The sequence below is a fragment of the Corynebacterium sp. MSK019 genome (assembly GCF_030232425.1).
GTDB classification, from domain to species: domain Bacteria; phylum Actinomycetota; class Actinomycetes; order Mycobacteriales; family Mycobacteriaceae; genus Corynebacterium; species Corynebacterium jeikeium_D.
Genome location: NZ_JASPJT010000001.1, coordinates 115343 through 230685, shown reverse-complemented (window position 1 = coordinate 230685; position 115343 = coordinate 115343). Strand labels below are relative to the sequence as shown.

The 115343-nt window shown below is 58.8% G+C and carries 95 protein-coding genes and 1 tRNA gene (2 of these 96 running past the window's edge); 53 read left to right on the top strand and 43 right to left on the bottom strand.

Features of this window, described 5'->3' with window-relative positions; all coding sequences use genetic code 11:
- The 3 genes from QP982_RS00965 to QP982_RS00955 form a co-directional block, all read left to right on the top strand.
- On the top strand, window positions 1-101 hold the final stretch of the coding sequence (locus QP982_RS00965; protein WP_016421642.1) for a DUF732 domain-containing protein. 388 nt of this gene lie to the left of the window's left edge; 101 of the gene's 489 nt are visible here — the last part of the coding sequence; its start codon lies beyond the left edge, outside the window; the stop codon is at window positions 99-101.
- A 5-nt stretch (window positions 102-106) separates the two neighbouring features.
- Window positions 107-1030: a cutinase family protein gene (locus QP982_RS00960; RefSeq protein WP_070602327.1), complete on the top strand. Its 924-nt coding sequence runs from the start codon at window positions 107-109 to the stop codon at window positions 1028-1030.
- Window positions 1031-1244: 214 nt separating this feature from the next.
- On the top strand, window positions 1245-1802 hold the full coding sequence (locus QP982_RS00955; RefSeq protein ID WP_284870090.1) for a TM2 domain-containing protein: 558 nt from the start codon (window positions 1245-1247) through the stop codon (window positions 1800-1802).
- 18 nt (window positions 1803-1820) lie between these two features.
- On the opposite strand, the gene QP982_RS00950 is transcribed toward QP982_RS00955, so the two are convergent.
- The 7 genes from QP982_RS00950 to trmB form a co-directional block, all read right to left on the bottom strand.
- Window positions 1821-3185 (bottom strand): PFL family protein, encoded by a 1365-nt coding sequence (locus QP982_RS00950; protein WP_147766142.1) that lies wholly within the window; start codon window positions 3183-3185, stop codon window positions 1821-1823.
- Window positions 3186-3199: 14 nt separating this feature from the next.
- Window positions 3200-3469, bottom strand: coding sequence for an ACT domain-containing protein (locus tag QP982_RS00945; RefSeq protein WP_016421638.1), 270 nt, complete (start codon window positions 3467-3469; stop codon window positions 3200-3202).
- 236 nt (window positions 3470-3705) lie between these two features.
- On the bottom strand, window positions 3706-5232 hold the full coding sequence (locus tag QP982_RS00940) for a peptide MFS transporter (RefSeq protein WP_284870089.1): 1527 nt from the start codon (window positions 5230-5232) through the stop codon (window positions 3706-3708).
- Between the two features lie 87 nt (window positions 5233-5319).
- Window positions 5320-5691, bottom strand: a complete 372-nt coding sequence (locus tag QP982_RS00935) for a DUF3054 domain-containing protein (protein WP_049171813.1) — start codon at window positions 5689-5691, stop codon at window positions 5320-5322.
- Window positions 5692-5753: 62 nt separating this feature from the next.
- Window positions 5754-6797, bottom strand: a complete 1044-nt coding sequence (locus tag QP982_RS00930; RefSeq protein WP_049193158.1) for a lysylphosphatidylglycerol synthase transmembrane domain-containing protein — start codon at window positions 6795-6797, stop codon at window positions 5754-5756.
- A 59-nt stretch (window positions 6798-6856) separates the two neighbouring features.
- The gene (locus QP982_RS00925) at window positions 6857-7540 is read right to left on the bottom strand and encodes an NYN domain-containing protein (protein WP_005510460.1); all 684 of its coding nucleotides are present in this window, start codon (window positions 7538-7540) and stop codon (window positions 6857-6859) included.
- A 4-nt stretch (window positions 7541-7544) separates the two neighbouring features.
- Window positions 7545-8393 carry a tRNA (guanosine(46)-N7)-methyltransferase TrmB gene (gene trmB, locus QP982_RS00920; RefSeq protein ID WP_224784268.1) on the bottom strand — a complete coding sequence of 283 codons (849 nt, stop codon included), beginning with the start codon at window positions 8391-8393 and terminating at the stop codon, window positions 7545-7547.
- 325 nt (window positions 8394-8718) lie between these two features.
- Between trmB and QP982_RS00915 the strand changes: the two genes are divergently transcribed.
- The 6 genes from QP982_RS00915 (at window position 8719) to QP982_RS00890 (ending at window position 14836) form a co-directional block, all read left to right on the top strand.
- Entirely contained in the window at window positions 8719-9258 is a 540-nt protein-coding gene (locus QP982_RS00915; protein ID WP_070546516.1) for a hypothetical protein, read from the top strand.
- Window positions 9240-10268, top strand: coding sequence for a hypothetical protein (locus QP982_RS00910; protein ID WP_284870088.1), 1029 nt, complete (start codon window positions 9240-9242; stop codon window positions 10266-10268). The genes QP982_RS00915 and QP982_RS00910 overlap by 19 nt, the downstream gene beginning before the upstream one ends.
- Window positions 10269-10302: 34 nt before the next feature.
- Window positions 10303-10728, top strand: a complete 426-nt coding sequence (locus tag QP982_RS00905) for a DUF6802 family protein (protein ID WP_016421630.1) — start codon at window positions 10303-10305, stop codon at window positions 10726-10728.
- Window positions 10729-11026: 298 nt separating this feature from the next.
- Complete coding sequence (locus QP982_RS00900) at window positions 11027-12862, top strand: phosphoenolpyruvate carboxykinase (GTP) (protein WP_284870087.1); 1836 nt, start codon at window positions 11027-11029, stop codon at window positions 12860-12862.
- Between the two features lie 112 nt (window positions 12863-12974).
- Window positions 12975-13448 carry an RrF2 family transcriptional regulator gene (locus QP982_RS00895; RefSeq protein WP_284870085.1) on the top strand — a complete coding sequence of 158 codons (474 nt, stop codon included), beginning with the start codon at window positions 12975-12977 and terminating at the stop codon, window positions 13446-13448.
- A gap of 191 nt (window positions 13449-13639) precedes the next feature.
- Window positions 13640-14836: a globin domain-containing protein gene (locus tag QP982_RS00890; protein WP_284870083.1), complete on the top strand. Its 1197-nt coding sequence runs from the start codon at window positions 13640-13642 to the stop codon at window positions 14834-14836.
- Between the two features lie 115 nt (window positions 14837-14951).
- Here QP982_RS00890 and QP982_RS00885 read toward each other — a convergent pair whose 3' ends face one another.
- The gene (locus tag QP982_RS00885) at window positions 14952-16058 is read right to left on the bottom strand and encodes an NAD(P)H-dependent flavin oxidoreductase (RefSeq protein WP_284870082.1); all 1107 of its coding nucleotides are present in this window, start codon (window positions 16056-16058) and stop codon (window positions 14952-14954) included.
- Between the two features lie 109 nt (window positions 16059-16167).
- Complete coding sequence (gene betA, locus QP982_RS00880) at window positions 16168-17907, bottom strand: choline dehydrogenase (RefSeq protein ID WP_284870081.1); 1740 nt, start codon at window positions 17905-17907, stop codon at window positions 16168-16170.
- Between the two features lie 338 nt (window positions 17908-18245).
- Between betA and betT the strand changes: the two genes are divergently transcribed.
- The 3 genes from betT (at window position 18246) to QP982_RS00865 (ending at window position 22957) form a co-directional block, all read left to right on the top strand.
- Window positions 18246-20426, top strand: a complete 2181-nt coding sequence (gene betT / locus QP982_RS00875; protein ID WP_284870079.1) for a choline BCCT transporter BetT — start codon at window positions 18246-18248, stop codon at window positions 20424-20426.
- Window positions 20427-21995 carry an aldehyde dehydrogenase family protein gene (locus QP982_RS00870; RefSeq protein ID WP_284870078.1) on the top strand — a complete coding sequence of 523 codons (1569 nt, stop codon included), beginning with the start codon at window positions 20427-20429 and terminating at the stop codon, window positions 21993-21995.
- A 143-nt stretch (window positions 21996-22138) separates the two neighbouring features.
- Window positions 22139-22957, top strand: a complete 819-nt coding sequence (locus tag QP982_RS00865) for a CDP-alcohol phosphatidyltransferase family protein (RefSeq protein WP_080971496.1) — start codon at window positions 22139-22141, stop codon at window positions 22955-22957.
- Here the strand turns inward: QP982_RS00865 and QP982_RS00860 are convergent.
- A complete protein-coding gene (locus QP982_RS00860) occupies window positions 22954-23973 on the bottom strand; it encodes a hypothetical protein (protein ID WP_284870076.1) in 1020 nt (339 codons plus the stop codon). The genes QP982_RS00865 and QP982_RS00860 overlap by 4 nt on opposite strands.
- A gap of 204 nt (window positions 23974-24177) precedes the next feature.
- Between QP982_RS00860 and QP982_RS00855 the strand changes: the two genes are divergently transcribed.
- Together QP982_RS00855 and QP982_RS00850 are read left to right on the top strand one after the other, a co-directional pair.
- The gene (locus QP982_RS00855) at window positions 24178-25662 is read left to right on the top strand and encodes a YeeE/YedE thiosulfate transporter family protein (RefSeq protein ID WP_016421620.1); all 1485 of its coding nucleotides are present in this window, start codon (window positions 24178-24180) and stop codon (window positions 25660-25662) included.
- A gap of 76 nt (window positions 25663-25738) precedes the next feature.
- Window positions 25739-26410 carry a YdhK family protein gene (locus QP982_RS00850; RefSeq protein ID WP_088611769.1) on the top strand — a complete coding sequence of 224 codons (672 nt, stop codon included), beginning with the start codon at window positions 25739-25741 and terminating at the stop codon, window positions 26408-26410.
- 202 nt (window positions 26411-26612) lie between these two features.
- Here QP982_RS00850 and QP982_RS00845 read toward each other — a convergent pair whose 3' ends face one another.
- The 12 genes from QP982_RS00845 to QP982_RS00790 form a co-directional block, all read right to left on the bottom strand.
- On the bottom strand, window positions 26613-28295 hold the full coding sequence (locus tag QP982_RS00845; RefSeq protein ID WP_284870075.1) for a dipeptide ABC transporter ATP-binding protein: 1683 nt from the start codon (window positions 28293-28295) through the stop codon (window positions 26613-26615).
- Window positions 28292-29260 (bottom strand): ABC transporter permease, encoded by a 969-nt coding sequence (locus QP982_RS00840; RefSeq protein ID WP_147766155.1) that lies wholly within the window; start codon window positions 29258-29260, stop codon window positions 28292-28294. The genes QP982_RS00845 and QP982_RS00840 overlap by 4 nt, the downstream gene beginning before the upstream one ends.
- On the bottom strand, window positions 29253-30179 hold the full coding sequence (locus tag QP982_RS00835; protein ID WP_016421610.1) for an ABC transporter permease: 927 nt from the start codon (window positions 30177-30179) through the stop codon (window positions 29253-29255). Before QP982_RS00835 ends, QP982_RS00840 begins: the two co-directional genes overlap by 8 nt.
- A 4-nt stretch (window positions 30180-30183) precedes the next feature.
- Entirely contained in the window at window positions 30184-31929 is a 1746-nt protein-coding gene (locus QP982_RS00830) for a peptide ABC transporter substrate-binding protein (protein ID WP_284870074.1), read from the bottom strand.
- 528 nt (window positions 31930-32457) lie between these two features.
- Window positions 32458-34086, bottom strand: coding sequence for a protein adenylyltransferase SelO family protein (locus tag QP982_RS00825; RefSeq protein ID WP_284870073.1), 1629 nt, complete (start codon window positions 34084-34086; stop codon window positions 32458-32460).
- A 141-nt stretch (window positions 34087-34227) separates the two neighbouring features.
- A complete protein-coding gene (locus tag QP982_RS00820) occupies window positions 34228-36459 on the bottom strand; it encodes a 3-hydroxyacyl-CoA dehydrogenase NAD-binding domain-containing protein (RefSeq protein WP_284870072.1) in 2232 nt (743 codons plus the stop codon).
- A gap of 74 nt (window positions 36460-36533) precedes the next feature.
- Window positions 36534-37769, bottom strand: a complete 1236-nt coding sequence (locus QP982_RS00815; RefSeq protein ID WP_284870071.1) for an acetyl-CoA C-acetyltransferase — start codon at window positions 37767-37769, stop codon at window positions 36534-36536.
- Window positions 37770-38007: 238 nt separating this feature from the next.
- Window positions 38008-41217: a type I restriction endonuclease subunit R gene (locus tag QP982_RS00810; protein WP_284870070.1), complete on the bottom strand. Its 3210-nt coding sequence runs from the start codon at window positions 41215-41217 to the stop codon at window positions 38008-38010.
- The gene (locus tag QP982_RS00805; RefSeq protein WP_070767105.1) at window positions 41214-42401 is read right to left on the bottom strand and encodes a restriction endonuclease subunit S; all 1188 of its coding nucleotides are present in this window, start codon (window positions 42399-42401) and stop codon (window positions 41214-41216) included. Before QP982_RS00805 ends, QP982_RS00810 begins: the two co-directional genes overlap by 4 nt.
- Window positions 42398-43447, bottom strand: a complete 1050-nt coding sequence (locus QP982_RS00800) for a virulence RhuM family protein (RefSeq protein ID WP_284870069.1) — start codon at window positions 43445-43447, stop codon at window positions 42398-42400. Before QP982_RS00800 ends, QP982_RS00805 begins: the two co-directional genes overlap by 4 nt.
- The gene (locus QP982_RS00795) at window positions 43440-45017 is read right to left on the bottom strand and encodes a type I restriction-modification system subunit M (protein ID WP_049191026.1); all 1578 of its coding nucleotides are present in this window, start codon (window positions 45015-45017) and stop codon (window positions 43440-43442) included. The genes QP982_RS00800 and QP982_RS00795 overlap by 8 nt, the downstream gene beginning before the upstream one ends.
- 99 nt (window positions 45018-45116) lie before the next feature.
- Window positions 45117-45971: a class I SAM-dependent methyltransferase gene (locus QP982_RS00790; RefSeq protein WP_141758926.1), complete on the bottom strand. Its 855-nt coding sequence runs from the start codon at window positions 45969-45971 to the stop codon at window positions 45117-45119.
- Between the two features lie 93 nt (window positions 45972-46064).
- On the opposite strand from QP982_RS00790, the gene QP982_RS00785 reads away from it, so the two are divergent.
- Complete coding sequence (locus tag QP982_RS00785; RefSeq protein ID WP_049193185.1) at window positions 46065-47243, top strand: glycosyltransferase family 4 protein; 1179 nt, start codon at window positions 46065-46067, stop codon at window positions 47241-47243.
- Here QP982_RS00785 and QP982_RS00780 read toward each other — a convergent pair.
- Both QP982_RS00780 and pgfA read right to left on the bottom strand, forming a co-directional pair.
- On the bottom strand, window positions 47223-49055 hold the full coding sequence (locus tag QP982_RS00780; RefSeq protein ID WP_284870068.1) for an MmpA family trehalose lipid delivery protein: 1833 nt from the start codon (window positions 49053-49055) through the stop codon (window positions 47223-47225). The two genes, QP982_RS00785 and QP982_RS00780, sit on opposite strands and share 21 nt — an antisense overlap.
- A gap of 81 nt (window positions 49056-49136) precedes the next feature.
- Window positions 49137-50297: a cell envelope lipid trafficking protein PgfA gene (pgfA, locus tag QP982_RS00775; RefSeq protein WP_048734381.1), complete on the bottom strand. Its 1161-nt coding sequence runs from the start codon at window positions 50295-50297 to the stop codon at window positions 49137-49139.
- A gap of 196 nt (window positions 50298-50493) precedes the next feature.
- On the opposite strand from pgfA, the gene QP982_RS00770 reads away from it, so the two are divergent.
- Window positions 50494-51774, top strand: coding sequence for an acyltransferase family protein (locus QP982_RS00770; RefSeq protein ID WP_049171762.1), 1281 nt, complete (start codon window positions 50494-50496; stop codon window positions 51772-51774).
- A 6-nt stretch (window positions 51775-51780) separates the two neighbouring features.
- Here the strand turns inward: QP982_RS00770 and QP982_RS00765 are convergent, their stop codons facing one another.
- The 3 genes from QP982_RS00765 to QP982_RS00755 form a co-directional block, all read right to left on the bottom strand.
- A complete protein-coding gene (locus tag QP982_RS00765; protein ID WP_284870067.1) occupies window positions 51781-55371 on the bottom strand; it encodes an alpha-(1->3)-arabinofuranosyltransferase domain-containing protein in 3591 nt (1196 codons plus the stop codon).
- 29 nt (window positions 55372-55400) lie between these two features.
- The gene (locus tag QP982_RS00760) at window positions 55401-55595 is read right to left on the bottom strand and encodes a DUF2613 domain-containing protein (RefSeq protein WP_005510537.1); all 195 of its coding nucleotides are present in this window, start codon (window positions 55593-55595) and stop codon (window positions 55401-55403) included.
- A 196-nt stretch (window positions 55596-55791) separates the two neighbouring features.
- Window positions 55792-56271, bottom strand: a complete 480-nt coding sequence (locus tag QP982_RS00755; RefSeq protein ID WP_005510532.1) for a universal stress protein — start codon at window positions 56269-56271, stop codon at window positions 55792-55794.
- Between the two features lie 186 nt (window positions 56272-56457).
- Between QP982_RS00755 and QP982_RS00750 the strand changes: the two genes are divergently transcribed.
- From QP982_RS00750 to QP982_RS00705, 10 genes are all read left to right on the top strand, one after another.
- A complete protein-coding gene (locus QP982_RS00750; RefSeq protein ID WP_083280580.1) occupies window positions 56458-57789 on the top strand; it encodes an MFS transporter in 1332 nt (443 codons plus the stop codon).
- Window positions 57790-57845: 56 nt separating this feature from the next.
- On the top strand, window positions 57846-59015 hold the full coding sequence (locus tag QP982_RS00745) for a sensor histidine kinase (RefSeq protein ID WP_070652738.1): 1170 nt from the start codon (window positions 57846-57848) through the stop codon (window positions 59013-59015).
- A complete protein-coding gene (locus QP982_RS00740; protein ID WP_284870066.1) occupies window positions 59012-59689 on the top strand; it encodes a response regulator transcription factor in 678 nt (225 codons plus the stop codon). Before QP982_RS00745 ends, QP982_RS00740 begins: the two co-directional genes overlap by 4 nt.
- 91 nt (window positions 59690-59780) lie before the next feature.
- Window positions 59781-60170 (top strand): recombinase family protein, encoded by a 390-nt coding sequence (locus QP982_RS00735; RefSeq protein WP_070429408.1) that lies wholly within the window; start codon window positions 59781-59783, stop codon window positions 60168-60170.
- Between the two features lie 15 nt (window positions 60171-60185).
- A complete protein-coding gene (locus tag QP982_RS00730; RefSeq protein WP_224433374.1) occupies window positions 60186-60653 on the top strand; it encodes a recombinase zinc ribbon domain-containing protein in 468 nt (155 codons plus the stop codon).
- A gap of 121 nt (window positions 60654-60774) precedes the next feature.
- A complete protein-coding gene (locus QP982_RS00725) occupies window positions 60775-62562 on the top strand; it encodes an ABC transporter ATP-binding protein (RefSeq protein WP_070595712.1) in 1788 nt (595 codons plus the stop codon).
- Window positions 62559-64307, top strand: coding sequence for an ABC transporter ATP-binding protein (locus tag QP982_RS00720; RefSeq protein ID WP_070437222.1), 1749 nt, complete (start codon window positions 62559-62561; stop codon window positions 64305-64307). The genes QP982_RS00725 and QP982_RS00720 overlap by 4 nt, the downstream gene beginning before the upstream one ends.
- A gap of 34 nt (window positions 64308-64341) precedes the next feature.
- Complete coding sequence (locus QP982_RS00715; protein ID WP_070437219.1) at window positions 64342-64938, top strand: MptD family putative ECF transporter S component; 597 nt, start codon at window positions 64342-64344, stop codon at window positions 64936-64938.
- Window positions 64931-65617, top strand: a complete 687-nt coding sequence (locus QP982_RS00710) for an energy-coupling factor transporter transmembrane component T family protein (RefSeq protein WP_070437217.1) — start codon at window positions 64931-64933, stop codon at window positions 65615-65617. The genes QP982_RS00715 and QP982_RS00710 overlap by 8 nt, the downstream gene beginning before the upstream one ends.
- Entirely contained in the window at window positions 65614-67005 is a 1392-nt protein-coding gene (locus QP982_RS00705; RefSeq protein WP_070602388.1) for an ABC transporter ATP-binding protein, read from the top strand. Before QP982_RS00710 ends, QP982_RS00705 begins: the two co-directional genes overlap by 4 nt.
- Before the next feature lie 149 nt (window positions 67006-67154).
- Here QP982_RS00705 and QP982_RS00700 read toward each other — a convergent pair.
- Window positions 67155-67228 (bottom strand) — tRNA-Gly (locus tag QP982_RS00700).
- A 207-nt stretch (window positions 67229-67435) separates the two neighbouring features.
- Between QP982_RS00700 and dcd the strand changes: the two genes are divergently transcribed.
- Window positions 67436-68017 carry a dCTP deaminase gene (gene dcd / locus QP982_RS00695; protein ID WP_005511764.1) on the top strand — a complete coding sequence of 194 codons (582 nt, stop codon included), beginning with the start codon at window positions 67436-67438 and terminating at the stop codon, window positions 68015-68017.
- A 201-nt stretch (window positions 68018-68218) separates the two neighbouring features.
- Window positions 68219-69601, top strand: a complete 1383-nt coding sequence (locus QP982_RS00690; protein ID WP_284870065.1) for a UDP-glucose dehydrogenase family protein — start codon at window positions 68219-68221, stop codon at window positions 69599-69601.
- Here QP982_RS00690 and QP982_RS00685 read toward each other — a convergent pair.
- The 3 genes from QP982_RS00685 to QP982_RS00675 form a co-directional block, all read right to left on the bottom strand.
- Entirely contained in the window at window positions 69598-71028 is a 1431-nt protein-coding gene (locus tag QP982_RS00685; protein WP_284870064.1) for a YibE/F family protein, read from the bottom strand. The genes QP982_RS00690 and QP982_RS00685 overlap by 4 nt on opposite strands.
- A 544-nt stretch (window positions 71029-71572) precedes the next feature.
- Complete coding sequence (locus QP982_RS00680) at window positions 71573-72955, bottom strand: pyridoxal phosphate-dependent aminotransferase (protein ID WP_284870063.1); 1383 nt, start codon at window positions 72953-72955, stop codon at window positions 71573-71575.
- 137 nt (window positions 72956-73092) lie between these two features.
- The gene (locus QP982_RS00675) at window positions 73093-73629 is read right to left on the bottom strand and encodes a YceI family protein (RefSeq protein WP_016421578.1); all 537 of its coding nucleotides are present in this window, start codon (window positions 73627-73629) and stop codon (window positions 73093-73095) included.
- Between the two features lie 303 nt (window positions 73630-73932).
- Between QP982_RS00675 and QP982_RS00670 the strand changes: the two genes are divergently transcribed.
- Both QP982_RS00670 and QP982_RS00665 read left to right on the top strand, forming a co-directional pair.
- Window positions 73933-75054 carry a CE1758 family FMN-dependent luciferase-like monooxygenase gene (locus QP982_RS00670; RefSeq protein WP_284870062.1) on the top strand — a complete coding sequence of 374 codons (1122 nt, stop codon included), beginning with the start codon at window positions 73933-73935 and terminating at the stop codon, window positions 75052-75054.
- On the top strand, window positions 75054-75821 hold the full coding sequence (locus QP982_RS00665) for an FMN reductase (protein WP_284870060.1): 768 nt from the start codon (window positions 75054-75056) through the stop codon (window positions 75819-75821). The genes QP982_RS00670 and QP982_RS00665 overlap by 1 nt, the downstream gene beginning before the upstream one ends.
- Window positions 75822-75871: 50 nt before the next feature.
- Here QP982_RS00665 and QP982_RS00660 read toward each other — a convergent pair whose 3' ends face one another.
- The gene (locus QP982_RS00660) at window positions 75872-76063 is read right to left on the bottom strand and encodes a hypothetical protein (protein ID WP_049171743.1); all 192 of its coding nucleotides are present in this window, start codon (window positions 76061-76063) and stop codon (window positions 75872-75874) included.
- Between the two features lie 518 nt (window positions 76064-76581).
- Between QP982_RS00660 and QP982_RS00655 the strand changes: the two genes are divergently transcribed.
- Genes QP982_RS00655 through QP982_RS00645 form a run of 3 tightly spaced genes read left to right on the top strand, consistent with a single transcriptional unit; the run spans window position 76582 to window position 78503 of the window.
- Window positions 76582-77175 (top strand): hypothetical protein, encoded by a 594-nt coding sequence (locus QP982_RS00655; protein WP_016421574.1) that lies wholly within the window; start codon window positions 76582-76584, stop codon window positions 77173-77175.
- A gap of 45 nt (window positions 77176-77220) precedes the next feature.
- Window positions 77221-77895, top strand: coding sequence for a hypothetical protein (locus QP982_RS00650; RefSeq protein WP_016421573.1), 675 nt, complete (start codon window positions 77221-77223; stop codon window positions 77893-77895).
- A gap of 8 nt (window positions 77896-77903) precedes the next feature.
- Window positions 77904-78503: a hypothetical protein gene (locus QP982_RS00645; RefSeq protein WP_005511781.1), complete on the top strand. Its 600-nt coding sequence runs from the start codon at window positions 77904-77906 to the stop codon at window positions 78501-78503.
- Between the two features lie 140 nt (window positions 78504-78643).
- Here the strand turns inward: QP982_RS00645 and QP982_RS00640 are convergent, their stop codons facing one another.
- The 3 genes from QP982_RS00640 to QP982_RS00630 all read right to left on the bottom strand — a co-directional run bounded on the left by QP982_RS00640 (window position 78644) and on the right by QP982_RS00630 (window position 84169).
- Window positions 78644-79297: a response regulator transcription factor gene (locus tag QP982_RS00640; protein ID WP_016421571.1), complete on the bottom strand. Its 654-nt coding sequence runs from the start codon at window positions 79295-79297 to the stop codon at window positions 78644-78646.
- A 133-nt stretch (window positions 79298-79430) separates the two neighbouring features.
- Entirely contained in the window at window positions 79431-80537 is a 1107-nt protein-coding gene (locus QP982_RS00635; RefSeq protein ID WP_284870100.1) for a histidine kinase, read from the bottom strand.
- Window positions 80538-80800: 263 nt separating this feature from the next.
- Window positions 80801-84169 (bottom strand): (Fe-S)-binding protein, encoded by a 3369-nt coding sequence (locus QP982_RS00630; protein ID WP_284870058.1) that lies wholly within the window; start codon window positions 84167-84169, stop codon window positions 80801-80803.
- A gap of 788 nt (window positions 84170-84957) precedes the next feature.
- Here QP982_RS00630 and QP982_RS00625 point away from each other — a divergent pair.
- On the top strand, window positions 84958-85566 hold the full coding sequence (locus QP982_RS00625; RefSeq protein ID WP_049193757.1) for a YdcF family protein: 609 nt from the start codon (window positions 84958-84960) through the stop codon (window positions 85564-85566).
- Window positions 85567-85572: 6 nt separating this feature from the next.
- Here QP982_RS00625 and QP982_RS00620 read toward each other — a convergent pair whose 3' ends face one another.
- Window positions 85573-86349: an enoyl-CoA hydratase gene (locus QP982_RS00620; protein WP_070605318.1), complete on the bottom strand. Its 777-nt coding sequence runs from the start codon at window positions 86347-86349 to the stop codon at window positions 85573-85575.
- 246 nt (window positions 86350-86595) lie between these two features.
- On the opposite strand from QP982_RS00620, the gene QP982_RS00615 reads away from it, so the two are divergent.
- Entirely contained in the window at window positions 86596-87360 is a 765-nt protein-coding gene (locus tag QP982_RS00615) for a cyclase family protein (RefSeq protein WP_049171735.1), read from the top strand.
- 277 nt (window positions 87361-87637) lie between these two features.
- On the opposite strand, the gene QP982_RS00610 is transcribed toward QP982_RS00615, so the two are convergent.
- Window positions 87638-88369 carry a YcnI family protein gene (locus QP982_RS00610; RefSeq protein ID WP_049171733.1) on the bottom strand — a complete coding sequence of 244 codons (732 nt, stop codon included), beginning with the start codon at window positions 88367-88369 and terminating at the stop codon, window positions 87638-87640.
- Window positions 88370-88887: 518 nt separating this feature from the next.
- On the opposite strand from QP982_RS00610, the gene dnaK reads away from it, so the two are divergent.
- From dnaK to QP982_RS00590, 4 genes are read left to right on the top strand one after another with little or no spacing between them, the layout of a single operon-like run.
- Complete coding sequence (gene dnaK, locus QP982_RS00605) at window positions 88888-90729, top strand: molecular chaperone DnaK (RefSeq protein ID WP_048734453.1); 1842 nt, start codon at window positions 88888-88890, stop codon at window positions 90727-90729.
- Between the two features lie 2 nt (window positions 90730-90731).
- Complete coding sequence (gene grpE, locus QP982_RS00600) at window positions 90732-91319, top strand: nucleotide exchange factor GrpE (protein WP_016421563.1); 588 nt, start codon at window positions 90732-90734, stop codon at window positions 91317-91319.
- Window positions 91320-91379: 60 nt separating this feature from the next.
- Window positions 91380-92576 carry a molecular chaperone DnaJ gene (dnaJ, locus tag QP982_RS00595; protein ID WP_005511752.1) on the top strand — a complete coding sequence of 399 codons (1197 nt, stop codon included), beginning with the start codon at window positions 91380-91382 and terminating at the stop codon, window positions 92574-92576.
- A complete protein-coding gene (locus tag QP982_RS00590; protein WP_016421562.1) occupies window positions 92576-92986 on the top strand; it encodes a heat shock protein transcriptional repressor HspR in 411 nt (136 codons plus the stop codon). Before dnaJ ends, QP982_RS00590 begins: the two co-directional genes overlap by 1 nt.
- Before the next feature lie 108 nt (window positions 92987-93094).
- Here QP982_RS00590 and QP982_RS00585 read toward each other — a convergent pair whose 3' ends face one another.
- A complete protein-coding gene (locus QP982_RS00585; RefSeq protein WP_284870057.1) occupies window positions 93095-94657 on the bottom strand; it encodes an alpha/beta hydrolase in 1563 nt (520 codons plus the stop codon).
- On the bottom strand, window positions 94645-94962 hold the full coding sequence (locus tag QP982_RS00580) for a hypothetical protein (RefSeq protein WP_284870056.1): 318 nt from the start codon (window positions 94960-94962) through the stop codon (window positions 94645-94647). The genes QP982_RS00585 and QP982_RS00580 overlap by 13 nt, the downstream gene beginning before the upstream one ends.
- A gap of 147 nt (window positions 94963-95109) precedes the next feature.
- Here QP982_RS00580 and QP982_RS00575 point away from each other — a divergent pair, with 147 nt between their 5' ends.
- Window positions 95110-95958: a nitrilase-related carbon-nitrogen hydrolase gene (locus QP982_RS00575; protein WP_070607431.1), complete on the top strand. Its 849-nt coding sequence runs from the start codon at window positions 95110-95112 to the stop codon at window positions 95956-95958.
- Window positions 95959-96074: 116 nt separating this feature from the next.
- Entirely contained in the window at window positions 96075-96692 is a 618-nt protein-coding gene (locus tag QP982_RS00570; RefSeq protein WP_038626783.1) for a trimeric intracellular cation channel family protein, read from the top strand.
- 112 nt (window positions 96693-96804) lie between these two features.
- Here QP982_RS00570 and QP982_RS00565 read toward each other — a convergent pair whose 3' ends face one another.
- Window positions 96805-97692, bottom strand: a complete 888-nt coding sequence (locus QP982_RS00565; protein ID WP_224433385.1) for a fructose bisphosphate aldolase — start codon at window positions 97690-97692, stop codon at window positions 96805-96807.
- 360 nt (window positions 97693-98052) lie between these two features.
- On the opposite strand from QP982_RS00565, the gene clpB reads away from it, so the two are divergent.
- The 3 genes from clpB (at window position 98053) to QP982_RS00550 (ending at window position 103232) form a co-directional block, all read left to right on the top strand.
- Entirely contained in the window at window positions 98053-100632 is a 2580-nt protein-coding gene (gene clpB / locus QP982_RS00560) for an ATP-dependent chaperone ClpB (RefSeq protein ID WP_070546029.1), read from the top strand.
- 184 nt (window positions 100633-100816) lie between these two features.
- On the top strand, window positions 100817-101464 hold the full coding sequence (locus QP982_RS00555; RefSeq protein ID WP_150960671.1) for a GNAT family N-acetyltransferase: 648 nt from the start codon (window positions 100817-100819) through the stop codon (window positions 101462-101464).
- Window positions 101465-101693: 229 nt separating this feature from the next.
- Window positions 101694-103232, top strand: a complete 1539-nt coding sequence (locus tag QP982_RS00550; RefSeq protein WP_070856117.1) for an HNH endonuclease signature motif containing protein — start codon at window positions 101694-101696, stop codon at window positions 103230-103232.
- 24 nt (window positions 103233-103256) lie between these two features.
- On the opposite strand, the gene QP982_RS00545 is transcribed toward QP982_RS00550, so the two are convergent.
- Window positions 103257-103505, bottom strand: a complete 249-nt coding sequence (locus tag QP982_RS00545; protein WP_284870055.1) for an SDR family oxidoreductase — start codon at window positions 103503-103505, stop codon at window positions 103257-103259.
- Between the two features lie 176 nt (window positions 103506-103681).
- On the opposite strand from QP982_RS00545, the gene QP982_RS00540 reads away from it, so the two are divergent.
- The 8 genes from QP982_RS00540 (at window position 103682) to QP982_RS00505 (ending at window position 112293) form a co-directional block, all read left to right on the top strand.
- Complete coding sequence (locus QP982_RS00540; RefSeq protein WP_070628457.1) at window positions 103682-104512, top strand: sulfurtransferase; 831 nt, start codon at window positions 103682-103684, stop codon at window positions 104510-104512.
- A 205-nt stretch (window positions 104513-104717) separates the two neighbouring features.
- Window positions 104718-106748 carry a TtfA family protein gene (locus QP982_RS00535; RefSeq protein ID WP_284870054.1) on the top strand — a complete coding sequence of 677 codons (2031 nt, stop codon included), beginning with the start codon at window positions 104718-104720 and terminating at the stop codon, window positions 106746-106748.
- Window positions 106749-106799: 51 nt separating this feature from the next.
- Window positions 106800-107360, top strand: a complete 561-nt coding sequence (gene pyrE, locus QP982_RS00530; RefSeq protein WP_049169851.1) for an orotate phosphoribosyltransferase — start codon at window positions 106800-106802, stop codon at window positions 107358-107360.
- A gap of 98 nt (window positions 107361-107458) precedes the next feature.
- Window positions 107459-108304: a lysoplasmalogenase family protein gene (locus QP982_RS00525; protein ID WP_016421548.1), complete on the top strand. Its 846-nt coding sequence runs from the start codon at window positions 107459-107461 to the stop codon at window positions 108302-108304.
- Window positions 108291-108962 carry a TrmH family RNA methyltransferase gene (locus tag QP982_RS00520; protein ID WP_038626765.1) on the top strand — a complete coding sequence of 224 codons (672 nt, stop codon included), beginning with the start codon at window positions 108291-108293 and terminating at the stop codon, window positions 108960-108962. The genes QP982_RS00525 and QP982_RS00520 overlap by 14 nt, the downstream gene beginning before the upstream one ends.
- Window positions 108963-109031: 69 nt before the next feature.
- Window positions 109032-110249 (top strand): glycoside hydrolase family 76 protein, encoded by a 1218-nt coding sequence (locus QP982_RS00515; RefSeq protein ID WP_049169856.1) that lies wholly within the window; start codon window positions 109032-109034, stop codon window positions 110247-110249.
- A gap of 132 nt (window positions 110250-110381) precedes the next feature.
- The gene (locus tag QP982_RS00510) at window positions 110382-110792 is read left to right on the top strand and encodes a DUF3151 domain-containing protein (protein ID WP_016421545.1); all 411 of its coding nucleotides are present in this window, start codon (window positions 110382-110384) and stop codon (window positions 110790-110792) included.
- Between the two features lie 97 nt (window positions 110793-110889).
- Complete coding sequence (locus QP982_RS00505; RefSeq protein ID WP_005510217.1) at window positions 110890-112293, top strand: FUSC family protein; 1404 nt, start codon at window positions 110890-110892, stop codon at window positions 112291-112293.
- 101 nt (window positions 112294-112394) lie between these two features.
- Here QP982_RS00505 and QP982_RS00500 read toward each other — a convergent pair whose 3' ends face one another.
- Window positions 112395-113087 (bottom strand): DUF1707 SHOCT-like domain-containing protein, encoded by a 693-nt coding sequence (locus QP982_RS00500; protein ID WP_070601033.1) that lies wholly within the window; start codon window positions 113085-113087, stop codon window positions 112395-112397.
- 134 nt (window positions 113088-113221) lie between these two features.
- On the bottom strand, window positions 113222-114166 hold the full coding sequence (locus QP982_RS00495; protein ID WP_284870053.1) for a hypothetical protein: 945 nt from the start codon (window positions 114164-114166) through the stop codon (window positions 113222-113224).
- 51 nt (window positions 114167-114217) lie between these two features.
- Here QP982_RS00495 and QP982_RS00490 point away from each other — a divergent pair, with 51 nt between their 5' ends.
- Window positions 114218-115343 carry the 5' portion of an adenylosuccinate synthase gene (locus QP982_RS00490; protein WP_016421542.1) on the top strand. Its footprint extends 164 nt past the window's final position, so 1126 of the gene's 1290 nt are visible here — the first part of the coding sequence; it begins with the start codon at window positions 114218-114220; its stop codon lies off the right edge, out of view.

The following is a 115343-nucleotide window of genomic DNA, read 5'->3' as shown; positions in this document are numbered from 1 at the left end:
TGGCGATTGCCGGGCAGCTGGTCGCCCAGGGGCGCTCACAGGAAAGCGCCGAAGAAGTGGCGAAGACTATTGCAAGCTCCGCTAAAAAGGCGTATTGCTAGCACTCATGCGTAAAGTGCTGACAATTCTGGCGGTCATTGTGCTGGTGGCCGCTATTGGCTTCGGCGTAGTGCAATGGCTTAACGACGACCAAGGCGGTCAAACCCCACCGACCCCCGGTGACGATGGCGGGGTTCTGGCCGAACAACCCGAGTGGTGCCCGGCGGTAGAAGTTATCGCTGTGCCCGGAACTGCGGAATCGCGTGCTGACGATGATCCGATGGCCCCGACCGCGAACCCGCATTCGCTGCTGCTTGGTCTGACGAACTCGATTTCGGAGTCCTACTCGGAGGGTGATGTCAAGGTCTGGACTACGCCGTACCCGGCACAGATCAAGACGCATCAGCTGCCCGACCAACTCACTTACGATGATTCGCAGGCAGTCGGGCGCGATGTCACCGCTAAGGAAATGGCTGACTTGCACGGGCAGTGTCCACTGACGGACTTCGTCCTGATGGGCTTCTCCCAGGGTGCCGCTATTGCAGGTGATTTGGCCTCTGACATCGGCAATGGCCGCGGTGTCGTTCCGGCCGAGCGCATTGCGGGCGTGGCTCTGTTGGGCGACCCGCGGCGTGACCCCAATCAGGGCGTGAACCAGGGCGTTCCGCTGGCTGGTGTGGGCGTCGAGCTGTCATTGCAGCCGCTCGGCGGTATTGTGCAGGCTGTGGTTCCGGGCGCAACGATGCGCGGTCCACGAGACGGCTTTGGGCCTCTTAATGACAAGGTCCAGAATGTCTGCGTGCCATCGGACTCCTTCTGTGATGTGCCTCCGGGAGTGGCCGATGCGATTGCACGAGCGCAGGAGATGATTACCGGCGCGGGTGCGCACGCGACCTACGCCACGAATGATGCGGCAATTCCGGGGACGACTCCGCTGGCCTGGACTGAGGGTTGGGCTCGCGAACTGATTGAGCAATCGCTGGCGCGGTAGTCGAGGCAGCTCACAATGTGCGAGACGCCCCCGACGGGGACTTGCTGTTAGAATCTTGCTCAAGAACTGGTGTTTAATGTTCCAAAACAACAGTTTCGCTAAAATTTCGAAAGAAATTGACAAAGTTGCAGGAAGCAGTCTGACGGAACCGGTTATTATCGCCCAAGGAACTGCTGTTCATGACCGGATAATCTAGTCGAAAAGGTAGGGTGCAATGACGAATCCGATAAACCCATATGGAGATTTCGACGAAGACGGTATGCCGAGGTCCCGGGGAAAGTTCGCCGGCAGCTCGGGTGCTTACAGCTCCGGTATGCCGTACTCGGATCCATACCCACAGCAGCAGCCGAACATGGGGCAGGGCTATCCGGACCCGAGCCAGCACAATTTCCACAACGGGTACTCGAACCCGTATCAGAGTGGTTACCCAAACCAGCAGGCGCCGGCGTATTCCGCTGGCTTCGGTGGCCCGAACCCGCACCAGGGCTACGGGGGCGCAGGTGCTCCTGTCTCGGATAAGTCCAAGATTGCAGCGGCTCTGCTTGCCTTCTTCCTGGGTACCCTCGGTGTTCACAACTTCTACCTGGGGCACAACTCGCGTGGTGCTATTCAACTAGCACTGACGGTATTCGGCTGGATTACGGCTATCCTTCTGGTCGGATTCTTCCTAATCATCGGCGTCAGCATTTGGGCATTTATCGAGTTCATTTTGATTCTCGTCGGTAGTGGCTCCTACGCCTATGACGCTAATGGGCGCCGCCTGCAATCGTAGGAGCCTCGTCCGAAGCCGCTAGTTCCTGAACCCGTGCACCGGGGCGGGGATGTAGCCGCCACGGGCAATGAACTCGGCATTGCCCTTGGCATTGACATCAATGACCGGCGCATATCCGAGCAGACCACCGAAGTTCACCTCATCGCCCGGCTTGGTACCCGGCACCGGAATGAGGCGGGCGGCGGTGGTTTTGTGGTTCATCACACCGATGGCGGCCTCGTCGGCAATCATGCCGGAAATCGTGGTCGCAGGCGTGTCACCAGGAATTGCAATCATGTCGAAGCCCACCGAACAAATAGAGGTCATCGCCTCCAGCTTGTCCATGCTGATCGACCCCGCACGGACAGCATCAATCATGCCCTTGTCCTCAGAGACCGGGATGAACGACCCGGACAGTCCACCGACGCGTGAACAAGCCATCAGGCCGCCTTTCTTGACGGCGTCGTTAAGCAGCGCGAGCGCGGCAGTGGTGCCGTGCGTGCCGACCTGCTCCAATCCCATGTGTTCGAGGATGTGAGCGACGGAGTCACCCATCTCAGCGGTCGGCGCGAGCGAGAGATCCACGATGCCAAAAGGCACGCCCAGGCGCTCCGACGCCATCGTGCCGACCAGCTGACCCGTACGTGTGATCTTGAACGCCGCCTTCTTAATCTCCTCGGCGACTTCGTTGAAGCTGGCGCCCTGTAGATCGCCGAGCGCGCGATCGACCACCCCCGGACCCGAAACGCCGACGGATACGACACAATCGGGCTCCCCGACGCCGTGGAACGCGCCGGCCATGAACGGATTGTCGCCCACCGCATTGGCGAAAACCACCAGCTTGGCGCAGGCAATCGAGCTGCGGTCAGCGGTTTGCGCCGCGGCTTCCTTCACCACCTCGCCCATGCGACGCACTGCATCCATGTTGATGCCCGCGCGTGACGACGCTACGTTGACCGAGCTGCACACCAATTCGGTCTCGCTCAGAGCGTGGGGAATGGAGTCGATGAGCCGCTTCTCGCTGGTCGTCGCACCCTTTTCGACGAGCGCCGAGTAGCCGCCGAGGAAGTTCACGCCAGAATCGCGGGCGGCGCGGTCGAGGGCCTTGGCCACCACGGTGGGATCGCCTTCGCAACCGGCCGTGATGAGGGAAACCGGTGTGACGGAGATGCGCTTATTGACAATCGGAATGCCCAGCTCCGCCTCGATACCCTCACAGACCTCCACGAGGCGAGCGGCCTGCGTGGTCACGCGGTCATACACCGCCTGTGCGGTGGCTTCCATTCCAGAGCGAGAGCACTCGAGCAGGGAAATTCCCATAGTGACCGTCCGGATATCCAGACGGTACTTCTCGATCATGTCAATGGTGTCGAGGAACTTAGATTGCGCGAAGTTGAAATCCATCCTGGTCGCGCCCTTTAAATCTCGTTGACGGCGTTGAACAGCGCCTCAGACTGGATTCGAATGACAAGCCCCTCCCGCTTGCCGACGGAATCCATGTAACCCTGCAGCGTGCTGATGGGGGTGGCCTTCTCGTTGAACTCCACCCGCAGGATCATGGTGAACCATTTATCCATGAGGGTCTGGGAAACATCGACGATGTTGACGTCCTGCTCCGCCAGAGCAGTGGTGACGGCGGCGATGATGCCGGTGTGATCCTCGCCGGTGACGGTAATGATGGCAAACATGGCCTCAATTTTAGCCGGTGGGGAGGTGGGGAAAATCTGTGGATGGCGGTTGTGCTGGTGGCGAGTTTGTGGCGAAGCATGTTCAGGGCCGCCCAAAAACACTTCACGACACCTATGTCACCTCGTGTCATCTGTGGAGGCGGCATGAGGTGACATAGGTGTCGTGAAGTGAGGAGGAGGGGAGGGGCGTGAGCGTGGGCTGTGCCAGAGCGGGGGCAAGCCTTACGGAGCCAGCCCTATCGGACGTCGACGAACTCCTTGACAATCCACTTGCGCAGGGCGAGCAGAATCAAGCCCAAGACAACCGAGGCGATACCCAGGGTGATGAAGAAGGTGTTCTCAGCAGCGGCATCCTCATAGTTGTAGAAGCCGGCCAGAGTGCCTGCCAGTGAAGTACCCATAGCGACTGCCATCAGCCAGACGGCCATCATGCGCGACGGGAATGCTGCCGGAGCGACCTTGGTAGCAAGGGCGTTGCCGACCGGGCTCAGCATGAGCTCACCCATGGTGAACAGGAAGAGAATCCAGATAATCGCATACAGCGGAGTGGAGTTCTCACCGCCACCGGAGAATGGGATGAAGAAGAACAGCGAGATACCGATGATGATGTTGGCGACACCGAACTTCACTGGGGTGGACCACTGGCGGTCACCAAGCTTGGACCAGGCGGCTGCAAAGACCATCGAGAAGGCGATGATGAAGATCGGGTTGATCGAGTTAATCCAGGCCGGGGACATTTCCCAACCGAAGATCTCGCGGTCGAGGCGGATGTCCGAGTAGATGGCCAGCACCGTGAACTGCTGCTGGAAGATACCGAAGAACAGCACGCCTGAGACGAACATCGGGATGAAACCGACCAGGCGAGTCTTCTCCGATTTCGTCGTAAGTGGCGAGGAGTACATCTGCCACCACAGCACCACAGCGGCGATCAGTGCAATCACCGTGACCACAGTGGAAAGAGTCGTGACCGGAACAATTCCGGTGGAAACCAGCGTAACCGAGACAACAGTGATGACCACTGCGATGCCAATCCATACCGGGTACTGCTTCTTCGGCAGCGGGTTCGGAATCTCATGGCCAGCCTCGGCGATGGTGGACTTGCGCATCAGGATGTACTGAATCAGACCGGCAGCCATACCGATAGCGGCCAGACCGAAGCCCCAGTGGAAGCCCTTCATTCCCCAGATCCAGCCGGTGAGCAGTGGGCCGAACAGGGCACCGATATTGACGCCCATGTAGAAGATGGAGAAGCCGGCGTCACGACGCGGGTCGTCCTTGGCGTAGAGCTGACCCAGCACGACCTGTGCGTTGGTCTTCACACCGCCGGAGCCGATTGCGATGGAGACAAGGCCAATAGCCAGGCCAATCACGCCAGGGATGAATGCCAAGGAGATGTGGCCAAACATGACCAGGATGGCGGAGTAGAACAGTGTCCGCTCCGAGCCAAGGATACGGTCGGCAACCAGAGAGGCAACGAGTGCGGCCATGTAGACAAGACCGCCGTAAGCACCGACGATGGAGGTAGCAGCACCCTTGTCCAGGCCGAGACCGCCCTGAGTGGTCTCGTAGTACATGTAGAAAGCCAAGATGGCCTGCATGCCGTAGAAGCTGAAGCGCTCCCACATTTCGATGCCGAAGAGGTTGGCGAGACCCCACGGTTGGCCCATGAACGTGCGTTCTTCGCTGGACCCTGCGGGCTTATGATTTCGTTGGGTCTCAGCAGTTGGTTGATTGCCGAGAGCCTCGTCAGAAGATTTGTCCATTCTTCAATTATCGAGGCGTGGCGCAAAAATTAAAAACCAGATTTAGTCAGTGAACTAAACCGAAGGGTTAGGAACGGGGCCAAAGGCTTAGTCCAGAGACTTACGAGCAACCGCATTCGACGCTGCTCGCCAACCCAGCAGCAGCAAGGCGCTCATGACTGAGGCAACCAGAATGAAGGACCAGTGCGGGACTGCCGAATTGCGGGTGGCCCACACAGCTAGGCCGACGACGACAGTGCCGAGCCACACAATTGCGCCTGAACTCACTGCACGCGGGTTCGGCTCGTTCTTAATCAGCGCGGTGCCCAGGAGGACACCGAATGCGAACGGCCACCAGGTATCGAGGATATTGATGAAGGTAAAAGAATCCTCGGGAGTGTTGTGAGCCAGGCGCGCTAACACGGCGAAAATAAAGATGGCGAGGATGTCAATCAAGAACGTCGATACGCGTGTGTTCATGCTTCTTAGTCTAGCGACCCCTCAGATTGGTGGGGGACCAGCGACCAGCGGCGAGGAAGCCATTAGCGGTCAGCGACTGGCTGATGCTCGGGCTGATCCTTGTGGTCGAAGCCGAGGGCGTAGATAATCCAGCCCACAATTGCCACCAGGACGAAGGAAACGATGCGGTAGACCAGCACCGCTGCAAAGGCCTCGGCGCCGGTGGTGCCGCCTGCGATGAGAGCCGCGGTCAAAGCGGCCTCGACAGTGCCGATGCCGCCCGGTGTGGCCTGGATGAAACCAGCGAGCTTGCCGGTTACGAAGGCCAGCAGCACCTTCGTAGCGGAGATGTCATCGACACCAACGGCACGGATGGCGGCGTAGAGACAGACAATTTCCGCGACCCAGTTGATAAAGGACCAGGTGAAGGAAAGAGCCAAAGTTTGCACGGGCAACTTCACGCTGGTCAGCTGTTTGACGGACTCTTCAAGTCGGTCGACATCGGTGTCCGCGGGCTTCTTTCGAATCTTGTTAAAGACACGCAGACACCACGCGCCTGTCTTGTTGAGAAAAGCCGGGTTCTGCGAAATCCGCCACAGCAAAATGGTGGCTAGTAAAACCGCAATTGCCATAGCGATGAGCACCGCGGTCGTGCCACCCTGTCCGACGAAGAAGAGGCTGCCAAGCCCCAGAAATGCCAGACCTAAAAACGACAACGCGCCCGAAAAAAGCACGAACCAGCTGACAAGGACCGCGGATGCGCCCCACTGCATCATGCGCTTAATCTGTAGCGCCGTGGAGAATGCAGCACCACCGGGAACGGTGACCGCCCACGCGTTGGATGCGAGGGTTAGCGCATTGGTGCTACGGCGAGTGGCTGCTTTTACGCCTCCAGCTCGCAACAGCAGACGCATCACTTCCGCCATCGCGTAGAGCGAAAAAGCCACGGAAAAAATAGCGATGAACAGCCACTTAGCGTCGACATCCGCAAGGATTTGGAGCCCCTGGACGACGCTGTCCCAGTTTCTTACCGTCAGGACGACACCGGCAATCACGAGGGCCACGAGGATTATCGATCGTAGCCAGCTCGAATTGCCGGTTTTGAGGACTTTTTTAAGTCGTGACATAAATAAGAAGCCTGTTCGTCTTCCTGTTCGTCTCCCTAGACGTCGCCGCAGTGGTCTCCCTAGTCGTCGTTCTTGCCGTCGCGCTCCTTGAGCAACGAAGTGAGCGGACGGAACGGCTGCAGCCACGCACCGCCATCAGGCAGGCGGTCGAGATCGATACGCGGTAGCGGCTCGCGGAAGACGCCCTTGATTTCCTCCAGGTCAACGAAGCGAATCGCATCGGAGGCCAGCGCCCAGGAAGCGTGCTCGTGAAAACCGATGACGGTTACCCGAATCCCCTCGGATGCGAGCTTTTCCAGCAGCTCCTGGAAATTCTGGCCATCGGCGGACGCAACGACGACACTGCGCAACACGCCCTCGTCGTAACGCCGTTGGATGTGCGCAATCATGTCCGGGTCAACGTCGGTGTCCTCTTCGATCTTCGGCTTTGCGAAGACCGCGAAACCGACATTGCGCAGAGCCTCGACCCAGGGGCGGACAATCTCCGCTGAGCCCGGGTTGACGTTGGTGAACACCGTGGCCTCGGGGAGGACATCGGAACCGATTTTGTGGGATACGCGCTCGGCTTCGTCGATAAGCCATTTGCCCACGGCGTCGAAGCGGGGGCGGTGCGCGGCGGTCGGGCGGGAGCCCAAAATGGCGCCGAGCCCCATGTCCAAGTTCGGGGCATCCCACACGAGCAGTGCGGTGGGGTGCGTCTCGGTGGTGTTGTAGCTGGCAGAGGTGTTTTGGGTAGTGCTCATGTTCCTATGCCTCTTTCTTGCGCCAGATGAACTCGTGGATGTCGTGGTCGAGGTTCAGGCCGCGGGCTTCGAACTTGGTCGTCGGTCGGTCGAGAAGCATGGGGGATTCCGGCCAGGGCCAGGCGATGGGCTCGAGCGTCGGCTCGACCTCGCGGAGCTCCTCGATCCATTCGGCGTAGTCCGCATGGTCGGTGGCGGCGTGGAAAATGCCGCCGGGCTTCAGACGCGAAGAAATCAGGCGCAACGTGCCGGACTGCACAATGCGGCGCTTGTGGTGGCGTGCCTTCGGCCACGGGTCCGGGAAGAACAGGCGTACGCCGGCCAGCGACTCCGGCTCGATCATGCGCTGCAGGACCTCGACGCCGTCGCCGCGGACCATGCGGATGTTCGACACCTCATTGCGCACGGTGGCGGAGAGCAGTTTCGCCAGGCCAGGGCGGTAGAGCTCAACGGCGATGATGTTGTGGTCCGGTTCTTGCGGAGCCATAGCCACGGTGGACGTGCCGGTGCCGCAGCCAATCTCGACGATGGTCGGTCCCTTGCGGCCGAACCATTCCTCCACGTCAATGACTTCGTCGGAGAGGACCTTGCCGTACGTGTCCCAGTTGTCTTCCCAGATCTTTTCCTGGTTGGGAGTCAAAGTGCCGCGGCGGAAGGACAGATTGCCGATGCGCGGGTAGTCAAGACCATCGTCGAATTGGGTCTTTTCCGGACGACCTGCAGGCAATTCGCCCTTCTTCGGCTGGCGTTCATGCGGTTGTTCCGCCTGCTCGTCCGCGCGAGTTGGCAATGGTTCAGATTGCTGCGAAACCGCAGGCTGTTCGATATTTTCAGAAAAATCAGAAGTAGTCACGTTCCCTATTGTCCACGACATCGGCCAACTATCCAATCATTGCCCCTAGGATTTTTGTTGTTGTCCTGGCGGTTTCACGCCGGTTGACGATGCCGCGTCGTCCTGAATAGGCGGCACGGCGGGGCAATTTGTTTTGCCGACTTGCCGAATCCGCGGTCCGCTGTAGGCTGAACGCGAAGCCGCGCTTATTCGTTGGTTGAAGCGGTGCTTGGGGTCTGCCTAGCGCAGTGTTTCAGGGCGCGGATTCTGGCCTACGGGCCGTATGGGGGTTACGCAGGTTTTTAACTAAACTGCGCAGGGGATTTATGGGAGGGGACTAGGCCGAATGGACCTTATTTCCGCAAGTGACGTCACGGAAACAACACAGCCGTCAACAGGATCTACATCGTCGTTGCGCGCCGCTGTGGTGGACTGGCTGTCAGCACGGCAGGTCGCGCACTCGGACACCACACACACGAGCGGTGCGGAGGTGTGCGTCGCCAAGGCGCTTGAGCGTGAGAAACGGCCATCGATAATCTGCGCGCGATTGCGCAGGGGCGTGCGCGAAACCGCTGTGCGCGAGGCATTTTCGCAATGTCACGCGGAGCTGGCCGACAAGCTGTCCGTCCCTGTCGCGCTGGTCATCGAGCAACAACCGATTCGCCATTCGCTTGCCGACGAGTATTGCGACATCACCACAAACGAGACAGCTGAACACACCTTTTTGTTCAGCTCCGCGTTGCGGAAGATTGCTGAACGCCACGGGGCGAAAGGCGGATCACGCAATGATGACGGGCTACTCGCAGTGCAGTTGACTGAGATTGCGGCGGCCTTTCCCGCGGCTAGAGACAGCCTGGAGGAGCTGTTATGGCAGCACCGGACGTAGTTGAGCCACTCCCGGTCTCGGCCGAGGGGCCGGAGCAGCCACCGCTTCTTGTCACCAAAGCCGGGGACGCAGCGGACCGCGCGGACTTCTCGCAGATTGTTGATACTGCGACTCCGCCACGTCGCCTGGAGTTTGTGGATAAACGCAGCGCCGTCGTGCTCTATGTTGCAGACAGCGAGGTGCAGCCCACGCGGGAGTGCGTCAGCACGGTTGCAGCCATTAGCCAAGCCACCGGCCGTGTTGCAGTTGGCCTGATTGGCAATGGTGAGTATGCCGAGGCCTGGCGTCAGGAAATCGACAGCACAATCCCAATGGGAGCGCTGGACGAGAGGATGGCCAGAACCCTGGTTCTGCTGGCAGAAGGTCCGCCCAGAAACCCGGGGGAAACACTGAGTGCGCGCCGGGCTCGAAATGTGCGAGCTCAGCTGGCACAGGAGCGATCGCGCGGAGCCGGGGCGGCGGCGCGATTGCAGCGGAAGATGCAGTTGGCAGCTGAGAGTGCAGTGCGGGATGCGCTCCAGGAAGTGGCTGACGGCCCCGCGGGTGACCAAGCGGAACTTCAGGGCCGTGCCGAGGTCGCAGCGACGCGGCTGCAACAGCGGTGTGGCGACGAATTGGGCCTTCGTGTGGAAATCTCAGTGCCCGCTCCAGCAAGCCCAGCTCACCCCAGTTATGCCATGGACGCTCTGGTGGCGGTGGCATCGCTTGGCGTGGCGGTCGGCGCAGTGCGGATCGTCCACGGATTGCTGATGTGGATTGGGGTGCCGACGCTTGCGGCGCAGCTGGTCGCACTCGCAATAGGCCTCGGTGTTGCGGTGGTGGCGGTGAGCGCAACGATTCGTCGTAACGCACGCCAACGCACCTCGCAGTGGCGGGCAAATTATCTTGCCCATCTGCGGCGAAAATGGACACAGTCCGTGGAGATGACGGTGCGCGAAGCCATTGGTGCGCGGGGTCCGGGATGGCGAATAGAGCAGCTGGCGGAGTACACCGGAACGCCTGCACGATAGCTGTGACAGCGAAGAGAAATAGGGGGATATCACGATGGATGAGTTTTCTTTACTGCAGTACTTTTCCGATCAACCCGCGTCCGATGGCGGGGTGGAGGCGCGTTCGCCCGCTACGCCGTGTGGTTTGGAGGCAGCGACACCGATTGATGGGCAGTCGGTGGACGTTGGTGGCGCCGGGCTGGTTGTGGAGGTCGATGGGCAGCTCTACGACCTCGGCGACGACGAGGGGTCAATTACGCTTGCCGACGATTCCGGGTTGTCAATCTATTCAGATCTGGACGGTGACGGCACGGTGGATCACGTTACGACGGTCCGTTTTGACGGCACTTGGGAGTCTTGGAGCAGTGATGATGTGAGGGCTGCTGACGCGATGGGCGAAGCAGCAGTGAAACCGGCATCAGCCGCGGGGAAGTGGGATGCGTACTCATGGGAGCAATCCGCTCGGGGCAGCTGGGACTAACGACTTTGGAACCACGGTGCGCGGGGGTACCCGTGTCTCGGTTGCTTACAAATGGGGGTAACTGCACCCGAAGGGTTAATGGTTGTAAATTTATGTGGTGAGGCTGGCCTTATTCACTGGTTATGGCCGTAAATGAACAGGTCGCAAGAATGGGGCGGGGAAAATTATTTGTTGTAAAGCTGTGATGTAACGGCTTGCAAATGCGGGAACAAGCCGATTGTCGATGTGGGGCCCGGCAACTTTCGGTATCCCCCGGTAGCCTTAAATTAAGACGCGAATCAATGAGTCAGGAGAACTGATGTCCGCACCTTCTATTCCTGGTCTCGAGGGCCAGGCCCCGACCGAGAACGCCGAACTGCTGCGCTGGATTGCTGAGGTCGTAGAACTGACCCAGCCAGACAAGGTTGTCTTTGCTGATGGCTCGGAAGAAGAGTGGAACCGCCTTACCCAGGACCTGGTTGATAAGGGAACTCTTATCAAGCTGAATGAGGAAAAGCGCCCGAACTCTTTCCTTGCCCGCTCTAACCCGAAGGACGTTGCTCGTGTGGAGTCCCGCACGTTCATCGCTTCTGAAAAGGAAGAGGACGCTGGCCCGACCAACAACTGGGAGGATCCGGTCGAGCTGAAGAAGGAAATGACCGAGCACTACCGCGGTTCCATGAAGGGCCGCACCATGTTCGTCGTTCCGTTCTGCATGGGTCCGATCACCGACCCGGAGCCGAAGCTGGGTGTTCAGCTGACCGACTCGGAGTACGTGGTTCTCTCTATGCGAATCATGACCCGCATGGGTCAGGATGCCCTGGACAAGATTGGCCCGGACGGAGACTTCGTCCACGCTCTGCACTCCGTTGGCGCTCCGCTGGAGGAGGGCCAGGAGGACGTTGCATGGCCGTGCAACGATGAGAAGTACATCACCCAGTTCCCGGAGACCAAGGAGATTTGGTCCTACGGTTCCGGCTACGGCGGAAACGCCATCCTGGCCAAGAAGTGCTACGCACTGCGTATCGCTTCGGTCATGGCCAAGGAAGAGGGCTGGATGGCTGAGCACATGCTCATCCTGAAGCTCACTAATCCGGAGGGCAAGGCCTACCACATCGCCGCTGCATTCCCGTCTGCATGTGGTAAGACCAACCTGGCTATGCTGACTCCGACCATCGAGGGCTGGAAGGCCGAGGTCGTCGGCGACGACATTGCATGGCTGAAGTTCGGTGAGGACGGTCGCCTGTACGCTGTTAACCCGGAGAACGGCTTCTTCGGTGTTGCACCGGGCACCAACTACTCCTCCAACCCGAACGCCATGAAGACCATGGAGGCCGGTAACACCCTGTTCACCAACGTCGCGCTGACCGACGATGGTGACGTCTGGTGGGAAGGCATGGAAGGCAAGCCGGAGCACCTCATTGACTGGAAGGGCAATGACTGGACTCCGGATTCCGACGAGCTGTCCTCGCACCCGAACTCCCGTTACTGCACCCCGATTTCGCAGTGCCCGGTCGCCGCACCGGAGTACGACGATCCGCAGGGTGTCCCGATCGACGCCATCCTGTTCGGTGGTCGCCGCCCGGACACTGTGCCGCTGGTGACCCAGGCACTGTCCTGGAACCACGCAACCTTCATCGGTGCAACCCTGGCTTCCGGCCAGACCGCTGCTTCCGCTGAGGCCAAGGTCGGTTCCCTGCGCCATGACCCGATGGCAATGCTGCCGTTCATTGGCTACAACGTCGGTGACTACCTGCAGCACTGGATTGACATGGGTGTCAAGGGCGGCGACAAGATGCCAGAGGTCTTCCTGGTCAACTGGTTCCGCCGCGGCGAAGACGGCCGCTTCCTGTGGCCGGGCTTCGGTGACAACTCTCGCGTTCTCAAGTGGATCATCGACCGCATTGAGGGCCGTGTTGGCGCCAAGGAGACCGTTGTTGGTCACACCGCTAAGGCAGAGGACCTGGACCTGACTGGCCTGGACATCGACTTTGAAGATGTCAAGGAAGCCCTGAAGGCACCGGCTGCTAAGTGGCAGGGTGACCTGCCGGACAACGAGGAGTGGCTGAAGTTCCTCGGCGACCGCGTTCCGCAGGAAGTCTGGGACGAGTTCGAGGCTCTGAAGGCTCGTATCGAGAAGAGCCTGCAGGACTAAGATCTTGCTAGCTAGCCTTGCTAAAAGCTAGAACATAGAACCACCCCCTTGTTGCCCGAAGTGGCTGGCAAGGGGGTGGTTTGTGCAGTACAACGATGAAGGGTGACACGCAATGCAATTATCGCTTTTCTCTGATTTGAGCCTGCGTGTCATCACTTTGATGGCGATGGGGGAGCCGGGACGGAAGTACACCGCTGCTGAGGTGGCGGAGTCTCTCAATGCGTCTCGCGCGCATGTTTCCAAGGTCGTCTCGCGACTTGTGGAGCTCGGCTTCTTGGAAGCGGTCAAGGGGCGCAATGGTGGCATCTATCTGCGCGAGTCGGCTACGGAAAAATCCGTCGGCAAGCTGCTGCGCACTCTGGAAAACAACGAGGTCGTCGATTGTGTCGGCACTGACTGCCCATTACTGCCGACGTGCCTGTTGCGTGGCAAGTTAGCGGCTGCGCAGGAGGCGTTCTTCGCCGCACTGGATCCGGTGTTGATTGCTGATCTCATTCCGCCCAAATCGGCTAATGGTGTGGATGCCAATCGCCCCGAGGGAGACGGTCCGCAGGGGAGTACCCAGCTCAATATTCGTCCGGTTTAGGTGCAGAGCTGAAGGTCTGACCGCGGGTTGAAAAAGCTAAAAATGGTGCTGTCGAAGTTTTCTGGTGAAGTTTTCGACATTGCCATTTGTGCAGTTCAAGACGGGTAAAACTCAACCACAAAGAGTAGTTATGGACCCCATTGGGCAATAATACGCAAACAGAATGCGCAATATGGTGTTATTGTGAAGTCATGCCAAACCTGAATGTTAACAAGAACGGCCTGACTCCAGAGCAGGCTGAAATCGTCACTCAAACCCTGCCCGTCGTCGGTGCCAACATCGAGAAAATCACGCCGAACTTCTACAACCGGATGTTCGCTGCTCACCCGGAGCTCATTGCCGATACCTTCAACCGCGGCAACCAGAAGCAGGGTGCTCAGCAGAAGGCGCTGGCGGCATCCGTCGCTACCTTCGCAGCTACCCTGGTCGACCCAGATGCTCCCGCCCCGGAAGAACTGCTTTCCCGCATCGGCCACAAGCACATCTCCGTTGGCATCAAGCCGGAGCAGTACCCAATCGTACACAAGCACCTCTTCGATGCCATCGAGGAAATCCTCACCCCAGAGGTCTTTCAGGGGGCTGTCCGCGACGCATGGGATGCCGTCTACCTGGAGATGCAGCGCGTTCTCATCAACTTCGAGAAGGGGCTCTATGACGACCTCGGTGTCGAAGCAGGAGATGTCTTCCGCGCCGCTCATGTCGTCTCCCGTGAAGAGCGCGGTGATGACGTCGCAGTGTTCTCCGTCAAGCTTGACGACGAAACCCCCGTTTCCTACCTCCCGGGACAGTACATCTCTGTGCGTCAGACCATGCCGGACGGCGCCGGCCAGCTACGGCAATACTCTCTGGTCGGCGGCGAGGAAGGTGTTCTGACCTTCGCGGTTCGTCGTGTCGATGCCTCCGAGGACCTGCCGGCTGGCGAAGTTTCCACACAGCTGTGGGAAAAGGTGCAGCCGGGCGATGCCATCGAAATTTCTCTGCCTGCAGGTGACCTGGTGTTGGATACAAAGTCCGATGACCCGGTAGTGCTCATTTCCGCAGGTATTGGCGCCACCCCCATGATCGGCATGCTGGATGCCCTGGTGGCCGCCGACTCTAAGCGTGATGTTGTCGTCCTCCACGCGGACCGCGCCGAGAACACCGACGCACTGCGCGCAGAACGCAATAACGCAGTCTCTGCACTGGTCAATGCCCGCCAGCAGGTGTGGTACGAGCCGGATTTGATGAATCTGGCTGATACGGAGCTGCCGGAGGGTGCTCAGTTCTACCTCTGTGGTGGCAATGGTTTCCTGCAGGCCGTGCGTGATCAGCTTGCCAAGCGTGGCGTCAATCGCAATAACATTCACTTCGAGCTGTTCAGCCCGAACGATTGGCTGCTCGACGCCTAACGCCACAACTGCGCCGTCGGCATAAAATCCATCGTCACAAATAAAGCCAAATGACCAGCCGCGATATATGCCCGTGGCTGGTCATTGTGCTGTTTGTAGCTTCGGTGGCTTCGTATTACTCGGCTGAGCAGGAAAGCTCCGCAACAACCTCGCCCGCAGTTTGGTTCTCGCACTGAGAAAAAGCAATACCCGCCCATAAGTTGAGATATTCAGGGTCACCGGCCTGATTCGCGGCACCACGGATTGGCGTGGTCAAGTAGTGCAATTGCGGATAAAGTTCCGGCGCGACCCTAGAAAACGCCCGGGTAAACGTGTTCTCAATTGCCCGCGCGGGCTTGCCGGAAAAGGCGTGGGTCAAAACGGTGTCGCGCTCCGTGAGCTCACGCAATGCCCGTCGGTGCGTCTCCTTCGTACCCGCCTCTGCGGTGGTGAGGAACCGTGTGCCAACTTGTACAGCTGTCGCCCCAGCACCCAAAAGCTTGACGACGTCCTCTCGGTTACCCACCCCACCAGCGGCGATGATGGGTGCATCGGTAACTGCACACGCCTCGGTGGCTGCTTGGGCGAGCTCTTCTACAGAGGCCCCAATGTTGTCGGACGAGTCCTTGCCCTTCACGAATGCGCGGTGTCCACCCGCAGCTAATCCCTGCAGAACAATGCGATCAGCGCCGGCTGCAGCCGCCGCCCGCACCCCCTCGATCGAGGTCGCATTCAGCACCACTTTGCGGCCAGATTCCTTTACCCGAGCAATGACCTCTTTATCTGGATAGCCAAAGGTGAAGGAGACGAACTCCAGCGCATCGGGGTTGGGCAGAAAATCATCAGCGAGAATTGCTTCGACTTTCGCCGAGAAGTAGTCATCTGACCAGGTCGGAGTGTCAGGCATGTCGGTGTCGAAGTGGGCAGCAGCCTGTGCTAAGTGGCCGCGAAACGCGGCCCACTGTGCAAGTTCTTCCTCTGAGGTTCCGGCACCGGCGACAGCCGTGTTCGGGCAGAAGAGGTTGATGCCGAATCCTTTGCCGTCGTCAAGCAGCGCGCACGTCTGCCGTGCCTGTTCAGTGAGCTTTTCAACAGTGAGATAGCCGGCGGCAAGCGTGCCAACCCCACCAGCATTGGAAACTGCAGCGACGAGTTCGGGCGTGGATGGACCTCCAGCCATCGGTGCCAAGATGATTGATGAGCGTCGTAGGTTTTCGGGTGATTGCGAGGTTGTGCTGCTCATAGGGCGAGAGTAACACTAAGGCCGGATTCCCCCATGTGGGAGAACCCGGCAAATGCCGACGAACGGCGTTGCGCAATAGACTCCGCGCTACCCGCTACCGCCTCAAGAACTACTTATTGTTCTCCGGTGGATCCAGCGGCATACCCTGGCCGGCGCGGTAGAACGGAATGTCCTGCGGTGCCAGCGGAGTCTTGCCGGCGATGAGGTCAGCGGCCTTTTCGGCAATCATCATGGTCGGTGCGTAGATATTGCCGTTGGTGATGCCCGGCATGACCGAAGCGTCAACCACGTAGAGGCCCTCGGTGCCGTGAACCTGCATGGTTTCCGGATCGACCACGGCCATCTCGTCGGAGGCCGGTCCCATCTTGCAGGTGCAGGATGGGTGCAGTGCGGTCTCGGCATCCTTGCGGACCCACTCGAGGATTTCCTCGTCGGTCTGCACGTCCGCACCCGGGGAAATCTCGCCGTCGGTGTACTCCTTCATTGCCGGGGTGTCCAGCAGCTTACGGGAGACCTTGACAGCCTCGACCCATTCACGGCGGTCCTGATCAGTGGACAGGTAGTTGAACAGAATCGACGGCTTGACCTTGATGTCCGAGGAGGTGATGTGGACATGGCCACGGGCATCCGAGTACATCGGGCCAACGTGGAACTGGAAACCGTGCGGGCTATCGATCTTCGTGCCGTCGTAACGCATGGCCAGCGGCAGGAAGTGGAACATCAGGTTCGGGTAGGGCTCGTTGTCGTTGGAGCGAGCGAAGCCGCCACCCTCAAAGTGCGACGTCGCCACCGGGCCCTTGTGGGTGAGCATCCACCACAGGCCAATGAACGGCCAACGCCACTTCTCCAGGTACGGCTGTGAAGACACCGGCTGGGTGGCGTTGTACTGAATGTAGACCTCCAGGTGGTCCTGCAGGTTCTCGCCGACGCCAGGCAGGTGCTTGACGACGTTCACTCCAGCAGCATTCAAGACCTTCTCATCGCCAATGCCGGAGACCTCGAGCAGCTGCGGAGAGTTGAAAGCGCCACCGCAGAGGATGACCTTGTCTGCTCGCACCTGACGTGTGCGACCCTTCCAGGCGTACTCCACGCCGACGGCCTTGGTGCCCTCGAAGAGAATGCGGGTGGCTTCTGCGCGGGTGCGAAGCTCCAGATTTGGACGCTGCAGAGCCGGGTGCAGGTATGCGCGAGCTGCGGAGAGACGACGGCCCTTGTCGATGTTCGCGTCGAAGGGGCCGAAGCCCTCCTGGCGGTAGCCATTGACGTCCGGGGTGTAGTTGTAGCCTGCCTGCTGCACAGACTTAAAGAAAGCCTTGAACAGCGGAGAATCGGCCGGACCGCGCTTCATGCGCAGCGGACCGTCGTGGCCACGGCGCGGGTCATCCTTGTCGGAGCCCAGCGCATTTTCCATGCGCTTGAAGTAAGGCAGAACGTGGTTCCAGCCCCAGTTCTCTAGCCCCTTGGTGTCGCCCCACTTGTCGTAGTCCATGGGGTTACCGCGCTGGTAGATCTGGCCGTTGATGGAGGAGGAACCGCCGACGACCTTGCCGCGGGCGTGGTAGATGCGGCGACCGTTCATCTCCGGTTCCGGCTCGGATTCGTACTTCCAGTCGTAGTACTTGTTACCGATTGGGAAGGAGAATGCCGAAGGCATGTGAATGTAGAGATCCCAGAGGGAGTCCATGCGGCCGGCCTCGAGTACGAGCACCTGCTGAGTGTGGTCTGCGGACAGCCGGTTAGCCAGCACAGAGCCGGCAGAGCCCGCGCCAACGATGACGACGTCGCGGTGTTCGACTGTGGTGTTGCCATTCTTTTTACCGAAGTTGAAGACAGCCGGGAAAGCTCCCATGTTCTGGTGTACCTCCGTAGGTTGTTTGCCGATGTATATCGGACTGGTTTTCAAGGACTGCGATAAGCCTCAAGCGATATTTAAAGGCGGGACCTATATATTGATAGTAAAATAGGTGACCGGAGGCGTATCTCAAATCCTCTTCACATATATAGAATGGCATACAATTGGCATTCAATTCCAGTTGAAATGATTTTAAACGCCGTGAAAACTAGATAAAGATGCAGGTAGTGGTGTTGATATTGGGGTTAAGGAATTCTTCTGAATCGATTCTAAGACTTGAGGGATTATTCAAACTAGGTATGCTGGATTAGTTCCCGAATCTGAAGGATTTTCCTATGTCTGATACTCCGCCAACTGAGAAGGTAACGGAGGAAAAATCTGGGTCGTCGCAAGAAATGCAGCGATCGCAGTCGGTCCCTCCGCAACAAGCGCAAGCGAGTGCGACCTCTGAGCCTGAGGTCAACTGGCCTGTATTTATTATTTCAGGCGTTGGTATTCTCGCCATTGCCCTGTGGGCTATTTTTGCCCCGGACAATGCAGCGGACACCCTAGCTGGCATTGTCGCCTGGGTGTCGAAGAACTTCGGCTGGTTCTATATTGTGACCGCGACGGTGGCAGTGCTCTTCATGCTCTACATCGCCATCTCGCGAACGGGGCAGATTAAGCTCGGCCCCGATCACGCCAAACCTCAGTTCGGCCTGTTTTCTTGGGCCTCTATGCTCTTTGCCGCAGGTATCGGCATTGACCTGCTCTTCTTCTCGGTAGCAGAGCCGGTGGCACAGTACTATGGCCCGCCGATCGGAGATGCGGAGACCATCGAAGCCGCGCGTCAGGCAGTGGTGTTCACGCTCTTCCACTATGGTGTGACCGGTTGGGCGCTCTACGCGCTGATGGGCATGGCATTCGGCTACTTCGCTTACCGCTTGAACATGCCACTGACCATTCGCTCGGCGCTCTACCCAATCATTGGCAAGCGCATCCACGGCCCCGCTGGTGAAGCGGTCGAAATCGCAGCGATGCTCGGTACCGTTTTCGGTGTCGCAACTTCGCTGGGTATCGGCGTCGTCCAGCTGAATTACGGCCTGCGCGTGCTGTTCGGGGTGGATGAGAGTACGTCCTGGCAGATCGCTCTGATCGTCGTGGCTGTATCGGTGGCTATCGCCTCCGCGGTTTCCGGTGTTGACAAGGGGATTCGCCGTCTCTCGGAGCTCAACGTTGGCCTGGCCATCTGCTTGATGCTCTACATCCTGGTCACTGGTCGCACGGCGTTCCTGTTTGACGCCCTGGTGATGAACGTCGGCGAGTACGTCTCCAAGTTCCCATCCATGACTATGGATACCTACGCGTTCTCCGGAGCGCAGGAATGGTTGAACTCCTGGACCCTGTTCTTCTGGGCTTGGTGGGTGGCCTGGGCACCGTTCGTCGGTTTGTTCCTGGCCCGTATTTCCCGTGGCCGTAGCCTGCGCCAGTTTGTCGTCGGCACGCTGACCATTCCATTCCTCTTCGTCCTGATGTGGGTGTCGGTGTTCGGTAACTCGGCGCTGGACCTGGTTATCAATGGCGATTCGGAGTTTGGCCAGACGGCACTGGATTACCCGGAGCGTGCCTTCTACCTGCTGCTGGAGCAGTACCCGGCGCCGATGATGGTGGCTGCAGTCGCCTCCCTGATCGGTCTGCTGCTCTACATCACCTCGGCGGACTCGGCGGCACTGGTGATGAGTAACTTCACTTCGAAGATCACCGACACACAGCAGGACGGTAAGAAGTGGACCCGCATTTTCTGGGCTGTCGTGGTCGGTGTGCTGACCATCTCCATGCTCTATGTCGGTGGTATTCCGACGCTGCAGTCGGCAACGATTGTGATGGGTCTGCCGTTTGCCTTTGTCATCTATCTGGTGATGTATGGCCTGTTTAAGTCGCTGCGACTGGAGCTGTTGCAACAGGATTCGACACGTCGAGCCCTCCACGGGGCGATGTCGGGCCGCGCCGTGGATGGCCAACAGGGTGACTGGCGCAATCGACTTGCCCGCTCCATGTCCTTCCCGGGCAAGAAGCCAGTCATGCGCTACCTCGACCGAGTGGTGCAGCCCGCACTTGAACAGGTGGCAGATGCTATCAGGGAACGTGGCGGTGAAGTGACGCTGCACCGTGAACCAGCAGAAGAAGTCGGTATTGACCAGATTGACCTGCAGGTCGGATTCGGCGAGGAGATGAGCTTCCGCTACCAGGTCTATCCGGTTGAACACTTGACGCCGTCTTTTGCTGGCCTGGTACACCTGGACAGTGATGCTGATATTTACTACTACCGCCTCGAGGTCTTCACGCTGACCGGTTCGCTCGGCTACGACGTCTATGGCTACACCCAAGAGCAGCTGATTTCCGACGTCCTCGACCTCTACGAACGGCACTTGGAGTTTTTGCACATGCAGTCTGATCTCCCGGGCACCTCAGATCTGTCCGATAATGCCGAACCTGTCCGCGAATGGTCTGATGACTACGCCAAGGAGGATTCCTAAATGACCTTTAAGCCTTCAACTACTGATAAGGCCCTCGCACCCGAGACCGCCAAATCCCACGAAGGCGCGGCCACGCTGTTTATCGACGGCACCTGGTCCGCTGCAGCCGCTGGCAACACTCGCACTATCGAGTGCCCGGCCGATGGCTCTTTCATCGCCGAAGTTGCGGAAGCAGATGCGACCGACACCGAGCGCGCCATCGCCGCCGCCGACGCTGCGTTCCGACGTACCGGGGAAGGTTCCTGGGCATCCTGGAGTACAGCTGAGCGCAGCAAGTTGGTACTCGACATCGGTGCTGCCATCAGGCAGCGCAAGGACGAATTTGCCTGGGCAGAGGCAATGGACACCGGCAAGCGCCTGCCGGAGGCGGCAGCCGATATGGATGACATCATCGCCTGCTTTGAGTACTTCGGGAAGCTTGCAGGCAATGATGCCGGTCGTCTCGTGGACGCGGATGACCCGTCCGTCGTCGCGCGCATTGTGCGTGAACCCGTCGGTGTCTGTGGTCTGATTACGCCGTGGAACTACCCACTGCTGCAGACTGCATGGAAGGTCGCACCGTGCCTGGCCACGGGCAATACCTTTGTGCTCAAGCCGGCGGAGCTGACTCCGCACACAGCAATTCTGCTCATGCACGTCATCGATGAGCTGGGTGTTCCGGCAGGCGTTGCCAACCTCATTACCGGCGCTGGCGCCGAAGCGGGCGCACCGTTGTCCTCGCATCCGAAGGTGGACATGGTCTCCTTCACTGGCGGTCTTGTCACTGGCAAGATTATTGCTGGTGAAGCAGCCAAGTCCGTGAAGAAGGTCGCACTTGAGCTCGGCGGCAAGAACCCGAACATCATCTTCGCCGACGCTGACTACGAAGCTGCTTTGGACAATGCCCTCAATGCTGCGTTCCTGCATTCCGGTCAGGTCTGCTCGGCGGGCGCTCGTTTGATTGTGGAGGAGTCCATCGCCGAGAAGTTCGTCGACGATCTGGTTGAGCGCGCCGGGCACATCCAGCTCGGCGGTCCACTCGATGAGAAGGCCGAGACCGGTGCGCTGATTTCGAAGCAGCACCTGGATAAGGTCGCGGCATACGTCGATCGGGCGCGTGAGCAGGGCGCTCGCGTGCGCGTTGGCGGCGAGGTTGCCACCGGCGCCGCCGCTGACGGTTCCGCCTCGCTTGCCGACGGCTACTTCTACCTCCCAACCGTGATTGACCAGGTCAACCGCGAAATGGACTGCGTTCACGACGAAGCCTTTGGCCCGGTGGTGACGGTGGAGACCTTCACCACGGTTGACGAGGCCATCGAGATTGGCAACGACACCGAATACGGCCTGGCCGGTGCGGTGTGGTCATCCAACCGCGAGGTGTCTGAGCGCGTTTCCCGCGAGCTGCGTCACGGTACCGTCTGGATCAACGACTTTGGCCCCTACCTGCCACAGGCCGAGTGGGGTGGCTTTGGTCAGTCCGGTATTGGCCGCGAGCTGGGCCCGACCGGCCTGGAGGAGTACACCGAAGCCAAGCTGGTCTACGAGAACACAGCACCGGCTGTTACCGGTTGGTTCGAGGATCGTCGTTAAATAACTCGGAACAAGCCCGAGTAAAAATACGGGAAAACGACCCATCGGCCGTTATACTCACCGATTGAAAAAAATCGACTCTGCGCACAACTGCGATAAAGGTTTGCAGTTGTGCGCATTTTGTTCTCTAAAGGACATCTGCCGTGAACGCTACTACTCGCTCCGACAATGCCAGTTCTAGTACCGCCAGTGGGCCAGATACTGCCTGCGCCGATACTGCCAGCACCGCCGCGACCTTCACCCGCTTCACCTGGCGCCAGCATGTCATCGCCTGGGCTGTGCATGCCTTCACGCTGACCGGTTTGGTGTGGGCAACGCTGGCTGCGGTCGCACTGCTGGAGGGCAGCCCACATTGGATGTGGCTCTGGCTGGGCATTGCCCTCGTCGTCGATGGTGTCGACGGCAATATGGCGCGTAAGCATCACATCAAGGAAGTCGTCCCGTGGTTTAACGGCGCAGTGGTGGACAACATCGTCGACTATCTCACCTGGACCGCCATACCCGCGGCTTTCATGGTTATGTATCTGCCACTGGGGCCACGGCCGTTGGCGATTGCCCTGATTATTTTGGTCCTGGTGTCGTCGATGTTCTGCTATGCCAACGAAGCCGCCAAGTCCGGCGACTACTACTTCGTTGGTTTCCCTGCCGCGTGGAACATCGTGGCAGTCTTGCTGTGGGTATGGAACGCGCCCATGGCGGTGTGCATCGCTGCCATTTTTATCTTCAGCGCAATGACGCTGGTGCCGCTGCACTACACGCATCCATTCCGCGTGGAACGCGGCCGGATTGCCAACATTGCCGCAACGTTCATCTGGATTGTCTCGACCGGCATGCTTATCGCAAGTGAGACGATGGCAGCGTCGTTAAGCAAGGCGTCTATCCACGGGCTTGTGGCTGTCAACGTTGCCGCCGGTGCCTGGCTGATTATTGGCGGCGTGCGGCGCTCGCTTAGCGGTCGCTAGCGGCAGTTGGTGGGTGGTTGGCGCAGGATTGCGGAGATGGCGCGGTCGCGCAGCCAGCGGACGTATTCGACGGCGCAGGCTGCGACAATTAACGCGATGACAAAGATGGTGACCCACATCGGATAATCGCGCCCATTGGCCCAGAAGTAGACGTAAGGCGAGACGAAAGTCACTAGGGTGATCAGGAGCCCCAGCATTCTTCGGCCGAATGAGCGGCCGGTGATCATCTCGACAATTCCCCAGGTGTAGGGGATAGCGGTAATGATGTCGATGCTCCACAGCACCCAGACATTGCCATGGAATCCGGGGACGAAAACCACAGGTAGCGCGCGGAGCGAAGAGTAGACCATTACCACCAGATAGGCCAACACTTTCGGGTTGTAGAGCAGGCGCCACACGGGGTTGCGCTCGATGAGTTTGGTCCCGACTTTGCGTAGTGCATGCAGATCCTTTTGCTGCATGACCAGCGTATTTGTTCCCTCCAGCAGGTAAGCGAGCAGTTTTTGCTGCTCGAGACTGCCGTGTGCCCAGGCCTGCACCAGCTCGCTTGGCGAGATAGCGATGGGCACCAGTGGTTCTCCGCGCTGTTTCAGCGCAGTGGGAAGCTCGAGGGTACTGCCATCGAGCTTATCGACGGCCAGTTCCGGGCCCACCACATGAACGATGTCGCCGCCGAGGATGCTTTGTACCTTCTTCACATCACTTTCGGGCAGCGAGCTGAACCAGAGTAGCTGCCGGGAGGAAATCGCCATTCGCAAGGCGGTGCCCAGAGCTTCTGCCGCGTCATCGATGGCGTAAAAGTCCTGCGTGTTGGTGTGGGCGAGTGAACGCAAGCTGTCGATTGTCACGACATTTTTGGCATTGAGCTCGCTGAGGCGGGCCACGCCGGAAATATCGATGACCGCCTGAGGGTCAAGGGCGAAAGCATGGGTAAAAGGAAGGCCGAGTATCGAGCGCATCGCAAGGAGCCGCTGGTGTCGCTGGTGTCCAACCAGGGCTGAATTCTGTGCGCTCATAGTGTTTTAGCTTGCCACAACTTGCGCTTCTCACCAGCAACTATACGGTTCGGTCTGTCTATTGGCAGGTGTTCTACCCTATGAAAACTTCATTAAGTTGGACTTTTTTCGCTGTGTAGAGTAGCTTCTAATCCACTAATAGACAGGTCTGTTCATTATGGCTTTGATGGCGGACTGGCTCATAATTTTAGGAGAAACACTCTCATGCTCATTTCAGGACTAGCGCTGGGTGCCGTGCTCGGCTTTGTTATGCAGCGAGGACGCTTCTGCGTCACCGGCTTCTTGCGCGATATCTTCACTCAGCGCAGCTGGCGCGGCTTTGTCGCCCTGCTGATTGTTATTTCCGTCCACGCCATCGGCCTGGCCGCACTGACCAGCGCCGGCGTGATTACTCCCGAATACAACGAGCTGGCACCGCTGGCCGTTATTGTCGGTGGCGTTATCTTCGGACTTGGTATCGTCCTGGCCGGTGGCTGCGCCTCGGGTACCTGGTACCGCTCCGGTGAGGGCCTGATCGGCTCCTGGATCGCACTGGTCTTTTACGCCCTATCCGCTGCTGCCATGAAGACTGGCTTCCTCAACGGCCTGCAGGATTCCCTGAAGGAACGCACCGTCGGCCTGACCAGCATTCACGCCTCTCTGGGCATTAGCATCTGGCCACTGGTCATCGCGCTGAGCGCCGTCACGGCATACTTCGCTGTCCGCTTCCTGCGCGAAGAATTCTCCGGCCCGCGCCCGGCCACTCTGGCGCCGCGCAAGTCCGGTCTCGCGCACATTCTGACTGAAAAGGCCTGGCACGTGTACGCCACCGCCGCCATCGTCGGTGTACTTGGCGTTATCGCATGGCCGCTGTCCGCCGCCACCGGCCGCAACGACGGCCTCGGCATCACGACTCCGTCCTCCAACCTCGCCAACTACGTTGTTACTGGTGACACCGAGCGTTTCGACTGGGGCGTCCTCCTCGTCCTCGGCATCCTCGTCGGCTCCTTCATCGCGGCCAAGGCCTCCGGTGAATTCCGCCTCCGCGTCCCGGACGCCACCCAGGGTGCACGCTCGGTCGTCGGCGGCATCTTCATGGGTGTCGGCGCTGCGTGGGCCGGCGGCTGCACCGTCGGTAACGGCATGGTTCAGACCTCGCTGTTCAGCTACCAGGGTTGGCTCGCACTGGCGTCCATCGCCGCAGGTGTCGCTATCGCCGCAAAGCTCTGGCTGAAGCCGTCCGCATCTTCGCTTAACGACGTCCCGAGCACCCCTTCCACCACCAACGACACAGCGGTATCGGCAACTGCTCCGGTCACTTCGGCTGCTACTTCGCCTGTGTCCCTGCCGGGTAGCGAAGGTGCCGGTGTCGCTGGCACCGAGGCCTCCCCGCTGGCGGGTGCCTTTACTGTCGCGCCGGTAGCGTTGCTCGACCGGAGCGTCGTCAAGCAGGAAGACGGCAAGCTCAAGCCACTGGGCGATGGGCGTTACGAGCTCGACACCGTCGGCGCGGTGTGCCCCTTCCCGCTGATCGAGGCCAAGGACGCGATCAACAAGATTGAGGTCGGCGAGGAGCTGGTGATCCCATTCGACTGCACCCAGGCCACGGATGCGATTCCGCGCTGGGCTGCGAAGGATGGCCACGAGGTCACCAACTTTGAGCAGACCGGTGAAGCTGGCTGGACGATTTCCGTCCGCCGCGGGAAGTAAGGCATGGTGACGGCGGGAGAGCGTTGTTAGGGTGAGGGCATAGGTTGATTGACACCAACAACAAAGGAGCTCAACCATGGCAAAGAATATTCGACCACTAGATGCTCTCATAGTCGCGGGTGCCGCCAGCGTCCTTGTGCTGGCCGGTTGCTCCTCCGATGATTCGGCTAGTACTGAGGCAAGCAGCACTGTTAGCGAGACCAGCTCTTCCGTGTCGGCCACCAGCACTGAGGGCCATGACGACATGGATGATATGGACGATGCCGATGAGCATGGCGGTCATGGTGACCATGGTGATGACGCGATGGCCGGCCATGACCATCCGGCCGATGGTGGTCCGGCTCCAGAGGGAATGATTGCGGCGGACAACGCGAAGTTCCCGGTCGGCAGTGAAGTGCAGGTTCTCGCCGATCACATGCCGGGCATGAAGGGTGCAGAAGGCAAGGTTGTTGGTGTTTTCAACACCACTACCTACTCCGTTTCCTACACCCCGACCGATGGCAGTGAGCCGGTGAAGGACCACCGCTGGGTCGTCCATGAGGAGCTGGAGAACCCAGGCGAAGCACCGCTTGCCGACGGCTCCGAGATCACCATCAACGCCGAGCATATGGCGGGCATGAAGGGGGCCAAGGGCACTGTTGACTACTCCACCCAGGAGCCGGTGTACATGGTCGATATTGACGATGATGGCATGACCATGAAGAACCACAAGTGGGTTACTGAAAGTGAGCTTGCTCCGGAGGACTAGCAGGCTGTCTGGACGGTCTTTCCGGATAGCTTTCTCTCTTCTCCCGCTCAATCCGCTCCGACGCAAAATCGCCCAGCCACTTCACGACACCTATGTCACCTCATGCCGCCTCCACAGCTGGCACGAGGTGACGCCTGTGTCGTGAAGTGGCCCAGAAGGGGGGGCGGAGCGAAGTGCCCTAGGGAAACAGGCCACCGCCCAGCTACAGATCCAAATCCAACGACGCACCTGGGATGGCGTCCAGCAGCCGCTGGGTGTATTCCTTCTCCGGGTGGTCGAAGAGATCGTCGGTCGGACGGTGTTCAACCATCTTGCCGTGCTCCATCACGATGACCTCATCAGCCACCTGCCGCACCACAGCGAGGTCGTGCGTAATAAAGAGGTAGGCCAAATCCATCTCTTCCTGCAGCTCAGCGAGCAGTTCGAGCACCTGAGCCTGCACCACCACGTCGAGGGCTGACACCGCCTCGTCACAGACCACAACCTCAGGGTTCAGGGCCAGCGCACGCGCAATCGCCACACGCTGACGCTGACCACCCGACAGCTCACCGGGGAAGCGGCGCCCCATCTCCGCGGGAAGTGCGACGCGGTCGAGAAGCTCGAATACGCGCTGCTCACGCTCCTGCTTGGTGCCAATCTTGTGAATCCGCAGCGGCTCCTCGATGGAGGAATGCACCGTGCGCATCGGGTCCAGCGTCGCATACGGGTTCTGGAAAATCGGCTGAATGCGACGCCGCAGCTCCAGCTCCTCTTTACGACTCCGGCCCTGGACGCGTTTGCCGTCGAAAAGCACTTCGCCTTCGGTCGGATCGAGCAGCCCCAGCGCCATGTTGGCGACAGTGGACTTGCCCGAACCGGATTCGCCCACGATTCCGATGGTGCGACCGCGACGCAGCGTAAAGCTGATGTCATCGACGGCGCGGAAGGAATCCTTGCGCCACGGACGGTCGCCGCGGATGGCAAAGTCGCGCACCAAGTTCTTCGCGACCAGAATCTCCTTCTGGTCCGCATCCGATGTCGTCGGCGCCGCCACCACGCGATCACCGCGCCGGGCAGCCAGCGATGGAGCCGCCGCGATTAGCTGCTTGGTGTATGGATGCTGCGGGCGGGTGAGAACTTGCAGGGCAGGGCCGGTCTCCACGACACGTCCTGCTTGCATAACGACGAGTCGGTCAGCGCGCTCGGCAGCCAAACCGAGATCATGAGTAATAAGCACCACGGACGTGCCGAGTTCGCTAGTGAGCTTGTCGAGGTGGTCGAGGATTTTCTTCGCCACGGTCACGTCGAGAGCGGACGTGGGCTCATCGGCAATCAGCAGCTTTGGGTGCGCGGCCAAGCCCATCGCGATAAGTGCGCGCTGGCGCATACCACCGGAGAACTCGTGTGGGTACTGGTCGATACGCTTTTTAGCGTTTGGCAGGCCGGCCTGTTCCAGCAGCTCAATCGCCTTTTTGTGGGCCTCAGAACCAGTGGCGATGTTATTGGCGCGCAGCGCCTCCTTAATCTGGGAACCGACGGTCCACACCGGATTGAGATTGGTCATCGGGTCCTGCGGAACCAGGCCGATGCCGTTGCCGCGGATGCTAACAAACTCGCGGTCCGTCAAGTGTGTGATGTCACGGCCATCGAAGGTGATGGTGCCACCGGTGACTTCACCATCACCGGGCAACAGCCCCAGCGCGGCGTGGACAGTGGTGGACTTACCCGAGCCGGACTCGCCGACAATGGCGACCGTCTCACCGGGGAAAACCTCAAGGTCGACGTCATGCACCACATCGGTCAACGATTTACTGCGGCGGCCGGACGCTGTGGTCGTCGGAAAGCCAATGCAGACATCCTTCAAGGTGAGAATGGGCGCTGCGGAAGTATTGGTGTCGGTGCTCATCGACGACGCTCCTTCGGGTCGAGAGAATCCTTCAAAGCGTCACCCATGAGGATGAAGCCGAGAACGGTAATCGCCAGGGCGAGTGCTGGCCAGAACAGGTTGGACGGGGCCTGGCGGAGCACCTGCTGTGCGACAGAGATGTCGTTGCCCCAGGAAACGGTGGTCGTCGGCAGGCCAATGCCCAGGTAGGACAGCGTGGCCTCGGCGACGATGTAAATACCCAGCGAGGTCGTGGCCATGACGATGACAGGGGCGAGGCAGTTCGGCAGCACATGGCGGAAGAGAATGCCAGTGCTGGACAGACCGAGCGCCTTGGAGGCGGTGACGTATTCCTCGTTCTTCACCGAGATCACCGAGGAACGCACCACGCGCGCCATCTGCGGCCAGCCGAAAGCAGCGAGCACGAAGACCACGGACCAGATGGTGCGTTCGGTAAACAGCTGCATCAGCACGATGCCGGCGAGAATCAGGGGGATGGCAAAGAACATGTCCGTGATGCGGGAGAGCACCGCGTCGACCCAACCGCCGAGATAGCCAGCGATGGCACCGAGGATGATGCCCACCACGGTCACGGCCAGGGTGACGCCGATGCCGACGATGACCGAGGCGCGGGCACCGTAGATGACACGGGCGTAGACGTCGTAGCCCTGCTGAGTGAAGCCCATCGGGTGGCCGTCGCGGGCCGGGGCCAGCGAGTCACGCAGGTTTGCCGCCGTCGGATCCACAGAGGTGAACAGTGACGGGAACGCGGCCACTGCGATGGAGAGCAAAATAATGAATGCGGAAACCCAGAACAGTGGGCGGTAACGCAGGTTCTGCCAGGCCGAACCCCAGAGCCCCAGTGGTGGGGTATCCGGCAACTGCTTGTGGTCGGGGTTCGTCGCCTGCGCGGTGCCGGTATGCGCGGCGTTGGACTGCTTTTCTGGCTGAGTCGAATCTAACTGCGTCGAATCTGGCTTAGGCATAACGAATCCTCGGATCCAGGACTGCGTAGAGCAAGTCGATGAGCAAGTTGGCGAACATGTAAATAACCACCAGGATGGTCACGATGCTGACCACGGTGGGAGCTTCACCAATCTGGACGGCGTGGAAGATCAGGCCACCGATACCTGGCACGTTGAAGATGCCCTCGGTGACAATTGCGCCGCCCATCAGAGCCGCGAGATCAGCGCCGATGAAGGTCACAACGGGAATTAGCGAGTTGCGCAAGATGTGGCGGCGGGTGACTTCAGAGGTTGGCAAGCCCTTGGCGCGGGCAGTGCGTACGAAGTCAGCATGGCGTGCCGACGAGACCTCGGAACGCGTCAGTCGCAGAACATAAGCAACCGAGACGAGACCCAGCACGAATGCCGGCAGCAGCAGGGAGGTAAAGGAGGCATCGCTACCAACGGTGGGGGAGACAATCTCCCAGCGCACACCGAAGAGGTAGCGGGCCACGAAGCCGAGCACGAAGGTCGGAGTTGCGATAACCAGCAGGGACATCACCAGAACGGTGGAGTCGAAGAAGCCGCCCTTGCGCATACCGGCAATAACGCCGAGGCCGATACCGAAAATGGCCTCAATGGCAACGGCCATCAGAGCCAGGCGAATTGTAATAGGGAAGGCCAGCGCGATTTCCTCGCCGACCGAGCGACCGGAGAAGGTCTCGCCCATATCCAGGGTGAACAGGCCCTTGAGATACTCCCAGTACTGGACGAGGAAAGGCTCATCCAGGTGGTAGTGGGCGCGCAGTGCTGCGACCTGCTCCGGTGGCAGCTGCTTATCGCCAGCTAGTGCGGCGATGGGGTCGCCTGGCATGGCGAAGACCATTGCATAAATCAGCAGTGTGGCACCGAAGAATACCGGCACCATCTGCAGGAGTCTCTTTCCGATATACCAACCCATGGTGCTAGTCCTTCTCAATCATTGGGTAGTCCAAGATGCCGTCCCACATCACTACGGCATTGCGCAGCTTCGGGTTCCACGCCACCGAAGCATTGGGGTACCACAGCGGAATCGCTGGTAGGTCCTCCATCAGCACAGACTGAGCCTTGACATAAATCGGCTTGGCATCTTCTGCGCTCTTTGCCGAGGCCGCCTCCTGAATCAGCTTGTCGAACTCCGGGTTGGAGTAGTGGTTGTCATTCGAGGAGCCACCGGTGACGAACTGCGGAAGCATGTAATTGGCCACAGATGGGTAGTCAGCTGCCCAGCCAGTGCGGTAGCCGCTGGTGATGGTCTCGTTGGAGATTTCATCGCGCAGCTGCTTGAAGGTCGGGTAGGCCTTGCCGTGGGAATCGATGCCGAGGGTCTCGCCAATCATGTTGGTCACCGCTTCGACCCACTGCTGGTGTCCGCCGTCGGCGTTGTAGGCGATGTCGAACGAGCCGGTAAACGGCGCAATTTTGTTGGCTTCGGCCCACAGTTGGCGGGCCTTCTTCGGGTTGTATTCCAGCACCTCTTGGCCAGGTACGTTCGGGTCAAGGTCACCGAGCGTCAACGAGCTGAACTCGCGCGCCGGGGTGCGGGTGTCGAAGAAAATCTTCTCAGTGATTAGTTTCCGGTCAATCGCCATAGAAATCGCTTGACGACGAAGCTTGCCCTCTTCACCCGAAAAACCTGGCAGATTTCGCGGAATTGCGAAGTACTGCGAAGACGAGGTCGGGACATTTGCGCTGGAGTCGGGGAAGTCGGTTTGGAAGCTGGCGAGAGCCGTTGGTGGAATTGTGCGTGGCAGCGTGTCCAGGCGGCCGGCCTGGAGGTCTGCATATGCGGTGTCCACGTCCGAGTAGAAGCGGTATACCAGGCCGTTGTTACGGGCCTTGTGCTCACCGGCGAAGTCATCATTGCGAACCACAGTTAGCTGGTTGTTGTGCAGCCAAGCGCGGCCTTCGGCCATCTTGTACGGTCCATTGCCGATTGGGTGTTCACCGAAAGCCTTCTTGTCTTCGAACGCGGCCTTCGGCAGCGGCATAAACGCGACATAGCCGAGGCTGAGCGGGAAGGAAGAATCTGGGTTGGTCAGATCCACGGTGAACCTCAGGTCATCGACCTTTTTCAGGCCGGAGAGTGTTTTCTCCGTGGCCTTTTCTCCCGAAACAGCATCAAAACCCTGCACGTTGGCGAAGAAGGACTGCTGCTTCTGCAGGTTCGGTCCGTAGGCGGCGTAATTCCAGGCATCGATGTAGCTCTGCGCGGTGACTGGTTCGCCGTTGTGGAAGGTCCAGCCCGGTTTGAGCGTGATGTCGAAATGGGTCGAGTCCTCGTTGGGCTTAATTTCTGCCGCATGATCCAGGATCATCGAGCCGTCGGTGTCGTAGCGCACCAGACCCGAGTAGAGCATGCGGAGGATATCGCCACCACCGGTTTCATTGGTGTCAGTGGTGTACAGCGGCGACTGTGGTTCGGAGTTCTGGACCACAATGAACCCCGCGCCGACCTGTTGCTGGTCAGTGCTGCAGGCAGCGAGCGTGGCTCCTGGCAAGGCGATTACCAGCAAAGCCGCCAGGATCTGGCGGACATGCAGCGTGAACCTTCCTTTTCCGCTGAGCGTTGTTGCGTGCAGTTTTGTGGCACGGGACTTCTCTCGCTGTCGGAGCTTCCGCCGGAGTTTCTGCCGGGTGTGGAAGGGGCCGGAGGCAACGGGTCTATGCATCGCGAGCCTTTCTAGATTCTGCCAGATAGGCGATATGAATTTGGTGATCGGCTCACTCCAAATGGCTTAGATACCCACCTCCCACCTGCATAGGCAATGGTGGTGGTGACAACTTGGGTGTGGTGGGCTCTAAGGTTTGGATACGACCGTTCAATACAGTCTCTAACCATACAAGTCCAAAAAACATATGAGTATTAATCAGGCGAACCATCCCTTATTTGACGGTGTCTTTTACCCTCGATTGGGGAGTTAATCCTGTGCAGTGGTGCAACGTTGTAACATCCTGGCACCCCCGCAGGGGTTGCCCTCTGGCTCTCCGCGACGCTGGCGCTCAGCCAGGCCCCATCCGCGTTTTGGCCACCCGCGTCGGGCCCCATCCGCGCGCCCCGTCCGCGGGCCCCATCCGCGACTTCACGACAGCTATGTCACCTCATGCCACCTCCACAGCTGGCACGAGGTGACATCTGTGTCGTGAAGTGGGCTTTGGGGCTTGGTAGAGGGGCGCCGGAGCGCCGCCAAGCCAGCGCATTAAGTCCCGCAGTACGAGTGGAAAGCCCCCAACTCCCGCGGTGCCGGCTCAGTGAACCCCGCTGGGACGTCTTGCAACTCAAAGGGGTTGGTTACCGCCTCCAGCAGGTGCCGGTAGGCGGCCAAATCCCCCGCCCCTGCTTCTCCTGTCGCCCCTGCCGCCGCTAACGCTTCCGTGACCAGGTAGTTTCGCGGAATATACAGTGGATTCGTTTCCTCCATAAGTGTCAGGGCCGTCGTCTGGTCGATTCCCAGCTCTTCCCGCGTCTGCTTCCACAACTGCCCCCACTCAGCCGCGGCGGCGGGGAACGCAGGATCAGCGGTCAGCCTGGTCAGCGCAGCCAACGCAGCAACTGTATCCCCATCACCATCGGCCAGAACCTCAATCAGCGCCCGATGAGCATTCGTATGGTCGAGCCCAAACTTCGCCAGCAACGCCTGCCACTGCTGTACCAAGGGGATGGCCAGCGGGTCGTCGTAAAGCGAGGGGAGAATCCCCAACTTGGGCAGCCACCTGCGGCTGAGCGCATCGGTGAACTCGTCGGCGAATTCTCCCAGGATGTCGCGGGCGCGTGCGAGGGCATCCTCCGGGGTGCCTGCGAAATGCGGTAGCAAAGTCTCCGCGAGCTTCGACATGTTCCACCCCGCGATTGTTGGCTGCGCGCCGAACGCGTATCGACCGCCGCGATCAATGCTGCTAAACACCGCCCGCGGATCGTGCGCATCCAGAAACGCACACGGCCCAAAGTCGATGGTCTCGCCCGCGATGCTGGCATTGTCGGTGTTCATCACGCCGTGGACAAAACCGCAGGCCAGCCACGCCGCAACGAGATTGGCTTGCCGCTTGACGACGTCCCGGAGAACCGATTCCGCCGAACCCTCGTAGCCATGCCGCTGCGCGGCGAAGTCGATGAGCCGGTCCATGATTCCGGTGTCCGCTCCGGAGCGTGCGACCAGCTCGAACGTGCCAACTCGCAGGTGGCTGGATGCTACGCGCACGACGATGCCACCCGGTTGAAGTTCGGTGGTGGGGTCGGTGTTGTCGAATGGGGTTTGCGAGCCGCGGTAAATCTCTTCGCCGGTTTTGATGACCGCCAGCGCGCGGGTGGTGGGGATGCCGAGCGCATACATGGCTTCGCTGATGAGGTACTCCCGCAGCGCGGAGGTCAGCGTGGCTTTGCCGTCACCGCCACGGGAAAAGGGCGTGGGGCCGGTGCCTTTCGCTTGGATCTCGTAGGCCTGGGTGCTGTCGCTGTGGGTTGTCTCTTTGGGGTAATCCGGCAGTCCAGTCAGCCCCGGTTCAGCCTCAACTGTGGCAAGCACGAGCGCGCGACCATCACCGAGTAGGCCTGCGAAGTTACCGAACTGGTGGCCGGCGTAGGCCGTGGCCATCGGGGTTGTGTATGCGCCGGGTGGGGTGCCGGCGCCGCTGTCGACTCCGTGATCGGCGCCGCGGCCAGTGAGGAACTTCAGGCCAGCGTCTGACCGGAGCCACTGTGGGGAGAGGCCGAGTTGGGTCGCGAGCTCGTCGTTAAGCATGACCAGCTGCGGCGATGGGGCGTCAAACCCCTGCTGGTCGATAGCGAGTTCAGGCAGTGCGGTGGGCAGATCAGCGACGTTTCTAGCCATGTGCGCAGTTTAACGGGTAGGCCGAATTGGGGTTGGCGCGCTGGTGCGTTCAGCGGTGCTACGCGCGTAGAGGTGATCTCGAAGGCGAAAAACCCCGGTTACTGGAACAATTCCAGCAACCGGGGTGCGCTCGGGGTAGCCTTACTTCTTCAGGGACTCCGGAGCGTTGAAGCGCTCACCGTGCTTAGCGGCCAGCTCTTCGGCGCGCTCGACGAAGCCCGCGACGCCGCGGCGCTCCGGGTGAGCTGCGGCCGGGTCGACAACAGTGGCGCCGTCGTAGTTCTTAATGAACTGGCGAGTACCACCGGTCCAGGCCGGGTAGCCGATACCGAAGATGGAGCCGATGTTGCCGTCGGCGTCGTGAAGCAGAACGCCCTCGTCGACGCACTTCTGAGTCTCGATGGCCTCGATGAAGAGCATGCGGTCGACCAGCTCCTGCAGGTCGGTGTCCTCCGGAGCGGTCGGGGTGATGTTCAGCTCCTCGCGGAGCTCGTTGAACAGGCCCGGCCAGAGACCGGAGCGCTTGCCGTCGACGTACTCGTAAAAGCCCTTGCCCTCGAGCTTGCCCGGGCGCTCGAACTTGTGCAGCATGGCCTCTACCAGAGCCGGCACGCCGCCCTCGTCCAGGGTCTGGCCTGCAGCCTCGGCGGCAGCGCGGGTCTCGCCAGCGATCTTCTCCATGAGCTTGAGGTTCAGCTCGTCGGCAAGCTGGAGCTGCGGTGCCGGGTAACCAGCCTGGCGACCAGCGGCCTCGATGATGGCCGGGTCGTAGCCCTCAGCGACCATGCGCAGGGCCTCGTTGATGACGGTGCCGATGACGCGGGAGGTGTAGAAACCGCGGGAGTCGGTGACAACAATCGGGATCTTGCGGATTGCAACAGCGAAGTCCAGCGAAGCGGCGAGGATAGCCGGGTCGGTGTTGTCGCCGGAGATGATCTCAATCAGCTGCATCTTGTCCACCGGGGAGAAGAAGTGCAGACCGATGAAGTCCTTCTCACGCTTGACGTGGGAAGCCAGCTCGGTAATCGGCAGGGTGGAGGTGTTGGAGCCCAGGATGCAGGTCTCCGGAACTGCGGCCTCGATCTCGGCGTGAACCTTGTGCTTGAGGTCGGTGTTCTCGAAGACGGCCTCGATGACCAGGTCGACGTCGGACAGGTCATCGTAGGATTCGGTCGGCTTGATGCGGTTCAGCAGTGCTGCGGACTTCTTCTCAGTGGTGCGACCGCGCTTGAGAGCCTTGGCCTCCAGACCCTCGGAGTAGGCCTTGCCGCGCTCGGCGTTCTCCAGGGAAATGTCCTTCAGGACAACTTCCATGCCAGCCTTTGCACACACGTATGCAATACCTGCGCCCATCATGCCGGCGCCGACAACGGCAACCTTCTTGAACTCGCGCTTCGGGTACGGGGTGCCGTCAGCTTGCAGCGGACGGGAGCCGCCGCCCTGAGCGTGGTTGAGGTCGAAGAAGAACGCCTGCATCATGTTCTTCGACTGGGTACCGGTGACCAGCTCGGTGAAGTAGCGGGACTCGATACGCAGTGCGGTGTCGATGTCGACCTGAGAGCCCTCGATGGCAGCCTGCATAGCAAGGCGCGGAGCCTTCATCGGGGAGCCCTTGAGCTGCTTGGTCAGGTTTGCCGGGAAGGACGGCAGGTTCATTGCGAACTTAGGAGTCTTCGGGTCGCCACCCGGGATCTTGAAGCCCTTCTCGTCCCACGGCTGTGCTGCCTTGGCATCTTCGCTGGTCAGCCATGCACGAGCAGTGTCGATGAGCTGCTCCGGAGCAACAACCTCGTCAACGAGGCCAGCTGCGAGAGCCTTGCCCGGGTTCATCTGCGCGCCGGTCAGAATGACCTTCATCAGCGCGTCCTGAATGCCCAGCATGCGAACGACGCGGGAGACGCCGCCGCCACCCGGCAGCAGGCCGAGGGTGACCTCCGGCAGGCCAATCTTGGAACCGCGGGCATCGGCAGCAACGCGGTGGTTAGCAGCCAGTGCGACCTCGAGGCCGCCGCCCAGTGCTGCGCCGTTGATGGCAGCAACAATCGGCACCGGGAGCTTCTCCAGGCGACGCAGGGAAGCCTTCATGTCCTCGACCATGTTGAACATGTCAGCTGCATCGTCCTCAGTGGCCTTGGACATCTGCTTGATGTCGCCACCTGCGAAGAAAGTCTTCTTCGCAGAGGTGATGATAATGCCCTTGATGGAGGTCTCAGAGCCGTCGCCAATTTCGTTTTCCAGGCGCTCCACGGTGGCGCGGATGTCGTCCTGGAAGGTCTGGTTCATGGTGTTGACCGGTGCATTCGGGTCATCCATGGTGAGGGTGACGATTCCGGCGTCGTCCTGATCCCACCGGAACATGTTATCTGTGCTCATAAATCAGTCAGTCCTTTGTGGTTATCGCGGTGTGACCGCGGCAATTGTCGCTGTGAGTTTCGTTCCGGTTTGCTTTAGACGCGCTCGATGATGGTTGCAACACCCATGCCGCCAGCCACGCAGAGCGAGATGAGGGCGTAGCGGCCACCGGTGCGGTGCAGCTCGTCGATTGCGGCGCCGGTGATCATGGCACCGGTTGCACCCAGCGGGTGACCCATGGCCATTGCGCCACCGTTGATGTTGAGCTTGTCGTAGTCGATGCCCAGGTTCTGCTGAGCGTGCTTGACGACGGCGGCAAACGCCTCGTTGATTTCCCACACGTCGATATCGTCGACGGTCAGGTTTGCCTTGGCCAGAGCCTCGCGGACAGCCGGCTCGATGCCGGTCAGCATGATGGTCGGCTCGACACCATTGACTGCGGTGGCGACAACGCGTGCGCGTGGGGTCAGACCCATGTCTGCGCCGGCCTTCTCAGAACCAACCAAGGTCAGTGCAGCGCCGTCGACGATGCCGGAGGAGTTACCTGCGTGGTGGACGTGGTTGATGCGCTCGAGCTGCGGGTACTTCTTCAGAGCAACTGCGTCGAAGCCGCCCTGCTCGCCCATCATGGTGAAGGCTGCGCGCAGGCCGGAGAGGGACTCTGCGGAGACGCCTTCGCGAATGGTTTCATCGCGGTCGAGGATGGTCAGACCGTTAGCGTCCTTGACTGGGACGACCGAGCGGTCGAAGCGACCCTCAGACCATGCCTTTGCAGCACGAGCGTGGGAGAGTGCTGCCATCTCGTCGAGGGACTCGCGGTCAAAGCCGTCGAGCGATGCGATCAGGTCAGCGGAGATACCCTGCGGGACGAAGTCGGTCGCGAACGAGACCTGTGCGTCCATTGCCATTGCGCCACCGTCGGACATCATTGGCACGCGGGACATGGACTCCACGCCACCGGCGAGAACGAGCTCGTCCATGCCGGAGCGGGCCTTCTGAGCAGCCAGGTTGATGGCGGAGAGGCCGGAAGCGCAGAAGCGGTTGATCTGGACACCGCCAGTGCGGTACGGCAGACCTGCGGTGAGTGCTGCGGTACGGGCAATATCCGCACCCTGGTCGCCGACTGGGCTGACGCAGCCCACGATGAGGTCGCTGATGCGCTCTTCGTCCAGGTCAGGGAAACGATTGCGGATTTCGTCGATGAGGCCGACGAGAAGCGATACCGGGCGTACCTCGTGGAGGGAGCCGTCCTTCTTGCCCTTGCCGCGCGGGGTGCGAATTGCCTCGTAGATGAAGGCTTCGCCGCCCGGCTGAATGGTGGCGGAAGTCATGTGTTTTTACCTCACAGATTCGTCGTAAAGTGTCGTGCGTCACTCTATAACGAAAGGCGGACTGGCGGGGGTGATTTGAGGGGTGTTGTAGGGAAAAGCGGCCAACCGCACCATTTCACCTGCGGTTATGGGAGAAACCGGGGGTAATTACATAAGTATTTTTAAACACAGCTTCGCGGAAGCGAGGCGGTAACGGTCTGCCATGTGAAGGCCCAATCGTTACGCCCGTCCGCAACCATCAAGCCGCCTCTCCATCATCCTGCGCGAACCCCAAGTTCCGATAGCGCTCGACAAAGGCCTGGATGCGCTGCAGCACCCGCGTCTTGACCTTCTCGCGCTCATTACCTGGAGTAAACCGCGACATTGGCGGAAGAACTCGAACAATTCCGGTGCCAAGCGTGCTGACAATGCCGGTGGTCAGCGCCTCTTCAATGAAAGATTGCGCAGTGGGCATCCGCAGCTTTTCTTCAGTGATGATCGCATTGAGTTCTTCCGTGCGTTTGGTCCTGATGAATTCTTCCCACTGCTCGTCAACGGGCTGTGTCAGGCTCACGGTGTTGACAAATTCTTCAATCAGATCGCGCTTGTTCCGCAGTGATGGGCTGGAGTTTGCAGCGCGAGAAATCTGGGCACGAATTTCTTCTCTCTCGTCACTGCCGTGGGTTTCGCGGTATTGCTCGACGAGCATGAGAATGTAGTCGACATTGATCTCTACCTGCTTAATCAGCTCCATCTCGAAGACCACATCTTCGTTGATGGACTCCCGTTCCCCGTCGCTTTCAGTACGGAATTCCGCAAAAAGGTCGAGGTAGATACTGCGGTAGTCCTGCTCCTGGCGAGGCGTCAGCAGCGCGTCATCGGCGAATTGGTCGAAGGAGGTCAGGATGTTTTGGACACGCAGAATCGCGCCGAAAAGCTTGATGAACTCCTTCTTCGCCTTCTCGCCAACAATGACCTTGTTCAGTGGATATTCCTGGAGCAGCTGATTCACCAACTTGGCGTATTCCGCAAAGTAATCCGCGTAGGGCTTGAGCAGCACTACGCTTTGCGCATCGGTGTCGCCGAAGAGCCGCAGCGCCTCATTCGTGGCATCTTCGAGGTCTCGGAAGCAGACAATGTTGCCGTACGTCTTGACTGAGTTGAGGATTCGGTTGGTACGCGAGAATGCCTGAATCAATCCGTGGTACTTCAGGTTCTTGTCCACGAACAGGGTGTTCAAGGTGGTGGCATCGAATCCGGTGAGGAACATGTTGACCACGATGGTCATATCGACTTCCCTGTTTTTCATTCGCAGGGAGAGGTCTTTGTAGTAGTTCTGGAATTTCTCGGCAGTGGTGTCGTAGTTGGTCTTGAAATACCCGTTGTAGTCGGCAATCGCCGCTTCCAGGTAATCGCGCGCAACCTTGGGTAGCTGCTCGGGCTCCATGTCTTCTTCAAGGAGCAAGCCTGTCTCGTCGGCCACGGCAGTAGCTGCCGCAGCGCTTTTCTTTTCGCTTGACGACGGAATCGTCGGTGACTCATCCTTTTCGGCCTCATTTGGCGCGAATGAGTAAATCATGGCGATCTTCAGCCGCTCTGCTTCCGGCAGTGACGCTTGCGCTTCTTTGAAGAGGTTGTAATAGGTGTAGGCAGCCTCAACAGAAGCGGTGGCGAAGATAGCATTGAAGCCACGAACTCGTTGATTTTTCTTTATTTCCTTGATTCGACCGCGGTGTCGGGCCTTTGCTGAGGCGGATACGTTCTCGACAACGCGGTGTTCGTAGAAGGTTTCCCGCTTCGTTTTCTGCGCGAAGTGTTCGAGCGTGTAGTCGACGACGTTTTTCAGGCGTGGTTCCGCCAGGAGTGCGCCTTCGGTGTCGATGCCTGTGACTTCCTTGTCTTTAACGTTTCCAACCGAGATGGTGTTGACGTAGTCGATCCGGAAGGGCAGGACATTTTTATCGGTGATGGCGTCAACGATGGTGTAGGCGTGGAGTCGTTTGCCGAAAGCCTGCTCGGTGGTTTTGAGGTTGGCCTTGGTGCCGCTGGTGGAGTTGTCGGCGAAGATGGGCGTTCCGGTGAAACCGAAGAGGTTGTACTTCTTGAATGCCTTAGTGATGGCAGTGTGCATGTCGCCAAATTGGGAGCGGTGGCATTCGTCGAAGATGATGACTACGTGCTTGCTGTAGACATCGTGGTGCTTGTTGCCTGCGATGAAGTTCGACAGCTTCTGAATTGTGGTGATGATGATGGCCGCATCGTCGTCTTCCAGCTGCTTCTTCAGCACGGCGGTCGAGGTGTTGGAGTTGGCAGCACCCTTTTGGAAGCGGTCGTACTCACGCATGGTTTGGTAGTCGAGGTCCTTGCGGTCGACGACAAAAAGGACCTTATCGACATGCGAAAGTTTGCTAGCCAGCTGTGCGGCTTTGAATGAGGTGAGGGTTTTCCCCGAACCGGTCGTGTGCCAGATGTAGCCGCCGGCCTCCGTGGTGCCCAGGCGTTCACGATAGTTATTGGAAATCTCAATTCGTTGCAGAATCTTCTCAGCGGCGACGATCTGGTACGGGCGCATCACCAGTAGTTCTTCCGCAGCGGTGAAGACGCAGAACTTAGTCAGAATATTGAGAAGCGAGTGCTTGGACAGGAATGTCTTAGTGAAGCCAACAAGATCCCGGATGGGTTGGTTGTTTGCGTCAGCCCACCACGATGTGAATTCAAAGCTCTTAGCACCGCGTGCTGGGCGGCCTTTTCCTCCCGTTTCCTTGATGTGCAGTTCACGGGTGGTGTTGGAGTAGTACTTGGTCAGAGTGCCGTTACTGATGACAAACAGCTGCACATAATCGAACAAACCGTCACCAGACCAGAAAGAGTCGCGCTGGTAGCGCCTGATCTGGTTAAAGGCTTCACGCAGCTCTACGCCACGACGCTTGAGTTCGATATGCACCATGGGAAGGCCATTGACCAGGATGGTGACGTCGTAACGATTGGAGTGTTTCGCACCACCTTCGCCCTTTTCCACCTCGTACTGGTTAATGACCTGCAGCCGGTTGTTATGGATATTTGCTTTATCCAGCAGTCGGATGTTTTTGCTCGTGCCGTCGTCACGCGTAAGAACCTGAATGTGGTCTTCGTGGATGCGACGGGTCTTTTCCTTGATTCCGTCGTTGGCGCTGGTGATGCAGGTGCGATAGAACCGTTCCCATTCCGCGTCGCTGAAGGTGACGTGGTTGAGGGTTTCTAGTTGGCGGCGAAGGTTGGCAACGAGATCTGCTTCGCTGTGGATAGGCAGGTAGTCGTAGGCCTGCGACTGGAGGATGTCGATGAGTTCTTGCTCCAGTTGCGCCTCAGTTTGGTAGTCCTCCGAGGTGCGCTCCTCGGCCTGGTACTCCGCGACGACGGTACTCTCCTCACCGACAGCAATCGGGTCGTACTTGGTTACTCGTCGCTTGCCGACGCCGTCCTGGTTCATGCTGCCAATTCCTTAAAAGTCAGTAGTTGATCCCGGTAGTACTCGTACTGCTTCCGGCGAGCTTCAATCTCGGCAGGCAGGCCGGAGGTGAGGTCGTTCACGAGTGCATCGAACTTGTCGAGAATATTCACGATGCGCTGCTGTTCTTCGAGGAGAGGAAAAGATATTTCGGTTCTTAGGAGACGGTTGTTATATAAACGGCGAATTGTACCTCCGTCTGTTTTCCAATCAATAGTCTTATACCAATGTTTTAAGTAAGAATTAAGCACTAAGGATTCATTGTTATCAATCCATACAATATTTGAATCCTGATAGTATGCGTCCTCTCCTAAGTATTCAACAGTTCTTCCGATGGTTCCAGAAGCGGAAATTAAAATTGATCCAGGTTTTGGGAAAGGGTGTTTGCTTTTATATTCTTCGAATATTTCCCGAGAAATGAAGGAGTCTGGAGTTGTTCCAAAAGTGCCGATTTTGTAAAAAGGGATATCGCCATTCGGGGTAGTTTGAGACTTGAGTATGCGTTTGCACATGCATACATTGCCGATTTCTCTCAATGTTACTCGCCGGACTCCTCTCTCTCTCTCGGTAAACGTCAGCAGTTGGTCACGATAAAACTCATACTGCTTTCTCCTCGCTTCCAGCTCCGCTTCCAGCTCCGCTTCCAGCGATTGGAAGGTGTCGAGGATTCTTACAATTTCTTGTTGAACTCGAAAGGGTGGTTGTGGCACTCGGTAATCAAGAATCTTTTTCTTGTTTCCACGTGGCATTTTTCCGCCTGTGGCATGAGAATTATTAAAGTTAAAAAACTTGTCACTGGAGAGTACGTAAAAGAGGAATTCTGGCATTAGGGATTTAGAAGAGCTGTCCGAAATTCTTATTGCAAGCACATCGCCACTGCAACCTCCACTATTGCTGGATAGCCAGATCTTCTTTAAGTATGGCCTAATATTTCCGAGTAGAATGTCGCCAATTTTGTAAGCCGTAACTTTACTAGTGTTCGGGCCTCTAGTTGTCTTTATTTTTCCTCGTTTGTTTTGAAGTAGGTTTTCGACGCCCACGAAGTTATCGGCAGTAAGTACCGAAGCATCAACCTTTTCTTTCACATAGTGGGCTACCTCGCCCAGCGGCTTGTACTCCACACCATTCGGGCAGAGTTCCTCGATGAGCTTTTCGATCTGGTTCACTTCTGCTCCTTCGGTGGTTGCTGAATCTGTTTCTGAACTGCAGTGATTTCCTTGAGATAATCCCGTTCCACGCCACTGGGTTGGGTATCCATCACAGTTTTGTACTTCTCGTATTCCTCATGGGCCTTCTGTACAGCTTGGCGGTGGGAAACCGTTCCTTCTCCCTCCAAAGACTTGCCACCCATGGCCGCAATCATTGTGGTGAGGTGATCCATCCAGTCCGCCATATACGTTGGCTGGTGCATCTGCGCACGGAATTCTGCCGCATCGAAGTAGGCAGAAACCAAGGTATTCAGGCGTTTTAGTTCGTCCTCGGCAAGGTAGTTTTTGGCAATCTCCACCTCGGCCTTGGTGATGCGCTCGCCCTTCCAATTCGTCAACCCCATGTTTGGCTTTGTGGCATCCGAACGCTCGTAAACCACCTCGGCTGCCGTGTGGCCGTGAGCACCAAAATGAAGCTTATTCTGGACTGTCGCAAAGAACTTCTTACTCACAGCGGCCCGCGGGTCGTAATCCACGCTGGTGGCATACAAGTCTAGAACCTGACGATGAATGACCTTCTCGCTAGAGCGAATGTCACGAATACGCTCCAGCAATTCACGCCAGTACGTTCCGCCTCCGCCCTCTTTCAGCCGCTCATCGTCCATGGCGAAGCCCTTAATCAGGTATTCGCGCAAAACCCCTAGTGCCCACTGTCGGAACTGAGTACCCCGCAAGGACCTCACTCGGTAGCCCACGGAGATAATCACGTCGAGGTTGTAGTGCTCCCGCTCGCGCGAAACTCCCCTTGAACCTTCGAGTTGAACTGTTCGGAATTTCCGAACAGTTGCCTCTGACCTGGGAAGCTCACCTTCCGCAAACACATTCCTAATATGTTCGGAGACGTTCGCCTTTGACGATTGAAACAGCTCCACCATCTGGGCCTGAGTGAGCCACACGGTTTCGTCGACAAGCCGTACCTCAATGCGAGTAGCGCCGTCGTCCGTGCGGAACATCACCAGCTCGCCCGCAGACGCCATGCTCATGTCGCCGTTCGTGTCAGACATCGGTGCGGGTTCCCTCAAGATCTGCCACAATCTCATCGATGGCCTCGCGCAGCTGACGCTGGCGCTCCACGATGCCAACAATCTGCTTATTCAGCTCCACGATGTCAATGACCTCGCGGGTGTCCTCCGGCTCGACATAGGAGGAAACCGCGATGTTGTAGTCGTTTTCTGCAATCTCCTCAGCGGGCACCAGCTTGGTGAAATACTCCACATCCTCGCGGGCAGTGAAGGAATCCAGAATCTTCTTCTGATTCTTCTCATTTAGTCGGTTCTTGTTGCCACTTCGCTCAAACTCTGCGGAGGCATCGATGAAGAGAACCGAATTGTCCTTTTTCGACTTCTTCAACACGATGATGCAGGTCGCGATGGTAGTGCCGAAGAAAAGATCCGGCGGCAACTGGATAACCGTATCCACATAGTTGTTATCCACCAGGTACTTGCGGATTTTCTTCTCCGCGCCGCCACGGTAAAGCACACCGGGGAACTCAACAATTGCGGCAGTGCCGTTCGTCGCAAGCCACGAGAGAATATGCATCGTAAAAGCCAAATCGGCCTTCGATTTCGGGGCCAGGACGCCCGCCGGTGCGTAGCGTGGATCGTTAATCAGCAGAGGATTGTTGTCGCCCTCCCACTTGATGGAGTAGGGCGGGTTGGACACGATTGCCTCAAACGGCTGGTTATCCCAGTGTGCAGGTTCGGTGAGGGTATTGCCCAGCGCAATGTCGAAATTATCGAAGTTCACATCGTGCAGGAACATGTTGATGCGTGCCAAGTTATACGTGGTCAGGTTGATTTCCTGGCCGTAGTAGCCCTCGCGGACACCGCCTTCGCCAAGCACCTTCTTGAATTTCAACAGCAGCGAACCAGAGCCGACAGCTGGGTCGTACACCCTGTTCACGCTCTTCTTTCCCACCACGGTAATCCGGGTCAGCAGCTCAGAGACTTCCTGCGGCGTGTAGTACTCGCCTCCGGACTTGCCTGCCTGAGAGGCGTACATACCCATCAAGTACTCGTAGGCATCACCGAATAGGTCGATGGAGTTGTCATCGGCTTTAACGGTGAGAGGCATATTGCCGATGTGCCTCATCAGATCGTAAATCTTGTTATTGCGTTCGATGACCGAGTTGCCAAGCTTGTTGCTGTCTAGGTTGATGTCGTCGAAAAGCCCTTGAAGATCGCTTTCGCTAGCGGTGCCTTTTGCAGATGCTTCGATATTTTTGAATACCTGCTGCAGTCGTTCATTGAGGTTCTCGCGGTAGTGCTCGTCAGCCGCCTGCTTGCAGACGTTGGTAAACAACTCAGAGGGCACAATGAAGTAGCCCTTTTCCTCGACAATGCTGGCCCGGCCCCACTCGGCATCCTCGTCAGAAAGGGAAGCGTAGTCCGCGTCCTCATTTCCAGCGGCACGTTCGCCGTCATCGATGTACTCGGTGAGCTTCTCCGAGATAAAGCGGTAGAACATCATGCCGAGCACATAAGACTTAAAATCCCAACCATCCACGCTGCCACGCAAGTCGTTGGCGATGTTCCAAATAGTCCTGTGCAGCTGTGCCCGGTCTGCGTCACTCATAGTGAAAATCCCCGCTCAATCAGTAAAAATGCTTGAGTTTCCAGTCTAGTGGCAGACGATACGAAGTCAGGGGAGCACGCTCCGGGAGAAACTGACCCCCTACCGCTTCCGCAGCACCAACACCAGGTTCGACACCGCGAACTCGCGCAGCACCGGCACGTGCACCATCCACCAGGCCCACCACGGGTGGTAGCGCGGGAAAGCGGCCAGCAGCTCGCAGTCGCCGGCCTCCGCGGCAGCGCGCGCCCACTTCAATCCTTCACCGCAACCGACCTTGAACAGGGACTCGCCAAAATAGTTCTTCGGTCGCTTGCCGTGCTTCTTCTCATACATGCGCCGCGCGCGGTCGCCACCCAGGTAATGCGTCATCCTCATCTCGTGGCCGCCGAACGGGCCGTACCAAATGGTGTACGAGTAAACGACCAGTCCGCCCGGCTTGGTTACACGCAGCATTTCCTCGCCCATCGTCCATGGCTCGGGCACGTGCTCGGCGACATTCGACGAGTACGTCAGGTCAAACGCGTCATCGCGAAACGGCAGTTCCAGCCCCGATCCGCGTACCGACGACTCCAGCTTGATACCCGCCGCCGCCATCTCGCCCACATCGGGTTCGCAGGTGTAATATTCCACGCCACGCTGGGCAAATGCTCGGCCAAAGTACCCAGGGCCGCCGCCGACATCAAGGATGCGCTTGCCACGCAGTGCGGTATTCGTCGTAACGCTTGACGACGTGCCCCCTGTGTCCGTCGACCCCGCCGCACCATCCGCCCCAGCTGCGATGCCTTCCAACAGGCCGATGGTGTCCTCGGCCAGGTGCCCGTAGAAGATATCGGGATCGGTTTGCTCGTATTTGAAGTCGTTGAGCAGCCCGAATGAGCGCGACAGCGTAGCAAAGCTGCGCAGCTCTTTCAGAGCGGGCGGGACGATAAAAGCGGGAAAGCGAAAGCTGGTCACGTCAAACAATCTAATGGACTGGTTGGGTTTGGGAGTATGGATTTGAGCTAAAGCGGCAACGAAAGCCGCGCCGAGCGTTAGGCTCATATTGTTATGAAAATCTTACTGTTGTGTTGGCGCGACACTGGTCATCCCGAAGGTGGAGGTAGTGAGCGCTATTTGGAGCGCGTCGCAGGTTACCTTGCCGACCAAGGCCACACCGTGGTGTTCCGCACGGCCAGTTACCCAGACGCACCAGCCCTTTCGCGTCGTGATGGCGTGACTTTCTCCCGCGCTGGTGGAAACTTCTCCGTCTACGTGCGCTCCTGGACCGCGATGCTGGGTGCGCGACTTGGTGTGGGGCCAATTGCCAAGGCACTCGGCGGCAAGCCGGATGTCGTGGTCGACACCCAAAACGGTGTCCCCTTTTTCGCGCGGATTTTCTCCGGCGCACCGACGGTGCTGCTAACACATCACTGCCACCGCGAACAGTGGCCAGTGGCAGGGCCGATTATTAGCAAGCTTGGGTGGTTCATCGAGTCGCGTCTGTCGCCGATGATTCACCGCCGCTGCCGCTACATCACAGTTTCCGAGCCAAGTGCCGCTGAACTGGTAGAACTTGGAGTGTCGCCGGGGCGCATCGCGGTAATCCGCAATGGTGTGGACCCGATTCCGGAGGAGTTGCAGTCGACTGAAATCATGGCGGACCTATCCGAGTGCGACGGTCCAGCGCCGCATTTGGTGACGCTGTCGCGATTGGTCCCGCATAAGCAGATTGAGCACGCCATCGATGTGCTTGCAGATCTTGTACAAGATCGGCCAGGTGCGATTCTCGATGTTATTGGCTCGGGTTGGTGGCACGACAACCTCGTGGAATATGCCCGTGACAAGGGTGTTTCGGACCACGTGGTATTCCACGGGCAGGTTACCGAGGCGGACAAACACCGCATCCTCTCCAAGGCGTGTCTGCACCTGATGCCTTCGCGCAAGGAGGGCTGGGGGCTCGCCGTCATCGAATCGGCGCAGCACGGCGTGCCGACGGTCGGTTACCGTTCCTCGGCGGGCTTGCGCGATTCGGTCAACGACGGCGAAACTGGCCTGCTGGCCAGCGATGAAGCTGACCTGATTGCCAAGACACGACAGATTCTCGATAACGGCGAACTGCATCGCGCAATGTCCAAGGCCTGCGTCGCCCGTGCCGCGGAATTTGGCTGGGACAAGACCGGTGAGGCAGTTCTGAATGTCTTGGAAAACCCAACACTGGACAAGCTGCTACCTGCGGCGGGGCAGTAGCGCTTCCATTACTCCAGTCAGTAGCCCCGCCAGCAGCCCAGCGAGTAGGCAAAGAGTCCAGATTCCAAAGGCTGTCCACGCAGCTGCATAGGCCCCCTGGCTTGGTTGTGTGGCCGGCTCGATAACGCCGGGGACATGGTATAGCTGCAGGTCAGGTGTTTCATAGACGGGGTCTAACGCTGCCACAATGTCAGCGGAGTCGCCGAAGTTGCCGGGCGAATTCTCCACTAGGACCCAGCCAACGCCTTGGTCTCGAAGACTCTGGAGCGCAGACTCAAGCTCCTCGTGTCTCTTCGCACCACCGAGCAGCGTGCGCTCAACGGTTGTGGCTCCCTCGCCAGACACCGACTGCCCAGAGACAATCAGTTCGCCAGAGCTCACCACCGGAGCGGGCAAAATCTTCGTAGCCGGGTCGAGGACAGGACGCCCATTAATAATGCGGTAAGAACCGGCAGGTAGAACCGCAACGCGATCGTCGTCAAGCGCGACCACACCGGAAACCGCCGACCAGCCTTCCCATGACGGAATGGGGCGGAGTGGAGCGACATCGGCGGGCAGCGTGGGGACAGCGGCGATGATGATGAGCGCGCTGACGCCAGTAGCCAACCACTGGCCGATGTTGGCGGTGGTCCCGCGAGCGCGGCGTGCCAGGTATTCCGCACCGCTTGCGGCGAGGATGACATAGGCGGGGACGGCGAGCGCGATCCACTTTTGCGTATCACGAAGCAGGCCCGCGCCCGGGATGTGCTCCAGCGCCCAACCCATCATCAAAATGCCCGGCGTTGTTGCGGCGAGAGCGATGAGCATGATGGCCGTGGCGCCAGTGATAATCAGCCCCCGCCAGCGCTCTTGCGAATGCCAGGCACGACGGAATCCCAGGCCCATAAGCACCAGGAGTGCCAGCACCATAATCGCCGAAAAACCAACCTCGCGCGTCAGTGGCACAGCCTGCTTATTCCAGATGCCACCCAATCCCAACAGGCTGCCGAGCGTGCCGACGTGTGCCTCTGCTCTGGCCGCAAATGCGGCAGCGCCAGCCGCATCGGAGGACCCAGCTGCACTCGGGTTCAGCAAAGATGCCACTAGCCACGGTGAACTGACCGCTACTGTTGTGGCCACAATCCAAGCGCGGTCGCGGTTATTGCGAGCGGTAACAATGCCGGTGATACCAGCCAAAAGGGCACCGGTCGGCGTGAGACCCGCAGCGGCAATTGCGCTGGTGCGCCACAAGGCACTACCCATCTGCGTTGCCAGAACAACTGCCGGAAGCAGCAATACGGCGATGACCAGTGACCACTGTCCCTGGAGCAAACGCTCGACCACAAACGGGTTCCAGAGCAGCATCGTCGGTGCAATCAGCTGGCTGGCCAAGCTCGGAGTCATGGGTACAAGGCCCGCACCGGATGCGCTACTGGTGCCCGAGCCGTGGCGAGTGAACCTGCGGGCGAGCTCAGCAGCTGCAAGACCACCAATCAAACAGGCGCCCACCATGCCGAAGCGCACCCAATGGCTGGCATCCACAAAGTAGCCCAGTGCCCACAGTGCGGTGTCCTGCGGAACAGCTCGTGCCGCAGCGGGGCCGAGTCCCAGGGCCGCGTCGGTAAGCGGTGGGTGATTGGGGATGACCATGTCGCGCAGCAGAAACATCGGTGCCCCAAAGCGACCATCGGCCGGGGCCTTGTGGGGCACAAAGAGCGGCCAGCACACGGCAGCGGTCAGCAGGAGAATCCACGACAACACAAAAACCCAGGCGACTCGCTCCGAATGAGAGTGAGCCGACTGGGTCAGAGTAGTGCGGAAACGTTGTGTCACGTGCCCTATATTAAATTATTTTTCGCTTTCCTCAGTGAAACTTAGGGTAAGCGAGAGCCTGTGGCACCGTAGTTTCGCGTCTTAGGCGGACTTGCTGCGAACACGGAAGCCAATCACGATGAGAACCAGGCCGAGGATACCGAGAATCCACGGTGCGACAGTGCCACCGATAGTCAGCGACTTACGGGCTTCCTTAGCGCGGTCCATCTGGCGGCCCTTGGAGCCTTCGTCCCACTGAGCGGTGTACTTCATCGCGGTACGGTTCTGCTCCTTGGCCTCCTTTTCACGGCCAGCCTTGGAAGCAATTTCTTCCGCTTCCTTGTCGTCCTTGGCGTAGAACATGAACATCTCTTCAGTACCGTTGACGATCACGCCAGAGGTCGGCTCGACGCGGACAGTACGGACGTTGGTGTAGTAACGATCCAGCTCGACGTCGTCGTCACCCTCCAGGCCCCACTTGTGAGCCGGGAAGCTCAGGCGCATGGAAGCCAGCGAGGACTTGTCAGCCTCGGTGAGCTTGCGGCCGTCGCGAGTGAAGTGCTCGGTCAGGGACTCGTAGAGGTTCTGCGGCGGAATGGTCATGGAGTACTTGTAAACCTTGACGCCATCCTGAGTTTCCTCACCGACAAAGTCAATCTCGAAGTTACGCATCGCCTGGACGTCGTAGTACGGGTAGGACTTCTTCTCAGCACCAAACGGGAACTGGTACTGGATGCCCGGACGGGTGAACGTCGGCGGCTTGGTGTCCGAACCACCCTGCGGTGCGTTAATAGCAACGCTGGAGATCGGGTCATCTACCGGGTACGCAGTGCTGCGGTCAACAGTGATGCGGTCGAGGGTCGCATTGATGAGGTTCTTCGGCTCTTCGCGGTCATCGCGCAGCAGAGTGGTACCGACCTGGAGAGTTGCAATCTTGTCGTCAGCCGGCTCCTCAATCTCAACGTGGCGCTTCGACTGCATCGGAGTCTTGTCGTTGATGAAGCAGTGGACCGGGAGATCGCGCTTCTCTTCGTCCGTCTCTGCCTTGCAGCGCGGGTCATTCTTGCGGTTTGGCGTTGGCTCATTCTTGCCCAGCTGGCTGGAGTCCAACAGAGTGCCGTCGCGCACCTCCGTGATGGTATCGCTCACAGTGTCAAGTGGGATGACCCGGAGGCGAGGCACCAGGAAGGTTGGCAGAAGGACGGCAATGACAATCAATGCAGCACCGATAATAATCAGTGCATGTCCGAGAGTTCTCTTCATCAGCGGATAGTCCTTTAACTGTACGTAACTTTCTGCTGCAAAACCTAGCAGGAAGTTAGGAGTTATGTGGTGTGTTTTTTAAAAATAACTTGTCGGGAAAACAAAAGAGTTTTGGAAAAACCGGCCTGAACAGGACTTATTTCATAATAAAATACAAGTGATTTTACTCATTCCGGTATCCGTGTAAGAAAGTACTATGACGTCCAAGGCATATGCGGCAGCGCCAAACGCTGGGCAAGACACAGTGTCGAGCTCTGTGCCGAACTCTACGCCGAACACTGTATCCAGCTCGGGATCCAGCACTGCATCGAGCTCTGCCACCACATTCCGCCCAGGCTTCCTGCCTTCGCTGGAGGGCCTGCGAGCTGTGGCTTCGATGGGCATCATCGGCACGCACGTCGCATTCCAGACCGGGCATGATGTGGGAGCCCTGTGGGAGCGCATCCTCGGCCGCTTCGACTTCTTCGTGGCCGTTTTCTTCGTGCTGTCCGGATTCCTGTTGTGGCGTTCTCACCGCTCGGGTTACGGCGGAATTCCCCGTCGTAAAGCATTGTCCGATGCCGACGGCGGACGGAAGAAGAGCTGGGCGAAGTACTACAAGAAGCGCGTCGCGCGCATTATGCCCGCGTACTGGGTGCTAGTGCTTATTGTGCTCATCGCACTGCCGGTGGGGCGCGGCGCGGATCTCAAGATTTGGCTAACAAATCTGACGCTGACACAGGTGTATTTCTCCGGCTCGCTGCACGGTGGGTTGACGCACCTGTGGTCGTTGTCGGTGGAGGTCGCGTTCTACATCTCGCTGCCGCTGTTTGCCATTGGGCTTAGCCGGTTGGACCCGCATCGCCAGCAGGGGCGCCGCATAGTGGCAATTTCCCTGCTTGCGATCTTGAGCTTCGGCTGGCCCTACCTGCCACTGCCGTACCCAGAAGGCGTTAACCCGCATATTCAGCCGATTGCCTACTTTTCCTGGTTCGCAGCTGGCATGATTCTCGCCGAGCTGGAATCGCTCCAGGGCGTCGATACCGATGCCGCCCGCGCGAAGGTGGAGACCATGCAGCGCTGGGCACGCCGCCGTTCGCTGTGGCTGGCGATCGCCGTTGGTGCGCTGGTTCTGGCTTCCTACCTGGGGCCCGAAGGGCTAGTCGAGCTCACCAACTGGGAATTCACCCGCCGCCTGCTGTGCGGTCTGGTCTTCGGTGCCGCCATCATCGGCCCCTGGACGATAGCGCCGGAGTCTCGCTTCCTTGAACACCCCATCATGCAGGCGCTAGGGCGCTGGTCGTACGGTATCTTCCTCTGGCACGTGGCGATGCTCTCCATTGCATTCCCGCTGCTTGGCGTGAAGCTGTTCACCGGACATCTGCTCAGTGTCACCATTGTCACGGTCGCACTGTCGATTCCGGTGGCCGCCGCCTCCTACGCGCTCGTCGAGGAACCTGCCCGCCGCTTCTTCGCACGCGTCTGGGTCAACCGCTAACGGCTTTTAATCAGCGGTGTTGTCGGTGTCGTCATCAGCACCGCCACCGGAAAGCATCGAGCAGCACGCCACGATCGTCAGCGCCGCCGTCAGCAGTAACTGAAGCGGCCAGCCGGCACCGGCGTAGTCATCCTTTGGCCATGGGTTCGCCGCCAGCACCAAGCCCGCAATCGACATCATCGCAGCAAGCGCCACAATTAGTGCATTTCGCACGTTCAGCCATGGTTTGACGACGTCCCCACGCTTCCGTGCCCAGAAAACCGCACCAAGGGTAGCGGCAACCACCACGAGGGCAACGACCACGCCAGGCCAGCTGGATACCAGGGTCACTGTCGCGGCAGCCGCAATGCCAATAGCCGCCCGCGGCAAGTCATTGCCCAGCGAAGATGCGGGAATCGGAGAGGTGAGAGCGAATCGTCGCCAAGCGAAAGCCAGCCCCACAGCGACCAGTGCGTACACAGCTGCGAGTGCGCCGCCTGCGAGGATTCCAGTACGCCAGGTCTGCTGCGGTGGATAGGTCAGCTCGACTGCACCACCAATTCCAGCCGGAATCGTCCAACCCTGCTGCCAACCAGAGACCGTTACCGGCTTCATGGGGGCACCTCCGACACGAAGCTCGTGGCCAGCATTGACAGAGATTGGCAACCACACGATGCGATCGTGGTCGGCAGCGTCAATAGGATTGTTCAGGTCGATTGGCGTGGCTTTCTGCTGCTCAGCTGACGGTGCGAAGTAGTCAGTCGAGGTGAGCGATACCCAATCGGACTTGGCATCGATGCGCCATGGCCCCGGCGAGAGCTCAATCTCTTCACCACAGGTCAGCCCGCGGTGATCAGAACCGTCACCGCGCTGGAGGCTGGCCCACGGGTCTCCGATGCTGCTGCGGCAGGTATCAGCATCGACCTTCACCTTTACCGGCTTCGGAACGGTGAACAGGCGCACCAGCGTGCCCTCGTGAATCTCCTGGCCAAAGACCCAACGCTGAGCCAGCGACGAGGAATTCGGTACCACCGGGACACGAACCGGCGTGAGGTCCTCCGCTATATCCTCGGCGGAAAGTTCCGCCTCTTCATCGGAATCGGGGTTGCTGGATTCGAATGCGTCGAAGCCAGTGTCCCGCTTTGGAATCACCAGTCCTAGCTCGGAGATAGCAAAGCCCACAGGAGCAATCTTTGCTGTGATGCGCAAAGATGTGGTCTTGCCGCCGGGCAGCGGAATGCGAGTCGTCTCACCCGGCACCAACTGTACGGAGCTGGAAGCCGTATCGGTCTGGATGCGCAGTTGCGCCGGAACGCGAGCACCGGTCAGGCTGAGCACTGCGTTATCGGTCGGTTCCTTCCACGACAGCTTGACCCACTCAGCCTGACTCTTGCCTGCCAGGGGTTCCCACCAGGTAGAGGTGTCGCCGTCGAGCATTGCGTTGACCGAGTGGTCAGCCGATGCACCACCGACGTTGTATGGCTCAGAGGCCGACGATGAAACCTCAATTGTGGCGCGACCCGTTGCTGTCTGTGTTAGCGGCAGTCCCGCGACGGGGTAGTCCGGAACGAGGTTGCGGACATATGAGTCCTCGTCTTCGGCCAGGATTGCCGACTCCGCTCCGACGACTTCACCATAGTTGCGGCCGCGGCGTGCGGGAGTGTCGGTGACAGTGCCGGCGTTCTTACCGGACAGGATGCGCACCGGGGCATCGGAATCGACCTCATCAAGCCGCGGGAGCACTTCAGGACCACCGGCGACCAGCGGCACCTGTGTAGTGTCCACCAACCGCGGCGAAAGGGCGTGATTGCGCAGCTCCTTCGGGCCCGCGCCCCAAATCTGGATAGCGGTATGGCCGTCCTCGTCCGTGAACTCCGCCACCTTTTCCATGGTCGGGGAGTCCTGCAGCGTGGAGGTGATGGCGCGCAGCGAATCGCCCCTCGAGGTAACTCTCAAGTCGTGGCGGACCAGCACATAGCCGATGCCATTGTTGCGCAGGGTGGCATCCAGTGCCGGTACCTCGCGGCCCCGAGTCAGCGAATCGCGCAGACCGTCGAGGCCGCGAATCGCCTCTGGGGGCACTAGTGGCACGGTATCGCGGACGGCCCAAGGCACGTCGGCAAGCGGCTGGAGCGGTTCGTCGCGAGTATTGCCCCATGTCTGATCAGCAAACGGCGATGATGGCACCACCAGCGTGCGGGTGTCCTCGCCCTGCTCATTCAGCCAGTCGGCAGCTTCGTGCCAGTAACCCGGAACCTCGGAAAAACCGCCTGCCGGAGCGAGGCGTGCGCTCCACGTAGGTGCGGTGGCACTGGCGATAACCACCAGAACCAGCATCGATGCGATAGCGCGCGGGTGCTTCTCAGGGTGCAGCCACTGCTGCCAGCCAGTGGCTGCTGAATCGCTCGCCGTCTCGTTCTTGTGCTCGTTCGCCGGCTCTCGCCACGGCCATGGCAGCTGGGCTGTCGCATGAGCGAAGCCGATAACAAGTGGCAGGCGCACAATTGTGTCGAATTTGTGCAGGTTGCGTACTGCTGCGAGCGTGGAATCGAGCACCTCTCGAGCCGATTCCCACACCAGCCCGAATGGCTCCGTCCAGGCCGCCATGATGACAAGCCCGATCAGCAGCATCATCAGCCACATCCGACGCAGCGGCAGTGAGCGCATGACCAAGCCAAGCAGACCAATCGCCGCCACAGCCAGAGTGGCGTAAATGAGGATGGGCTCCGCGACCAGAGCATTTCCGCCGACTCGCTCGAAAGAGACAAACGGGGTCCACGAGGTGGAACCGCGGAGCGTCTCGCCGAGACTCAACCAACGAGTGGTCACGCCGGAGGACTCAATGTAGTCCGTAAACGGTGGCGAGTACTTGCCCAGCAGTAGTAGCGGCACGATCCACCACATGCTGACCGCTGCACACGCAGCCAGCCAACCGCCGAGCATCGCCCACGCACGCCCGCGGCGAGGCCCCGTAAAAGCGAAGAAGAGCAGCATCAGACCTGCGGGGATGCAAGCCGCAGCTGTACTGACCGCATTGACCGCGCCAGTGCACAGTACCGCCAGACCGGACAGCAATACGGCACGGGCAGTCGCACGCCAGGGCAGTTCCTCGCGCCGGGCCGCGACTCGCAGGAGCGGAAGCAGAATCCACGGTGCCAGCGCCACGGGCCAGGTTTCGGACGAAATCGCGCCCAACGTCGTAATCACTCGCGGCGACAACGCGTACAGCAATGCCGCCAGTACGCGAGAGGTATGCGTGCCGACGCTTATAGCTTCAGCCACGCGATATGCGCCGGTAAAAGCCAAGCAGAGAGTAAGACTCCACCACAGCGCCTGGATGATCCAGCCGGGCGCTAATACATCGGGCAGCAAACTGAACAGGGCGAAGAATGCGCCCTGTGGAAAGAGATAGCCATATGCCTGGTTTTGAAGCTGTCCCAGCGGCATGGTGTCTGACCACATGTTGAGCGAGGCGGACAAAAACCCGATGGGGTCTTCTGTCAAGTCGTGCTTTGTGTCAGCGACAGTCTTGCCGGGGGACTGGATGAATGCCAGCAGGCACAGCAAAACCCACCAAGGTACAAGCACGCGCTTACGCGCTCGAACAAAGGTGGGCATAGCGTTAAAGGAGGGTTAGCGTTAAGGGCTTAACGCTGACCGTACTCGACACCGCCAAGCAGAGCGTCATCGGTGGAAACAGCCTGTGCTTCCGGAATTCGGTCTTCGGTCAGAGCCTGGCCGATGCCGAAGATAGCGGCACCACCGAGAAGGGCGCCAATGAGCGCCGAGGCCAGGGCAGGGCCAACGCTACGACGCTGCTCGGAATCAGTTTCGTATGCCATGTTGAGGACTCCTCGTGTGCATTAAGTCAATACTGTTTATAAAACTACACTCTGTGACTTCTGTAAACCAGTGGAACAGCTGGGAATCTCTCCCTGCCTTGAACTTTGGGTGGTTTCAGCGGTCATTGAGTTTTCTTAGTTGAGAGATTAACCCATTTTCTATCAGCTAAGTAAGTTTTTAAAAATTTTCTAGAAATTATTCCTTTTCCCCCGGAACGACGAGGACCGGGCGGCCAGCATTCTTCAGCAACGCGTCAGAGGTCGAGGCGGTAAACAGACCACGCAATCCAGTCACACCACGAGTGCCGGAGATAATCACGCCCGCATCGAGGTCGTGAGCTGCATCGACGATGGCCGACCAGATAGTAGTTTCAGTCTCTACCAAGTAGGGCTCCGCGACGAAGCCAGCCTCAGCGGCAATCTGTACACCCTCACGGCAAATACGGACGGCCTCGTCGTGAGCCGGATCGCCGTCTTCAGTCGTGGCATCCCAGTCGGGCTGCATCATGCCAGAGGCGCCAGCAGTGCGCGCTGCAGCGCGCTGCAGGGGTTCCCAGGCAGTCAGAATGTAGGCCTTCTTAACGCGCAGCAGTTTTCCGGCATAGGCCAGCGCCCGCTTGGCTTCGTCGGAGCCGTCGTAGGCAATGAGCATGGAATCAGAAATCGGTTCAACCATTTTTGAGTTCAATCCTTACGTCAGAGATAGCCGAAAGACTGTCAATAGATAAAGAAAAAGAGATGTCGTTGTAGTCCAGGATAGGACAACAGCAACATTCAGCACGCTAGTTTTTTAAGCTTCCCCGAACCAGCGGGCTCGGGTCGGCTAGAGAGTCATTAGCAGGAAGCGGTAACGTCCATTGTTATGGCGATAGAAGAAAAACCAGGGCAACCACAGCCAAAGGCTGCTGGGTCCTCGAAGAATGCCATCGCGCTCAGCGTTCCCGTTCTTGTTATCGCCGTAATCGTCGCGGCGCTGAATTTGCGCCCGAGTATCGCGTCAATTGGTCCGGTGCTTGATCAGCTCCTATCCGACCTTGGCGCTTCCTCCGCCTTTGGTGGTCTGATTACGGCGATTCCGGGGCTCGCATTTTTCGCGATTGGGTTGTCCGCGGTTTCCGTCGGCAAGCGAATGGGCTTAAGCGGTGCACTCACACTGTCTGCGACGTTGCTATTCGTCGGCCTTGCGGTGCGCCCGTGGGTGAGCAGCATCTGGCTATTCCTTCTGTTTACGGCGTTGTCGGTTGCGGGTATTGCGCTGGGAAATGTACTGCTACCTGCGTGGATCAAGGTGCATGGCGGCCGTCATGCCGTCGTGCTGATGATGTTGTACTCGAGCATGCTCGCCCTCGGGGGCGGACTGGGGCCGGCGACGGCGTTTTTGATTAGCGATTCACCCGAAGCGTCCACAGGTGGCGTCGATATGTGGCGCTGGGCGATTGCCGTATGGGCGATCACCGCCTTTGTTCAGCTCGTTGTGTGGTTGCCGCTGCGTGCGCGCATCGGATTCGACTATCCGAAGGCCTCGGTCAGCTCCTCGGCAAACACGCCAATCTGGAAGTCTCCGACAGCCATTGCGCTGGCAGTTTTCTTCGGCGTGCAGTCGATGAACGCTTACGTGCTGATGGGCTGGATGCCGAAAATGCTTATCGACGCAGGCATCAGCGTCAGCGTAGCTACCGCAGCATCCATGATTGTTCAAGGGCTGGGCATCATCGGCGGTCTGCTGATGCCACCGCTGATTGCACGGCTCCGCACCATGTCCTACGTCGCCTTTGGTCTCGGCTGCCTTTTCTTCCTCGGGTATGCGTTGATGATTCTGATCGACCAGCGGGGAGCGGCGGAAACTGGTGTTGGATACGCGATTGGGGCTGCGTTCCTGCTGGGCGTGGGTGGTTTTTGTTTCCCCATGGCTATCGCGCTGATTCCGGGCCGCACGCGCAGCCATGAGCTGACCGCGCGGCTGTCCGGCTTCGTGCAGCCAATCGGCTACATTTTCTCCGCAGTCGGGCCATTCCTGGTGGGTGTGGCCGCTGGAACGACGGAAACGTGGACACCTATTCTGGTCGTACTGCTTGGTACTACGGTCGTGCTTGCAGTGCTTGGGCTGGCTGTCGGTCGGCCAACGTACATTGATGACGAACTGGCCGACCGAGGTATCGGTGAAAAGAAGCCGGGGCGTATTCAGCTCGACTGAATTTAGGGGAGTTAGCTCCACTGCATTTGAACCCGGGCCAACTTAGCTTTGAACCTATGACAAAGAAAAAGAATTTAATCGCGCTGGCCTGGAGTTTTATTCTCGGACTGCTGTTCATTCCGGGTTTGATTGCCTCTGTTGTGCTTCTGCCGTGGATTCCGCTCATCGGCCGAGGTGCCGACTGGCTCTCTCGCTGGGTGGCATCGTGGTCCGGCACCCCGATTGCCAACCGCGTGACCAATCGTTGGTTCGACATCCGCAACTTCGTCAACTTGCTCGTCCAGTTGGCCATTGGCTTTGTCACCTTCACAGCGTGGGTCGGCGGCGGCTTCACTGTCGGTGTGCTCTTCGCTGCACCTTTCCTGGTTGATGAAGTGCAGTTTTTCAGCTGGACTCTGACGGACCCAACACAGAAAATTGCTGTTGCCTGGGTTTTCGCCATCCTCTTTTTGGCGCTGACCATCGCCATCAACTTCGGTGCCGGCCTGCTGTCCATTTGGCTCTCCCGCGTCATCCTCGCACCATCCAGCGAGGAAGTCAGCCAGTCCCGCGATGTGCTCATTGACTCCTTCTCAGGCGAGCGCCGTCGCATTGAGCGCGAGCTTCACGACGGTCCGCAGCAGCACCTGACCGCCTTGAAACTCAACATTGCCGCTGCTCGCATGGGTAAGACTGAGGAAAAGGTAGCCGAGGCACTCTCTGCCGCCGACCGCAATGCAACGCAGGCTCTTGCGCAGCTGCGCTCCGTGGTGCTTGGCGTTGCCCCGCCAGTGCTTTTCGAAAATGGCCTAGTCGCAGCAGTAGAGGAATTGGCAGCGCACTCTGGCATGGAGGTTTCTGTTCGTGAGGACGGTGTCTCCGACTTCGGCCCGATTGATGAAACCACAGCGCTGCTCGCTTACCACTGCGCAGCGGAGGGGCTGACCAACGCCACCAAGCATGGCCATGCCGATCGAGCTGATATCACTCTCGCGGTTCAGACTCCGAAGAAGGCGCTCGTGTCCCATCTGGGTACGCTTACGGTCACTGTGCGCGACAATGGCGAAGGCCTGGAAAAACCAACGAGTGCAGACGCTGTAGACGTCGTAAAGCATGACAGTGGAACCGGCATTGCGGGCCTGCGCGAACGGGCGGCAGCGCTCGGTGGAACCGTGGAACTCACCAACGCCGACGGTGGAGCCCAATTGCTGCTGGAACTGCCGATTCGCCAAGGAAGGATGCGATGAAAGTACTGTTGGCAGAGGACTCCGTACTCCTGCGCGAGGGGCTGACCGGCCTGCTGCGGGCACTGGGGCACGAGGTCGTCGCCGTCGGCGATGCGGATCAGCTGCTCGCCACCGCCGAAGGGCAGGTGTTCGATGTCATCGTCACCGATGTCCGAATGCCGCCGAACATGCGTGACGACGGACTGCTCGCGGTCTCCACACTTCGCCAGGACAACCCCGACCAGCCGGTTGTGGTGCTCAGCCAATACGTGGCGGCCAGCTACCTGGATCGCCTGCTGCAGCATGGTGGCTTTGGGTACCTGCTTAAGGAACGCGTCTCGGATGTCGACCACTTCGTTGCGGCGCTGGAAGAAGTGCGTGGTGGCGGTACCGTGGTCGATTCTGAAGTGGTTGCGACGCTACTGGCCGCAAAGCAGGACGGCATCGCCGAGCTGACTCCACGTGAGCGCGAAGTGCTCGACCTGATGGCGCAGGGGCTTAGTAATAAGGAAATGGAAAAGCGCCTGGTGCTGACCGCTGGTGCAGTGAGTAAGCATGTGGCGAATGTGTTTTTAAAGCTCGGCTTCCAGCCGGAGGATAGCAACCGTCGTGTTAAAGCAGTGTTGCGGTGGCTGAGATACACTGCACCGTCGCCGTCGCCGTCGCCGTCGCCGTCGTCGTCGCCGTCGGCTTAGGTTGCGCCCCTGAATCAGCTCCATACCCACGCAAAAGCCCCCGCGCCGACTCCTTCGAAACGGGAGTCGGCGTGGGGATTATGGGTAATTGGTGCTACTCGGATATAAGAAAGGCGAGGGTGGAAGCCTCGTCATCGACGAGACGCAGGCTCCGACCGTGCGGTTGATCTACCAGCTGTTCCTTGATGGGATAGCGATCAGTGAGATTAAAACCGAGCTCGCTGCCCGCAAGATTCTCACCCCGCGCGGGAAAGAAGTGTGGTCAACCTCGACAGTGTGCTCCATCCTGTCCAACGAAAAATACAAGGACGACGCCCTGCTGCAAAAGACGTTCACCACCGATTTCCTTACTAAGAAGATGAAGGTCAACGAAGGCGAAGTACCCCAATACTATGTATCAGGTAATCATGAGCCGATTACCGAACCGCGTATCTGGGATCAGATGCAATACGAACTCGCCACCAGGCATGGCAACATATAGTCAGCGAAAGTCGGGTTGTTCTCCACCCGGCTGGAATGTGCTCGGTGTGGGGCGTGGTATGGGCGTAAAACGTGGGCGTCGAACACGAAATGCAAAGACGCAGTTTGGCAATGCAACCATAAATACACAGACGAACATCCCTGCAGCAGCGCGACGGTGAAAGACGAGCAGATCGAAGCGCTGATTGCGGAAAACCAGCGGTGTGCGCTCGACCAGGACGCCTGCCAATCCGCGTACGCCGAACTCGATACTACCTACCGTAAGACGCTCGCACGTAGAACAAGCCTGGAAAAAGATATCGCAGCGAACACCGCCAAGCACGCCGCCATCACCACAACCCTGAATGATCTGACAGGGGAACCTGTGAGCGAGTTTCACCCCGCACAATGGAGCGCACTTATCGACCACGCCATTGTCACCGAGGACGCGATCCGGTTCGTGTTCCGCACCGGTGAACAGGTGAGGATTGCCCTGAAAGGGTGATGTTCGTATCAGTTGACGTGCACAGTAGACACACCTCCCAGAAATATAGTAAGGTTAGGCATGCCTAAGAAGTCCCAGAAATATAGTAAGGTTAGGCATGCCTAAGAAGGATGGTGCTTACGTGAACGAAAGTGCAACGGATCGGGTTGTTGAAGGCGAGTATGGGTCGGCGAAGGAAAAATCAGTCGCTGGCCAGAACGCGATCCGTCAGCTATCGCAGCCGGTGAAAGGCAAACTGTTTATCGCGCAGGCCTTAACGTTCGCCTCTGGGGTGTTGGCTATCGCACCCTATGTGGCTTTGGTGGAGCTGGGAGCTGCGCTGATGCAAGACCGGGTGGACCCGGCGCGGGTGAACTGGATCGTGATGCTCCTTGTTTCTGCTTACATGGCGCGGTTGACTTTGTATTTTGTTGCGTTGGGCGTGACGCATTTTATTGACCTGTCGTTGCGTAATCAGATGCGTCGGCAAATTGCCGCCCGAATGTCGACTGCTCCGCTGTCGTGGTTTACCCGCGAGGGCGAAGGGAAGATCCGCAAGACCATTCAGGATGATACGGCCACGGTGCACACAGTGATCGCACACGGGCCGATCGAGAAACTGAACGCAATCGTCTCCCCGCTCGCCTTGTTGGCCTATGCGTTCGTGGTGGATTGGCGGCTCGCTCTGCTGTCGATTGCGACGATTCCGGTTTATGTGGGCATGTATGGCATGTCGATGCGTGGGATGAATGAGAAGACCGCGGAAATGGACACCAAGCTTGCTCAGGTTTCGGCAACGATGGCCGAGTTCGTTGCCGGTATCTCAGTGGTGAAAGCGTTCGGCAAGGTTGGCCAAGCACATAAAGCCTATTTAGATGCAGCTAACGAGTTTTCTAAGCTCTACCGGGCGTGGTGTATGCCGCTGGTGTCGATGTCGGCCGCCTCATTTTCGTGGGTGTCGATCCCGGTGTTGTTGATCGTGAACCTTGGCGGTGGCGCGTTGATGATGAACGCCGGTTGGGTGAGCATCTACGAGGTGATAGCGACGACGTTGATTGCCTTGGTGCTGCCGGGAGCGTTGATGGCAGTCGCAACCATCGCCTGGTCTTATCAGCTCGCAGGTTCAGCGGCAGTACGGCTGGTGAATGTCATGGAGCTACCGGCGTTGAGTCAGCCCGATGCGCCACAGACACCACACGGTCATGATATCGAGATTCGGGGTGTGTCGTATGCCTATGACGACACCCAGGCATTAGACGAGGTGAGCCTGAGCATTCCGGCAGGCACGGTGACCGCGCTGGTTGGCCCGTCGGGTGCGGGGAAGTCGACGTTGGCGAGTTTGATGGCCCGCTTTGATGACCCGGACGCTGGCACGATCACCATCGGCGGGGTTGATCTAAAGAGCATTTCCCAGGATGTGTTGTATTCGACGGTCGCATTCGTCCTGCAAGATGCACAGCTTATTCGCGACACCATCCACAACAACATTGCCCTGGGCGCGCGAGACGCAACCTTGGATCAGGTGCGGCAGGCGGCGAGAGCAGCGCAGATCGACGAGTTCATCATGAGCCTGCCAGATGGTTACGACACTGTGTTGGGGGAGGACACCCACGTTTCGGGCGGGCAGGCAGCCCGTATCGCGATCGCCCGGGCGCTCATGGTTGATGCCCCAGTGTTGGTGCTGGACGAGGCGACGGCGATGGCGGACCCGGAATCGGAATCGAAAATCCAACAAGCTCTCTCGACTCTTGCCAAAGGCAGAACCGTGATTGTGATCGCCCACCGACTGGCCTCGATCAGGGGCGCGGATCAGATTGTCGTCATGGAACGCGGGGGCATTGCTGTGGTCGGTAAACACGACGAGTTGTTGGGTAATGCGCACTATCAGGCACTTCTTGCCCAAGGTGCATGCGAGGAGATGACACGATGAATCAACTATTGCTGCCACGCTTTAAGCGTTTGATGGAACCCGCCTCGTGGCGAGACCTTTCGGTTGGTCAAGCGTGGGGTGCGGTCTCAGGACTGTGTCACGGCTTTGCCCTGCTCGCGCTACTCCCTGCAGCAAGCGCCTTGGCGACCGGAATGCCGGTGTGGGGGCTGTCGTTTTGGGGCTGGCTCATCGCCTTGGCGGTGTTCGCGGTGCTGGGCGTGGGCACGGAGTTTTATGGCATGCGCACCGGCTATATCGGCGCGCTTGGATTCATTCACGACGTCCACCAGGCAGTAGGTAACAAAGTAGCCCGCCTACCGTTGGGAGTGTTCGATTCGGGTAGCTCTGGACGGCTGTCGCGCATGGTCACCCAGGAAATGATGAACTTGGGCGAGTCGGCGGCACATTTCATTTTCTCTCTCGTCCAAAAACTCTCGGCCGTGCTGGTGATCACTGTGGGAACCTGGTTCTGGGATTGGCGGCTGGGACTGACCTTGACGATCGCGTTCCCGATCATGCTTGCCTTCCTCCATATTTCCCGTGTGCTTCTCGATAAGGGCAAGAAGGTTTCCGAACCAGCCGAATCGGAGCTGGCGGCTCGCATGGTCGAATTCGCCACCTGCCAAGGCGCGCTGCGCTCCTGCCATGTCGCCGACGACTACCCGGCCCTTGATCGGGCATTCAAACAGGCTGACCGCAAGGGTCGCAAAGCATTGTGGATCGAAACACTAGCGAACCTGATTAATGGGATGTTCGTTCAAGCGCTCATTGTGGTGATGATCTGGCTGACCGCCCAACTCGCCCTCGGCGGGCAAATGAATGCGCTGAACGCCGTGGTCACAATCGGCATGTGCCTGCGGTTCACCACCATGCTCCAAGACATCGGTGGCTGCATGACCGGGCTGGAAGAACGCCGCCAGCAGATGAACCACGTCGACAAGGTCATGGATGCCCCCGAACTGTCCGAACCCGATGCCTCTACACCGATAAACGCCCCTGGTGATGTTCGTTTCGAGGACGTCACCTTCGGCTACGATCCGGACACCCCGGTTCTCCGTGATATTTCCTTCCATGTCCCGCAAGGTGGCATGTGTGCCCTGGTTGGTCCATCTGGGTGCGGGAAGACGACGATCGCCCGGTTGGTTGCACGTTTCTGGGATGTGCAGTCCGGCAGCGTGCGCGTTGGCGGAGTGGACGTGCGCGAGCAGACCACCGAAGATTTGATGCGCCAGGTGTCTCTTGTCTTCCAAGACGTCTACTTATTCAACGACACTCTCGAAGCCAACATTCGCCTTGGCAACCCAGAAGCCACCGATGAAGAAATCAGGTGGGCCGCTGACCTGTCGGGCGTGACGGAAATCGTCAACCGCCTCCCAGATGGCTGGAATTCATTGGCGGGTTCTGGCGGGCGTGCACTGTCAGGTGGGGAACGGCAACGCGTCTCTATCGCTCGCGCCTTGGTGAAGAAGGCCCCGATCGTGCTTTTCGATGAGGCCACCAGCGCATTGGACGCGGAAAATGAAGCCAATATTGTTGCGGCGATGAATGAGCTACGCAAGCACTCCACGCTGATCGTGATCGCCCACAAACTTGAAACCATTCGACAAGCTGACCAAATTATTGTGCTCTCCCACGGTGGGCGTATCGCCCAGCGCGGGTGCCACGACGAGCTGGTCAACCAGCCGGGTCAATACCGCGATTTCTGGCAAGAGCGCATCAACGCAGGCGGATGGCAACTCGTCTAAACACAGCGCATATCAGCACATAAAAGGAAAAACTATGTCCACACCCACATCCTCGCGCCTCAACGCGCGCGACTTCATCAATATCGGCGTCTTCACTGCCTTGATGTTCGTCATCGTGTTTGCATTCGGAATGCTCGGGTTCATTCCGGCTGCCATGTATGCCGGCTTCTTGCTTTCTATCCTCGTTAACGGCATCGTCTTTGCGCTGTTTACTGCCCGCACTCCGAAGATGGGGGCGTTGACAATCATGCTGATTATCATCGAAATCCTCTTCTTCGTGACCGGCCACTGGGTGGGAGGAATTGCGATCGCCGCTGTGTTCGGCCTGCTCGCTGACTTGGTGATCACCAAGGGGCCGAAGAGCGTGAAAGTTCGTGTCCCGCTGGCATATGCACTGTTTATTCTGCCGATCTATGTTTCCCCGTGGATTCCGCTATTTATGAACCAAGACGCATATATGTCGCAGATCGCCGAACAAATGGGTGCCGAGTATGCCGCCAAGATGGCACAGGTCGTCACGATTCCGATTCTGCTGGGCTTCTTCGGCGTGATGCTCATCGTGGGCTGGCTTGCTGGTCTGTTGGGAACCAGGGTCGCGCGCAAACACTTTGAACGGGCCGGTCTTGTCTAAACTTCCCGACCCGCGCACCATTATCGCAGCGCTCGTCATCGTCTCCACCACGATCTACAGTGCCTACTCGCCGTGGTTCGTGTGTACTCTGGGCGGATTCGCCGCCGTGATGCTGACGAGCGCTACGATCAACCCCAACACGCTCGTGCGCCCGAGCTGGGTGGCCGTCTACCTGGCCACGTTTGCGGCTCTCGGCACACTCGTCTTCGTGATACCCCTGGTCTGGAAATCAACAGCCAGCGCGTTCCTCGTGCTGTTTCTGCAGTGGATGTGGCGATTCAGCGTCAGCGCAGGAATGGGAGCCTACGCGATCGGCGTAATCCGACCCGCCACCTTGCAAAAAGCACTCGCCAGCTCACGAATCCCGACCTGTTTCACGATCCCGATCTCAGTCGCGTTACGTGTGCTGCCCGTGATCGGCCACGAAGTTAAAGCGATCTCAGATGCCATGAAACTACGCGGCATGTCCGTGCTCTCACTGCGTGCGGCGCAATACTTCACAATCCCTCTGCTATCGACCGTGGTACGCAGCGGGGACGAACTGGCATCGGCCGCCCTCGTGCGCGGACTGGGCGGAACCGCAAAGCCCACCTCAGTCACAGTCGTGAAATTCCGAGTGGTCGACGCAGTCATTCTGCTCATCGTTATCGGCTTCGCGATATGGAGAATCGTCCTATGACAATAGCCCAAGCAACTAGGGTCACCTTCACCTATCGAGGAGCAGACCACCCCTCAATCAACGACGCAACCATCACCATCACACCCGGAACCGTCACCTTGCTGTGTGGCGCATCCGGGTCAGGAAAAACCACCGCACTACGGCTATTTAACGGGCTCATCCCGCACTTCCACGACGGCGACCTTACCGGAAACGTCACAGTCGACGACATTGACGTGGCACAAACAGACCTGCCACGCCTTGCCCACCACTGTTCGACAGTGTTTCAAAACCCGCGCACCCAGTTCTACACCACCCACGTGCGCCAAGAACTCGCCTTCGGCCCAGAAAATCTCGGCCGCGACCCGCAGGAGATCTGTGCCCGCATTGACGAGGTCGCAGCCGAGTTAGGTATCGCCGACCTGCTGGAATCCCGCGTCACACAACTATCAGGCGGACAGATGCAACGCGTGGCCTGCTCCGTCGCCATGTGCAACAACACGTCGCTGATCGTCTTTGACGAGCCAACCGCGAACTTGTCCGCTGACGTTATCGACCAACTCGCCACACTCATCGCCAGGCTCAAAGCCGATGGACACACCATCATCATTGCTGAACACCGGCTAAGTTTCCTTTCCGGGATCGTCGACCGTGTCTACTGCTTCGACAAAGGCAAGATTGTCCTCACCGCAACCGGCGAAGAGTTCTACGCTACCTCGGATGAGGAGCGCAAACAGCTTGGGCTGCGATCCCTAGTGCCCGTATCCATGCCGAGCCTGCCCGAACCAGAAGGTGAAGGGCTCACAATCGACAACCTCGCCTTTGCCTACCGCCACGGAAACACAGTCCTCAATATTAACCACGTGTTGTTTCCGGCAGGGAAAATCACGGCACTCCTCGGCCCGTGCGGGTCAGGCAAATCAACACTGGCACGCATTGTTTGCGGACTAGAAAAAGCCAAACATGCATCCATCACACTCGGCGGACAAAAATTCACCAGCCGCGACGCCTACCTTGTGATGCAAGACCCTACCCGACAGTTGTTCTCAGATACCGTCATCGACGAAGTCACGCTCGGCACGACCAAAGCCGAAAAGCAACACATCGATGCCCACGCGATCCTTGAAGAACTCGACCTTGCCGACCACGAGGCTGATCATCCGCAAGCACTCTCTGGCGGGCAACGTCAACGTCTGGTTATTGCTACAGCGCTTGCTGCGAACAAGAAAGTTTACATCTTCGACGAGCCCACGTCCGGTGTTGGCTACAAACACCTTGTCGCGATTTCCCGAGTAATGCGTAAACTCGCTGACACTGGTGCCGTCGTCATCGTCATCACCCACGATGCTGAACTCGTTACCGAGGTCGCCGACCACGCTATCCACCTCGACCAAATCAACGCCTGCTAACGCAAACGCTCACTCAGCCGAAAGAGAGGAAAGTGTTTCTACAGGTCAGAGTTAACGCGCTATACACTCGCTAACGCAAGCGATTTTCTTGACCCCCTTGGGGCATACTCGCTAACGCAAACGCCTACTTATCATTTTCGACGTCTAAGTGGAGCCGATGACGGGAATCGAACCCGCGCCGCCTGCTTGGGAAGCAGGAGTTCTACCATTGAACTACATCGGCACACAGTAGGCGGAATGATTAAAAGCACGCCACGGGATTGGCACAGTAGGTGTGGCATGCAGGAAATCAGTCGCCCTCTGTAACTTCAATGTAGCACTCTCGATTCGCGTCGAAAAAATTGGTTGGCAGCAGCTCCGCTGAATTTATCGCGGGCATATCCTGCAACCCGCGCACGCTGTGCATTACAGAGCGGTTAAGCTGGTCTATGTGTTGCTCTCAGATCGTGATATTCGTGCCGCTATCGATGCCGAAGGCTCCGGCCATCTCGGCATTGATCCTTTTGACCCGAAGATGATTCAGCCTTCGTCCATCGACGTGCGTCTGGACAAGTTCTTCCGAGTTTTTAACAACTCGCAGTACACGCACATCGATCCGAAGTTGCCGCAGGAAGAACTGACGTCCCCGCACGAGGTTCCAGAAGGGCAGCCCTTCATTCTTCACCCGGGCGAATTCGTCCTGGCATCGACCTTGGAGTACTTCACTATTCCTCCGCACTTGGCAGGCCGCCTGGAGGGTAAGTCTTCGCTGGGGCGTCTGGGCCTGGCAACGCACTCGACCGCCGGCTTTATTGACCCAGGGTTTTCAGGCCACATCACGCTGGAGCTATCCAATGTGGCGAACTTGCCTATCGCCCTGTGGCCGAACATGAAGGTCGGTCAGCTGGCGCTGTTCAAGATGTCCTCGCCGGCAGAGGTGCCTTACGGTTCCGGCAAGCTCGGTTCGAAGTATCAGGGGCAGCGCGGCCCGACGCCGTCGCGTGCGTACCTGAACTTCCGCGATGAGGAATAAGGCACCTGAAACTCGGGATGTGAGCTCGGAATATAAATGAATTGTGAATAGCCCCGAGTGAATTCTCGGTGAAGAAATGGAAACAATTGTTCAATAAAGAGTTTCCGCAGGCGGAAAGCCTAAATATGGGTCTTTAGTTCACACCATTTAAGGGTTAAATCGGCTTGAGGGCCTTTTATCTTTCGATAAATAATAGCCCTTATGCGTATTACGGTTATTGGTACGGGTTACCTTGGCGCCACTCATGCCGCGGCGATGGCGGAGTTAGGCCACGAGGTTCTCGGCGTAGATGTTGATCCCGCCAAGATTGAGGCATTGTCCGCAGGCCAAGTTCCTTTCTTTGAACCCGGCTTGCCCGAACTGCTAAAGAAGCACGTTGAGTCGGGGCGACTACGTTTCACCACTAACTACGACGAGGCTGTTGAATTTGCGAACGTCCACTTCGTAGGTGTCGGAACTCCGCAGGTCAAGGGCTCGTACGCAGCCGATGTTCGCTATGTGGACGCGGCTATTACCGAATTGGCTAAGCGCGTCGTCGGCAAGCATCTAGTGTTTGGTAAGTCCACTGTGCCCGTCGGTACCGCACCGCGCTTGCAGGAGCTGGCTGCGAAGATGATCAGTGAGCGCGCAGCAGCTGGTGATGAGCAGTTGAAAAACACCAGCCTCGAAATCGCCTGGAACCCGGAGTTCCTGCGTGAGGGCTTCGCAGTAAAGGACACTCTCGAGCCGGACCGTGTGGTGCTGGGCACCCAGAAGCCGGGCATGATCCTCAATGGTGCTGGTCAGGAGGTCGAATCGATTGCCGAGGCCAGCCTGCGCGAGTGCTTCGGTCCTATCTTCGAGCGCGAGACGCCGCTTATCGTCGCGGACACTGCCACCGCAGAGCTGGTGAAGGTGTCGGCGAACGCATTCCTCGCCACCAAGATTTCCTTCATCAACGCGGTCTCTGAAATCTGTGAGGTCACAGGTGCGGATATCACTACGCTTGCCGACGCCATCGGTATGGACGCCCGAATTGGTCGCCGCTTCCTCAACGCGGGTCTGGGCTTCGGCGGCGGTTGCCTGCCGAAGGATATCCGCGCATTCATGGCCCGCGCCGGTGAGCTGGGCGTTGACCAGGCGCTGACCTTCCTGCGTGAGGTCGATGCAATCAACATGCGTCGCCGTGAAAAGACCGTTGACCTGGTACGCGGTAGCTTCGGCGGCTCGCTGCTCGGCCACACCGTGACCGTGCTGGGTGCGGCTTTCAAGCCGAACTCTGACGATGTGCGTGACTCCCCGGCGCTGTCGATTGCCGGTTCGCTGTCTCTGGCGGGCGCTTCGGTAAGCGTTTACGACCCGCAGGCCATGGAGAACGCCAAGAAGAATTTCCCGACCTTGGAGTACGCACCGAGCATCGAAGCAGCTCTGGAAGGCTCGGAGATGGTTGTCGTCGCTACCGAGTGGCAGCAGTTCCGCGACATCGACCCGGTGGCTGCGAAGAAGCTGGTCAAGCGCGCAGCGGTGCTCGACGGCCGCAACTGCCTGCCAGCAGATCAGTGGCGTGCCGCAGGCTGGGATGTCACCTGCCTCGGCCGCGGCTAAATGCTAGCTGCCCTCGAGCGCTTCGGAAACTTCATACCCTCCGGGGCCACGGTATAGGCGGCGATGAGGGTGGTAATCGGCACTGCGAGTACCAAAGCCACCGCACCGATGGTGGAACGCAGCAGCTCTGTGGCCACGACATCGGAGGTCAACGACTGCATCAGCGGCCGGTCGGAGACGCTTAACAAAATCGATAGCGGCAGTGCGGTGCCGAGGTACGCCAGTACCAGTGTGTAGACCATCGACGCGATGTGGTCGCGACCGACGCGCATTGCCGAGCGGAAGACCTCCATAGGCCGCGACCGCGGAGCTGCTTCGTAAAGCTCCTGGACGGTCGAGGCCTGGGCGATGGTGACGTCGTTAAGCACGCCCAACGCGCCGATGATGAATCCCGCCAGAAGCAGACCTGTGACGGAGACGTCAGGCAGGTAAAGCTGAATGAGCAGGTTGTCCTCGTTGCCGAGACCACGTAGCTGCGACGTGGAGATAGCGAGGTTGGCCAGGCCCGCCGCCAGTACCATCGTGGTGAGTGTTCCCGCCAGTGCGGAAGCTGACTTCCAATTGATGCCATGTACGAGGAAGAGCACCGGGAAGAGGATCGCCGCGCCCGCCGTGATAGCCAAGGCCACAGGATCGCCACCGCGTAGCAGTGCCGGAACCAGGAATCCCATCACTGCGGCCAGCGTGATGCCAAGACCAATGAGGCTCAAGACCCCGCGAGTCATGCCGACGAGGATGATGAGAAGTACTGCCGCGCCGAGCCACATCCAGATGGTCGTGGTGCGATCCATGTCCAGGAAGGTGTAGGTGTTGGCGATGCTAGCGGTGTCGACAACCTGATGAGGTGCGAGGTCGACGACATTAGTGTCGGCCGCGGGAGCAGGAGCTTCGGGGGCAGCGGGGGCCTCTGCGTCGGATTCAGGTGCTGGTTGCTGCTCCGGGGCTGGAGCTGGTGCCGGAGCCTCTGCATCAGGAGCAGGCTCACCCTCTGCGCCCTCAGGGGCAGGCGCGGGAACAACGCCGGGAGCCGGTGTCATCAACCCCGGATCCGGCACGGCACCATTGTCGACAGCTCCGGTACCGGCCGCGTTTGGACGGTGAATTGCCAGGACGACCTTGTCGCCCTCCTCCAGCTCAATTTCGCCGGGAAGGCCGGATGCCTCCAGAAGCGTCTTCTTGCCCTCGTCTGGGCCTGAGGTCAGCTCAATGACCGAGAGCTGGCACTTCGGCGCCGCGGGGTCGTTGAGCGAAGTCGTCAGCCCTGGACGCGGCTGGTCGTCGAAGACGCGTCCGTTGTCAGGCGAATTGCACGTGCCGACGCTCTGCTTTACGACGGTTCCCTTAACCGTCTCTGCAGCTGACGTCTGTGACTGCAGGAATCCCGGCCCTGGGCTCGGAGCTTCACCCGATGGCCAGAGACCAATCACTGCGAGGAAAGTGACAATGCCGGCAACTGTGAGAACTGTGGCCAGTAAGCGACGTGCTCTTGTGGGGTTGTGCCGCGGTTTCGTTGGTTTTGGTTTGGCTTGTGCAGGTTCGTTTTGCCGTACCGGTGCTGGTTTTGAATGTGCGGCTGGTTCTGCATGTCGTGCTGGGGCAGCCGAGGTTGCAGAGTTGGGTTGATTCGCGGTATTGACAGCCCGGAACCGGCCGGTAGGGGAGCCGCTGTTCGAGTTCTTCAGTACGTCGAGATGCGCACCTATGTCGGAACCCGGAGCAACGCGAAAAGGTTGCTGGTTGTCAGAGTTCATTGAATCTTTTGAATGCCTGCCCACCCTTAATAACCTAATCGCTGCACCAGCACCGGAAGGCGTACCGCCATTCCGGCGCGCCGGGCCGTGGTCATCAGCGCTATGGCCCACCTATCGATGCAATACTCACTCATCGATGCGCTCCAGTGTGTCCATAAGTGAATAGCGCATCGATATGTGAGAAGGGCAGAACCAGTAGCGTGCGCAACCTTAAGTACTGCTATTGCTTGTAGCTGACCAGGAAGTTGCCTAGGCGCTCGATAGCTTCCTTCAGGTCGCGTGCCCACGGCAGGGTGACAATTCGGAAGTGATCCGGCGTCGGGTAGTTGAAGCCAGAGCCGCCGACCATCAGGATCTTCTCTTCACGCAGGATGTCGAGCATCAGCTTCTCGTCATCGTGAATTTCGTAGACGTTCGGATCCAGCTTCGGGAATGCGTACATGGCGCCCATCGGCTTTACACAGCTCACGCCTGGAATTGAGGTCAGTCCCTCGTAGGCGACATTGCGCTGCTCCAGCAGGCGACCGCCTGGCAAGATCAAGTCCTCGATGGACTGGTAACCGCCAAGTGCCACCTGAATGCCGTGTTGAGCAGGGACATTCGGGCATAGACGGGTGCTGGCCAGCAAGTTGATGCCCTCGATGAAGCCCTCTGCGTGGCGCTTCGGGCCAGTCAGCACCATCCAGCCCGCGCGGTAGCCGGCCACACGGTAGGTCTTGGACAGGCCGTTGAAGGTGATACAGAGCAAATCCGGGGCCAAGGAGGCAGTGGAAATGTGCTCTGCATCGTCGTAGAGGATGCGGTCGTAGATTTCGTCGGAAAGCAGCAGGAGTGAGTGCTCACGAGCGATATCGACGATGGCTTCGAGTGTCTGGCGTGTGTAGACCGCGCCGGTCGGATTGTTCGGGTTGATGATGACAATCGCCTTCGTGCGATCCGTCACCTTCGAGCGAATGTCTTCGACATCCGGGGCCCAGTTATTCGCCTCATCGCACGTGTAGTGGACGGCCTTGCCGCCGGCGAGGGTGGTTGCTGCAGTCCAGAGCGGGTAATCCGGAGCTGGAATGAGGACCTCATCGCCCTCGTTGAGCAGCGCCTGCGTGGTGATGGAAATCAGCTCGGAGACGCCGTTGCCCAGCCAGACGTCGTTGACGTCGAAACGGGGGAAGTCCGGGTCCATCTCATAGCGCGTGACGACGGCACGGCGTGCGGAGTAAATACCCTTGGACTCGGAGTAGCCCTGTGCGTGGGGGAGGGCGCGGACCATGTCCTGCACGATGGTGTCAGGTGCATCAAAGCCGAACTTTGCCGGATTGCCGGTGTTGAGCATCATGATGCGGTGGCCGTCGGCCTCCATCTGTTCGGCGAGAGTAGTCACCGGACCGCGAATGTCGTAGAGGACGTTCTGCAGCTTGGAGGATTGGTCCAGTGTCTTCAGTGGAGTGCGGCGAGGTGCCCTGATGTTTCCACGACGGGCGGCAACACGGGCAGCACGGGACTGCTCGGCCTGAGCGGCCTGCGCAGCCTGAGCGTCCTGCGTTGTCTCGTTGGTGGTTTCGGTGCCCTGGGAAGTGTCTTTACTGGAACTCACCTGTCTAAGCATGCCACTTTTTTGCTCCCGCACCATGCTTTTCTCACAGCGGGGGGCAGATTAATTGCACATTGATTGCGCAAAAGCGCCCTGCATGAGGATGCAGGACGCTTTACTGGGGTGCGGGCAGCTGGGGTTCTGGCTGCTAGTTACTGCTTAACTGCGGAGCCGTCGATCTGCAGGGAAATCTCGTTGCCAAGGAGCAGGCCGCCAGTCTTAATAGGAGCGTTGTAATCGATGCCGAAATCGGTGCGGTCAATCTTGGTGGCTGCCTCGAAGCCAACGCGAGTCTGACCCCATGGGTCTTCAGCGGAGCCGAAAATGTCGACATCCAGGGTGACCGGCTTGGTGATGCCGTTGATGGTTAGGTCGCCGGTAACGGTGGCCTTTTCTTCGCTCTGGAGCTCGATAGCGGTGGAAACGAATTCGAAGGTCGGGTTTTCGTCGGTGCCGAAGAAGTCCTTCGAGCGCAGGTGGTTGTCGCGCTCTTCATTGTTGGTGTTGATGGAGTTCGCCTGAATGGTCGCCTTTGCCGTGGAATTCTCCGGCTTGTCGGCATCAAAATTAATAACGGACTCAAACTCAGTGAACTGACCGTGGACCTTAGTGATCATTGCGTGACGAACGGTGAATCCAACGGTGGAGTGCTGTGCATCAAGAACGTAGTTGCCAGACTGAAGAGCCATAGTGAATCTCCTAAAAGTTAAAAGTATCTCGAATGTTTCGAAGTATTTTTGTCCGCCGGAACCAACTTCCGGTGTTGACGTGTCAACGATAACTCTAGATGTGATGATGTGTCAACAAAGGTCAAAGAAAATGCCGAATATTTTTTAGAAGCGCACATCCGGTCGGGCGATCGGTTCGGGGTTTTGTCATGGCTGGGCGAGGCTCCTTTGGTTGGAGGCGGTTCATATGGAGTCGTTTTAAGTGCTTATGCCCAGCATAACAGGCGTTGACATGTCAACAACTGCTATTTAGGATTGAGAATTATGCAATTCGGATTTTTTACAATTGGCGACGTCACAAAAGATCCCACGACTGGACAAATCCCTACTGAACATGAGCGCATTAAGGCAACTGTCGCCCTAGCGAAGAAGGCCGAAGAGGTCGGCCTCGATGTATTTGCTACTGGCCAGCACCACAATCCACCGTTTGTGGCACCGGCGAATCCGCCGATTTTATTAGCCAACCTCACAGCACAGACCGAAAATCTGATTCTGTCGACCTCGACAACGCTGATTACCACCACCGACCCCGTGCGCATCGCCGAGGATTACGCCTACCTCCAGCACCTTTCCGAAGGTCGCATTGATCTGATGATGGGCCGCGGCAACACCGGGCCGGTTTATCCGTGGTTTGGCAAGGATATTCGCAAGGGAATTTCGCTGGCCATCGAGAACTATCACCTGCTGCGCACCCTTTGGCGTGAGGAGAATGTGGATTGGCAAGGTCAATTCCGCACTCCGCTGCAGTCATTTACGTCCACACCGCGCCCGCTCGACGGTGTAGCACCTTTCGTGTGGCACGGCTCAATCCGCTCCACTGAGATTGCTGAGCAGGCCGCCTTCTATGGGGACGGCTTCTTCCATAATCACATTTTCTGGAATATCGAGCACACCACAGCCATGGTCAATCTCTACCGCCAGCGCTATGAGCACTACGGTCATGGTGCTGCTGATCAGGCAATCGTCGGGCTTGGCGGTCAGGTCTTCGCCGCTGAGACGGAGAAGAAGGCCAAGGAGATTTTCCGCCCATACTTCGACAATGCCCCGGTCTATGGACATGGGCCATCTCTGGAAGAATTCGAGAACATCACTCCACTGACCGTCGGCACGCCTGAGCAAATCATCGAACGTTACCTGGGCTATGCAGACGCCGTTGGCGACTACCAGCGTCAGCTCTTCCTTATCGATCACGCCGGCCTGCCGCTGGAAATGGCGTTGGAGCAGGTTGAAATCCTGGGAACCGAAATCGTTCCGGTCCTGCGTGAAGAGTTCGAGCGCCGCCGTCCGGCGCACGTGCCTTCCGACCCGCCGACGCATGCCTCGCTGGTTGCCGAGGGCGCAGATTCCCCGCACCTTCTCGTCCGCCCGGCTGAAAGGAATCAGTAGTGAAAAAGCTCGTCGTCGTAAGTGCCGGTGTTTCCGATCCATCAACCACGCGCATCCTTGCCGACCGCATCGCGGAGGCCGTCGAGGCGCAGGTCTCCAAGCGTGGCGAGGGGGTCCAAGTTGAGTACGTCGAGCTGCGCGAACTCGCTGTCAGCCTCGGCACTGTGATGTCCACAGGGCTTTACGACGAAAAATTGCGCGCCGCCCTCGATACTGTCAGCGGTGCTGATGGATTGATTGCCGCGACCCCGGTGTTCGCAGCGTCCTACTCTGGGTTGTTCAAGATGTTTTTCGACGCCCTGGATAAGGATGCGCTGACTTCCATGCCGGTCATTATTGCTGCGACGGCTGGCACAGCACGACATTCGTTGGTGCTGGAGTATGCGATGCGTCCGCTGTTTAGCTACCTGCGCGGCACGGTTATGCCGACTGCTGTATTTGCAGCCACTGAGGACTTTGGTGCTGGCGATGGTGCCGGAAATGGCGCCGGCGGAGTGTCCGGCGCGGAGATGAGCAATCGCGTCGTGCGTGCAGCTCGTGAGCTTGCCGAGTACCTTGTCGGTGTTCGCTCGGCAGTAGTCGGTTTTGGTCCAGATTTTGGGAACGAAGCTGAAGAAAAGGGTGCAGCGCATTCAGCGGGCGGGGCCAGCGAGGGGAATCAGGGTGCCAGCGCGCCGAACAGGCGACGCAGTACAAACACGCGGGTGGATACTAACGTCACGGATTTTGCCACACTTCTAGAGGGGCTCGACGGCACCGCGAAGTAGCCGCGCTCACGTGAAGGGGCGGCAGAGGAGGGGTAGGGGGTCAGCGCTCTTTAGCGGCACCACGGGAGGTTGTAGTAGTCGCAAGAGAAGGTATCGGAAAGAGCGTATTCCTTAACCTGCAGGTCGTCGCTGCTGGTCGTAGCTGTCGGTGCTGCGGTAGCGGTCGGGGCGCCGGTCAGCGCGCCCAGGGAAAGTGCTGCGGATGCAATGGTGGTAGCAAGAACAGAAGTGCGTCGAAACATTAGGTAGTACTCCGAAAGATATCTGCCTCGGCAAAGTGTCAGGGCTTTGTGGACTGCCGGACTTCGCCAGTGATTAATAAAGGAATCATAACTATTTAATCAAGAGTGTGAAGTGTGGAGGTCTCTCTACCTGCCCGCGCCTGGGGGTGGCCATTCGGCTACTCTCTGGTGTCTTTATGTAGGTGGGCTAGTGGCCGAAATGTTGATTGTCTAGTACCAAGTGGCCGACCGAGGCATTTTTGAATTGGTTCAAAAGGTGTAGTTCTGGTGCGATTAAATTAATCGCCGAAATCTTATTGTGGTGCCCATAATTGCTGGTCAACGGCAATTGGATGCCGTATTTTCGCGTGACAGAAATCGGTGGGATTCCATTTTTGCTATGTGGATAATCGCTGTGGCCGTCGTAAAGCGCGTCGAAAATTTTCCATTACAAAACGCTGAATTTCGACTTACCTTTGCAGGTGTCAGTTCAAGTATTTCCTTACGAGTTGCTCGTCACATCCTGAAAGGATTTCGCCGTGAAGAAGACCCTGCTCTCCGGCTCCATTGCAGCCCTGGTTACCATGTCCTCGCTGGCTGTCGCCCCGATGGCCGAAGCTGCCCCAGCCCCTACCCCGGGTACCGTCGGTGGCACCTGCTCCGTTGAAGGCCAGTCCGGCCAGTCCCTGAAGATCACCGGCTCGAAGTTCGAGGTCGAAGGTACTGCGACTGTCGCTAACTACGGCGACACCGACCTGCCGCTGACCCAGACCCTGAAGGAAGGCAAGACCAAGTCCTGGAACGTCGGCGGTTCGGTCGACTTTGATCTGCTCAAGCTCTTCCACGTCACCTTCAGTGCCGGCTACCAGTCCACTCAGACCTGGGAAGTTGGCCAGACCCTCGGCCCGTACCCAGTCAAGCCTGGCTACACCGGTGTTCTGGAGTATGGCTTCCTGAATCAGTCCTTCGAAGGTACTCACCTGACCTGTAAGGGCGGAAAGTGGATTGACGCGGGTCGTCCGTACTGGGGCACCATCCCGAAGGAGCGTCACATTCGCGTTTCCATGCGCGCCAACGAAGCTGATCGCTCCGTCGACGGTGCTGCTCCGCAGGTCAAGGAGTACGCCGTTTAAGGCGGCCAGAGCCCCTAAAGCCTCGAAGTAGAAGGAAGTTTCTCCATGTTGAGCCTGAAAAAGAAGGCCCTGGCCTGCGCGGTGATGGGTGCAAGTCTTCTTGCGCCAGGCATCGTCGGACAGGTCGCGGCGACCCCGCTGACCCAGACCCCCGACCAGGATGAGCACCACACCGGTTTCACCAATACGGATAAATGTGACCCGGTCAAGGATGCCAAGCGTCACCCCTGGGAACAGTGGATTACCGACGAATGGGACCGCTACAACGGCACTAACTCATTCACCAACCGCACTGACCGCCCGATTCAGTACACCCTCGAGGTGACAGAGGGAGTCAACGAGTCTGTGAAGGCCATGAGCTCCGGAAATATGTGGGACGTGTTCCTCCACGGGGTGAAGAACAAGTACGGCATCGTCGAGGTCAGTCAGTGGTCGGTTGGCGACAAGCTGGGCCCGGTGACCGTCAACCCCGGTGAGACTGTTCGCGCAGACTACGGCGTGCACATGAAGTCCTTCATTGGCCGTGTTCGCACCTGTGACCAGAAGACCGGCCTGTGGCGCGGTGAGCCCTACTTCGGTGAGTACAACGGCAAGGGGCCGTCGACTCGCTTCGTGGTCTGGCACAAGACCACCAAGGAGGGCGAGCACCGTCAGCAGTGGGCGCCTGTCAGCGGTAACTCCGGTGACGGCGGCCCGGCATCCGCCACGATTAACGACTAGGAGCAGTTATGAAAAAGCGTGTTGTCGCCATGTGCTTGACGACGGTCTTTGCGCTCGGACTCGGTGCTCCGACAGCGGTGGCCGCCCCGAATCCAGGAGCCGGTGAACCGTTCGCGCCGGAGGAGTGGGTACCAGTGCCCAAGCCGGCGGCAGTTGACCGCGGTCCGGCACCGGGAACCACTTGTGAAGCTCCGGGTTCGGTGGCTGAGTTCGTGGAAATCACCGGCTCTCGCTACGACGTTGAGGGCGTTGTTTCTACGAAGAATGACATCGGTGATGAGCCGATTCCGCTGACGCAGACCATCAAGGAGTCCAAGACCAAGAAGTGGTGGACCAATATCTCTGTCAGTGTGAAGGTCAGCAAGGAGCTCAACCGCAAGTACTCCTGGGAATACTCCCGAGAGATGGTTTGGAGCCTCGGGCAGAAGATCGGACCATACGAAGTGCGCAAGGGTGAAACTGGTCGTCTGAGCTGGGGATTCCTGGTTGACGAGTTCGCCGGACAGACAGTTCGCTGCAACGCCAACTCGAAGACGTGGGAGCCAATTGGGCGCAGCTACTTCGGTGTGGCTCCGCGCGAGCGACATGTCGAGGTGACGATCCAGTAGTTACACAGTTCTCTCTCCACACTCAGCACGGGTAAAAGGGGCATATTCGCGAAAGTGAATATGCCCCTTTTTGCTATCTATCTCGGGCCTGCAAAGGCTCAATTCAGAGCCGCTAACCGGCCAAATCTCAGAGCCCCTGGTTATTCTGCGGCAGCGGATGCCGGCGGGTGGAAGCCTGCGTCTATTGCTTTCAGCGCCAGGTCCAGGCGAGAGGTAGCTCCAAACTTATTGAACATGCTGGAGAGGTGCTTCTTGATAGTGCCCGGCGACTTGCCGAGTTCCTTGGCGATGTCGTGGTTTGACTTACCGCGGCAGATTAGGCCGAGAACCTCTCGCTCGGCTTGAGTGATCTTGTACGAGGAAATGTTGCGGGACGGCAGAGTTTTAATCAGCCGAGTCGCAGAAATCGGCGAGATGACGGTGCCACCCTGGAAGACATCTTCAACTGTGCCAATGACAGATTCCGGGCGGGCAGTTTTGAGAATGTAGCCATTTCCGCCGAGACTCAAGATTTTCAGCATTGTTTCATCGGTATCAAATGAGGTGATAGCGATGAATTTCGGTGGATTCTCCACCTTCTTAATGCGCTCAAGTAGCTCAACGCCGTCCATGTTGGGCATATGAATATCGGTCAAAACTACGTCAACGCCACCACGGGCAATAATGTTGAGAGCCTCGTGGCCATCGCTGGCTTCATCGACCACGGTGATATGCGGTGCCTTCTTGAAATAGGTTCGCAGCGTCGAGAGTACGAGTGGGTCGTCGTCGACAATGAGAACCTTAATGTCAGACATCCGCGAACCTTTCATAGAAGTTATAAAAACCGAACAATATCTGTCATCGTGTGATATTACTACGCTAACCAGGACTTTTCGAGAGATATCTTCGTCACAGGCGGCTACTACATCAATCTTACGCTAGCGTAACCTACTGGTTGGTAGGTGGCATGTGGAGTTTGCAATTCCACACATTTCCTTCTCGTTCTGACGTGATGGAACCGTCCCACGGTCGCACTCGCCGATGCAGTGAGGAAAGCCCCAAACCGCTCGAGAGCATCGCCCGCGGCAGAAAATGCGGTAGCGCCTTCGATATCTGATTGCTGATGTCGACCGTGAAGCCATCTTCCTCATTGCTCAGCGCCAGAATGTGAACGTTCGTTTGCGGTTCGCCGTACTTCTGAATGTTCGTGCAGAACTCCGACAGCGCCGGCGAGATAACCTCTGAAATCTGCGTCAAAGAGGGCTCGGTTTCAATCTTCGTGGCCAGCGAAACGTTAAACCCAGCTTCCTGCAGTTCATCCTTGGCCTGTTGAAGCACCCTGCTCATGCTGGGAACTCGCTCATCCTGGCCGATAGCGGAGGTCAAAGAACTCTCGTCGTCAGCTGATTTCAGCAATGAAAGCAACTGGCGAAGCTGTAGCAGGCCTTCTCGGGAGGTCTCTGCGATGTCCTCCAGGGATTCTTCAAGTTTTTCATCGGTCCCTTCTCGCTCGATGGCGAGCGCCTGCGCCAGCATGGTTACGCGAGTAAAGGACTTGGCAGTGGAGTCGTGCAGTACGGTCGCCAACTCAAGGCGTTGCTCTTCCAGAGCGCGGTTAGATTCAATCGTTGCCCGCCGGCGTTGTTCTTTGTAGCGACTGCGCATCATGCCGATGGCGTAGGAAATTACAAAAAGCAGTGTTGTCACAAAGGTCGCGACATGGTCACGTGCGAAAGTACTTGTGTTGACGTCGTAGTTTGAGATCACCAACAAGAGCAACGCAGTGATTCTCGCCGGCATCTTGTTGTTGTTAGCACGCATCACTTCCACGATGAGAAGCGCGCAGAAAATCTGCATTGGAGCCTGCTCTGTGGGAAGGAAAGTCAATGCCAAGAAATTCGCTGGGACAACCACCATGGCAAAAAGTGGCAGATAGGTCGCCACTGCAACAAGAATGACCTGAAGGCCACCGATAATGGTCGGCAACAACAGATCAGAGTTGCTCTCGCGGAAAATTAGCGCATCGAGAGCCGTGAGAACCAGCGCAATGACCATCTCCACTGACCCTGGAGTCCTCAGAAAGTCCCTTATCTGTGACAGCGATTTCTTAATCACTACGCCAAGACCTCTTTCCACACCACAACGCGGTCATCTCTAACGGGATGCAGTAATCAATATGCAGTAATCAATATATTGTCAGTGCGGTTGAGAGTGCCATTTGCATGATTAATGCCGTGGCGCAGGGATCGTCGTAAAGCACAAAAAATCCGCCCGGGAAGAATAACCTCTCGGGCGGATTCCTGCTTACTTAGCGAGCGCTACTTACGTCGCGCCGATCCTGGCAGCGGAACTCCGTGCTGGTTGCGCGGAAGGTTCTTAGCGCTTGCCGACGGCGCCTGCGTCTCCTCGGCTGGGGTCTCAGTGGCCTGCTCGGTGGAGGTGGCATCTTCCGCCGACTGCTGTTCGGTAACCTCTGGTTGCGCCGGAGCCTGCTCTGCCTCTGGCTGAGCAGGAGCCTCCTGAGCTTCGGTTTCCTCTGCTGCCGGGGCAGGGGTGCTAGCGACTGGCTTGGCCTTGCGTGCGCCACCCGGGATTGGAGCGCCCTTGCGTGCGCCGCCCGGAACCGGAGCACCGGATGCGGTCTTCGGCTGCTCAGCTGCTGGCTGCTCGGACTCGGTGGCCGCTACTTCAGCAGCGGCTTCCTCGGCGGGAGCGGTTTTCTCGGCCTTCGGCTTCGCGGCCGGAGCTGCCTTCTTAGCGCCACCCGGAACCGGAGCGCCCTTGCGTGCGCCACCCGGAATCGGAGCGCCCTTCGTTGCCTTCGGAGCCTCAGTCGGAGCTTCGGTTTCTGCAGCTGCTGGCTCTGCCTGCGCGGCCGGTTTAGCGGCCTTGGCGCCGCCCGGAACTGGAGCGCCCTTCTTAGCGCCGCCTGGAACCGGGGCACCGCCCTTGGCACCGCCTGGCTTCGGAGCGCCGCCCGGAGCTGGAGCACCCTTCTTGGCACCGCCTGGGGTCGGGGCGCCGCCCTTTGCACCACCTGGAACCGGTGCGCCGGCCTTGGCACCGCCTGGCTTCGGAGCGCCACCCGGAGCAGGAGCACCCTTCTTGGCGCCACCCGGAGTTGGTGCGCCGGCCTTGGCACCGCCTGGCTTTGGAGCACCGCCTGGAGCTGGAGCGCCCTTCTTGGCACCACCTGGGGTCGGTGCGCCGCCCTTGGCGCCACCCGGCTTCGGAGCACCACCCGGAGTCGGAGCGCCACCCTTGGCAGCAGCGCCTGCAGCAGCACCAGCAGCTGCGGCACCAGCGCCGGCAGCGGATGCCTTCTCTGCCTTCTTCTTCTCGGCAGCCTCAGCCTTCTTGCGCTTAGCTTCCTCTTCCTCGAGGCGCTGACGCTCTTCCTCTTCAGCCTTCTTTGGATCGACCCAGCCACGCTCCGGCTGCTCAATCCACTCCGGTTCGCGTGCCTGCGGCAGCTCGCCGTCGACCTTCACGGAGTCGCGGAGCATCTGGGCGATGTCCAGGACCTCCGGCTTCTTCTCGTCGTCCTCGATGACGTTGTTGACGCCATCGTTCATCATCGTCTTACAGAACGGGCAGCCGATGGCAATTGCCTCAGCGCCGGTTCCGACAGCCTCTTCGGTGCGGTTTACGTTGATGCGCTGACCGATGGTCTCTTCCATCCACATGCGAGCGCCACCAGCACCACAGCAGAAGCCGGTGTTCTTATTACGCGGCATTTCGACGAGGTTGGCGCCGGACGCGCCAATCAGTTCACGCGGAGCCTCGAATACCTTGTTGTGGCGGCCCAGGAAGCATGGGTCGTGGTAGGTGACCTGGCGGCCCTGACCCGAAGCAACCGGCTGCAGGCGGTTAGCACGAACCAGCTTGTTCAGCAGCTGGGTGTGGTGGACAACTTCGTACTGTCCGCCCAGCTCCGGGTACTCGTTCTTGAAGGTGTTGAAGCAGTGCGCACAGGTGACGACAATCTTGCGCTGCTTCGGCGGCACACCGTCGAAGACCTCGTCGAGCTGCTCGATGTTCTGCTCAGCCAACATCTGGAAGAGGAACTCGTTACCAGCACGGCGAGCGGAGTCACCAGTACAACCCTCAGCCTGGGAGAGCACAGCGTACTTCACACCGGCGGTGTAAAGCATCTCTGCAACAGCCTTGGTGGTCTTCTTCGCATTGTCGTCGTAGGCACCGGCACAACCGACCCAGAACAGGTACTCGGTGTCGTCGAAGCTCTCGACATCCTCGCCCCAAATCGGGACAACGACGCCTTCCTTGCGGACCTCATTGATCCAGTCGGCGCGAGTGGAAGCGTTCTGGCCCCACGGGTTGCCCTTGGTTTCAAGGTTCTTGAACAGGCCAGCCAGCTCGGTCGGGAAGTCCGACTCGACCAGAACCTGGTAACGACGCATATCGACGATGTGGTCGATGTGCTCAATGTCAACCGGACACTGCTCGACACAGGCGCCACAGTTGGTGCAGGACCACAGGACGTCCTGGTCGATGATGCCCTCATCGCCGTCGCCAACCAGCGGCTTGGTCAGGAGTGCTGCGCCAGCGCCTTCGCCCTCGCGAGCGGTTTCGATGGTCTCGCCAGCCAACAGGTACGGGGCAGAAGCGTAAGCGTGGTCACGCAGCTGGTTAACCAGCAGCTTCGGGGACAGCGGCTTGGAAGTGTTCCAGGCCGGGCACTGCTCCTGGCAGCGACCACACTCGGTACAAGAGGTGAAGTCCAGCAGAGCCTTCCAGGAGTGGTCGGTAACCACGCCGGTGCCCATGGAGTCAACCTCCGGGTCAGCCTCTTCCAGGTTCAGGATCTCGCCGTTAGAGGTCATCGGCTTAGCCCCAGCGAGGGCGTTGTAGCCGTCAGCGTTGCGCTTGAGCAGGATGTTGGCGAACGCCAGGAAGCGGTGCCATGCGACACCCCAAGTGAGGTTGCGGCCAACAACGAAGAGCCAGACCATACCGGACAGCAGCTTAATCAGCGCGAAGATGGACACCATGACTTCGGAGGCCGGCAGAATCTGTGCGATACCACCGGTGACGAAGTTCGCCCAGGTCCAGACCTCGGCGCCAGTGTGACCGTGGTCGCCGTAGGTAGCCAGCTTGGCAGCCTTGACGAACATCATGCCCAGGCCCTCGATGAGGACGACGGCCTCAACGAAGTAGGCAGCCTTGGCGTTGGATCCGTAGAAGCGGCTCAGACGCTCCTTGCCCAGGTTGGTCTGGCGGACGAGAATCAGTGCCAGGATGCCCAGGGTGGTGCCCAGGCCGAGCAGTTCGTCGATGAAGTGCCAGGCGGTCAGATTCCTGAGGATTGGCCAACCACCGGCTGGCCAGAAGGTCTGAATGTACGCCTCGAACCACACTAGGGAACCGAGGAGGAAGCCCACCATGACGAACCAGTGAGCCACAGCAACGCCGGGCTTCTTGGCCATCTTGGTGTGACCGACGATCTCTCGGATCATGGTCCAAATACGGGTTCCCCATTCACCGGTGTGACCGTACGTCTTTTGGCCCACCATGATGGTCTTCACCATATGGGTGAATCCCTTAATAAAGATGAACCAGCAGGGCAGGGACAACAGGACGCCAATAACGCCGACTGCGACGGTGAATCCGGTAGATTCCGGAATCGCCGTGTCAGCCGTCGCCGCGGCGAGGTTGAGCACGCTCATAATGTTCCTTCTAGGCTGGCTCAGCCAGGGTGATGGCTGAGTGAAAATAGTTCTCTTGTGAGTTCTATCACGAGCCGCGGACGCTTACCTAACTAATGTGCAAAATAGTGCTGAATTCATCGATACACGGTGTAACCAGCGGTTATTTGACGAATTACGCAAAAAAATCGTTGTTTTATTCGAGAGGGGTTCGAGGGGGTTGACGCCTTCGCTTGACGACGGCGCGCGGCACTTTCGTCGTCACGCATTTGTAGGCGGAAGTGGCGGCGGAGTTGCGTGTATGTAGTTGTCGAGTGTTGTCGATTCGATGTTTTGCGGACGCATTGTGGGGGTAGTGCTGGAGTGCAGGGGTGGGGCTGTGTTGCGAGGTGGAGAAGATGTTCGGTGGCGTGTTGATTTTTGAAGATTGACTGAAGCGGACATCTATTCACATGCGTTACATCCTTAACTTAAATAACAATAGTGACTTCTGTACCTGTGTTTTGGTGGATAATTTGCTATTGGATCCCGGGATTTGCTGGCAGTTAACGAAAAAGTCATTAAATGTAACTCACTTTTATGAATCCCAAGTGGATTTAAAAGCCTCTACGTCCGCAATTTACCTGGTAGGCGGCGTGCTATTTTGGTGGCGAAGAGAGTGCCTGGCCACCCCCGCGTAATTCTTATGTAGGCGCCATTTTGTGTAGCGCCTAGTATTAGCGGCGTGATACTGCGGATTTATCCGCCTGATTCTAAATGGCATGTGGGGTATGGATTTTTCCGTGCCACTTTTCTTGAGAGGGACTTTAATGGCGCGATCTTTCCGTGCAATCGCTATGGCTGGAGCTGGCCTTATTCTTACTGCGAGTGCGGTCTTTGGCTCGGGCGCAGTGGCAAACGCCAATCCGGTCAGTGCAGTCGCAGTCAAGGCGTTCAATAGCTCGCTTGCGACTCCAGTGGTGGTTTCCCCGGTCGGACGTGCAGCTGCGGAGACTGCGTTACTTGATCCTCAGGTGCCGATTATTGTGCTCGGGGCCCGTCTCAATCCCGACTGCAGTGCTCCTGCTGTGTTGACGTCCCGATTGGAAACTGCACGTTCGCTGGCGCTGCGTCATCCGCTTAACCCGGTCGTCGTCACGGGTGGTCGTACTCAGCCGGGCTGCCAGACTGAGGCTGAGTACATGCGTGATGCGCTTGCATCTATGGGAGTGTGGAAGCGACGAATCACGATGGAAACAAACTCAGACTCCACCGTTGAAAACGCGGCAGGCACTGCATACCTTGCAGGATCGGGAGCCCGTGGCGTTCGTGCTGCTGTCATTGTGACTTCTCCAACGCACACACCGCGTGCACGAGACACCTATGCTGCCGCCGACAACTCGGCTCTGTGGCTGGCAGTCCCGTCGACTGTGAACTAGCAGTTTCTAGGAATTGGTGAAGTTTGCCTCGCGCTTTTCAGTGAAAGCGGCCATGCCTTCCTTCTGGTCATTGGAGGAGAACAGGGAGTGGAAGGTGCGACGCTCAAAGAGCAGTCCCTGCGACAGCGTCATTTCGTAGGCCTGGTTGATCTGTTCCTTAATCTGGGTAGTGGCAACCAGAGACTTCGACGCAATGGTGTCGGCGACTTTCAGGGCCTCGTCGAGAAGCGCGTCCGGCTCGACGACGCGGGCGACCAGACCTGCGCACTCAGCTTCCTCGGCACCCATCATGCGGCCGGTGAGGCACATCTCCATTGCCTTAGCCTTGCCGATTGCGCGGGTGAGACGCTGCGAGCCGCCCATGCCCGGAGAGATGCCGAGGTTGACCTCAGGCTGACCGAACTTGGCCTTAGCGCCAGCGATGATGAAGTCCGCCATCATAGCGACCTCGCAGCCACCGCCCAGGGCGTAGCCGTTGACGGCGGCGATAACTGGAGTGCGGACGGAAGTCAGAACATCCCAACGTGCGAACCAGTCAGAGGCATACATCTCGGTGCCGGACTTGTCCGCCATCTCCTTAATGTCCGCACCTGCGGCAAACGCCTTCTCGGAGCCGGTGATGATAATCGCGCCGATTCCCGAGTCGTTGTCGAAAGCGGTGGCTGCTGCGCCGATCTCTTCCATGGTCTTGTGGTTCAGGGCGTTCAGTGCCTTCGGGCGGTTCAGGGTGATAATGCCGACGCGACCTCGGGTTTCGGTAAGGATGTTTTCGTAGGTGGTCATTAGATACTCCTTTGGGATGGCTTGAGTTTGGTGAAAGTTGTGTATGTAGCCCGCAATTCCAAAATCTGAAGAACGTGGCTGCGGCTTGAAAAGTCTTTCCTGTATGCGAGGGTACCTGCGGTAGCGGGTGTCGTCAGGCTGTTTGAGCTGATAGGTGCAGGGTGGGGCGAGTTGGTGTCTTTTAGTGCTCGATGTGCCGGTGGCCATATTGGCTAACTAGACAGCTTTGTCTATATACTTCGCTTTATGTCGAACAAGAACACCGCAAACACGCACGAACTATGGGACATTGCTCGCAAGCTTCGGGAAAACCACACCTATGTTGACTTGACTCACGCGTTTCACGCCGGTCAGCCGAAATTCCCTGCGCTTCCCGACGAACAGCGAACACGGCTTTTCACCGTTGCTGAGCATGGATTTGAAATCGACCAGTATCAGTTTGTTGGCCAGTGGGGTACGCATGTGGATCCGCCTGTGCATTTCGTCCAAGAGACGAGAACTCTTGACAATATTGGCGTCGAGCAGATGATCCTGCCTTTGGTCGTCCTAGATTTCACTGCTGAAGTCGCTCGGGATAATGATTTCTCCCCTTCGATTGCTGATGTCGAGGCGTGGGAGGAACGCAATGGTTTGATTCCGGGCGGTGCATTTGTCGCATTTCGCAGTGACTGGTCAAAGCGGTGGCCTGACGCTGAGGCAATGGCCAATGCGGATGAAGAGGGCGTGACTCACTACCCAGGATGGAACGTTGAGGTTGTCGAATGGTTGATAGACAACCGTGGCGTTGTGGCGATTGGGCACGAGACCACTGATACGGACCCCGGCATCGTGGCTCATGGTGGCAGCTTGCCGACGGAACTCTATCTATTAGGGCGTGACCGATGGCAGATTGAACTTCTGGCTGGGCTCGACCAGGTGCCGGAAACGGGGGCTCTCGTGGTTGCCTCCTGGCCGAAGCCAAAGGATGGGACGGGGTTCCCAGCTCGAGTTTTTGCTGTTTTGCCAGTGTAATCCTCCCACTGCCTTCGAACGGTTTTCGAATACGCCATAAAGCTTCGCCTAACTCAATCCGAGCCTAGATGCGTGATTCAGCCGTCATTGTTTGAGAGCTTTGCATTGTCCGTTCACTGCGTCGACCGAAACGACGAGCCGACAGCACGGATTATCCTCCGGCGTGCATTGTCAAGATCGGCCGGCTCTATGTGCTCGCATGGGGTGAGCTCTGTGAAGGCATGGGCGGCAGTGCCGCGGTGAAGGCGGATTCCCGAGTGGCAATCCGCCTGTGGTCTTAACCTCGCTTACGCAGTGAAACTACCAATGCGGCAATACCGGTCAGCGCGCCCACGAGGCCGAGCCCCAGGCCCCAGCCGCCAAGCGTGCTGCTCGAATCCTCGCTGGTAGCAGCTGCGGAATGCTCCACGTCGTCTGAGCGGCTATCGCCGTGGTTTGTCTCGCTGGTGCCATGGTTGTGGCTGTGGTCGTGGCCGTGGCTATGTTCATTGTCTTCCGACTTCTCAATCAGCTCCACAGTTGGAACCGGGTAGTCACTATCGTGGTCCTTTTCAGCCCAGTTCATCGAACCCTTTTCACAGGTTTGCAGCGTCGGCACCTCAACTGTCGACGGCTTTGCGTCATCAGCCACCTTCACGCTGAGCGTCAGAGAATCCTTCAGGTCCGACGGCAGTGGAGTCTTTGCGGTGTAGATGACCTTCTGCACCTTTTCATTCTTGCCAGAGCCGGTCGACTCCTTGGTGACATCCCAGTTCGCGTTCACGTTCGGCGTAACCTTTTCGAACTCCTCCGGGATGGTGAACTCGACCTTCGTCGTCGGCGAACCGTCGCAGCCATGGCCGACCCCGAAAGCCAGATCCGCGTAGCCGCCAATCGGGGCAGACGACGGGGTTGCATGCACATGTGCGGATGCAATGGCAGGGAAGGCGAGGGTTAGTGCGGCGCTTGCCGACGCTACTGCGAGCCCACGGAAAAAGGGGAAATGGTGTCGCTGTGCATTCTGAGGCACGAAAAACTCCTAAATAAGTGGGATGAATTCTTGGCTCAATCGCCCCGTAAATGGGGAGAATTTAGACATGTATTAGTGGAGCCGCCAGAGCTGATTCGGTGTCAGGCCATGGGGTAACAAGGGCATGGCCTGTTGATGAGCCGGTGGCTGCAAAACACGTCAGGGGATTAGTCGGTTCGCTGTGCAGGAAAGTTCCCAGGGCTAGTGCTAGGAAATTCTTTGTCCCCCTGGAGTCCAGAGGCAGGATTCTGTATAGAAAATTGCGCTGTCGGCTACCGTGAGTGGCTTTAGAGCATAGTCTTGTAAAAATCTTTTATCGCGGTGACCTGCGGTGATGACGGTTTTTTTAGAAAAGTTGAGTCGGGTTGGAATAACTTTGTCCCATAGTCCGTTGCATAGCATGACAAACATTGAGTCGGACACACTCAAGTTTGCTTGACAGATTTTCTACGGCAATGCAGACTTGAGCGCGTAAGACTTAAGGGCAATTCTTTTACTCTTCTAGAAAGGTGTTCATCATGGGACGCGCTGTTGGTATTGACTTGGGTACGACGAACTCCTGTGTCTCCGTCCTCGAGGGCGGCGAGGCTCAGGTGATTGCGAACGCTGAGGGTTCGCGCACCACTCCGTCGGTGGTTGCATTTGCAAAGAATGGTGAGGTCCTGGTTGGCCAGTCCGCTAAGAACCAGGCTGTCACTAACGTTGATCGCACTATTCGTTCGGTCAAGCGCCACATGGGTACTGACTGGAGCATCGAGATTGATGACAAGAAGTACACTCCGCAGGAGATTTCCGCTCGTACGCTGATGAAGCTGAAGCGCGACGCTGAGTCTTACCTGGGTGACGACGTCACTGATGCGGTTATTACCGTTCCGGCTTACTTCAACGACGCTGAGCGTCAGGCAACCAAGGAAGCGGGTCAGATTGCTGGCCTGAACGTCCTGCGCATTGTCAATGAGCCGACTGCTGCTGCACTTGCTTACGGTCTGGAGAAGTCCGACAAGGAGCAGACCATTCTGGTCTTCGACCTCGGTGGCGGTACCTTCGACGTCTCCCTGCTGGAGATCGGCGACGGTGTTGTTGAGGTTCGCGCAACTGCTGGTGACAACAAGCTCGGTGGCGATGACTGGGATCAGCGCATCGTTGACTGGTTGGTTGAGAAGTTCCAGTCCAGCAACGGCATTGACCTGACCAAGGACAAGATGGCTCTGCAGCGTCTGCGTGAGGCTGCTGAGAAGGCCAAGATTGAGCTGTCCTCCTCGCAGCAGGCATCTATCAACCTGCCGTACATCACCGTTGATGCTGACAAGAACCCGCTGTTCCTGGACGAGACCCTGTCCCGTACTGAGTTCCAGCGCATCACCTCTGATTTGCTTGACCGCACTCGTAAGCCGTTCCAGCAGGTCATTGCTGACGCTGATGTTTCGGTTTCCGACATTGACCACGTCGTGCTGGTCGGTGGTTCCACCCGTATGCCGGCAGTCTCCGAGCTGGTCAAGGAACTGACCGGTGGTCGTGAACCGAACAAGGGCGTTAACCCGGACGAGGTTGTCGCAGTTGGTGCTGCTCTGCAGGCCGGCGTTCTGCGCGGTGAGGTCAAGGACGTGCTGCTGCTCGACGTCACCCCGCTGTCGCTGGGTATTGAGACCAAGGGCGGTGTCATGACCAAGCTGATCGAACGCAACACCACTATCCCGACCAAGCGTTCGGAGACCTTCACCACTGCTGAAGACAACCAGCCGAGCGTTCAGATTCAGGTCTTCCAGGGCGAGCGTGAGATGGCTGCTGCCAACAAGCTGCTGGGCTCTTTCGAGCTGGGCGGTATCGCTCCGGCACCGCGTGGTGTCCCGCAGATTGAGGTCACCTTCGACATCGACGCCAACGGCATTGTCCACGTCACCGCTAAGGACAAGGGCACTGGTAAGGAAAACACGATCACCATCCAGGACGGCTCCGGCCTCTCCAAGGAGGAGATCGACCAGATGATCAAGGACGCTGAGAAGCACGCTGACGAGGACAAGAAGCGCCGCGAGGAGCAGGAAGTCCGCAACTCGGCTGAGTCCATGGCTTACCAGACCCGCAAGTTCGCATCGGAGAACGAGGACAAGGTTTCCCAGGACATCCGCGACCGCGTTGAAGAGGCCGCCAAGGAAGTCGACGAGGCTCTGAAGGGCTCCGACATCGAGGCCATCAAGTCCGCCGTCGAGAAGCTGTCCACCGAGAGCCAGGAGATGGGTAAGGCTATCTACGAGGCTCAGGCAGCTGAGGGTGCAACCGCAGCCGAGGGTGCTGAGGCCGCTGACGCTGACGACAACGTCGTTGACGCTGAGGTCGTCGACGAGGACGAGAAGGACAAGTAAGAATGACTGACCAGGATCAGGGAAACCAGCCCACCCCGGAGGAGCCGGCCAACCTGGCCGATCAGGTCAACGAGGTCTTCGAGCAGGCCAAGCTTGACGACGACGTGGAGCCGGCGACCGAAGGTGCCGCCGGCGACACCGCCGCGGAGGAAGCTGCAGACCCAGTTGCAGCCATCCAGCGTGAGTTGGATGAGCGCACGGAGGACCTGCAGCGCCTGTCGGCGGAGTTCGCAAACTACCGTCGTCGAGTTGACCGAGACCGTGAAGCCGAGCGCGTACAGGCGAAGGCAAAGCTGGCTGGAGAACTGCTGGTTTTGGCTGATGACCTCGACCGGGCTGAAGAGCACGGCGACTTGGCAGACGGCACGCCGCTGAAGGCTTTCGCGGATAAATTCCGTGGCGTGCTGACCGCACAGGGTGTTGAGGAATTTGGTGCCGCAGGAGAGGAGTTCAACCCGGACATCCACGAGGCTGTCCAGGATCTCTCTGAAGGGGATGACAAGGTTCTAGCCAATGTGCTGCGCAAGGGCTACCGAATTAATGACCGTGTCATTCGTACGGCGATGGTAATCATCGGCGATCCGCAGTAGCGGAGACACAAGTGACGCAGATTTCTTTGAATTAGTTTTTCTGAAAGGAGGAGATGCACCATGACTCAACGGGAATGGGCAGATAAGGACTATTACGCTGACTTGGGCGTCTCTAAGTCTGCGTCACTCGACGAGATTAAAAAGGCCTACCGCAAGTTAGCCCGGGAGAACCACCCGGACAAGAACCCGGGTAACAAGGCCGCTGAAGATAAGTTCAAGCGAATCTCCGAGGCATACTCGGTGGTCGGTGACGAGGACAAGCGCCGCGAATACGATGAGCTGCGTGCAGCTCTCGCAGGTGGTTTCCGATTCCCCGGTGCCGCAGGTGCCGGCGGAGCCGGTGCTGCCGGTGCACGTGGATTCGACTTCGACGTGTCGGATCTCTTCGGCGGAGGTGCCGGATTCGGTGGCAATGCTGGTGGTGCAGGTGGCCTAGGTGATTTCCTGGGCGGCTTCGTAAACCGCAATGGTGGCGCTGGTGCTGCCGGGCGGCAGAAGGCCCGCCGTGGTGCGGATGTGGAGACAGAGATTACGCTCGATTTCCGCGAGGCTGCCCAAGGTGTCACCATCCCGCTGCAGCTCACCAACCCGTCGCCATGCACGAACTGCAATGGTTCGGGTGCAGCGCCGGGAACCTCACCGGTGACGTGTACCACCTGTCATGGTTCGGGATATGTCAAGGAGCAAAAGGGGGCCTTCGGCTTCTCCAGTCCGTGTGCGGACTGTGGTGGCCAGGGCACTCGTATCGAGAACCCTTGCTCGCAGTGTAACGGCACCGGTGTGACCACCCGCCGTCGTACCATCACCGTTCGCGTCCCCGCAGGTGTGGTGGACGGCCAGAAGGTCCGTCTTGCGGGCCAAGGTGAAGCGGGACTGCGGGGACGTCCGGCCGGTGACCTCTTTGTCACCGTTCATGTTCGCCCGGATGAAGTCTTCACCCGCAGCGGCAACGACCTTGAGGTCACGGTGCCCGTGAGCTTCGGCGAGCTCGCACTCGGCGGCACCATTACCGTGCCGACGTTGGGTGACAAGATTCGCGTGCGTGTCCCGGCTGGCACAGCCGATGGCCGAACACTGCGTGTGCGCGGTCGAGGAATCCCGAAGCGCAATGGCACTCCGGGTGACCTGCTGGTAACCGTGCGTGTGAAGGTGCCGACCAATTTGGACGACAATGCCACTTCGGCATTGCGCTCCTACGTCGAAGCGGAACGTGCCAGCGGGTTCAATCCTCGTGAGGGTTGGGCAGGTGCGAAATAATGTCCGACAACACTGAGGTCTATGTCATATCCGTAGCCGCGAATCTCGCGGGCATGCATGCGCAGACGCTGCGCAATTATGACCGACTCGGGTTGGTAACTCCGCAGCGAACCTCCGGCGGAGGTCGGCGCTACACCAAACGCGATGTGGCGCTGCTGCGTGAGATTCAGCGTCTGAGTCAGGAAGACGGCGTCAACCTGGCCGGTATTAAGGCCATCATCGACCTGACTGAGCGGGTGGATTCGCTTGAGCAGGAAAATGCAGAACTGCGAGAGCAGCTCTATCAAGCAAAGGCACAGGCTCGTCGTTCGCGAGGCGAACTGGTTCACGTCCCACGCTCTACGGCAGTGGTGATGTGGGAGCCGCGCACACGACGCCGGCACAAAGACAACCGCGGTGGGGAAAGGTAATCCCACACGGCTGAGTGAACGGACTAACCAGCGTCGCCTGGTTAGTCCGTTTTCTTTTGGCTTGTTAATTTGGGCCGTGGATTCGCAACCGCTGATCTGAGAGACCGGTCAGCTGTCAGTTAGCCACCGGTTGGCCTCGCGGGTGAAAACTTCGTCGTCAAAGTAGTGTTCGATGTGTGGGTTGCCCTGGATGTGCCGATACTTTTGAGGAATATCCTGCACGGGAGTGACCATGAATTCGGCCAAGTCTCGCATGGACAGGCCACGCTCACTCAGGTTGAGTGCGTACGCGCCGAAATCCTTATCCGCTGGGTTTTTCCCATGAATCCCCAGTTCGGCAGGAATACGAATGGGGTCCATCGGGGACGTCGCCACTGCCACACGGTGGCTATTTTCATCTTCGGGTCGGACTGTGCCGTCCGGCTTGAGTAGTTTCATGTCGTTTGCGCGCTCCAGTCCGGGGCCAACACCTGGCGGAGCTATGAGCAGCACCCTATCCGCGTAGAGGCCACTACCAAGGGAAGCCTGCGAGACCACCGTCGCCCCATAGCTATAGCCGGCAACAACGTGCCGCTGAGTAGAAGACGTGCCGTGGCTAGTAATGCCACCGGCAATCGCAGTGTCACCACTATCGACACCACCGGAACGTTCAATCAAACCAGCTTGCAAATGCTGCAGCCGCTCAGCGGCAAAATTGTGATACTCGGTGCGTATGGCCTCACGGAGGTCGGGCGGCGCGTCATAGGAAAACAACACCACCGCCACATCCTCCGGATCTTCACCGGCGGCGTGGAAGGTCGCGGCTACGCGCTCGAACTGCCTGCTAGCATCCTCCGCGCTAGAGCTGGTGCCGGGGACGAGAGTAATCACAGTCGATGCTCGCTCAACGTCACCGAACGCAATCGCAGAATGTCCAGGCGAGGACTCCAATAGTTGTCCAGGAGGCAGCCCCAAAGCCCGGGCGCGAGCGGACATGGCAGCGTCTATCTCCGATAGCGGTCTACTCGAATACGCCCCAGTCAATCCGCTCCCAACTTCCAAGTCCCAACCACCGTCAAGCCCTCTGTCAGCAGGGTTGCCAGTACCACTGCCAGCCTGTGATGGCTGCAATCTACCCGAGCCGCTAACTTCGCTTGCCACCAGTGGTGAAAGAGCTGAGATTGCGCCCGCCGCCTTCTCATCGAGTCGGTTGAGTTCAGCCAAAGCCGACTGAATCCGAAGCTGCGAGGTTGCACGCCATTCGGCCATGGTGAAAGGCCCGGCAGGAATTTTGGGATGAACGAGGCTGCGCGCAATCGCAGACAGCATGCCCTCCGGCGGAGTCACCGCACCAGAAACCAGGTTCACCTGAAACCCCAGGTTGGTTGCCTGGTTTACCGCGGCGGTAAGTTCGCGGATGACGTCGTTAAGCATGGCGGCGGTGTCGCTGCAGCAGGCGGCGAGACGTTCGAGCGCGACGCTGCTTCGGCGCAGACGCGTGGAGCTGTGGGTGACAGAAACCTCGGCGGCGCTGCGGTTGTCGCCGGCGAAGTCGTCCTCTGAGAGCGCGTTGAGTGCGCCCTGGGAACTGTCGGCGGAATCGGCGAGGGCGCGTGCCCCGGAACGCAGTGCCCGGGCAAGCGTCTCCAGCGAATCCACATGCCACAGCAGTGCTTCGCCTACCGTGACCATGACAGCTTTTCCAAGGCGGCGGACTGGTCATGCTCGTGCGCGAGAGCGCTGACAGCGAGGGCATCGGCAGCCTGCGCAATAACGTCGATGTTTGTGCACGCGGCAAGCAATGATTCCGACCACTTCCCACAAGTAGTGGAGGCAGCGGGGACAATCCGTGAGCCGGGCAGGGCAGAGGTGAGGTCGGCACTTCCCGGGGCAGCTGCGACGATGGTGGAAAGACCATCAATACGAGTGGAGATCTGCTGGTAAGAGCGGCTTAAGGCGGATAGTTGAGCTGGATTGACTGTGATGTGTTCGGCCATGTTTTTGATTCTGCTGGGTGGCGAAAGGCAGCGGAAGAGCATCTTCAGCGAACTGTGGATAACTCTGAGCGATAGCAACGCACGGCGACGTCCTGTGGATAACTTCAGGACAGTCAATCCGGGGGGGGGAGCCGGTAACATTTAGGCATGCGTATTGCACTGGCTCAGTTGGAATTGTCAGCATCGGTTGAAGAGAATCTGGACGCGGTGAAGGTGACTATCGCGCGAGCAGCACAGGACAACGCCGATTTGGTGGTCTTCCCCGAGGCCACGATGAAGGCGTTCAATTCCGGTCGCCTGGATGCCGTGGCGGAGTCCAGCAGCGATAGGTTCGTAGCGGAGGTCTCGCAGGCCGCTCACGATGCCGGAATCAGCGTGGTAGTCGGCATGTTCCGCCCGGCAGATGAAGTGGAGCGCGACGGTAAGACGATGCACCGCGTCTTCAATTCGCTGCTCCTGGCTTGGCGTGATGAGGACGGCCCCGGTGTCGAGTTCTACGACAAGCTCCACCTCTTCGACGCTTTCGGGTTTCGCGAATCCGATACCGTCGCGCCGGGCAACGCGCACGTGGTGTGTGATGTCCCGCTTGCCGACGGATCGTCGGTCGCCCTCGGCCTTGCGACATGCTTTGACATCAGGTTTCCGGAGCAATTCATTCAACTGGCCAACCTGGGCGCGGAGGTCATCGCGCTGCCTGCATCGTGGAATGATGGTCCGGGCAAGGTGACGCAGTGGCAGACTCTGGTCTCGGCGCGTGCGCTGGATAGCACTTGTGTGATTGCGGCAGTTGATGCGGCCCGGCCTGGCGGGGCTAAGGCAGCGGGGAAGGATGAGGGGCCAACTGGCGCGGGGCACTCCATGCTGGTCAATGCGGACGGCGGGGTTATTGCCTCGGCGGGCTACAGCCCGCAGTTGCTTGTCGCCGATGTTGATATAGCGGAGGTGGAGCGGATTCGCCGCTCGATTCCGGTGCTGGAGATTCGCGATCAGGGCTAGCTGGGAAGCAATGAAGAGGGCCGAGCCGAGCTGAAAGCAGGAGTGGGGGAGCGAAGATTGCGGGATATTAGCCTATAGTTCTACCGATTCGGGCGAAGTCCTTTATATTTCTTATCATGCTGCTCCACATCCTCTGGGTCATTGGAATTACGGCCGAAGGCGTCACCGGCGCACTAGCGGCCGGTCGAATGCGCATGGATCTCTTTGGGGTTTCAACAATTGCGTGCATGACTGCTATCGGCGGTGGTACCCTGCGCGATGTCATTCTCGGCCACTATCCGTTGGTGTGGGTTGCAAGCCCACAATATTTGCTGGTTATCGTCGGTGCGGCACTGATCACGGTGCTGTTGGCCGACTTCCTGATGAAGCACTTCCGAGTCGTGTTCTTGGTCGCTGACGCGATCGGTTTGTCGGCGTTTTCCATCATTGGTGCCCGCGTGGCCATGGAGATGGGGCATGGTGTCATCATCGCTATTGTCGGCGCCGTTCTTACCGGTGCGTTTGGAGGTGTGCTCCGCGACCTGATGTGTGACCGCGTCCCACTGGTGTTCCAAAAGGAGCTCTATGCCTCCATCGCAGTCGTCGCGGCGACGCTTTACTACGTGCTCGACATGGTTGGCCTGCACGAGAGCATCAACATTATCTGCGCTGTACTGTCGGCGCTGTTCATTCGACTAGCGGCGCTGTGGCGTGGCTGGTCGCTGCCGGTATTTGATTATCAAGGGCGCGATTAAATAACTCCCGCACCAAGAAAACCTGGTACGGGAGTTTTTAGTTGCGCTAGCGGCTACCTAGAGGCGCCCACAAGCGCAGATGCACAGCGAAGCGCAAATGCACAGCGGACGATTAGGAAATCGAAGCCTCGTAGATGCCCTTGACGGACTCAGCCATGGTTGCGTTGAAGTCTTCGTCGGACTGCTGAGCAGACAGGCCCTCAGACAGTGCACGGGAGAAGGAAGCAATCATGCCGTGGTTGCGGGACAGGCGCTCGTTGGCGTCCTCGCGCTCGTAGCCACCGGACAGGGCAACGACGCGCATGACCTTCGGGTGCTCAATCAGCGGCTTGTACAGGTCATCCTTGGTTGGGATGGAAACCTTGATCATGACCTTCTGGTCATCAGCCAGGTCATCCAGGCCAGCGAGCAGCTCGCGCAGGACAATGTCCTCAGCCTCTGCCTTGTCAGCAGCGTTGATGTCGACCTCCGGCTCCAGGATCGGAACCAGACCGTGGGACAGAACCTGCTTGCCGAACTCGAACTGCTGAGCAATGTTGGCCTTGATGCCCTCTTCGTTTGCCTCAGCAATGAAGGAACGCATCTTGGTGCCGAAGATGCCCTTAGCGACAGCGCGCTCCAGCAGCTCATCCAGGCCCGGGCACGGCTTCATAAGCTGAACGCCGTTTTCCTTGTCTGCCAGGCCCTTGTCGGTCTTCAGGAACGGGACGATGCCCTTCTTTTCCCACAGGTACTGAGCGGTCGGGATTCCCTCGATGTCGCGATCCATTGTCTGCTCGAAGAGAATCGCGCCAATAATCTGCTCAGAGTTGAAGGACGGGGAAGTGATGATGCGGGTACGCATCTCGTGAACCAGGTCGAACATTTCATCTTCGTTCGAGTACTGATCCTCGTTGATGCCGTACAGGCGCAGAGCCTTCGGGGTAGATCCACCGGACTGGTCGAGAGCGGCGATGAAGCCTTTGCCCTCAGTCATCTGACGTGCCTGCTCGATGTTCATTCGAGTCCTTTCGTGAGAATGAAGGAATGTCACCTACCAGGGTAACCAAAACAGTATGAGTGCGCTGTCCACCCATCACTCACATGGGGGAAGTTGAATCCGGCGGGAGTGTGCTGGTGAGGACGTCGGGCGGTGTGTCGGAGTGTGTTCGCACGTGGTTTCTGGAGCTTTCCAACGTTTTCTAGTGCTTTCCGGCGTGCTACTACGCTTAACGACGCTGCCGAGCTCAATCCTTTTTGCTATAGGTGTGGTGTGAATCACGGTCGGGAAATTGAAAAACTTGAAGTTGAGTGGAACAGACTCAAGGTTGAATGCGTTATGGGTAGTGAATGACAAAGTTGAGCCAAAGGGGCGCAAGTTATGAGTTTTACACCAACAACTAAGACTGGAGAAGTTCTCCAGGAAGCTATGAAGGCCGCGACCAGCGCGGGTAACCCGGATATCCGGCCTGGGCACATTCTGGTAGCACTGCTGGAGCAAAAGGAGGGTATTGCGGCTCCACTGCTTGAAGCAGCGGGCGTTAATCCTTCCGGGGTTTTGACCCGCGCTAAGGAGTTGGTCGCGGGGTACCCGTCGGCAAGCGGGGCGAATATGGCGAACCCACAGTTTAATAGGGACGCCGTTAATGCTCTGAACGCCGCCGAGGAGCTGGCGGGGGAGCTGGGAGACGAGTACGTTTCCACGGAAATTCTGCTTATCGGTGTGGCAACTGGCCAGTCGGAGGCGGCAACTGTGCTGCAGTCGGCGGGTGCTACTGCCGAGGCGTTAAAGGGTGCGCTGACTAGTGTGCGTGGATCGAGGAAGGTAACAACGGAGAATCCAGAAGAGCAGTACCAGGCTCTGGAAAAGTATGCGACGGACTTAACCGCGCGGGCACGTGAGGGCAAGATTGACCCAGTTATTGGCCGCGATGCGGAGATTCGTCGCGTGGTACAGGTCTTGAGTCGTCGTACCAAGAACAATCCGGTGCTCATTGGTGAGCCGGGCGTTGGTAAGACGGCCATTGTAGAGGGGCTGGCACGACGCATTGTTGCAGGTGATGTGCCGGAATCTCTGAAGGGCAAGACGCTGATGAGCCTGGATCTGGGCTCTATGGTCGCCGGTGCGAAGTATCGCGGTGAGTTCGAGGAGCGCCTGAAGGCGGTTCTGGACGAGATTAAGGAGTCCGACGGTCAGATTATTACCTTCATCGATGAGATTCACACCATCGTTGGCGCTGGCGCCACGGGTGATGGCTCGATGGATGCGGGCAATATGATTAAGCCGATGCTGGCTCGTGGTGAGCTGCGGCTGGTCGGTGCGACGACCCTGGATGAGTACCGCAAGTACATCGAGAAGGATGCTGCGCTGGAGCGTCGTTTCCAGCAGGTCTTTGTCGGTGAGCCGAGCGTTGAGGACGCCATTGGTATTCTGCGTGGCCTGAAGGAGCGCTACGAGGTCCACCACGGTGTTCGTATCCAAGACTCCGCGCTAGTGGCTGCAGCAACGCTGTCGGATCGCTACATCACATCCCGCTTCCTGCCGGATAAGGCTATCGACCTGGTTGATGAGGCCGCATCGCGTCTGCGTATGGAGATTGACTCCTCGCCGGAGGAAATCGACTCCGCGGAACGCATCGTGCGCCGCCTCGAAATCGAGGAAATGGCCCTGGAGAAGGAAACTGACATCGCGTCGAAGGAGCGTCTGGACAAGCTCCGTGAGGAACTTGCAGATGAGCGCGAGAAGCTCAACGCTCTGAAGACTCGCTGGCAGAACGAGAAGTCCTCGATTGATGATGTCCGCTCCGTCCGCGAAGAGCTCGATGCCCTGCGCACTGAGTCCGAAAAGGCTGAGCGCGAAGGTGACTACGGGCGCGTCGCAGAGCTGCGTTACGGACGCATCCCTGAGTTGGAGAAGAAGCTGGAGGCCGCCGAGGAATCGGTCGCTGACGCAGAGGAAAACTCCATGCTCAAGGAGGAGGTCACGCCTCAGGAAGTCGCTGAGGTTGTCTCCGCCTGGACGGGTATCCCGGCTGGCAAGATGATGCAGGGTGAGACCGAGAAGCTGCTCGAAATGGAGCTCAACCTCGGCCGTCGCGTTGTTGGTCAGAATGCCGCTGTGGAGGCTGTCTCCGATGCCGTCCGCCGTTCGCGTGCGGGTGTTGCCGATCCGAACCGTCCGACTGGTTCCTTCCTGTTCCTCGGTCCAACTGGCGTTGGTAAGACAGAGCTGGCCAAGGCGCTGGCGGAGTTCCTCTTCGACGATGAGCGTGCGATGGTGCGCATCGATATGTCCGAGTACGGCGAGAAGCACTCTGTCGCTCGTCTGATTGGTGCTCCTCCCGGATACGTCGGCTACGACGCTGGCGGTCAGCTCACCGAGGCTGTTCGTCGCCGTCCGTACACCGTCGTGCTTTTCGACGAGGTCGAGAAGGCTCACCCGGACGTGTTCGATGTGCTCCTGCAGGTGCTCGATGAGGGTCGCCTGACCGATGGTCAGGGCCGAACCGTGGACTTCCGAAACACGATTCTGATTCTGACCTCCAACCTCGGTGCTGGTGGTACGCATGAGCAGATCATGGATGCGGTCAAGATGGCCTTCAAGCCGGAGTTCATCAACCGTCTCGACGATGTAGTGATCTTCGATCCGCTGACCTCCGAGCAGCTGCGCGGCATTGTGGACATTCAGGTTCGCAACCTGGCAGAACGCCTGGAGGCACGTCGTCTGGTGCTGGATGTCTCCGATGAGGCACTGGATTGGCTGTCGGAGCGCGGCTACGACCCGGCCTACGGCGCCCGTCCGTTGCGTCGTCTGGTGCAGAAGGCAATCGGCGATGAGCTGGCACGTCGACTGCTCGCTGGTGATGTTCGCGATGGTGACCGCGTAGAGGTCACGGTTGCTGACGATGGCGAGTCGCTGAAGGTTGTCGGCTATGACGAGGATGGCGTAGCCCGAATCTAGGGCGCCTGATACTCAGGGCGATAACTGCTGAGCAGGCTGTCTGTTTGTTGGGGCGGTTTGAGAGAGTTTTCTCCTGAACCGCCCTTTTTGTGCTTTTATTGTCCAGATTTATGTGTCTTGTGACCGACCGTGTGGGCTTGTTGCATTCCGGTCAGTCTGGAGTGCGCCGGTATAGTGCGCAAATATGACTAACTTTCAGTGGCGACCAGCGACAGACTCCGACCTCCCCTTCATTGCCTGGATGGACGAACTAACGGAAACATTCGGAGATGAAAGTCAGCCACTGCCGGAAGATTATGTAGTCACGAGGCGTCAATACGTCGACCAGTGGGACGCGAGTCAGGGCGGGGTTATCCTTTTCGCCACTTCGCTTGACGACGCTGACCTCGAGTCGCTCAGTGGCGACATGACCCGCACTGACCCATTTGAACCGAGGGTTTCTCGCGAGGCTACTTACAGTGCGGCCGCCATTAAGGCGGAATGGTTGGAGCGCGGGGATTCGTCGTCAAGCGAAGAATGCGAGGGCTATGAAGTGCCGGTGGGGGCGGCCTGGCTGCGTACGTTTACGAAGGACGATCCGGGGTACGGTTTTGTGGAAAATGGGATTCCTGAGGTAGCGATTGCGCTGCGTCCGGGTGTAGTCGGACGCAGGCTGTCGCAGCCGATGATTGCGGGGCTTCTTGAGTATGCGCGTGAGCTGGGGTACCCGGGGGTTAGTCTGGCTGTCCATGATGCCAACCCGCGGGCGGCGAAAGCTTATGTGAAGGCGGGGTTTGAGCTAGTGGGGCGCTCGAGCTTCCCGGACCACGATGTGATGGTGGTGCGGTTTTAGGCTTTCGGCGTGCAGTTTTTTTTGGGGGGGGGGGGGGGGGTCGGGTTTTTAGGGCGGATGGTGGGGTATTCGAGCTCTGGAAGCACGGCAGTGTTTCGGAAAAAGATTCGAAAAAGTTGACTTAGGGGGTTGTGGGGTGCCGAATGGGTGTGCGATAATATGGGGGAGGGAAATTAGTTAGTCCATTTGGGGATTCGGATTGCTAGCGTTTTAAAAGGGGGTGGGAGAAATGTCTACACCATCGGCGCCAAACGGCAGTGGACCGCTTTCGACATCTCAGGTTTTAGATGTGGTTGCGCAGTTTGAAGCTCTGTCGACAGTCATCGTGGAGAACTTCGAAGTACTTTCGCCGGATCATGCGCACGATGCATATAAGTCGATTGAGAAAGCGCGAAAACGACTCGCAGTAATTGATGCGACTTATGTGGAGACCATGAAGGGGCGGATGCCCAGCGCGGAGCATCGAAAGATTGCGTGGCTAGCGCAGGAGATGCGAATCTCGCGAGTAGAAGCGAGGCAGCGTATCAACGTCGTCGGGCGCCTGAGTAGGAATGTTGATCCGTTTGCTCCGGCGAATGAGGATGTGCGAATGCCGAACCTTCGTCAGAAAGTTGAGGAAGGTGTTGTCGGTGCGGATGCTGTTTCGAAGATTGACAAAGCCGTTCGTGAGCTGCCGGCAACGGAGCATGCACAGCTGTCTAGGCTGCTGGACAAGCACATTGCAGATTTAGTGGACAAAATCCGTGTTGATGATCTCAATAAATTGCCGAACCGCCTGCGGGCGATGTTGGGGGTTGATGACCCGTATACGGATGAGGACCGCGCTCGGAAACGAAGCCTAAAAATCGGTGCTCAGGGGCCGGACGGCATGAGCCGGTTGAGCGGTGTGGTTACGCCTTCGTTTGCAGCGGTGCTCAAAAGGCTGCAGGCGGATCATGCGCGCCCTGGCGGGTTACTCGAAGAAGGTGCCGATGACCAGCGGAATCCGGAGCAGCGTTTTCATGATGCCGTGGAAGCGGCGGTGAATGGGGGCTTTCAACCAGGCGGTGACCTTCAGCCGGCGCGGGGGACGACATCGGTGGTCACCGTCGCGCATATCGCAGATGTGGCAGCGCTAGCTGGAGTCTCCTTGCCTGATGGGAAAGATTTTGTACTTCCTGGATCGGGCAAAGCGGTCTCTGATGCGGGAGTGCGAATTTCCATTAGTCAGGCCGTGCAACAGATGGTTGATAGAAATTCGTTCCTCCAAGTCTTGGGGAATGAGGGGCAGACCTTGTACTTTGGTCGGTCCCGCAGGCTGGGGACTTTGCCACAGTATCTGGCCCTTCTTGGAGAGGAAGGAGGTTCCTCCGCGCCGGGCATGGGCACTCCGGGAGCTATGTGTGATGTTCACCATGTGCAGTCGTGGTCTTCCGGTGGTGGCACTGATCTGGATAATCTCACGTTGGTTGATCCGGGTACGCATCGAAAGATCGATGATGCTCGATGTGATGAAAATGCTTGGTGGACGCTTCGGCCGGATGAGGTGCCGGGGATTCTAGGAACTGACGAAGGGGACGGGGTTAGTGGGGAGTGCGAGCCGGTCTCTACTGATCGTGTGGTCTGGGTGGCCCCGAAAGGCAAGGAAGGAAACCGAAAAGCGGAATCCAATGAGGACCCCGATACGTTCGATAGCCCGGGGCGCTGGTTGCGTCGTAAAGCGCGAGAGAAACGGGCGGGGGACACAGCGGATGGCAATGGTGAGACGGGACAGGATCCCGGTGGGTAGTCGGGTAGGGAGCGGGGTCCTGGCTTAGAGGCTGATCTTCCGTTTCGTAGTCAGCTTTGCGTTAATGAAGCGGTTGAGGAAAGGGGCACCGACGCTGGCGGCATAGTGCAGCAATTTTGTCGGCAGGTTGACGGGGAAGTCAGCCTTAGTAATCGTGCCCTGTTTCTGGTCGATGCAGTCGACGATTGTGTTGGCGACATCAGCTGGTGTGATGCGAATACCCATGCGCTTGGTGCCGTCAGTGCTGACATTTTCGAGCAGAGACGTCAACAACTCCGACGGTTTAGCCGCGGGAAAGCAGTTTTTCTGCGGTGGCACGGCCGATTCCATGGCCTGCGTTTGAGATGAGAACGGCCAGGTGGGCAGCATCTTCAGACATCTTCCCGAGCTCCTAGTTTTAATAACGTACATATCGCGCTACCAAGTCAATCGATTTAGAATCCGGGATTATGACAACATCCATCTCGGTACAAGAGCTTCGTGACAAGATTGCCGGTGGCGGTCGCATCGTCGTCGTTGACGCACGCTGGTCGCGCGCTAAAAAACCATATGACTCCTACGCTACGGCTCACATCCCTCTGGCCGTGTTTTGTGATCCCGAGTTGGATCTAGCGGGTGTTCCCAGCCGAGAAGCTGGTCGCAACCCGCTGCCGGATATCGAGCGTGTGCGCGATGCCGTCCGTCGTTGGGGAGTCCGCTCGGAGCATCTGGTGATCGTCTACGACGCGGGCGATGGGCTGTTCGCATCACGTGCTTGGTGGATTCTGCGCTGGGCGGGTCTGGAGAATGTGCGTGTCCTCACCGGCGGGTTAGCTGCTTGGGAAGCAGATGGAAACGAGACTGCCTTCGGTCCCGGCAATCTGCCGCAGCCTGGAACGATTGCGGTGAGCGAGGGCAATATGCCTGTTGCCAGCCTCGACGACGTACGCACCTGGTCTGAACGTGGAATTTTGGTGGATGCGCGTGAGTCCAGCCGCTTTGAAGGCCGCAGTGAGCGCGTCGATCTGCAGGCAGGTCACATCCCGGGTGCCGTGAACCTGGCGGCTCGCAGTCTGCAAAATGCCGACGGCTCCTTCCTGCCTGTTGAGCAGCTCCGTGAGCGCTTTGCCTCCGTCGGTATCGAAGCCGGTCGTAATGTAGCGGTCTACTCCGGTTCCGGTCTTCATTCCTCACTGTTCATTCAGGCCATGGAAGAAGCGGGCATTACTGACGCCTCGCTGTATGTCGGAGGCTGGTCCCAGTGGGCTGGCAATCCGAGCCTGCCTATCGTCCGTTTCTAAGCGGCGCCGGACTCGCATGTGTCCGGGGCAGGGCGACCGCCCCAGGGAACCCCTGATGTGTCGTCCATGTGGATATTTCCCCTCGCCCTTACGGTTCTAGAGAGTCCTGTACGCTCTCGCCTCGGGCATTGGCATTGCGCCAGACGGGGGACGGCATATTGTCGCTGACCAAATAGAACGGCTTCTGGCTTAAGCTAGGAGATTAATGATTCCCCTAGTATTCACCCTCGCAGCGATCCTCATCATCGCCGCAGTCGCGCTGTTCGTTGTCGACCGCCGCCGTCGCAGCACAAGTGAGACTGCTGTGGCGTCTCCTTCGTCGCCATCGCTTTACGACGAGCCTTCGGACTCCACCGGCGAAGTAACCGGTGTGGCGGCAGAAGATGTTGTGCCTGAACAGCCGGATTCTTCAGAGCAGGGCAGCTCTGAGACAGCTTCTGTGGTGAGACCGAATGTCGCAGCTGGCGCTGACTCTGAGGTTGTCGCTGAGACTGATGGTGCCGCTGAAGTTGACCCTGAAACTGAGTTTTCGACGACAGAACTGGGTACTTCAGCTGGGCAAATGATGCCGGCGGAGCCTGAATCTGTCGCGGGAATCGAACCGGCGGCCCCTGCTGAAATGTCCGAAGCAACAGAAAACACGGGAGCTTCCGAAACATCGGGACCAGCAGCTGACCTGAATGCGGGAACGGACGGGACTCTCCGAAGTGACGCGGAGTCTGGCGCGGAGTTTGGCACAGGGCCTGGCATGGAGCCAGCCGAGTCGGTGACTGCTGAAGATACCGATACCACGGATGAGCCCGAGACAGGTTTAGTGGACAACACCAGTGCCATAGATGCCAACAGCACCACTGCTCCTGACGCTCGCATTGGAACTGTTGACGGTGCAGAATTCGAGGCTGTGCCCGGCGAAAATGCCGAGACTGACGAAGTGCCGCAATCATCCGATCGTGCGGCGCGCACCCAGGCCACCCAGGCCACCCCGCCCACTGTGTCCACCCAGCCCGCGCAACCGCAGCGCGCTCAGCAGCAATCAGTGGCCCCTATCCGTCGACGTATCAGCGGTCGCCGTGTGCGTCACTTGCGGAAAGCCTGGGCGCAGGAACGTAATTCTGTCTATAACCGTGTGGACCATGAGCTGCCGTCGTACTGGCAGCGTACGCCGGACGGCGATGCCAAGGCCGTGGTCTCCGGTTTCGCCTTTGGCCGGGAAATGCACCTCGCCGATGTCGGCGGCATCACCACCATCGCCATCCGCCGCTCTGTATCCAGCGATGAGGTTTTCGAGTTGCGCCGCAGCGGCGGCACGACGCTGCCTCACGTAGCTACCGAAGCCGGCCTGGTAGTCGCAGCTACCGACCCAGAGCTCATTCATCGCATCTTCGACGACCGTGCAACCCGCATGCTTGCCGACGTACACCCGGCCATTACCCGCATGTGGTCCGAAAACTCCTGGTCCTTGGCTCAGCTGATTGATAATTCAGTGCCAGAGGACTGGGACGGTGCACTGGCATCGCTGTCGGACTTCTCCGACATTGCGCGCAGGTTGCCACCGGCGGAAGGCGAAACCGTCGCTCCGGACACTAATCAGTGGGATCCCACTCGTTTGCAGCTCACCGAGCAGTCCGTTGACTCTGGTTCCTTGATTTCGGATGGAACCGGGCGTGGGCACTTGCACGCGGTACCAGATCAGCGTCGCAACGGTTCTGCTAACCACGAATCGCAGGATCACAGCTCACAGAACGGGCATGCCCAGAGTCACAGCGCGCAGAATAGCAAGGGTGAAGAGCCGCTGGACGTTGAGGAAATTGTTTACGCAGATTCTCCTTCGTCCTCGTCCGCTGCTACCGCGGATGCAACCACGGATGATTCGCAGTGGCCGTCGCAAAGCAATGCACAACCCACGGTGGTGCAGGCGATTGACGGTTCGTCGTGGCGCCCTACGCGGGATATACCGCTGGATCCGACGGCGCTGCCTTCGCGGTCGACGGCACGAAAGATGGGTGCAAACGTTGGCGAGTCGGAGGACATTGGAGATTCTGGCCAGCAGATTCCTGCGCTTGGGGAGGACCCCGAACATAGCCGGATGCGCTCGAGCCAGGGGCGTGTGGTGCGATCAAATGTGAAGCCCGCCAGTATTTTTACCGACGCCGCCCCAGACCTCGACAGCAGCGACGACCCCACCGAATCTATGTCCGAGGACAAGGGCGTAACCCCTGATTCCGCGGACGAGTAGAACCAGACATATCCTTGAGCACACAGTCGTTTATTTAGGAGACAACCTCAGATGAGCATCCACACGAGCAATGTCAATCAGGAGAAGCTGCAGCGTTTGGCCGAGCTGGTCAAGGAGCTGGCGGTTGTTCATGGCAAGGTCACGCTGTCGTCTGGACGTGAGGCTGATTACTACGTTGACCTGCGCCGCGCCACTCTACATCATGAGGCCTCGCGTCTGATTGGTTCTCTGCTACGAGAGCTCACTGGAGACTGGGACTACGCGCACGTCGGTGGTCTGACGCTTGGCGCGGATCCGGTGGCTACCTCTGTCATGCACGCCGAAGGGCGTCCAATTGATGCCTTTGTGGTGCGTAAGGAAGCCAAGAAGCACGGCATGCAGCGCCGCATCGAGGGACCGGACATTGTAGGCAAGAAGGTCCTGGTTGTGGAGGACACCACCACCACGGGCAACTCGCCGCTGACTGCCGTCGCTGCACTACGTGAGGCCGGTGCTGAGGTTGTCGGTGTCGCCACGGTGGTTGACCGCGCGACGGGCGCCGACGAGGTCATCAAGGCTGAAGGCCTGGACTACCGTTACCTGCTCGGTTTGGATGACTTGGGTCTGGCCTAAGAATCTGAGCGCTAGAGCTATCGCCGAGCCTCACCCTGCTCGCCGAGCCTCACCCAGCTCACCGCCCCAACGCAGTCCCACGAAAGAGGAACATCCCCATGACCACCAAGCGCGCAGGACTCCTGTCCAAGCTCACCACGACCAAACTTCCCGGCACCAAGGAAACCGTCGCTGACATGTTTGTGCGTCGCACGGGCGAGGGCCTCGGCGCACTCGTCGGTATCGCCAGCGCAAGCTCCGACACCCGCCGTGCCCCAGAACGTGCCGGCTATATCGCCGCCAGTGCGGTCAACGTTGTCTCCAGTGCCTTCGGCTGGGAGACTCCACGTCGAGTTTCCAAGACTGTCCTCATGCCACTGTTGGCGGCCAATGTTTGGCGCCGTCGCCACGAGACGTCTCGCTTTACGACGACCACCCTGCTCATCGGCCTCGCCGGCGGTTGGCTGGGCGACTTGATTCTCATGCCGAATAAGCCGAACCTGAACCGCGGTTCTGTGCCGTTCGCAGTTAACCAGGTTGCCTACCACGTGCTGCTGTGGCGTGCCGGAGCTCGGATTAGCGCGCTGCGTGCTGCCATTCGCTTCCCACTGTGGGCTGGTTCGGTACCGCTGGTCGGTGCTGTAAAGCCCGAGGCGCTGCCCGCTGCTGTTGGCTACGGTCCGCTGCTGGCTGTGACCTCCGCACTGGCCGATGACCCGGCGCTGCTGGAGGGTGCCGGTGCTGTCGGTACTGATGAGCAGACCGGCCTGCCGATTGCCGATGCCGCCTACGGCCTCGGCCACGGTGGCAACCTGTTCCTCGTCTCCGACACGCTACTGATGGCTCGAAAGATGTTTGCGGAGGAGGGCGTCGTCGGCAAGCTTCTGAATGCGGCAGTGATGGACACCTACACCGTGGCGCAGTTGTTCCTGGTCGAGGGGCTGTTGGCTCTTGACCGCGCCTGAGCCCGGGAAGGGGCCGACGGAATGGTTTGAGGCTCGTGTCGGGGTGGGGCCGTGGGAGCAGGAGCACCCGAACGAACCTCGGCCGACCGGCCCAGAATACGATGAGCAGCTTTTGGATGAGGGCGACCGACGCAACGTCGTCGATGCTTACCGCTACTGGACGATGGAGGCTATCGTCGCGGAGCTGGATAAGCGTCGTCATCCGTTGCACATCGCCATCGAGAATTTTGAGAATGACTCCAACATCGGCACCGTGGTACGCACCGCAAATGCCTTCCTGGTAGAGGCCGTGCACATCGTGGGGCGCAAGCGTTGGAATCGTCGCGGCGCGATGGTGACTGACCGCTACCAGCACTTGCTGCACCATGAGACGGTGTCGGAGGTCATTAGCTGGGCGCGCGAGCATGACCTGGCTGTGGTGGCCGTGGACAACGTGCCGGGCTCCGTACCCATCGAAACCGTTGAGTTGCCCGAGCGTTGTCTTTTGCTCTTCGGCCAGGAGGGGCCGGGAGTGACTGAAGAGGCACAGCAGGCGGCGGATCTGACGGTGTCGATCGCCCAATTTGGATCGACGCGTTCGATAAATGCGGGGGTAGCGGCGGGTATTGCCATGCACTCTTGGATTCGTACTCATGCAGATATCACCGCGGCCTGGTAATTGTCTGCTTAGGTGTTTTATTTCGAAGGCTGTTTTAGAGCTGTTTCACAGCCGTTTTAAGGAGAGCCAGTGGTTCTAAAAATGTCGCGTCCGGAGGCCGAAACGTGGGCCTATCGTGCGGACGTGGCTGAACAGGCGATTCGCAACCGTCATGCGGCGAAGCTGTGGGGTCTTCCGGGCACGAATTTGGCAATGGCTTCCTGGCCCGCGCCGCTTCGACATAAGGTCTTCATCAACTGGCATTACTGGTGGCAGGCGCAGTATCTCGACTGCCTGGTAGACGCAGCCAAGCGCGTGCCTTCTAAGGAGAAGTACCGCGCTATCCGCCAGACCACTCGGGGTATCCGCATTCGCAACCTCACGCTGCTGACCAAGAACAAGTACTACGACGATCGCGCGTGGATGGCGTTGGCGCTCGGGCGTGCCGACGCTGTCCTCGGCGCATCGGTGCCCAAGAAGACGACAGCACGGCTGATTTCATGCTTGGGCGATGGTCGGCAGGAGTCCACGGGTGTGCTGCCGTGGCGTGAGCAGGACCTCTTTTTCAACGTCCCCTCGAACGGTCCTGCAGCCATCGCTCTGGCCCGGGCTGGTCGTATCAAGGAGGCAGAGGAACTTATCGATTGGGTTTACGCCAACCTCCTGTCGGACTCAGGGCTGCTCTACGACGGCATTCGCTTGTCCATGGCAGGTGCCGTCGTGCAGAAGGGCATGTTTACGTACAACCAGGGTGTCATGATTGGCGCTTGCCTCGAAGTGGGACTTGCGCTTCGGGCGCACGGCCAGCGTGAACAGGCGACGAAGTATTTCACGCGCGTGCAAAACCTCATCCACGCGGTGGCAAAGGATTTGGCGACCACCGACAATGTTATCGCCGGTGCCGGTGGCGGCGATGGTGGTCTGTTCAACGGCATCCTGGTGCGATACCTCGCCGATGCGGCGGTGCGTTTGCCTGGAGACAATCGCATGAATCGCGCGGCAGCTCGCATTGCTCGCCGACTGGTTCTGGCTTCGGGGGAGAAGTGCTGGTACCACCGCCTCGAGGTTGATGGCCTGCCGCTTTTCCCCGCAGATTGGAACGATAATGCTCAGTTCCCACAGGGCGGTTCGGTTGCGCAATCAGTCGGTGGCGCGGTTCGCGGTTCGGCGATTAAGGAGCGTGACCTCTCTGTCCAACTGTCGGGTTGGATGCTGATGGAAGCGTGCGCCCGAGTGGCCGATTTTGTTGCGACCAAGCTGGAAAATGGTGAGTCGTTGGATTCGACGAAGCCGAGCTGCCCGGAGTAGTCGGGGAACGCTAGTTGGTCGTCATCTGGCGCTTGCCGACGTTGTACCACCGCGCTGTGCCCGCCGTTGCCAACAGGGAGTCACCTACTGAGCCCCTGCCATCGCCACGTGATGCCTGGCACAATAGGACGCATGAAACTCAATGACATGATGGCTCCTGCTCCCGTGAAGCTCCCCGTTCTTGACGAGGCCGTTGCTGCCCGCAACGGTGGCGCAAGCCCGGAGGCCGTGGTTCGCGCATGCCCGCGCGATTCCCAGGCTTGGGCGGATTTGGCTGAAAGCGCCTTGTCCGAGGGCCAGGAGATTCAGGCCTATGCCTTCGCTCGCACTGGTTACCACCGCGGTCTGGACCTGCTGCGTGGAAACGGCTGGAAGGGGTTCGGAGCCATTCCGTGGGAGCACGAGCCGAATCGTGGTGTGCTCCGCGCCTTCGCAGCGTTGGCTAAGGCTGCTAAGGCTATCGGCGAGGATGATGAATTCGATCGCATGATGGCGTTGCTGCGTGACAGTGATGAATCCGCGTTGCCAGAACTGGGTCTTTAATCGCGCACAGAGATTCAGCGGGCACATAAGAGTGCACAACAGCACAACGGGTACATAAAAAGCGCACAGTTTTTTACATGAGGATGGTGACTTCGGCATGGCTGGCATAGCTGGTGGGGAAGATAAGGATGCCGCAGCTGCCAGGAATCTAGAGGACCTTGCTCCCGCGCATGTCGACGACCTCGTCGAAGCTAAGGAAACGCAATTCGTCGAGGATAATCCGCGCCCGGATTTCCAAGATTTTCGCAATACGTACCTACATCCGGCCTCCCGCGCAGCAAACAAGTTGCGTCAGAAAGTGAGGCCCCGCACGCGTTTCCTCCATGCGATTGACCGTGTGCGCTCCCGTTGGATGCTCATTGTCCAAGCCACGTTAGCCGCTGGGTTGGCCTACTGGTTCGCACTTGAGGTACTGGGGCACCCCAACCCGTTCTTCGCGCCGATGGCCGCTTTCATCAGCCTCAACGTGATGACCGCAGGTCCTCGCTTAAAGCACTCTGTGGAGTTGGTGCTCGGTGCCTCGTTGGGAGTCGGCATTGGTGATGTGATTATCTCCATCCTCGGCTCGGGTATCTGGCAGCTGACCGTCGGTGTGTTCGTCGCCATGGTCATCGGTGTGTTTGTCGGTCGAGGACCGCTTGTGGTCAACCAAGCGGCATCTTCAGCCGTGCTCATCGCCACCATTATTCCGCCGGGCACCGCTGGTTCTTATTACCGAATGATCGATGCTCTCGTCGGTGGTGTGGTGGGCATTATTGTGCTCATGATATTGCCGCGAAGCCCGCTGGCGGGTGCTCGCCGCAAGGTGGCCAAGGTCCTCGACATGGGTGCAGATGTACTTTATGACATCGGCATCGGCATGAAAGAGGGCGACACCGATCGCATCCGCACCGCACTGAGCGTGGTGCGCTCCATGCAGGCGCAAGTCTCGCTGATGGACCGCACTGTCGCCGACGCGGGCGAGCAGGTCCGTATCTCGCCGTTGCTCTGGCGCTCCCGGGATCGAATCCACTCGCTGTCACGTATGGTTCATCCCGTCGACAACGCCATGCGCAACATCCGTGTGCTCGCGCGTCGCGCTATCACAGCACGTGAGGACCACATCGACTTCTCGTCCGAACTGTGCGCACTTGTTCTCGGCGTGTCTGAAGGTACGCGTCTGGTCAGTCATGTGCTTGACGACGAAGCCGCCGTGCGCCGAATCCCAGAGTGGGGCGAGTTGCCTTTCGAGTCCGGCGACATCGCTATCGCTCAGCTTTCCGAGGGATCCGGAGAGGTCAAGCTTGAAGACGTGGTTCGGTACTTGCGTCGTCTAGCGGCGAAAATGCACCCGCGCGTGATCGAGGACGCAACGCTGTCGGAACAGGTTGTGTTTGCGCAGTCCCGCTCCTTGGTGGTGGACCTGTTGCAGGTGTGTGGCCTGTCCAGACGTTCAGCTGTGGCAACGCTGCCGCCGACGACGCCGTTCCCAGCAATGCCACCGGAGGTATGGGACGAGTAGCCGGTGAGGCGTGGGCGAGTAGTGGCTCGCTAGGCGCCAGGCGGTTACTGCCCACGTGCTCCGGCGCACATGCTACTGCCCACGTGCTACTGCAGCGTGCTCTAGTGCGGTACGCGCTTGACCTCGACGCCACCGAAAGCGACGAAGCCGCGCACAATAATCTTCGGAGCCTGGCCTGCGCCAGGAGCTGGAAGGTGACGTCCCGGCTTTCCAGTAACATCCGTGCCGCCGAAGATGGGCAGCACGTCGACATCAACTTGGTAGTGGTCGGGGACAATGACGTCGACTCCACCGAAGGCGCAGCCAATGTTGACGACAGTGGTTTCCGCGGTCAGGATGGCCTCGCGGAAATCCAAGCCGGTCCCGCCGAAGGCCGCCACCGTGGTGTGCGTGGGAGCGCACGTCCAAGGGCCTCTCTTGTCGGTGCCGCCGAAGATGCCGATGGAGAGCTTCGAACCAGTTGCCGCGGCGGAGCTATCAATCCGAGCTGGTTGATGATTGTTGGCTGCATTCGGTGCCACCGAATGGTGCTCGTCCGGGACGCTGTGTAGGTTCGGGCGCAGGTTAGGGTTTGGGTGTGCATGTGGAGTCGGCTCGGCCAGGTTCGCGGGCAGCGACAAGTCTTGTGTCAATGCGGGCAACTCATCGATGTACGTCGCCTTTTGGGCTTTCTCGGTGCGCTCCTGCAATTCCGCAAAGTCAATCTGGCCATCGCGGAATGCCCATTCCAAGCGTTCCAGCGCAGTGTGGCGGGCTTGGTCGCCAGCGCGTAGCCGTGGGGTGTTGTCAGTCATGATGCTGTCCTATCGAGGCAGTGGCGGGCAGTGGCTTTAACACCCAAATGTTATCTGTACTCGAACTTTCGCGCAGGTCACTTTCATGCACGCCACTTTCGCACAGGCAGACCGTGGCTATTGCCCCGACGCAGTTAGTGCACAATCTGCAAGTCGCGAAGGTGTCGGTACAGAGTTGTTTTCTTGCGCGGCTTTCGCGACTCCACGCCATCGCGTACGTATCGAAAGCCCAGGCCACCAACTTGAACTGCCCGACCCGTCATCGGACGGTGCAGCTCGCGGGACGGGGCTTCTTTCGCTTTACGACGGCCACCGCGACCCAATCCGAGTCGGCTCAGCAGGCCTTTGTTGCCTCCATCCTCGTTACCGACTTCCGCGTCCGGCGCCGGAACTTCGGCCGCAACGATGCCCGGGGCGTCGGGGGTAGGGCGAATCTGCAGGCCGGTGGATGTGCCGGAGAACATCTGATGCTCGTCGACATAGACCTCGCCAGTAAACCCGTTTCCCGAGGACACTCCGGTAATTCCTGGCTCTGTCAGTAGGACGTAACCAACAATTGCGTGCCCGGTGTCATCGCGGATCAGCGGCACTGGCATCGTCGGGCGTGTGAGCGCGGCCGCCGCATCGAGCCCTTCTCCTCCTTCGATGCCCCAGTTTTTGGCCGCGGTCGAGGGCGCGGTGGGGACATGTGCCAGTTCAATCCACAGGAGGTTCTTGCGCATCAGGTAGGTTGCCACGGCAGCCAGTGCCGCGTCGGTGCCAACGACCACAATTCGCAACGGCTCGCTCGGCTTTTGCGGAGCGGGTTGCGGAGCACCTAAGTGGTCGACCTTTTTCTGCTTGGAGATTTCCTCCGGCGTCGGTGCTGTATCGACAGGCAGTACGTCCTTGGCCAGGTCATCGATGAAAGCCAGCTCCTTGCGGGCGGGGATCATCGCGACGTCGTGAAGCGCATAGGCGGGTGGTGCCGGAGTAGCCGGTGCTGATGGTGCGGACGGTGCTGATGTAGACCATGATTGGCGGAGCAATTGGGAAAACGCGGGTACATCGGGGCCACACTGCAGCACAACAATACGCATAGGACTACACTCTAATGCGTCGTCTGCAATCCCAGGAGTTGAAGTAGGACTATGGCCGCAATCATTATCGTCGGTGCCCAGTGGGGCGACGAGGGCAAGGGCAAAGCAACCGATATTCTCGGTGGCCGCGTCGACTACGTCGTCAAGCCCAACGGTGGCAACAACGCCGGCCACACCGTTGTCGTCGGCGGTGAGAAGTATGAGCTGAAGCTGCTTCCGGCGGGTGTGCTGTCGGAAAACGCGGTGCCGATTATCGGTAACGGCTGTGTGGTCAACCTCGAGGCGCTTTTCGACGAGATTGATGGCCTCGAAGCTCGCGGTGCAAAAGCCTCCCGCCTGCGCGTTTCCGGCAATGCCCACATGGTTGCTCCGTACCACCAGACGCTGGACCGCGTGACCGAGCGCTTCCTGGGTAAGCGCGCTATCGGCACCACTGGCCGCGGTATCGGCCCGACGTATGCCGACAAGGTCGGCCGTACGGGCTTGCGTGTCCAGGACATTCTGGATGAGTCGATTCTGCGCCAGAAGATTGAGTCTTCGCTGGCTCAGAAGAACCAGATTCTGGTCAAGCTGTACAACCGCCGCGCTATCGACCCGGATGAAGTCTTTGATTACTTCATGGGCTTCGCCGATCGTCTGCGCCCGATGATTATCGACTCGGAGTTTGAGCTCAATCAGGCTTTGGATGCCGGCAAGCACGTCCTCATGGAGGGCGGCCAGGCCACCATGCTCGACGTCGACCACGGCACCTACCCGTTCGTGACCTCCTCGAACCCAACCGCTGGTGGTGCCTGCGTGGGCACCGGCATCGGCCCGACGAAGATCACTTCGGTGCTGGGCATCATGAAGGCCTACACCACCCGCGTCGGTGCTGGCCCGTTCCCGACGGAGCTGTTCGACAAGTGGGGCGAGTACCTGCAGACCACCGGCGGTGAGGTCGGAGTCAACACCGGCCGTAAGCGCCGCTGTGGTTGGTACGACTCGGTGCTGGCTCGCTACGCCGCGCGCGTCAACGGTTTCACGGATCTGTTCATCACCAAGCTGGATGTCCTGACTGGTATCGGCGAGATTCCGATTTGTGTCGCTTACGACGTTGATGGCGTGCGTCACGACGAAATGCCACTCACCCAGTCGGAGTTCCACCACGCTGTCCCGATTTACGAGACCATGCCTGCAT

Excerpts from the sequence above, each read along its gene's own strand:
- QP982_RS00960 (WP_070602327.1), top strand. The coding sequence starts at position 107 with ATGCGTAAAGTGCTGACAATTCTGGCGGTCATTGTGCTGGTGGCCGCT.
- QP982_RS00955 (WP_284870090.1), top strand. The coding sequence starts at position 1,245 with ATGACGAATCCGATAAACCCATATGGAGATTTCGACGAAGACGGTATG.
- QP982_RS00950 (WP_147766142.1), bottom strand. The coding sequence starts at position 3,185 with ATGGATTTCAACTTCGCGCAATCTAAGTTCCTCGACACCATTGACATG.
- QP982_RS00945 (WP_016421638.1), bottom strand. The coding sequence starts at position 3,469 with ATGTTTGCCATCATTACCGTCACCGGCGAGGATCACACCGGCATCATC.
- QP982_RS00940 (WP_284870089.1), bottom strand. The coding sequence starts at position 5,232 with ATGGACAAATCTTCTGACGAGGCTCTCGGCAATCAACCAACTGCTGAG.
- QP982_RS00935 (WP_049171813.1), bottom strand. The coding sequence starts at position 5,691 with ATGAACACACGCGTATCGACGTTCTTGATTGACATCCTCGCCATCTTT.
- QP982_RS00930 (WP_049193158.1), bottom strand. The coding sequence starts at position 6,797 with ATGTCACGACTTAAAAAAGTCCTCAAAACCGGCAATTCGAGCTGGCTA.
- QP982_RS00925 (WP_005510460.1), bottom strand. The coding sequence starts at position 7,540 with ATGAGCACTACCCAAAACACCTCTGCCAGCTACAACACCACCGAGACG.
- QP982_RS00915 (WP_070546516.1), top strand. The coding sequence starts at position 8,719 with ATGGACCTTATTTCCGCAAGTGACGTCACGGAAACAACACAGCCGTCA.
- QP982_RS00910 (WP_284870088.1), top strand. The coding sequence starts at position 9,240 with ATGGCAGCACCGGACGTAGTTGAGCCACTCCCGGTCTCGGCCGAGGGG.
- QP982_RS00905 (WP_016421630.1), top strand. The coding sequence starts at position 10,303 with ATGGATGAGTTTTCTTTACTGCAGTACTTTTCCGATCAACCCGCGTCC.
- QP982_RS00900 (WP_284870087.1), top strand. The coding sequence starts at position 11,027 with ATGTCCGCACCTTCTATTCCTGGTCTCGAGGGCCAGGCCCCGACCGAG.
- QP982_RS00895 (WP_284870085.1), top strand. The coding sequence starts at position 12,975 with ATGCAATTATCGCTTTTCTCTGATTTGAGCCTGCGTGTCATCACTTTG.
- QP982_RS00890 (WP_284870083.1), top strand. The coding sequence starts at position 13,640 with ATGCCAAACCTGAATGTTAACAAGAACGGCCTGACTCCAGAGCAGGCT.
- QP982_RS00885 (WP_284870082.1), bottom strand. The coding sequence starts at position 16,058 with ATGAGCAGCACAACCTCGCAATCACCCGAAAACCTACGACGCTCATCA.
- betA (WP_284870081.1), bottom strand. The coding sequence starts at position 17,907 with ATGGGAGCTTTCCCGGCTGTCTTCAACTTCGGTAAAAAGAATGGCAAC.
- betT (WP_284870079.1), top strand. The coding sequence starts at position 18,246 with ATGTCTGATACTCCGCCAACTGAGAAGGTAACGGAGGAAAAATCTGGG.
- QP982_RS00870 (WP_284870078.1), top strand. The coding sequence starts at position 20,427 with ATGACCTTTAAGCCTTCAACTACTGATAAGGCCCTCGCACCCGAGACC.
- QP982_RS00860 (WP_284870076.1), bottom strand. The coding sequence starts at position 23,973 with ATGAGCGCACAGAATTCAGCCCTGGTTGGACACCAGCGACACCAGCGG.
- QP982_RS00855 (WP_016421620.1), top strand. The coding sequence starts at position 24,178 with ATGCTCATTTCAGGACTAGCGCTGGGTGCCGTGCTCGGCTTTGTTATG.
- QP982_RS00850 (WP_088611769.1), top strand. The coding sequence starts at position 25,739 with ATGGCAAAGAATATTCGACCACTAGATGCTCTCATAGTCGCGGGTGCC.
- QP982_RS00845 (WP_284870075.1), bottom strand. The coding sequence starts at position 28,295 with ATGAGCACCGACACCAATACTTCCGCAGCGCCCATTCTCACCTTGAAG.
- QP982_RS00840 (WP_147766155.1), bottom strand. The coding sequence starts at position 29,260 with ATGCCTAAGCCAGATTCGACGCAGTTAGATTCGACTCAGCCAGAAAAG.
- QP982_RS00835 (WP_016421610.1), bottom strand. The coding sequence starts at position 30,179 with ATGGGTTGGTATATCGGAAAGAGACTCCTGCAGATGGTGCCGGTATTC.
- QP982_RS00830 (WP_284870074.1), bottom strand. The coding sequence starts at position 31,929 with ATGCATAGACCCGTTGCCTCCGGCCCCTTCCACACCCGGCAGAAACTC.
- QP982_RS00825 (WP_284870073.1), bottom strand. The coding sequence starts at position 34,086 with ATGGCTAGAAACGTCGCTGATCTGCCCACCGCACTGCCTGAACTCGCT.
- QP982_RS00820 (WP_284870072.1), bottom strand. The coding sequence starts at position 36,459 with ATGAGCACAGATAACATGTTCCGGTGGGATCAGGACGACGCCGGAATC.
- QP982_RS00815 (WP_284870071.1), bottom strand. The coding sequence starts at position 37,769 with ATGACTTCCGCCACCATTCAGCCGGGCGGCGAAGCCTTCATCTACGAG.
- QP982_RS00810 (WP_284870070.1), bottom strand. The coding sequence starts at position 41,217 with ATGAACCAGGACGGCGTCGGCAAGCGACGAGTAACCAAGTACGACCCG.
- QP982_RS00800 (WP_284870069.1), bottom strand. The coding sequence starts at position 43,447 with ATGTCTGACACGAACGGCGACATGAGCATGGCGTCTGCGGGCGAGCTG.
- QP982_RS00795 (WP_049191026.1), bottom strand. The coding sequence starts at position 45,017 with ATGAGTGACGCAGACCGGGCACAGCTGCACAGGACTATTTGGAACATC.
- QP982_RS00785 (WP_049193185.1), top strand. The coding sequence starts at position 46,065 with ATGAAAATCTTACTGTTGTGTTGGCGCGACACTGGTCATCCCGAAGGT.
- pgfA (WP_048734381.1), bottom strand. The coding sequence starts at position 50,297 with ATGAAGAGAACTCTCGGACATGCACTGATTATTATCGGTGCTGCATTG.
- QP982_RS00770 (WP_049171762.1), top strand. The coding sequence starts at position 50,494 with ATGACGTCCAAGGCATATGCGGCAGCGCCAAACGCTGGGCAAGACACA.
- QP982_RS00765 (WP_284870067.1), bottom strand. The coding sequence starts at position 55,371 with ATGCCCACCTTTGTTCGAGCGCGTAAGCGCGTGCTTGTACCTTGGTGG.
- QP982_RS00760 (WP_005510537.1), bottom strand. The coding sequence starts at position 55,595 with ATGGCATACGAAACTGATTCCGAGCAGCGTCGTAGCGTTGGCCCTGCC.
- QP982_RS00755 (WP_005510532.1), bottom strand. The coding sequence starts at position 56,271 with ATGGTTGAACCGATTTCTGATTCCATGCTCATTGCCTACGACGGCTCC.
- QP982_RS00750 (WP_083280580.1), top strand. The coding sequence starts at position 56,458 with ATGGCGATAGAAGAAAAACCAGGGCAACCACAGCCAAAGGCTGCTGGG.
- QP982_RS00745 (WP_070652738.1), top strand. The coding sequence starts at position 57,846 with ATGACAAAGAAAAAGAATTTAATCGCGCTGGCCTGGAGTTTTATTCTC.
- QP982_RS00740 (WP_284870066.1), top strand. The coding sequence starts at position 59,012 with ATGAAAGTACTGTTGGCAGAGGACTCCGTACTCCTGCGCGAGGGGCTG.
- QP982_RS00720 (WP_070437222.1), top strand. The coding sequence starts at position 62,559 with ATGAATCAACTATTGCTGCCACGCTTTAAGCGTTTGATGGAACCCGCC.
- QP982_RS00715 (WP_070437219.1), top strand. The coding sequence starts at position 64,342 with ATGTCCACACCCACATCCTCGCGCCTCAACGCGCGCGACTTCATCAAT.
- QP982_RS00705 (WP_070602388.1), top strand. The coding sequence starts at position 65,614 with ATGACAATAGCCCAAGCAACTAGGGTCACCTTCACCTATCGAGGAGCA.
- QP982_RS00690 (WP_284870065.1), top strand. The coding sequence starts at position 68,219 with ATGCGTATTACGGTTATTGGTACGGGTTACCTTGGCGCCACTCATGCC.
- QP982_RS00680 (WP_284870063.1), bottom strand. The coding sequence starts at position 72,955 with ATGCTTAGACAGGTGAGTTCCAGTAAAGACACTTCCCAGGGCACCGAA.
- QP982_RS00675 (WP_016421578.1), bottom strand. The coding sequence starts at position 73,629 with ATGGCTCTTCAGTCTGGCAACTACGTTCTTGATGCACAGCACTCCACC.
- QP982_RS00670 (WP_284870062.1), top strand. The coding sequence starts at position 73,933 with ATGCAATTCGGATTTTTTACAATTGGCGACGTCACAAAAGATCCCACG.
- QP982_RS00660 (WP_049171743.1), bottom strand. The coding sequence starts at position 76,063 with ATGTTTCGACGCACTTCTGTTCTTGCTACCACCATTGCATCCGCAGCA.
- QP982_RS00650 (WP_016421573.1), top strand. The coding sequence starts at position 77,221 with ATGTTGAGCCTGAAAAAGAAGGCCCTGGCCTGCGCGGTGATGGGTGCA.
- QP982_RS00645 (WP_005511781.1), top strand. The coding sequence starts at position 77,904 with ATGAAAAAGCGTGTTGTCGCCATGTGCTTGACGACGGTCTTTGCGCTC.
- QP982_RS00640 (WP_016421571.1), bottom strand. The coding sequence starts at position 79,297 with ATGTCTGACATTAAGGTTCTCATTGTCGACGACGACCCACTCGTACTC.
- QP982_RS00635 (WP_284870100.1), bottom strand. The coding sequence starts at position 80,537 with ATGGTCATTGCGCTGGTTCTCACGGCTCTCGATGCGCTAATTTTCCGC.
- QP982_RS00630 (WP_284870058.1), bottom strand. The coding sequence starts at position 84,169 with ATGAGCGTGCTCAACCTCGCCGCGGCGACGGCTGACACGGCGATTCCG.
- QP982_RS00625 (WP_049193757.1), top strand. The coding sequence starts at position 84,958 with ATGGCGCGATCTTTCCGTGCAATCGCTATGGCTGGAGCTGGCCTTATT.
- QP982_RS00620 (WP_070605318.1), bottom strand. The coding sequence starts at position 86,349 with ATGACCACCTACGAAAACATCCTTACCGAAACCCGAGGTCGCGTCGGC.
- QP982_RS00615 (WP_049171735.1), top strand. The coding sequence starts at position 86,596 with ATGTCGAACAAGAACACCGCAAACACGCACGAACTATGGGACATTGCT.
- dnaK (WP_048734453.1), top strand. The coding sequence starts at position 88,888 with ATGGGACGCGCTGTTGGTATTGACTTGGGTACGACGAACTCCTGTGTC.
- grpE (WP_016421563.1), top strand. The coding sequence starts at position 90,732 with ATGACTGACCAGGATCAGGGAAACCAGCCCACCCCGGAGGAGCCGGCC.
- dnaJ (WP_005511752.1), top strand. The coding sequence starts at position 91,380 with ATGACTCAACGGGAATGGGCAGATAAGGACTATTACGCTGACTTGGGC.
- QP982_RS00590 (WP_016421562.1), top strand. The coding sequence starts at position 92,576 with ATGTCCGACAACACTGAGGTCTATGTCATATCCGTAGCCGCGAATCTC.
- QP982_RS00585 (WP_284870057.1), bottom strand. The coding sequence starts at position 94,657 with ATGGTCACGGTAGGCGAAGCACTGCTGTGGCATGTGGATTCGCTGGAG.
- QP982_RS00580 (WP_284870056.1), bottom strand. The coding sequence starts at position 94,962 with ATGGCCGAACACATCACAGTCAATCCAGCTCAACTATCCGCCTTAAGC.
- QP982_RS00575 (WP_070607431.1), top strand. The coding sequence starts at position 95,110 with ATGCGTATTGCACTGGCTCAGTTGGAATTGTCAGCATCGGTTGAAGAG.
- QP982_RS00570 (WP_038626783.1), top strand. The coding sequence starts at position 96,075 with ATGCTGCTCCACATCCTCTGGGTCATTGGAATTACGGCCGAAGGCGTC.
- QP982_RS00565 (WP_224433385.1), bottom strand. The coding sequence starts at position 97,692 with ATGAACATCGAGCAGGCACGTCAGATGACTGAGGGCAAAGGCTTCATC.
- clpB (WP_070546029.1), top strand. The coding sequence starts at position 98,053 with ATGAGTTTTACACCAACAACTAAGACTGGAGAAGTTCTCCAGGAAGCT.
- QP982_RS00555 (WP_150960671.1), top strand. The coding sequence starts at position 100,817 with ATGACTAACTTTCAGTGGCGACCAGCGACAGACTCCGACCTCCCCTTC.
- QP982_RS00550 (WP_070856117.1), top strand. The coding sequence starts at position 101,694 with ATGTCTACACCATCGGCGCCAAACGGCAGTGGACCGCTTTCGACATCT.
- QP982_RS00540 (WP_070628457.1), top strand. The coding sequence starts at position 103,682 with ATGACAACATCCATCTCGGTACAAGAGCTTCGTGACAAGATTGCCGGT.
- QP982_RS00535 (WP_284870054.1), top strand. The coding sequence starts at position 104,718 with ATGATTCCCCTAGTATTCACCCTCGCAGCGATCCTCATCATCGCCGCA.
- pyrE (WP_049169851.1), top strand. The coding sequence starts at position 106,800 with ATGAGCATCCACACGAGCAATGTCAATCAGGAGAAGCTGCAGCGTTTG.
- QP982_RS00525 (WP_016421548.1), top strand. The coding sequence starts at position 107,459 with ATGACCACCAAGCGCGCAGGACTCCTGTCCAAGCTCACCACGACCAAA.
- QP982_RS00510 (WP_016421545.1), top strand. The coding sequence starts at position 110,382 with ATGAAACTCAATGACATGATGGCTCCTGCTCCCGTGAAGCTCCCCGTT.
- QP982_RS00505 (WP_005510217.1), top strand. The coding sequence starts at position 110,890 with ATGGCTGGCATAGCTGGTGGGGAAGATAAGGATGCCGCAGCTGCCAGG.
- QP982_RS00500 (WP_070601033.1), bottom strand. The coding sequence starts at position 113,087 with ATGACTGACAACACCCCACGGCTACGCGCTGGCGACCAAGCCCGCCAC.
- QP982_RS00495 (WP_284870053.1), bottom strand. The coding sequence starts at position 114,166 with ATGCGTATTGTTGTGCTGCAGTGTGGCCCCGATGTACCCGCGTTTTCC.